We start from the raw sequence: 111,113 nt of genomic DNA, 5'->3' as shown, positions 1-111,113 counted from the left end.
CCGGACTCCTGGACGGCCCGCGCCATCGAGCGCGCGGTCGCCGTCCTCGACCGCGTCACGGACCGCGAAACGGACCGCGTCACGGACCGCGAAACGGACCGCGAAACGGACCGTGATAGGAGCGCCGGCTCGGCCGATGAGTCGGACAGCGATGCGGACAGTCGGGAGGCGGCGCTGGTGGAGGCGCTGCACGAGGCCGTCGTGGTCCGGCACTACCCGTGGACCGACGTCGCGCCCGAGGCCGTGGCGCTCGCCCTGGCCGCCTACCTGGCGGGCGGGGGCGAGGTGGAGGCGTCCGTGACGTTCGCCGTGGGCCTGGGCCGCGACGCCGACACCATCGGCGCCATCGCCGGCGCGATCGCCGGCGCGGGGCAGGGCGAGGCAGGCGTACCCCAGCGGTGGGCCGCCCGCGTCGGCCCGGTCGCGGGCACCTGCCTGCCCGTGGTGGCCGGCAGGCACGTCCTGACCGTCGCCGACGAACTCGCCGACGAACTCGCCGGCGAACTCGCCGGCCACCTGTCCGCCCGGCCCGCGGCCCGACCGGCCGACCACCCGGACCGTACGGCGAAAGGACTGTAGAGACCATGTCGGGGGACAGAATCCGGGGGGCCTTCGTCGGGCTCGCCGTCGGTGATGCCGCGGGCTGGCCCGCCGGCAGGCACCGCTCCGCCCTGCACGCCCCGTGGAGCAGACGCCTCCACCGCGAGCTTGACGCGTTCGCCGAGGAGCACCGGGTCACCACGCTGCCCGTGCCGTTCGCGCTGAACCAGCCCGTCGCCCCGCTCGCGCTCGGCCCGTCCGACGACGCCGAATGGCTGGCCTGGACGGCGCTCACGATCGACCGGCCGCGCGCCGAGGCGTTCCGCGAGCTGGGCCCCGAGGTCCGCGCGCGCATCTCGGTGGCCACCGCGCTGGACAATCTCGCCCGGGGCGTCGAGCCGCCCGCCAGCGGCCACGACAACCCGCACCATTTCGACGACGCCGCCGCCGTGCGGGCCGTCGCCTTCGGCGCGCTGGGCCGTGACCCCGGCGAGGACGCCCGGGTCACCAACGCCGGCGACGGCGTGCTCGGCGCGCTCGCCATGGCCGCCGCCGTGGCCGCCGCGGTCGCGACGGGGTCCGCCGGGGACGCCGTCCGCGCGGCGCTGGACGTCCTGCCCGAGGACACGGCGATCGGGCACAACGCGCGTCTCGCGCTGAAGGCGGCGCGCGCGGCCGGCGACCCGTTCGCCGCCGTGCCCGCGCTCGACGCCGCCCTGCTCGACCACGTCTACAGCTACGCGGTGGGCGCCGCCCTGACGGTGCCCGTCGCGCTGGCGCTCGCCGAGGTGTCGGGCGGCGCGCTCGACCGGGCCGTGCCCGCCGCCGCCTGCCTGGCGCCGCTGGCCGACTCGGCGCCCGCGCTGACCGGCGCCGTCACGGGGGCCTGCGGCGGGTACGAGGCGATCCCGGAGGGGTGGACCGCCTCGGCCCGCACGCTGGCCGGCTGTTGCCTGCCGAGCCTGGCGGGAACAGATCTCATCGAACTCACGGAGGAACTCGCATGACGCCGCTCGCAGACCAGCCCGCAGGCCGGCCCGCAGACCCGCTCACCGACAAGGCAATGGGCTGTGTGGCGGGAGCGGCGGTGGGCGACGCGCTGGGCGGCGCCACGGAGGGCTGGACGCCGGAGCAGATCACGCAGAGGTACGGCGGGCCGGTCGAGGGCATCGTGCCGCCGTTCAACGAGGACTGGCGCAACGCCCGCCCCATCGCCCCGTACCACAAGGGCGACGGCCACATCACCGACGACACCCTGATGACGCACGCGCTCATCCGTGTCTATGAGAAGGTCCGGGGCCACCTGGACGCGTACGCGATGGCCGAGCACCTGGTGCCCGAGCTGATGGGGGAGCGGCGCTGGATCCCCGAGCTGGAGGCGGAGGCGCTGCCGCTGCACCGGATCTTCCTCGCCGAGAAGTGGATCGTCACGCGCCTGCACTACGGCCACGTCGACCCGCGCGAGGCCGGCGTCGGCAACATCGTCAACTGCGGCGCCGCCATGTACGTGGCGCCGGTCGGCGTCGTCAACGCCGCCGACCCCGACGCCGCCTACGCCGAGGCGATCGACCTCACCGGCGCCCACCAGTCCAGCTACGGCCGCGAGGCCGCCGGCGTGATGGCCGCCGCGGTCGCCGAGGCCATGCGGCCGGGCGCCACCCCCGACTCGGTCGTGGCCGTGTGCCTGCGGCTGGCCAAGGACGGCACCCGGGCCGCCATCGAGGCGGTCTGCGAGGCGGCGCGCGGGCTCGGGCACTGGGAGGGGTCGTTCGAGACGCTGCGCGCCGCGATGCGGCCCTACGACACCGTCGCCGACACCTACCGCGACCAGGGGCTCGGGGCGCGCCGGCCGAGCCGGGTGCACAGCATCGAGGAGCTGCCGCTCGCCCTGGGGTTCCTGGTGGTGGGCAAGGGCGACTTCCGGGAGACGGTGATCGGGGGCGTCAACTACGGGCGCGACGCCGACTCCATCGCCTCCATGGGCGGCGCCATCGCGGGCGCGCTCGGCGGGCTCGCCTCGGTGCCGGCGGAGTGGGTCGAGGAGATCGGGCGGGCCAGCCGTACGGACCTGGTGGAGCCGGGGCGGGCGATCGCCGGGGTGGCGCGGCGCGTCCACGCCGACGACCAGGCCCGCCGCCGCGCCCACGAGAGCGCCTTCGCCGCCCTGATCGCGAGCGAGGCGGGCGACGCCGGGGAGGGCGGCGCGTGATCCGTCTCACCTGGGTGCAGCCCGAGGACCTGGTGGGGCACGAGCTGCGCCAGGCCGCCGAGGACGGCAGGGACGTGCGGGACATCGCCGCCCGGTGGCGCGAGGCGGGCGGCCACGACGCGCCGCCGCGCGCCGGCGCGTCCGAGCCGGGCGCGGCGCGGCTGCGGCCGCTGGCCGAGCGGCTGCTGGACGAGCTGGCCGCCGTCCCGTCGCCGCTGGCCGAGCCCACCGACCTGGCCGCCGTCGTCGCCGCCACCCCCTCGTGGCCCGCGCCCCGCGACCGCCGCCCGGCGGACCCGGCGCGGCTGCTGGGCGCCTGGCAGGGGCGGGCCGCCGGGTGCGTGCTCGGCAAGCCGGTGGAGAAGATCCCCCGCGAGGGCGTCAGGGAGATCGCCGAGGCCACCGGCAACTGGCCCATCCGCCACTGGTTCACCGCGCGGGGGCTGCCGGCCGAGGTGGCCGCCCGCTGGCCGTGGAACCGGCGCAGCGCCGTCAACTCGCTCGCCGAGAACATCGACGGCGTCCCGGAGGACGACGACCTCAACTACCCGCTGCTCGCCCTGACCGTCCTGGAGCGTCACGGCCGCGGCTTCACCACCGACGACGTCGCCAAGCTGTGGCTGGACGAGCTGCCCGCGGGCCGCACGTTCACCGCCGAGCGCGTCGCGTACCGCAACCTGCTGTCCGGCGTCGAGCCGCCCGAGACCGCCACGCACCGCAACCCGTTCCGCGAGTGGATCGGCGCGCTCATCCGGACCGACGTGTACGGATGGGTCAACCCGGGCGACCCGGCCACCGCCGCCGAGTACGCCTGGCGCGACGCCCGGCTGACGCACACCGCCAACGGCGTCTACGGCGCGATGTTCGCCGCGGCCCTGTGCGCGCAGTCGCTGGTGGCGACCTCCGTGGAGGAGGTGGTGGCCGCCGGCCTGTCGGTCGTCCCGCCCGGCTCGCGGCTGCACGACGCGGTACGGCGGGCGGCCGAGGACGCGGCGTCCGAGCCCGACTTCGAGCGCGTCCTCGACCGCCTCCACGAGCGGCACGCCGGCCTGCACTGGGTCCACACGATCAACAACGCCGCCCTCGTCGCCGCGGCCCTCATCCACGGCCGGGGCGACTTCACCGCCTCCATCGCCGGGGCCGTCGCCGGCGGCTGGGACACCGATTCGGCGGGCGCGACCGTGGGCTCGGTCGCGGGGGCGCTGAACGGCGGCGTGCCCGAGCGGTGGAGGATGAGGAACAGCCTGGCCAGCAGCGTGACCGGGTTCGACGGGATCGGGCTGGACGAGCTGGCCCGGCGCACGGGGGAGTTGATGACGGCATGATCTCGGTGTTCGGCAGCGCGAACATGGACCTCGTCGCGTATGTGGACCGGGCGCCGAAGCGCGGCGAGACGGTCACCGGCCGCCTGTTCCGCACCGTGCCCGGCGGCAAGGGCGCCAACCAGGCGATCGCCGCCGCCCGCGCGGGCACGGAGGTCGCCTTCCTCGGCGCGGTCGGCGACGACGGGTTCGGCGCGGAGATCCGCGAAACGCTCGCGGTCGCCGGCGTCGACGTCGAGCGCCTGCGCCAGGTGCCGGGCCCGAGCGGCATCGCGCACATCGTGGTGGACGACGACGGCGGCAACTCGATCATCGTGGTGCCCGGCGCCAACGGCCTGGTCACCACGCCCAGCGAGGAGGAGCGCGCCGTCATCGCCGCCTCCCGCGCCGTGCTGCTCCAGCTCGAACTGCCCATGAAGGCCGTCATCGGCGCGGCCCGGGCCGCCCGCGAGGCGGGCGTGCCGGCCGTCCTCACGCCGGCGCCCGCCCAGCCGCTGCCGGACGAGCTGTTGGACGCGGTCGCGCTCATCGTCCCGAACGAGCACGAGGCCGCGGCCCTTACCGGCGCCACCGACCCGGACGACGCCCTGGACCGCCTGCTGGAGCGGGTTCCCGAGGTGGTGATCACGCTCGGCTCGGAGGGCGCCCTGTACGGCTCCCGGGCGGGGGAGCGGCTGCGTGTCCCGGCCGTCCGGGTGGAGGCCGTGGACACCACGGCGGCGGGCGACACGTTCGTCGGCGCGCTCGCCGTGGCCCGGGCGGAGGGCCGGCCGGCCGAGGAGGCGCTGCGCTTCGCGTCGGCGGCGGCGGCGCTGTCGGTGCAGCGGCCGGGCGCGAGCACGTCGATGCCGAGCCGCGCGGAGATCGACGCCGCTCTCTAGACTCCTCCCCCATGATCACGATCACGGGGGTGAGCCGATGAGACGGCGACGGCTGTGGGTGACGGCGGCGGTGGCGCTCGCGCTGGTGCTGGTGGCCACCGGCCTGTACCGGCTGGTCAACTCGCGTACGTACCAGGTCGCCGGCGAGCTGGTGTCGCGGGCCGGCACGACGGAGAAGGTGGTGGCCCTGACCTTCGACGACGGGCCGGACGAGCACGCCGCCGAGGTGCTCGCCGCCCTCGCCGCCGAGCGGGCCCGGGCCACCTTCTACGTCGTCGGCTCGCAGGTGGAGAGGTTCCCGAAGGAAGCGGCGGCGCTCGTCGCGGCGGGGCACGAGCTGGGCAACCACACCTACACGCACCGCCGGATGGTGTTCGTCTCGCCCGGCACCGTGAGGGACGAGGTGGAGCGGACGAACACGCTCATCCGCGCCGCCGGGCAGAAGGGCGAGATCACGTTCCGGCCGCCGACGGGCAAGAAGCTCGTCGTGCTGCCGATGTACCTGGCCGAGCACGGGCAGCGGACCATCATGTGGGACGTCGAACCAGACTCCGGCAGGACGCCCACGGCGGGCGAGATCGTGGCGGAGGTGCGGGCCCGGACGCGGCCGGGCTCGATCATCCTGCTGCACCCCTGGTACGGGAGCGGGGCGAACACGCGGGCGGCCATCAGGGGCGTGGTGTCGGCCCTGCGTGCCGAGGGCTACCGGTTCGTCACGGTCTCGGAGCTGCCGGCGAAGGGGCGGGGTGATCGGATTCACTCCGCCGCTCGCCACATCAGCGGGGCCGGCGGGGGCAGGTGAGCGCTCATGAGCGACAACCACGACGAACATCCTGAGCCCCTGCCCGGCACCGTGACGGGCCTCAACGCGGAGAGCGACGTCGTCGCCGAGCGGTCCGGCGCCGGCACGTCCCGCTCCGGCCGCCCCATCCCCGCCGACCCGCCCGAGGCGCAGGCCGCCTCCGAGGCCGAGGCGGGTGCCGGCGCGGGTGAAGACGCGGGTGAAGAGGCCGGGGCGGAACCGGATGAGGAGGGGCGGACCGGCGGCGTCGGAGAGGAGCCGGAGGTGCGCCCCGACGCCGGCCCGACCGGCTGACCACCGCGCCCGGCCCGGCCCGGGGTGCCGGGCGGACGCCCCGGGCGTCAGGCGGACAGGTGGTGGGCGCACTCGTCCCGGTAGCGCAGCGTCAGCTCCCGCACCCGGCCCGGGTCCGCCAGGACGGCGCGGGAGACCGACGGGACCACCGCGTGCCGTACCGGACGGAACAGCCGGGCCAGGTCGGCGGGTGAGGCCCCGTGCGGGCCGACGCCCGGCGCGAGGATGGGGCCGTTGAGGCGGTCGAGGGGGTGGCCGGCGGAGGACAGCGTGGCGCCGATCACCACGCCGACCGGGCCGAGCGGCGCCCGGCCCGCGTTGGCCGCCTCCACGCCCGCGAAGACCTGCCCGGCCACCGGCTCCTGCAACCGCGCCGCCTCCGGGCCGGAGGTGCGCGCCAGCACGAAGACGCCCGCGTCGTTGGCGACGGCCGAGGTGATCGCCCCCTCCAGCGCGCCGAACCCGAAGTACGGGCTGAGCGTGACCGCGTCGACGGCGAGCGGGCTGCCGTGGTCGAGGTATGCCTCGGCGTAGGCGGCCATCGTGGCGCCGATGTCACCGCGCTTGGCGTCCAGGACGACCAGCGGGCCGGCCTGCCGCAGGTCGGCGATGACCGACTCCAGCACGGCGACGCCGCGGCTGCCCCACCGCTCGAAGAACGCCGGCTGCGGCTTGACCACCGCCGCGACGTCGCCCACGGCGTCGGCCACGGTCCTGCTGAAGCGCTCCAGCCCCGCCGGCGAGTCGTCCAGGCCCCACGCGTGCAGCAGCCCCGGGCTGGGGTCGATGCCGACGCACAGCGGCCCGTACTTGTCGAGCCTGGCCCGCAGCCTGGTCCCGAACGGCTCATCCATCGCCCAGCCCCCCTCGTGAACGTTCGCAGAGTAATCCCCGCCGGTCGGGCGTGGAAGTTTTCCGACGCCGCCGGTATGGGACGACGGCGGGGACCCCTCTGCTCACATCCAGGCCGTGGACCCGTCCGGGCGGGTCGGCACCTTCCGGTCCCAGCGCACCCAGTCGTCCTCCCGGAGAGCGTCCTCGTCGATCTCGACGCCCCAGCCCGGCCGGTCCGGCCGCAGGTCGAGATGCCCGTCCACCGGCAGGTAGGGATCGGGGCACCACGACACCTCGTCGGGTTTGTACTCCAGGATGGCGAAGTTGGTGGCCGCCGCCGCGAAGTGCACGTTCGCCGCCGTGGCGAGCGGCCCGAGCGGGTTGTGCGGCGCCACGGGGACGTAGTGCGCGTCGGCGATGGCGGCGATCTTCAGGAGCTGCGTCATCCCGCCGACCACGCAGATGTCGGGCTGCACGATGTCGGCTCCCTGCGCCGTCAGCAGCGCGAGGAACTCGTGCGGCGAGTACAGCGACTCACCCGTCGCCAGCGGCACGGCCAGCTCCGACCTGATCCGCCCCCACGCCGGGAGGTGCTCGGGCCGGATGGGCTCCTCCAGGAAGAGCGGCTGGTGCGGGGCCAGGGCGGCGCCCAGCTCCACGGCCTGGCGAGGCTCCCAGAGGCAGGCGTGCGCGTCGAACGCGAACTCCCACTCCTCCGGGTGCCCGGCCCGGACCTGGCCGAAGTACGCGCCGAGCTCGTTCGCGACCAGCCCGGACCGCACCCGGTTCGGGTCACGGCGGTACGGGCTCAGCTTGAACGCGGTGAACCCGAAGCGCTCGTGCAGCGCCGCGGTCCGCTCCTGGAGCTCGGCCGGGTCGGGCGCCGAGTACAGGCCGGCGTAGACCCGCACCCGGTCGCGTACGGCGCCGCCGAGCAGCCGGTAGACCGGCACGCCCACGGCCTTGGCGGCGATGTCCCACAGCGCGAGGTCGATCGCGGCGATCGCGGCCAGGCCGAGGGCACCCTGCGGGAAGCGGCAGGACTGCAGCAGGAACTGGTTGACCCGGCTCGGGCTCCGCGCGTCCATGCCCTTGACCTGCTCGAACAGGTAGTCGAGCAGCGGCGGGTAGGCCAGGTCGGGCCCGTGGTTGTAGACCTCGGACCAGCCCGTGGTGCCGTCGTCGGCGGTGATCCTCACCAGGATCCGGGGGCGGTCGCCCACCCGCTGGCGGAAGGTCTCCAGTGACGCGATCCTCATATGCGCAGCTCCGTCCCCAGCTCGGGCACGGCCGAGCGCCACGGGCTGATCGACTCGGCCACCTCCGCCGCCACCGCGGCGGTCACCGGATGGCTGGGCGGGCGCACCTCGCGCCGGCACAGCCCCAGCTGGTGCATCGCCTCCTTGACCACGGAGACGTTGTCGGCCGCGCGGTCGCGGGCCCGCAGCTCCTCGAAGTGCCTGATCCGCCGCCATACCCGCGTCGCCGTGTCGTAGTCGCCGTCCCGCAGCGCGGCGAGCATCTCCAGCGACACGGCCGGGGCCACGTTGACCAGCCCGGAGGTGAACGCCCGCGCCCCGGCCTGCCAGTAGGCGGGGGCGTACGACTCCGCCAGGCCGGCGATCCACAGCAGGCCGTCGCCCGCCCGCGCCTTGGTGGTGGCGAACACGACCGGGTCCGGGACCGAGTACTTCAGCCCGACGACGTTCGGGGCCCGCTCCACGAGCCGGGCGATGTCGGCGCCGGACACCGCGGTGGTGCTGAGGTACGGCAGCACCCCCAGGTCAGGGACGGCGGCGGCGATCGCCGCGTTGTACTCGACCCATCCCCGGGCCGACAGGTACGGCAGGACGGGCTGGTGGATCATGATGGCGTCCGCGCCGGCGTCCCGGGCGAAGAGGGCGTCCGAGACGGCGGTCGGCACGTCCAGCCCGACCCCGGCGACGATCGTCGTCGTCGTCGCTTCGCGGGCGGAGACGACGCTGGTGAGAGCGGCGCGGCGCTCGTCGGGGGTCAGCGCGTAGAACTCGCCGGTGTTGCCGTTCGGGGTCAGCGCGGTGATCCCGTTGCCGACCAGGCGGCGGGCCAGCGCCACGGCCCGGTCGTGGTCGATCTCGCCGTCGGCGGCGTAGGGCACCACGGGGATGCCGATGACGGTGCTGAGCCGCTCCTTCAGATCCGCGGTGTTCAGGTCCGCGGTGCTCGGACGGGCGCTCATGACGTGGTCCTTCCAGGAGACGGGGGAGCCGTTCCGGCCGGCTCCGGCGATGGGGTGACGGGCTTGACGCGCACCCAGAACAGGTAGATGGCCGCGCTGACGAGACAGCTCGCCGCGGCCCCGACCAGCGGTCCGACGTAGGAGCCGCTGCCGGCGCTCAGGAACAGGCCGATCGCGATCGGGCTGATCAGGTTGCCGAGCTGGGAGCCGAAGTTCTGGAACCCGGCGATGGAGCCGACGCTGGCCGGGGACGACGCCACCTCGGCCGGGAGGCTCAGGATCGCGGCTCCCGCGAAGGAGTGGGCGGCGCTGCTGACGGTGAGCACGACCATCAGCAGGACGTTGCTCTCGATGAACGGGGCGAAGCCGATGCAGGCGCTCAGCGCGAGCCCGGAGACGATCGGGATCTTCCTGGCGGCGTTGGTCGACATCCCCGACGCCAGCATGCGGTCCGAGGCGATGCCGCCGAGCACGGTGGCGCCGATGGCGATGAGCGCCGGGATGGCGCCCACCATGCCGAAGTCCTCTTTGCTGAACCCGCGGTCCTTGAGCAGGTAACTGGGGTACCAGGTGAGGAAGAAGGCCCCGGCGAGCGAGCGGAACACGTACCCGGTCATCAGCGCCCACACCTGGTTGTCGCGCAGCAGCCGGCCCCACGGCACCTTCTCGCTGGAGGCCCCGTCGGCCGTCGAGCCGGCCGTCGCCTCGCCCTGGTCGGAGCGGATGTGGGCCAGCTCCTCGGCCGAGACCCGCGGGTGCTGCTCCGGGTGCCGGTAGACCAGGCGCCAGCCGATGAGCCACGGGATGCCGAGCACCCCGATGACCAGGAACGACAGGCGCCAGCCGCCGAGGACGGCCAGGGCCGTCACCACCGGGACGGACAGGGCGGTGCCGATCTGCTGGCCCATGTCGAACAGGCTCGACGCGAATGCCCGCTCCTTGCGCGGGAACCACTGCGAGACGACCTTCACGTTCGCCGGCTGCACGGGAGCCTCGCCGACGCCGAGGCCGAGCCGGGACACGATGACCCAGCCGAAGCTCTGCGTAAGGGCCATCAGCGCGGTCCAGACCGACCACCAGCCGACGGCCATCGGATAGATCACCCTCGGGCCGAACCGGTCCAGCAGCCAGCCGGACGGGATCTGGAACAGGGCGTAGGTCCAGAAGAACGCCGAGAGCAGGACGCCCTGGACGGCGGGGCTGATCTCGAACTCCTCGGACATGAACGGCATCGCGACGCTGAGCGCCGCGCGATCGAGGTAGGCGATCGTCAGGCCGAGGGCCGAGAAGCCGACGATGGTCCACCGCATGCGGCTGCGGGCGCGGGCCGACGGCGCGCGCGTCGGCGTAGAATGGGTCATGGTTGCTCCTCTGACGGGGGTACCAGAGACGCTCCTTGAGGGAGCGTGTGTGTTCTCAGAGACGCGGCCCGGGATCTTGGCGGAGAACGGGCCGCATCTCGCGCTTCATCGGGTGGCCGCTTCCCTCCTCAGGTGCCTGGCCACGAAGCCTTCGATGTGCCGGCGGACCAGTGTGGCCGCGCCGTCGCCGTCGCCCTCGCGCACCTTGGCGAGGATCGCGGCGTGCTCCTCGGCCTCCTCCTCCCATGACGGGCTGCGCGACCACGACGCGGCCGACACCAGCGCGGTCTGGTCCCGGAGCCCGTCCAGGGTGCGGACGAGCAGCGGGTTGCCGCAGCCCGCGTAGAGACCTCGGTGGAAGTCCCGGTTGGCGATGCTGCGCTCGGACGCGTCGGCGGCCTGCGAGGCCCGGTCGAGGGACTGCGCCGCCTCGGAGAAGTCGGCGGCGGCGACGACGCTGCGCCGCACCGCCTCCGGTTCGAGGAGCAGGCGCATGTCGTAGACCTCCAGCGCGTCCTCGTCGCTCAACTGGCGGACCGTGGTGCCGGTGTAGGGACGGATGACGACGAGCCCCGTGCTCTCCAGCGCCTTGAGCGCCTCGCGCACCGGTGTCTTCGAGACGCCGAACTGGCCGGCCAGGTCGCTCTCGACCAGGGGGGTCCCCGGCTTGAACCGGCCGTTGAGTATCGCCGCCTTGATGGTCTCCAGCACGTGTGCCGTACGGGACGGCAACGCGCCGGGACTGAAGACTGGCATCGCCACGAAGATTCCTCCTGGACTGGCGCATCATATGCGATGTATGAGATGCGACTTTAGGACTAATCTGGGCATACGGCAAGGAAACGATGCCGTGACGTGACCGAAACATCCACCGGCCGCCCGAGGGCCTGTCTTGCCCTCCTCGCCTCGGGGTAGATCACCCTGCATGTACGAGATCGCCCGCCGGACGCTGACGCTCGCCACCGAGCCGCCGCACGAGGTCACGGTCACGATCGGCGTGCCCGTGGAAGAGCCCACGGGCGAGTGGTCGTGCCCGTACCGGATCGACGGTCTGGCCGGATGGGAGCACGAGCGCAAGGTCACCGGCGTCGACTCGCTGGAGGCGGTGGACCTGGCGCTCGCCATGGTCCGGGCCGCGCTGGCCGGCTCCCACGAGGCCAAGGAGGGGATGCTCACCTGGGAGGAGGAGCCGGACGGCCGCCGGCCGCGGACCGTGTACCTGTCCTGGGACAAGGACCACGACATCGCCTACCTCGCGATGAAGCACGAGATCGTGCCGGGCGAGGCCGTGCGCCAGGAGACGGCCGGCCGGGCCGTGCTCGACTACGGCGCCTCCGGTGAGCTGCTCGGCGTCGAGCTGCTGGACGCGGAGACGCTCCTCCCGCCCGAGCTGCGCCTCTGAGAGGGCGGTTCGCGTGGCTCGCCCTGCTGCGGGGTGCGAAGACGGAGACCCGTGCCGGTCCTGACCCGACCAGCACTCGGCCGTGGAGGGCGCAGGCACATGACCCTGCCCGGCCCTGCACGCGTTCCCCCAGGTCAACATCCAAATCCCGGCTCACATGTGACTACGAGCCACTCCGGAGTGCCGGAATGACCCACCGGGCGCCGCCCACACGGCGGTCATTCGTCGGCGAAGGCGGCGCCGATGATGGAGGTCCGCGAAGTGGAGACAAGGGTGACAGTCGGCGCGTCGGACAGTCGGTCGATGCCCGCGTGCTTCCGTTGGGCGTAGATCAGATCTTCGCAACCGACCACCTGGAATCTCGAGAAGTGGCCGGGCTCAGCCGCCCTTCACAACCGCGCTCCCGAGGTCTGCCGGGCGTTCGAGCATCTTGTAGGCGCGGGCCAGATCGGCGACCCGCTGGAGTTCTGCCAGGTCCAGCTTGGCGGGATAGGAGCCGAACGCGACGCCTGCCGCCATTGCCGTGGAGATCCTCGTGTAGCGGGGCAGCGCGTCGCGCACCTGCTGGGGATCGCTCGCGATCAGGCGCTGCGCCTTGGCCAGCGCGCGCTGGAAGGCCGCCAGCGTGCGAGGGTTTCCCCGGATCCACTTGTCGGTGGCCGACATGCCCGCGGTGTACAGGTTCGCGAACTCCTGGGTCATCGCGTCAGCCACAATCCGCGTGTGCTTGGTCTCACGGCCTACGGTGACGAACGGTTCGGCCAGCAGGACAGCGTCCACCTGCCCCCTGCCCATCGCGTCGAGCATGTCGGGATAGGGCTTCTCCATCAGCACGACGTCCCTCAACGTCAGCCCGGCCCGCTTCAGCACAGCTGTCAGCGCCAACGACCCGAGGCCCGCGATGTTCGGGATCGCGACCCTCTTTCGCCTGAGGTCGGTCGCCGTTCTGATCTTCGACTTGGCGCTCACGACGACCGCGACGCTTCCTTGCGCGGCCTGGTACAGGCTAGAGACGATCTTGAACTTCTTGCCCGTCTCGTTCACCTTGAAGACCGTGGCGTAGTCGGTCTGCGCCAGATCCAGCACGCCGCTTTCGATCTGAGGCGCCGCGGCCGCCGCACCGCTGATGATCACCGGCTCCACCGACAGCCCTTCCTCCTTGAAGTAGCCCTTGGTCATGGCCACGAACACGGGCACCGACTCCACGGTCGGCACCACTCCGACCTTGATGGTGGACTGCTCGGGTGGGCTGGACGGGCGGACGGCGGCGCGCGGCTCCGCGGGCAGTACCCGTACCCCGACGGCGACGGCGAGCACGGTGACGACGACCACCGCGGCGGCGGCCAGCGCCATGGAGTTGCGCCGCCTGCGCTGATGGATGTCGAACGTCCTGGCGCTCAGATCGCGCTCCGGCATGTCGTCCGCGATGCGGCCGAGCTGTTCTCCGAGCCAGGTCATCGACGTGCCCCCTCACTATGAGCCGAGTTCTCGTCAAGAACAGGCAGTCTCGGCGCCAGCTCGGGCGCCAGCGCACGCAGGCGGGCCAGGGCGTGGTGCGCCTGGCTCTTCACGGTGCCGACGGAGCATCCCAGCAGGTCGGCGACGTCACGTTCGGTCCGGTCCTCGTAGAAGCGCAGGACGAGTACCGCGCGCTGCTTGGGCGTCAGCCGCATGAGCGCCTGGCGCAGGACGATCCGCAGGACCGCGGAGTCTTCGGACGAGTAGGCGCGGTCGGGCGGCTCGGCGCTCGGCACCTCGCCGGAACCGCGGCGCCGCCGCCACGAGATGTACTGGTTCACCATGGTCTTGCGCGCATAGGCGTCAAGGTTGTCGATGTGGCGTAATTTCGACCACCGCCCGATCATGCGGACCAGCACACTCTGCAAGAGGTCCTCCGCGAGGTGGATCTCTCCGGTGAGCAGGTAGGCCAAGCGCATCAACGGGCGTTGGTGAGCATCCACGAACGCCTGGAAACTGGCATCGCGATCCAACGTCTCTCCTCATGTCGGTACCCTCCAGACGCTGTGGGCGCGGCGAAAGGTTGGCACTCCTGAGGAGCGGTGTACGGAAGTGAGGGGTGCTCGCACCGCATCAGAAGGGTGCAGGGCGGTGGCGGAGAACAGCTACTCAGCGAGAGAGTCGGTCGGATGATTCATAAGATCGCTTGTATGACAGTTGTTTCCCTGGACGGCCGCCGATTCCGCGCTGTCGCAGATGTAGCAGGCGGTGAAGTCGGCACCGAGACGCTCTTCACCTATCACCAGAACGACAGCGAGATCTGGGGCACTTATGCAGGAGGCTCCGTCCGTCGCGGCTTCCTCGTCGGCACCCTCAACGGTGACAGCATCGACTTCCGCTACACCCAACTCAACCTGGCGGGTGAGACCTCCAGTGGTCATTGTGTATCCCGAATCACGGTGCTGGCCGACGGACGTCTACGACTGGACGAGTCATGGGAGTGGGAGTCACGCCCTGGCAGCGGAAGCAGCGCGGTGGAAGAGGTCATCAATGGGACATGACGCGACCTGACAAAGACTTGCCGGATATCGGTCGATGAAAGGCCGAGCCGAGATCGTTCACCCGGCCCCGTCCCTGGCCCAGACCGCGAGCCCATGACCAGGCAGCCTTGCCCAACCGCAACGACGAAAAGGACATCAACGTGCGAACCGCCCTCTGAGGCGTCCCGCCCGTTCGGGACGCGCCCCTCCGGGCTCAGCCCGTCCGGGACGTGGAGCGAGCGCCGCCGGACAGCAGCCAACGCCAGCGCGGCACCTCGAACGCCACGGTCGCCACGGCCAGCACCGACACGACGACCGCCACCGCCGCCGGCCAGGCCACCCACGATGCCGCCACCGCGGCCACCAGCTGGAGCAGTACCAGCAGGATCGTCACGAACCCCGGCACGGGCACGATCACGCTCCGCTTGTCGCCCGGCGTGGAGAACAACGTCGGCAGCCCGATCAGCACGACCACCGACAGGACGGCCAGCGCGACGGAGTGGGAGGCCAGAGCCCACGGGGTGGCGACCCAGGCGATCAGCTCGGTGGCGAAACGCAGCGCGGACCCGGCGGGGTTGTCCCGGCGGAGAGGAACGGACACGCGGGCACCCTACAGCCGCGCCGTGCGCGCCCGGTAGGCGCCCGCATGACAAATGTCAGCGTGAACGCAGGACGCACGGCACCAGGGGGCCGCCCGGCGCGCTCCTAGCGTGAAAGGCATGGAACCTCTTCCCTCCACCCCCGCCTTCGCCCTGAACGGCGTCGCCAAGCACTACGGCGACGTGCGTGCGGTCGACGGCCTGAGCCTCACGGCCGGCACCGGAGGCGCCATCGCCCTGCTCGGCCCCAACGGGGCCGGCAAGTCCACCACCATCTCCCTGCTGCTCGGCCTGACCCGGCCCACCGCCGGCACGGTCCGCCTGCTCGGCGGCCCCCCGGAGGAGGCCGTCGCCCGCGGCCGGGTCGGCGCCATGCTCCAGCACGGCGAGCTGATGCCCGAGCTGACCGTCGGCGAGCTCGTCGGCTTCGTGCGCGGCCTCTACCCCCGGCCGCTGCCCCTCAGCGAGATCCTCGACCTGGCCGACCTCGGCCCGCTGGTCAGGCGCCGCGCCGGCCGGCTGTCGGGCGGGCAGGCCCAGCGGGTCAGGTTCGCGCTGGCCGTGGCGGGCGCCCCCGACCTGCTGATGCTCGACGAGCCGACCGCCGCGATGGACGTCGAGTCGCGGCTGCGCTTCTGGGACGGCATGCGCGCGTACGCGGCGGACGGCCGAACCGTGCTGTTCGCCACCCACTACCTGGAGGAGGCCGACCAGCACGCCGACCGGGTCCTCGTCATCGCCGGGGGCAGGCTCGCCGCGGACGGCACCACCGCCCAGATCAAGGCCGCGGCGGGCGGCCGGCTCGTCACCTTCCGCCTCGGCGACCAGCCGGCCGCCGGGCTGGAGGCCCTGCCGGGCGTCACCGCGGTGGAGATCCGCGACGGCGTGGCCAGGCTGCGCACCGACGACACCGCCCTCACCACCGCCGCCCTCTACCGCGACACCACGCTGGTGATCCGCGACCTGGAGGTCTCCGGCGGCCACCTCGAAGACGCCTTCCTCGCCCTCACCCGGGAGTCCTGATGCTCGCCTCGTACGTGCGGCTGGAGATGTTGCGCATGGTCCGCAACAAGAAGTTCCTGATCATCGGGATCGGGTTCCCCCTCGTCATCTACCTGCTCAACGCCAACGTCTTCGGCAAGGAGACCACCGGCGACGGCGTCACGCTCAGCGCGTACGTCATGGTCTCCATGGCCGCCTACGGCGCGATCTCCGGGGCGCTGGTCAACACCGCCGGGCCGTGGGCGCAGGAACGCGCCTCGGGCTGGCTGCCGCAGCTCCGGGTCACGCCGCTGCCCAGCTGGGTGATCATCGTGGGCAAGCTGGTGAGCGCGCTGGTGCTGGTCCTGCCCTCGATGCTGCTGGTGTGCCTGGCCGGGGCGCTCACGCAGGGCGTGTCGCTGCCGGCCGGGCAGTGGGCGGCGCTGGTGGGGGCGCTGTGGGCGGGGGCCGTGCCGTTCGTCGCGCTGGGGCTGATCGTGGGCTCGCTGCTGCGGCCCGAGGCCGTCCAGCCCGTCACCCTCGTCACCATGCTGGGGCTGATGATCGTGGGCGGGCTCTGGTTCCCGGTGAGCACCATGAGTGACACCATGCGCTCCGTCGCCGAGGTGACTCCCGCCTACAGCTACGCCGACATGGGCTGGAAGGTCATCGCCGGCCACGGGGTGCCCATGACGGACGCGCTCACGGTCGCCGGCTGGGCGGCGGCCCTCGGAGTGCTCGCCGTCCTCGCCTACCGGCGAGCTACCGTACGCGAATGAGCCTTTCCGGGCCGCCTGACGGCCTCTCGCCCGTCAGGCGGCTGCTGATGATCTCCGTCGGACTGGTCTACCTCGTGACCCCCGTCCTGGGGGTGTTACGGGGTCAGGTCACCGGGGCCCGGGCGGTGTGGGCGTGCGTCGCCCTGATCGTGTTCGTCGGCGGTTACGTCGGGATCGTGCTCAGCCAGCGGACGTTCGGCCGCCCGAGCCGCTGGACGTACGCGCTGCTCGGCCTGACCACGCTGCTCGCCGTCGCCCTCCCGCCGATCTTCGGCGGGGGGTGGCTCGCGCTGCCGGTCTACATGAGCGTGGCCTTCGCCATGGCGCTGCCGAGGCGGCAGGCCGTGGCCGCGGTCGCCGCCATGGGGGTCACGGTCGCCGGGCTCGGCCTGGTCACCGGCACCGACTCGGGCACCCTCGTCCTGCTCCTCTTCCAGGTCGTGACGCTGGCGGTGCTGTTCACCAACGTGCGCAACACCCGGCTGCTGGTGTCCCGGCTGCGGGAGGCGCAGGGCGAGGTGGCCCGGCTCGCGGCCGGCGAGGAGCGGCTGCGCATCGCCCGCGACCTGCACGACCTGCTCGGCCACAGCCTCTCGCTCATCGCGATGAAGGCGGAGCTGGCCGGGCGGCTGGCCGAGGGGTCGCCGGCGGTGTGGCGGGAGGTCCGTGACATCGAGGAGGTGGCCCGCCAGGCGCTGGTCGAGGTGCGGGAGGCCGTCACCGGCTACCGGCAGCGGGGGCTGGCCGAGGCGGTGGACGGCGTCCGCGCCGCGCTGGAGTCGGCGGGCACGGACACGTCCGTCCGGCTGTCGGGGACGCCGCTGCCGGCCGCGCTCGACGGGCTGCTCGCGTGGGCGGTCCGCGAAGGGGGCACGAACGTCCTGCGCCACTCGGGGGCCCGGCGCTGCGGCATCACCGTGACGTACGACGGCGCGGAGGCCACACTGGAGATCACGGACGACGGGCGCGGCCAGGTGGGGTCCGCGGCCGAGGGGGAGGGGAACGGGCTGGCCGGGCTGGCGGAGCGAGTCGCGGCGGCGGGCGGCACGATGGCGGCGGGCCCGGTGCGCGGCGGCTTCCGCCTCGCCGTCCGCGTCCCGGCGCCGGAGCCCGAGCCGGAGCCCGCGCGGAAGCCCGAGCCGGGGCCCGAGCCTGAGCCGAAGCCCGAGCCTGATCCGGAGTCCGGGCCGGCCGGGAGCGCGGCCGCGATGGCCGTGCCGGGCGAGAGAGAGCCGGAGCAGCCGTGATCAGGATCATTCTGGCCGAGGACCAGGCCATGGTGCGCGGCGCCCTCGTCACGCTGCTCGGCCTGGAGGGCGACATCGAGGTGGTCGGGGAGGCGGCCTCGGGGCCCGAGGCGGTGGCCGTGGCGAGGAAGACGCAGCCGGACGTCGCGCTGCTCGACGTCGAGATGCCCGGCGGCGACGGCATCACCGCCGCCGAGGAGATCCGGCGGCTGCTGCCGGACTGCCGGGTGATGGTCCTGACGACGTTCGGCCGTCCCGGCTACCTGCGCCGGGCGATGGAGGCCGGCGCGGCTGCGTTCCTCGTGAAGGACAGCCCGGCGCGGGAGCTGGCCGCCGCGGTGCGCCGCGTCCGGGCCGGCGAGCGGGTGATCGACCCGGGGCTGGCCGCCGCCGCGCTCAGCGCCGGCCCGAACCCGCTGTCGGCGCGGGAGCGCGACGTGCTCGCCGCCGCGGCCGACGGCTCGACCATCGCCGACATCGCCGCCCGCCTGCACCTGTCGGAAGGCACCGTCCGCAACTACCTGTCCTCGGCCATCGGCAAGACCCGCACCCGCAACCGCGTCGAGGCCGTCCGCCACGCCCAGGCGCTGGGCTGGCTGTGAGCTCCGGCCATACCGCGCCGGTCAGCCGGCGGGCCGTTCCTCCAGCTCATCGGCGGTCTCCCACCGGTCCTGCGCGGCCATCACCTCGTCCGCGTGGGCGAAGGCCCACTCGCCCAGCCGCTCGATCGGCTCCAGCAGGCTCCGGCCCAGGCCGGTCAGCTCGTACTCCACGCGGGGCGGCGCCTCGGCGTACGAGTGCCGCACCACCAGGCCGTTGGACTCCAGCCGGCGCAGCGTCTCGGTGAGCACCTTGGGGCTGACGCCGCCGATCGCCGCGCGCAGCTCGCCGGGCCGCCGGGGTCCGTGGCGCAACGCCCACACCACCACGGCGCTCCAGGTGTTGGCGATCAGGTCGAAGGCCAGCCTGGCCTGGCAGTCGGCGAGGAACACCGTGGACCCCCTCGATACGCACCGAATGGTGTGCGACGGCTTTCGTACCGTCGTCCCGTCACACCTTTACACGAATGGAGCACAACATGCGGATCGGCATCCTGGGCGCGGGCGGCATGGCCGACGCCCTCGGCACCCAGTGGCATCGCGCGGGTCACGAGGTCATGATCAGTGGCCGCGACCCGGAGAAGGCCGCCGCCCTGGCGGCCCGGATGGCCGGGGCGGCGAAGGTCCAGGAGCGGGAGGTGCTGGCGGGCACGTTCGCGGAGGCGGCCGCGTTCGGCGACGTCGTGATGGCGGCCGTGCTGGAGGCGGGCCTGACGGACGTGCTCGCGGCGGCGGGTACGGCGCTGCGCGGCAAGCCGCTCATCGACGTGACCAACGTCCATCCGGACGCGTACGACCCCACGCGTCCGATCGCCGGGGCGGCGGCGGATCTCACAGGGGCACATGTTGTGAAGGCGTTCAACCTGTGCCACGTGGACGTGTGGCGGATGACGCCGCCGGTCTTCGACGGCAGGCCGCTGGCCGTGCCGCTGTGCGGGGACGACCCGGCCGCCCTGGAGCTGGTACGGCGGCTGGTCGCGGACCTCGGCTGCACGCCGCTGGACGGCGGGGGACTGGCCAGGGCCACCCTCCTGGAGGCCACGGCCGCGTTCGTCATCGGCCTGTGGTTCGCCGGAGCGGACGCCCAGGCCATCCTCACCCCGAAGGAGCACGCCGGCGCGTGAGCCCCGGCATGCCGGAGCCCGTCAGCCGTGACGGGCGAGGTGGTCGGCGTGGCGGATGGGCTCGGGGAGCCGGTAGCGGGGCGACAGGCGCAGCGCCTGCTCCGTGGCCGTCTCCAGCGAGATGCGATGACCGGGGGAGACGTACACCGGCTTGACCCCCTCCCGCGTGCGGACGGCGCGCCCCACCGTCGAGCCGTCCAGCGTGATCGGCGTCCATGCCCCGCGCTCCCGCCCGGGTGCGGCGTGGTCGCCGACGAACGGCGTCTTGCCGACCCCCATCGCCGGCAGGCCGGTCAGCACGCCCAGGTGGCAGGCCAGGCCGAAGCCACGCGGGTGCGCCACCCCGTACCCGTCGCACACCAGCAGGCCGGGCATGGTCGTCAGGCGTTCGAGGGCGCGCACCAGCGCGGGCAGCTCCCGGAAGGCGAAGAGCCCGGGAACGTACGGGAACCGGGCCTCGTCCTCGACGGTCACCTGCTCCAGCACCGTGAGCGTGGCGGCGTCGAGGACCACCACGGCCGCGCGCACCCGGTCGTCGCCGTAATAGTGGACGTCCAGGCCCGCCACCGCCGTGAACGTCGTCGGCCCGGTGAGCTCGACGTGCGGGCGCAGACGGTCCTGGATGGCCTGTGCCTCCTCGGCGGTGGCCGGCCACGGGTGAAGCTGGTTCACGAGCACATGATCAATCTAGCCCGGCGGCGGCCGGCCTCCGTGGCCGGAGGCCGGCCCCGCGGTGCGCCGATGGTCTACGGCAGGCCGCGCTCGTCGGGCACGCAGTGCGTCATCTTGAGCCCCGTGACGTCCCGCGGGCCGTTCTTGCCGAGCTGCGACAGCCGCTGCCGGTCCTCGTCCGTCAGCGTCTGGCCCGGCAGGGGCTCCAGGTGGCTGACGTCCGCGGGTGTGATCCCGAGGCCCTGGCCGACGCGCAGCCCCAGCTCGTCCTCCGCCAGGAGGAAGTGCCAGACCATGCGCTCCTGGACCGGCCGGGCGCACTGGCCGATGTTCTGGACGAGGTTCTCGACCAGGTCGTCGCGCTCCCACTGGTGCATCAGCAGGTAGCGCTGGCCCGCCTGCACGTAGTCGTTGGTCCGGGGGATGCGCGCCCGCGTCAGCCGGCCGCTGATGACCGGCCCCTGCTCGGCGGAGACGGGCTTGGGCGCCTCGCCCAGGCCGCCGGTGATGGACGGCTCGTAGTTGACGTGCGGGTTCTCGCCGTCGCCGTCCACGTAGTACGTCATCTGCCCGTCGCGCTGGTTGGTCCGTACCGTGGCGTTCTTGGCCTGGTTGACCGGGAGCTGCAGGTAGTTGGGCCCGACCCGGTAGCGCTGCGTGTCGCTGTAGGAGAACGTCCGCCCGACGAGCATCTTGTCGTCGGAGAAGTCCAGCCCGTCCACCAGCACGCCCGTGCCGAAGGAGATCTGCTCGTTCTCCGCGAAGTTGTTCGCGACGTTGCGGTCGAGCACGAGCCGGCCGACGGGGCGCGGCGGGAAGTCGTTCTCCGGCCACACCTTGGTGTCGTCCAGCGGGTCGAAGTCCAGCTCGGGGTGGTCGTCGTCGGACATGATCTGTACGAGCAGCTCCCACTCGGGGTGGTCGCCGCGCTCGATCGCCTCGTGCAGGTCCCTGGTCGCGTGGCCGAGGTCGCCGGCCTGGATGGCCGCCGCGTCCTCGGCGGTCAGGCTCCGCACGCCCTGCTTGGGCATCCAGTGGTACTTGACCAGGACCGTCTCGTTCCGGTCGTTGACCCACTTGTACGTGTTGACCCCGAAGCCCTGCATGAACCGGTACGTCGCGGGGATGCCGCGCGGGCTGAACAGGTTGACCAGCATGTGCATGGACTCCGGCGTCTGCGACATGAAGTCGAAGATCCGGGCGGGCTCCTGGCGGAACGTGACGGGGTCCGGCTTGAGGGCGTGGATCACGTCGGGGAACTTGATGGCGTCCCGGATGAAGAACACCCCGAGGTTGTTGCCGACGAGGTCCCAGTTGCCGTCCTCGGTGTAGAACTTGATCGCGAACCCGCGAGGGTCCCGGGCCGTCTCGGCCGAGTCACGGCCGCCGATGACGGTGGAGAAGCGCAGCGCCACATCCGTGCGCTTGCCGGCCTCCTGGAACAGCTTCGCCCTCGTGTAGCGCGAGATCGGCTCGTCGCCGAGCTTCCCGTACGCCTCGAAGTAGCCGTAGGCCGTCGTGCCGCGCGCGTGCACGACCCGCTCCGGGATGCGCTCCCGGTCGAAGTGACTGATCTTCTCCAGGAAGTGGTAGTTCTCCAGCGTCGCGGGTCCTCGCGCGCCCACCGTGCGCTGATTCTGGTTGTCGTGGACGGGATGTCCCTGCCGGGTGGTCAACATCGGGCGGTCGTCGCCGGTCGTCACGCTCTCGGCTCCTTCCATGTGACTGGCCATGTGTCTGGGTCGTGCTGCGTCCCGGCATACCTATCCCGTAGAAAGGTCACTAACGGTTTGACTCATAGATCTACCGGAACGTCAGCAAGCAACCCGGCTTCGGCGACAAAACGGACAGCCCCTACCATGTCCTGGTGATCGTCGGAGACGTGCTGGGGCTGCTCGGCGTGGGCGTCGCGGCCGGGGTGGTCAGCACCGTGGTGAGTCTCGCCTCGATCGTGTCCTATCCCGCGCTGCTGGCCTTCGGCCTGCCGCCGCTCAGCGCGAACGTCACCAACACCGTGGCCCTGCTGTTCACCGGCCTGGGCGCGGCGGCCGGCTCGCGGCCGGAGCTCGCGGGCCAGGGGAGCCGGGTCCTCAGGCTGGGCTGGATCACCGCGCTCGGCGGCGCGGCCGGCGCGACCCTGCTGCTGCTCACGCCGTCGCGGACGTTCGAGCTGATCGCGCCCTGGCTCATCGCCGCTGCCTCCCTGCTCCTCGTCCGTCCGCCGTCGGCGCGCAAGCACGCCGAGCACGGGATACCGGCGAGGATCGCGCTGTTCGTCGTGGCCGTCTACATCGGCTACTTCGGCGCGGCGGGCGGCATCCTCATGTTCGCGGTGCTGTCGGCGATGCTCGACCAGGCGCCGGCCCGGACGAACGCGGTCAAGAACGTGCTGTCCGGGCTGGCCAACACGGTCGCGGCCGTGGGGTTCGCGCTGTTCGGGCCGGTCGACTGGGGGGCGGTGGCGCCGCTGGCGGCGGGATTCCTGCTGGGCGGGTGGCTCGGGCCGAAGATCGCCCGGCGGCTGCCGGGACACAGCCTGCGCTACCTCGCCGCCGCCTGCGGCCTGGCGGTCGCCGCCAAGCTCGGCTACGACGCGTACGCCTCCTGAGTGCTCCGGGTCATCGGGGAACGCGCCGCCGGGAGAAGGGCGCCGTGGCGAACCGGTAGGCGATCCTGGCGGGTGTCAGCCACCGCACGTGGGCGCCGTTCCTGGCCTGGGTGACCACGCGCTCCGCCAGCCACGGCGCCACGATCTCCACCGGGTCGGGCCGCCCCGCGCCGCCATCCCGGCGGCCGCCACGGCGGAGCCGTTCAGCACGCCGAGCAGGTCGCCCTCATGACGTCCGGCCCGGACGGGATGTGGCCGATGTTCCTGTTCGGCTTCCTCTGCGTCTTCGTGATCACGCAGATGCACGGCCTGGGACTGCCGCGCCCGGTCCGCGGGCTGCTGGCCGCCTGCTACGGCGGCTCTCTCCTGGCCGTGTACGCCCTCCGCGGCGACCTCTGGGGCGCCGCCGCGGAGGCGGTCAGGATTCCGGCCATCGAGTACGCGCTGGCCGGGATCCTGACCCTGCTGACCTGGGCGGGGCTGCGAGCCGCCCGGCGGGTCCGCGGGCGGCCGCGCCGGGCGGGGCGGGCCGGGGTCAGGTGACGAGCTTGGCGAAGCGGGTGGCGACCTCGCGCCAGATCGGCGTGGAGACCGGCTCGTCGGCCACCGCCCCCGCGTACACCTCGTCGGGGTCGAACCCGGCCACCTCCCACGTCCGGATCCGCTCCGGCAGCACCTCGGGATGGAACTGCACGCCCCACGCCGCCTCGCCCACCCGGAACGCCTGGTACGGGCAGCGGGCCGTCTCGGCCAGCCACACCGCGCCCGGCGGCAGGGCCGTGATCGCGTCCACGTGGTGCTCGATCGCGGGCACCACCTCCGGCAGGTCGCGGAACAGCGGGTCGGCCGCCGTCTCCGGCCGCAGCGTGACCGGGACGCTGCCGTTCTCCGGCGCCCCCGCGTCGCCGGTCACCTCCCCGCCCGCCACCTCGGCGAGCATCTGCCCGCCCAGGCAGATGCCGAAGAACGGCACCCGGCCGGCCAGCGCCTGCCGCACCAGCCCCCGCGTGGGCGCCAGCCAGGGGGCGCGGTCGTCCTCGCCGGGCAGGTAGCCGCCGCCCATCATGAGCATCGCGTCGTGGCGGAGCGTCTCGGGCACGGGCTCGCCGTCGTAGGCGTGGACGACGTCCAGCCGCAGCCCCATGTCCTCCAGCCAGCCGCCGAACCGGCCGGGGCCGCCGCTCCTGCTGTTCTGCACGATCAGGACGTCACGCATGGCGGGTCACCGGCCTCCTGTGGGCGTCGGGGGAGAGCGGCGCCGGCCTGCGGCGCGCGTCGTGGGCGCGGGTCACGTCAGTCCCGCGGCGGTCGCGGTGTGGCGCAGCAGCAGGGCGGTGGTCACCGGGCCGACGCCGCCGGGCACCGGGGTCAGCGCGCTCGCCCTGCCGATGACCGCGGCGAAGTCGACGTCGCCGGTCAGGCCCCCGTCGGCCGTCGGGTTGGTGCCGACGTCGATCACGACCGCGCCGGGCGCCACGTGCTCCGCGCCGATCAGCCCGGCCCGGCCCACGGCCGCGACCAGCACCTCGGCGGTGGAGGTGACCGCGGCCAGGTCTCGGGTGCGCGAGTGGCAGACGGTCACGGTGGCGTGCCGGTCGAGCAGCAGGTGCGCCAGCGGCTTGCCCACGACGGTGGACCGGCCCACCACGACGGCCCTGGCGCCCCGTAGCTCGACGCCGTGCCGGTCGAGCAGCGCCATCACCGCGGCGGCCGTGGCCGGCGCGAACGCGGGCAGCCCGGCCGCCAGCCGGCCGAGCGACAGCGGGTTGGCTCCGTCGACGTCCTTGGCCGGGTCGATCGCGCCGGCCAGCTCCTGCGCCGACGCGCCCTCGGGCAGCGGGGTCTGCAGCATGACGCCGTGGACCGACGGGTCGGCGCTGAGCCGTTCGAGCGTGGCGCGGATGCCCGCCACCGGGGCGGCGGCGCCGAGGTCCACGATGTCGCAGGCGACGCCCACCCCGGCGGCGGCCTTGGCGATGGAGCGCACGTACCACAGGGACGCCTCGTCGGCGGTGGCCACCACGACCGCCAGCCTCGGTGCGGTCCCGGCGGCCCGCACGAGCCCGGCGACCTCCTCGCGGAGGGCGGCGGCGAGCTCCCGGCCGCGCAGCTCCACGCCGTTCGCGGGGGTCCCGGTCATCGGGCGAGGTCCTCGCGCACGGCCGCCGTGACCCGCTCGGCCCGGGCGACGGCGTCGTCCACACCCGCCAGGCGTGCGCGCAGCCCGTCCAGCACCGGTTCGTCCTTGATGCCGCCCATGTTGACCTCGACGTTGACGCGGGCCGTGGCGAGCGCGGCCCGCGCGGCCTCGGCCGCCGCGGCCACGTCGGTGACCACGTTGGGGTTGCCGATCGGCAGCAGTGTCTCGCACAGCTCCACCAGCCGCGCGGCCGTCTCGGCGACCCGGGCGGGCGGCTCGGCCGCGCCGGCGAGGGCGGCGGCGATGGCCGCGCTCCGCTCCTCGCCCTTGGGCAGCTTGTACGCCTCCGTCACCGCCGTGAACGCCGCCGCGTCCTCGGCGGCCAGGCCCAGGGCCCGCTCGCGCAGGGCGTCGGTCTCGGCCGTCACCGCGGCCACGGTCGCCGCGTGCCCGGCGTAGCGGTCGCCGGTGCTGTAACGGGCGACCATGCCCAGCAGCGCCGCGGCCTGGGCCGCGTGCAGGGCCGCGGTCGCGCCACCGCCCGGCGCGGGCTCGCGGGCGGCCAGCCGTTCGAGGAAGTCGCCGATCTTCATGTCGCGCATGGCGGCATTCTGCCAGCCCGCCGCATCCGGGCTCACGCCCGGCCGCGGGCCCGGCGCGTCACTCCCGGTGCATCGGCCGGGTCGCGTCGTCGGACACCTGCCCATAGGACGACGGCCCCTGGGACGACGGCCCCTGCGACGGCGGCCCGTACGACGACGGCCCGTAGGCTCCGTGAGACGGCGCCCCGTACGCCTCGTGGCCGGACATCTCGTACGCCGACGTCCCGTGCCCCGGCGTCACCACCGGCGGACGCCGCGAGCGCCATCGCGACGGGAACGCCGACGCCACCAGCAGCAGGACCCCCAGCACCAGGAACACCCCCGTGTACCCCAGCGTCAGATACCCCGAACGCATCCAGCCCGGCACGAACCGACCTATCACCGACGACCCGGACAGGATCTCGGCGAACGGCAGCAGACCGAGCAGCGTGAACCCGATCCCGCCCAGCAGCGAGGCGACCGGCGACAACCGCGAGGAGGCGAGAAGGGCCAGCAGCACACCGGCCACCACGATCGCGGCCAGTCCGGTCCACGAGACCAGGAAGTTCTGGATGCTCAGCGAGACCTCGCCGACTCCGTACACCAGGGCCACGGCGACCAGCGGTGGCAGCAGGACCCCGGCGACCACTCCGAGTACATGACGCACACCGTTGGACATGACGCCCCAACCCCCGTCGTCCGGTAAGGGCCCCAACCTACCGCGTGGATTCCCGCACGACGAGGTCCGGCTGGAACATGATCTGCTGGTGCGCGTGGGTGTCGGGGTTGTCGCACTCGTCCAGCAGCAGCTCGGTGGCCACCCGGCCGAGCTGGTAGGTCGGCTGCCGGATCGACGACAGGGACACCGTGGAGGCCGAGGCGAAGTCGATGTCGTCGTACCCGATCAGCGACACGTCCTCGGGCACCCGCACCCCCGCCTGGAGCAGGCCCCGCAGCATGCCGAGCGCCAGCAGGTCGTTGGCGCAGAACAGCGCGTCGGGCAGGGTGCCGTCGGCCAGCAGCTTCTCGGCCGCCTGCTGACCGGCCTTGGCCGTCATCGCCGGCATCGCGATCTCGCGCAGCTCCGCCGGGTCGCGTCCGGCCGCGGTCAGGGCCTGCTCGGCGCCCCGCCGCCGGTCCTGGCACTGCCGGATGGCGGGAGGCCCGGTCACGTAGCCGAGCCGCCCGGCCCCGCCGCGCAGCAGGTGGGCGGCCGCCATGGCGCCGCCGGTCACGTCGTTGACCGCGACAGCGCACTGGGTGGAGCGCTCGGCCGGGTGATCCACGAGCACCACGGCGATGCCCCGCTCGCGCAGCCGCTCCAGCCGGGCGGGGTCCTCGTCGGAGGGCGTGATGAGCACGCCGCGCACGCGCTGCTCAGCGAAGACCAGCAGGTTGCGCTCCTCCTTCGGCCGGCTGCCCGAGGAGTTGCCCAGGATGACCGCGTAGCCGCGCTCGCTGGCCATGTCCTCCACGCCGGCGGCGACGTCGGTGAAGAACGGGTTGCCGATGTCGATCACCGACAGCCCGATCGTGCGGCTGTGGCCGGCCCGCAGCGTGGAGGCCGAGCCGTGCCGGACGAACCCCAGGTCACGGATGGCGGCCTCGACGCGGGCGCGGGTGCCGCCCGCGACCTTCTCGGGGCGGTTGAGCACGTTGGACACCGTCCCGGGCGACACGCCCGCCCGGGCCGCGACGTCCTTGATGCTCACTGTGGCCATTCACGCCCCCGAGGCTCGTAGGTGCGCACGTCCGCGCTCCGCCGTACCAGATCCCGCATCTCGGCCAGGTCGCCGACCAGGCCGCGGGCTCGCGCCTGCACCAGCGCGTTGCCGAGGGCGGCCGCCTCGACCGGGCCCGCGACCACCGGGAGCCCCGTCGCCTCGGCCGTGAGCCGGCACAGCAACGCGTTGCGCGAGCCGCCGCCGACCACATGGACGACCTCGACGGGCCGCCCGCTGAGGCGGGCCGCGTCGTCGACGGCCCTTTTGTAGGCGAGGGCGAGGCTCTGCAGGATGCATCGTACGGCCTGCGCCCGTCCCTCCGGCGGCCGCTGCCCGGTACGGGTGCAGTAGGCGTCGATGCGGGCGGGCATGTCGCCCGGCGGCAGGAACGACGGGTCGTCGGGGTCGATGACCGCGTCGGTGCGGGCGTGCTCGGCCTCGGCCAGCAGCGCCTCCAGGTCGGGGTGGTCCCAGACGCGCAGGCACTCCTGCAGGATCCACAGGCCCATGACGTTGCGCAGGTAGCGGACGGTGCCGTCGACGCCCGTCTCGTTCGTGAAGTTGGCCAGCCGGCTCTGCTCGGTGAGCACCGGGGCGGGCAGCTCGACGCCGACGAGCGACCACGTGCCGCACGAGATGTAGGCGAAGTTCGGGCCGGTGGCGGGCACGGCCACCACGGCGGAGGCGGTGTCGTGCGAGGCGACCTGGGTGACGACCGTGGAGTAGCCCAGCTCGGCGGCCACGTCCTCGCGCACGGGACCCGACTCGGCATCGGTGATCGGCGGCAGGATCCGGCGGGGCAGGCCGAGCCGGTCGACCAGGTCCCACGCCCAGTCGCGGCGGGTGACGTCGTACAGGCCGGTGGTGGAGGCGTTGGTGCGCTCGGCGGCGATCCGCCCGGTCAGCCAGTAGCCGATCAGGTCCGGGATCATCAGCAGTGTCGCGGCCTCGTCGAGCCGCTCGCGCAGGAGCTGGTTGACCGTGGTGAACGGCAGGAACTGCAGCCCCGTCACCTCGTACGGGTCGATCCGCTCGGCGACCCCGGCCGTGCGCGCGTCGCGGTAGTGGACCGGGTTGCCGATCAGCCGGCCCGCGGCGTCGAGCAGGCCGTAGTCCACGGCCCACGAGTCGACGCCGGCCGACTCGGCGGGCCCCGCCCTGCGCAGGCCGTCGAGCACGCCCTGGTACAGGGAGAGGATGTCCCAGTGCAGGGTCCCGGCCACCCGTACCGGCCGGTTGGGGAAGCGGTGCGCCTCGGCGAGCTCGATCTTGTCGGCGGTGATGTCGGCGGTCATCACGCGCCCGCTGGAGGCGCCGAGGTCCACAGCGGTGAATCGCATGCGCTGATTAAAACGTATCAATCACAATGGCGCCATAGCCGAGGCTGCCCCATTGACGGCCGCAGGCGCAGCGCCTACATTCCGGAAACATCCTGTTAAAACGTTTGTCGCGCGGAGGATGTATGGGCGCTCACCCCACGCTCGCACTCGCCGGCGTCAGCAAGTCCTTCGGCGCGGTCCGGGCGCTACGGGACGTCTCCATCGAGCTGCACGCGGGCGAGGCGCACGCCCTCGCGGGCGAGAACGGGGCGGGCAAGTCCACGCTCGTCAAGACGCTCGCCGGGGTCCACCGCCCCGACCAGGGCAGGATCCTGCTCAACGGCGAGCCCGTCGTCTTCTCCGGACCGGCCGACGCCCAGCAGGCCGGCGTCGCCGTCATCTACCAGGAGCCCACGCTCTTCCCCGACCTGTCCGTCGCCGAGAACATCTTCATGGGCCGCCAGCCCCGCCGCTCGCTGGGCCGCATCGACCGCGCCGCCATGCGCGCCGAGACCCGCGAGCTGTTCGGCCGGCTCGGCGTCGCCCTCGACCCCGGCCGCCCCACGCGCGGCCTGTCCATCGCCGACCAGCAGCTCGTGGAGATCGCCAAGGCGCTCTCCCGCGACGCCCGGGTGCTCGTCATGGACGAGCCGACGGCCGCGCTGTCGGGCGCGGAGGTCGCCCGCCTCTTCTCCGTCGTCGAGGCGCTGCGCGAGCACGGCTGCGCGGTCCTGTTCATCTCCCACCGGCTCGACGAGATCTTCGCCCTCTGCCAGCGCGTCACCACGCTGCGGGACGGCCAGTGGATCGCCAGCGAGCCCGTTGCCGGTCTCACCCACGACGACCTGGTGCGCCGCATGGTCGGCCGCGACCTCGGCGCCCTCTACCCGAAGCAGGAGGCGGCCGTCGGCGACGTCGCCCTCAGGGTCGAGCGGCTGACCCGCGAGGGCGTCTTCACCGACGTCTCCTTCGAGGTGCGGCGCGGCGAGATCGTCGCCCTGGCCGGGCTCGTCGGCGCCGGCCGCAGCGAGGTGGCCCGCGCGATCTTCGGGATCGACCGGTGGGACGCCGGCACGGTCACCGTGGACGGCCGCGAGCTGCCGCCCGGCAGCCCCACGGCCGCCATGGGCGCCGGCCTCGCCCTCGTCCCGGAGGACCGCCGCCAGCAGGGCCTGGTCATGGAGATGTCGATCGAGCGCAACATCGGCCTGACCGGGCTGCGCTCCCTGCGCCGCGGCCCCACGATCTCGCGGCGGGCCGAGCGCGACCGCGCGGCGGACTGGGCGGCACGGCTGCGGCTGAAGTTCGCCCGGCTCGGCGACGGCGTCGGCGTGCTGTCCGGGGGCAACCAGCAGAAGGTCGTGCTCGCCAAGTGGCTGGCCACCGAGCCGTCCGTGCTCGTCGTGGACGAGCCGACGCGCGGCATCGACGTGGGCACCAAGGCTGAGGTCCACCGGTTGCTGTCGGAGCTGGCCGGGCAGGGCATCGCCGTCCTGATGATCTCCTCCGACCTGCCCGAGGTGCTCGGCATGGCCGACCGGGTGCTCGTCATGCGCGAGGGGCGGCTGAGCGCCGAGATCCCGCGGGCCGAGGCCACCGAGGAGAGCGTGATGCACGCCGCCACGAGGAGGGCCGCATGACCGCGACCACGGTGCCGGACCAGGGGCCAGGCCGGGAGCTCGGGACGCGCGGCGCCCGCGCCCTGGTGGACCTCGTCTTCCGCGCCCGTGAGCTGAGCCTCGTCGTGGCGCTGGCCGTGCTCGTCGCCGTGACCGCCGCGGTCAACGGCAACTTCCTGTCCGGCCAGGGCATCGAGGACATCCTGCTCAACACCGCGATCCTCGCCCTGCTGGCCGTCGGCCAGTCGATCGTGGTGATCACCCGCAACATCGACCTGTCGGTCGGCTCCGTGGTGGGGCTCGTCGCGTTCGTCACCGGCGACGTGCTCGCCCGCGGCGCCGGGATCGTGCCGGCCGTGCTGCTCGGCGTGGCCATCGGCGCCGCCTGCGGCCTGGTCAACGGGCTGCTGGTCAGCTTCTGCCGCGTGCCCGCGCTGGTCGTCACGCTCGGCACGCTGTACGTCATCCAGGGCCTCGACCACTACCTCGCCCACGGCCGGCAGATCAACGCGGTGGACCTGCCGCCCGCCCTGCTCGCCCTCGGCAACGGGGCCGTGCTGGGCGTGCCGTACCTGCCGCTCATCACGCTCGTGGTCATGCTCGCGGTCGGCGCCTACCTGCGCGCGTACCCGAGCGGCCGGGAGTTCTACGCGATCGGCTCCAGCCCCGAGGCCGCCCGGCTGGCCGGCGTGCCCGTCCGGCGGCGCGTGCTGGCCGCCTACCTGGTCAGCGGCTGCCTGGCCGGGCTCGCCGGGGTGCTGTGGCTGGCCCGGTTCGGCACGGTCGTCGGCGACTCCGCCAACGGCTGGGAGCTGCTGGTGGTCAGCGCGGTCGTGGTCGGCGGCGTGGCCATCACCGGCGGCGTCGGCAGCGTGTACGGCGCCGCGCTCGGCGCGCTGCTGCTCACCACGATCGGCAGCGCGCTCGTCGTGCTGCGGGTCAACCCGTTCTGGCAGCAGGCCATCACCGGGGCGCTGCTGCTGCTGGCCATCAGCGTCGACCGGGTGCTCGCGATCCGCGTCGCCCGCCTGCTCAGGAAGGGGAGCCGCCGATGACCCGGGTGCTGCGCTGGGACGTGCTGGTCGGCGCGCTGCTGGTGGCCGTGTTCGCCGCGGGCTCCTTCTCCGTGCCGGGGTTCGCGACCGTGGACAACCTGTCGTTCGCGCTCGGCGACCTCGGCGAGATCGCGCTCATCGCGCTGGCCATGACCCTGCTCGTGGTGGCCGCCGAGGTGGACCTGTCGGTGGCCTCGGTCCTCGGCCTGTCCAGCGCCATGGTCGGCGCGCTGTGGGACGGCGGCATGGCCATCGAGACGATCATCCCGCTGGTCGTGCTCACCGGAGCCGTGTGCGGCCTGGTCAACGGGCTGCTCGTGACCCGCCTCGGCCTGCCGTCGCTGGCGGTCACGATCGGCACCCTCGCGCTCTACCGCGGCCTGGCGTACGTGGTGCTCGGCGACCAGGCCGTCGCGCAGTTCCCGCCCGCCTACACCGCGCTCGCCGTGGACGACGTGCCCGGCACGCCGATCCCGTACCCCGTCGCCCTGTTCGTCCTGCTCGCCGCCGTCACCGGGGTCGTCCTGCACGCCACCGGCTTCGGCCGCGCCCTGTACGCCATCGGCGCGCAGGAGCAGGCCGCGTTCTTCGCCGGGATCCGCGTCAAACGGATCAAGCTGGTGCTGTTCACGCTCTCCGGCACCGTCGCCGCGTTCGCCGGCGTCGTCTTCACCCTCAGGTACGGCTCGGCCCGGGCCGACAACGGCCTCGGGATCGAGCTGGCCGTCATCGCGGCCGTGCTGCTCGGCGGCGTCGACTTCGACGGCGGCAAGGGCACCCTCGGCGGCGTCATCGCCGGGGTGCTGCTCATCGGGCTGCTGCGCAACCTGCTCATGCTCGGCGACGTCTCCACCGAGATCCAGTCGATCGTCACCGGGCTCCTCCTCATCGTGTCGGTGCTCACCCCCCGCCTCGTCTCGCTGGTCAGGCCCGTCCTGAAAGGAACCCCATGACCCCGATGCGTCTCACAGCCGTGGTCGCCCTGCTCGCCCTGGGGGCCGCCGCCTGCGGCGGCACCACCAAGTCCAGCGTCACCTCCGCCCCCGCGCCGGCCCCCGCCTCCTCCTCGGCCGCCGCCAAGGCCGACCCGAACGCCCCCCTCAAGGAGGGCATCAAGCTGGCGTTCCTCCCCAAGCAGATCAACAACCCGTACGAGACCATCGTCGACAACGCGGGCATCGAGGCCGCCAAGGAGTACAAGGGCGAGGCGAAGGAGGTCGGCCCGTCCGACGCCTCCGCCTCCTCCCAGATCTCCTACATCAACACGCTCACCCAGCAGGGCCACGACGCGATCCTCATCGCCGCCAACGACGCCAACGCCGTGTGCGGCCCGCTCTCGACGGCCCGCGCCAAGGGCATCAAGGTCGTCTCGTACGACTCCGACGCCGCCCCCGAGTGCCGCGACCTGTTCATCAACCAGGCCAGCTCCGAGGAGGTCGGCCGCAGCCAGGTCAGGCTGCTCGCCGACCTGATCGGCAAGAAGGGCGAGATCGCCATCCTGTCGGCCACGGCCAACGCCACGAACCAGAACACCTGGATCAAGTACATGAAGGACGAGCTGGCCAAGCCCGACTACAAGGACATGAAGCTCGTCAAGGTGGCCTACGGCGACGACGACGACCAGAAGTCGTTCACCGAGACCCAGGGCCTGCTCCAGGCGTACCCGGACCTCAAGGGCATCATCTCGCCCACCACGGTCGGCGTCTCGGCGGCGGCCCGCTACATCTCCGGCTCCAAGTACAAGGGCAAGGTCGTGCTGACCGGCCTCGGCACGCCCAACCAGATGCGGCAGTTCGTCAAGGACGGCACGGTCGAGAAGTTCGCCCTGTGGAACCCCAAGGACCTCGGCTACCTCGCCTCCTACGCGGCGGCCGCGCTGGTGTCCGGCCAGATCACCGGCGCCCAGGGCGAGACGTTCAAGGCCGGCAAGCTCGGCGAGCGCACGATCGGCGCGAACGGCGAGGTCATCCTCGGCCCGCCGTTCACCTTCGACGCCGCCAACATCGACCAGTTCGACTTCTAGCGGTCCCCCCAGGACCGCTCTCCCCGGTCCCCGCCGCCCGGCGGGGACCTCACCACGAGCAAGACCAGCGAAGGCGAGGGCCAGTGAAGGTGCGGAGGGTGCCATGCGGCGCGTGTGCTTCCTGCTGAAGGTGCGCGAGGACCGTCTCGACGAGTACCGCGAGCGGCACGAGGCCGTGTGGCCCGACATGCTCGACGCCCTGCGGACGGCCGGATGGGGCAACTACTCGTTGTTCCTGCGCGAGGACGGCCTGCTCGTCGGCTATCTGGAGACCGACGACTTCGAGGCCGCCCAGCGGCGGATGGCCGAGACGGACGTCAACGACAGGTGGCAGGCCGAGATGGCGCCGTTCTTCGAGACGGGCCGGGCGGACGAGGCCTTCGCGCCGCTGGAAGAAGTGTTCCACCTTGACTGAATCAGGACAGAATGAATCGGGGAAGGCTTTGATCAAGGAAGAGCTGCGCCGGCAGCGCATCGAGACGCCGTCGTGGGCGTACGGCAACTCCGGCACCAGGTTCAAGGTGTTCGCCCAGCAGGGCGTGCCGCGCGACCCGTACGAGAAGCTGGCGGACGCCGCGCAGGTGCACCGCCACACGGGTGTCGCGCCGACCGTCGCCCTGCACATCCCCTGGGACAAGGTCGACGACTACGCCGACCTGGCCCGGCACGCCTCGGAGCTGGGCGTGACGATCGGCGCCATCAACTCCAACGTGTTCCAGGACGACGACTACAAGCTGGGCAGCGTCACCCACCCGGATCCGGCGGTGCGCAGGAAGGCGCTGGGCCACCTGCTGGAGTGCGTGGACATCATGGACCAGACCGGGTCCGACACGCTCAAGCTGTGGTTCTCCGACGGCACCAACTACCCCGGCCAGGACGACATCCGCTCGCGCCAGGACCGGCTCGCCGAGGCCCTGGCCGCCGTCTACGAGCGGCTCGGGGAGGAGCAGCGGTTCCTGCTGGAGTACAAGCTGTTCGAGCCGGCCTTCTACATGACGGACCTGCCGGACTGGGGCGCCGCCTACGCGCACTGCCTCAAGCTGGGCTCGAAGGCGCAGGTCGTGGTCGACACCGGCCACCACGCGCCGGGCACCAACATCGAGTTCATCGTGGCGTTCCTGCTGCGCGAGGGGAAGCTCGGCGGCTTCGACTTCAACTCCCGCTTCTACGCCGACGACGACCTCATGGTGGGCGCGGCCGACCCGTTCCAGCTGTTCCGCATCATGTGCGAGGTGATCCGCGGCGGCGGGTACACCGACGAGACCGCGTTCATGCTCGACCAGTGCCACAACATCGAGCCCAAGATCCCCGGCCAGATCCGGTCGGTCATGAACGTGCAGGAGGCGACCGCCAAGGCTCTCCTCGTGGACCGTGACGCGCTGGCCGCCGCGCAGCGCGAGGGCGACGTGCTCGGCGCCAACGCCGTGCTCATGGACGCCTACAACACCGACGTCCGCCCCCTGCTCGCCGAGCTGCGCGAGGAGATGGGGCTGGACCCGGACCCGATGGCCGCCTACGCCAGGTCCGGTTACTTCGACAAGATCGCCGCCGAGAGGGTCGGCGGCGCGCAGGCAGGGTGGGGAGCCTGATGCAGGCCGTACAGGAACTGCTCGAAAGAGCGCACGCGCTGGGCGCCGACCCGCGCAACACCAACTACGCCGGGGGCAACGCCTCCGCCAAGGGCAGCGAGACCGACCCGGTGACGGGCGAGCAGGTGGAGCTGATGTGGGTGAAGGGGTCCGGGGGCGACCTCGGCACCCTCACCGCGGCCGGCCTGGCCGTGCTCCGGCTCGACCGGCTCCGCGCGCTGACCCGGGTCTATCCCGGTCCCGAGCGCGAGGACGAGATGGTCGCCGCGTTCGACTACTGCCTGCACGGCAAGGGCGGCGCCGCGCCGTCCATCGACACCGCCATGCACGGCCTGGTCGAGGCCACGCACGTGGACCACCTGCACCCCGACTCCGGCATCGCCATCGCGACCGCCGCCGACGGCCCCGAGCTGACCGGCCGGATCTTCGGCGACCGGGTCGTGTGGGTGCCGTGGCGGCGGCCCGGCTTCCAGCTCGGCCTCGACATCGCCGCCATCAAGGAGGCGAACCCGCAGGCCATCGGCTGCATCCTCGGCGGCCACGGCGTCACCGCCTGGGGCGCCACCAGCGAGGAGTGCCAGGCCAACTCCCTGGAGATCATCCGCACCGCCGAGCGGTACATCGCCGAGCACGGCCGTCCCGACCCGTTCGGCCCGGTCGTGCACGAGCCGCTGACCGAGGAGGCCCGCCGCCGCCGCGCGGCCGAGCTGTTCCCGGTGGTCCGGGGCCTGGCCAGCACCGACGCGCGGCAGGTCGGCCACTACACCGACTCGCCCGAGGTGCTCGACTTCCTGGCCCGGGCCGAGCACCCCAGGCTCGCCGCGCTCGGCACGTCGTGCCCGGACCACTTCCTGCGCACCAAGGTCGCGCCGCTCGTGCTCGACCTCGCGCCGGACGCCCCGCTGGAGGAGGCCGTGGCCCGCCTGCGCGAGCTGCACGCCTCCTACCGCGAGGAGTACGCCGCCTACTACGCCCGCCACGCCACCCCCGACTCGCCGCCGATGCGCGGCGCGGACCCGGCGATCGTGCTGGTGCCCGGCGTCGGCATGTTCAGCTTCGGCAAGGACAAGCAGACCGCGCGCGTCGCCGGCGAGTTCTACGTCAACGCCATCAACGTGATGCGCGGCGCCGAGGCCCTGTCCCGCTACCAGCCGATCGCGGAGTCGGAGAAGTTCCGCATCGAGTACTGGGATCTGGAGGAGGCCAAGCTGCGGCGCATGCCCGCGCCCAAGCCGCTGGCCGGCCGGGTCGCCCTGGTGACCGGTGGCGGCTCCGGCATCGGCGCCGCCACCGCGCGCCGCCTGGCCGCCGAGGGCGCGTGCGTGGTCGTCGCCGACCGCGACGTGGCGGCCGCCGGCAAGGTCGCCGCCGAGCTCGGTGCCAAGGCGCTGCGCGCCGAGGACGTGGCGATCGCCGCCGAGGCGGACGTCACCTCCGAGGAGCAGGTCGCCGAGGCCGTACGGCAGGCGGTCCTCGCCTTCGGCGGCGTGGACCTGGTCGTCAACAACGCCGGGCTGTCCCTGTCGCGCTCCCTGCTGGAGACCACGCTCGGCGACTGGGACCTCCAGCACGACGTCATGGCCCGCGGCTCGTTCCTCGTCTCCCGCGAGAGCGCCCGCGTGCTCATCGACCAGGGCATGGGCGGCGACATCATCTACATCTCCTCGAAGAACTCCGTCTTCGCGGGGCCCAACAACGTCGCCTACGGCGCCGCCAAGGCCGACCAGGCCCACCAGGTACGGCTGCTGGCCGCCGAGCTCGGCCAGTACGGCGTCCGCGTGAACGGCGTCAACCCCGACGGCGTCGTGCGTGGCTCCGGCATCTTCGCCTCCGGCTGGGGCGCCAACCGGGCGGCCGTGTACGGGGTGGAGGAGGAGCGGCTCGGCGAGTTCTACGCCCAGCGGACGCTGCTCAAGCGCGAGGTGCTGCCCGAGCACGTGGCCGCGGCCGTCTTCGCCCTCACGGGCGGCGACCTGGCGCAGACCACCGGCCTGCACATCCCGGTCGACGCGGGCGTGGCGGCCGCCTTCCTGCGCTAGCCGTCTCCCGCGGCGCACAGCGGTGCCGCCGGCATGTCATCCGTCGCCGGCGGCACCGCCTCCCTCTGTCCCCGAACCCCGCTACCCCCCAAAACGGCTCTAACACCCCAGGAGGCACGATGCCGCTCGAACGGATAAACGCACCCCGGACCAAGGTCGGGCTCGTCGCCGGCGGGCTCGGCGCGTACTGGCCGCAGTTCCCCGACCTGCTGCCCCAGCTCCAGCGGTCGTCCGCGCGCGTGTCGGAGCGGATGGGGGAGCTCGGCTGCGACGTGGTGGACGTGGGCTTCATCTCCGACGCCCAGGAGGGCGCGGTCGCGGCAGAACGGCTGCGCGAGGCCGGCTGCGACATCATCGTCGGCTTCCTGACCACCTACATGACCGCCACCATGCTGCTGCCCATCGCGCAGCGCAGCGGCGCGCCCGTGCTGCTCATCAACCTGCAGCCGACCGAGTCGATGGACCACGACACCTTCGACACCGGCCAGTGGCTGGCCTACTGCGGCGCCTGCCCGCTGCCGGAGATGGCCAACACCTTCACCCGGGCCGGCATCCCGTTCCGCTCCGTGTCGGGCTACCTGGAGGACCCGCGCGCCTGGGAGCGCATCGAGCGGTGGGTCAAGGCCGCCGGCGTGCGCGCGGCGCTGGGCAAGGGCCGCCACGGGCTGATGGGCCACCTGTACCCGGGCATGCTCGACGTCTCCACCGACCTCACGCTCGTCCCGGTCAACTTCGGCGGCCACGTCGAGGTCCTGGAGTTCGACGACCTGCGCGTACGCGTGGAGAAGGTCGGCGACACCGAGGTCAAGGAGCGTATCGAGCTGGCCCGCGAGGTGTTCGAGCTGGCCGACACGGTCGTGCCCGAGGACTTCGAGTGGGCGGCCCGCGTCTCCGTGGGCCTCGACCGGCTGGTGGAGGACTTCGACCTGGACAGCCTCGCCTACTACCACCGCGGGCTGGACGGCGAGATCCACGAGCGGCTCGGCGCCGGCATGATCCTCGGCGCGTCGCTGCTCACGGCGCGCGGCGTCCCGGCGGCCGGCGAGTACGAGCTGCGCACCTCCCTGGCCATGCTGATCATGGACCGGCTCGGCGCGGGCGGCTCCTTCACCGAGCTGCAGGCGCTGGACTTCCTGCGCGGCCACGTCGAGATGGGCCACGACGGCCCGGCCCACCTGGCCATCAGCGCCCGACGTCCCCTGCTGCGCGGCCTCGGCGTCTTCCACGGCAAGCGCGGCTGGGGCGTTTCGGTCGAGTTCGACGTGGCGCACGGGCCGGTGACGGCGTTCGGGCTCATCCAGCGGCGCGACGGCAGTTTCGCGTTCGTCGCCTCGGAGGGCGTGACCGTGGACGGCCCGCACCTCAAGATCGGCAACACGACGTCGCGGGTGGACTTCGGCCGCGACCCGGGGGAGTGGACGGACGCGTGGAGCGCCTCCGGCATCTCCCACCACTGGGCCCTCGGCACCGGCCACCGGATCGGCGAGCTGCGGGCGCTGGCGGACCTGATGGACGTGGAGCTGGTGGAGATCTGATCCCCGGCGCGGTCGCATCCTTCGGCCACGCGGCACGGTGGACATCGTCGCCACGCTGGGAGGCCGTACGTGGAAGGTGGCATGAGGCGGCTCCCGGCCGCGCGGAGGGCGCGGCCGGGAGCCGTCGGTCACTTCTTGATCGTGTAGCTGTCGCCGTAGACCTTCCAGGTGAGCGGTGGGTCGAGGTCGAGGTTGCCGTTCTTGAGGAAGACCCGCTGCGCCGTGTCCACGCGGCTGGTGTCCTCGTGCGCCTCCTCTGCCTTCATGGCCGCCTTGCGGGCGTCCAGGAACGCGTTGAGGTACGTCGTCTCGTTGCCGCCCTGGGCCGGGGTCTTGGCCTTGGCCAGGGCCGACTTCCTGATGCCGCCGAAGCTCAGCTTGTCGGTGCCGGGGCCGTGCATGACGATGGCGTCGTAGTAGACGAACTGGCCGAGCGCCCGCAGGCCGTCCTGCTTGGCCTGCTTGACGGCCGGGTCGAAGTAGACGCGGTCGCGCTCGTCGTTCTGCGCCTGCTGGAAGACGGTGTCCTTGGCGGCCGTCTTCCAGTCCTTGGTGAAGTTCGGGTCGAGGCCCTTGTGGGAGTCGCTGCCGTTGACCTTGCGCAGCGCGGGGAGGTACTTGGCGAGCACGTTGCCGGGCTTGCGGTCGGTGTAGACCTCGACGAGCTGGAGCATGTCGCTCGTGCCGGAGCAGAAGCCGATGATGCCGGCGGTGTAGCCGCGCCCGTCGTCGATGTCCTCGATGTAGCCGTACTGGGCCTTCCAGTCGAGCGACGAGTTCTCCGCGCTGGACACCAGCTGCATGGCGATGTCCTTCTTGTGCGGATCGGTCAGGTCGACGGGCGCCTGGAGCGTCAGCGCGAGCACGGGCGCCAGGACGGGGGCGAGGAGGGTGGTTAACACATGCGCTCCTGTGAGCCGGGGTTCGTTAGGAAGCCTTCCTAACGAACCGGACACACAGGAGTCAAGGGCTTCGCCGAATCCTGTGGAGCACCGTCACGGCCGCAACGCCGCGAGCTGCTGCGCGAACGGGACCACCGCCTCGGCGTCCGCGCTGGTCCCGGCCGCGGCCGCGCGGCCCGACACCAGCTCCGCCAGCTCGCCGGCGGCCCGCCCGATCCGCTCACCGAGCCCGTCCGTAAAGGCGTCGCCCCCGCCGCCCCAGTCCTCCGAGGCCGCGTACACGGCCGTCGGCACCACGATCGCGCGCAGGTACGCGAACAGGGGACGCATCGCGTGCTCCAGCGCCAGCGAGTGCCGGGCCGTGCCGCCCGTGGCGGCGATCAGCACCGGCTTGCCCGCCAGCGCGTCCGGCTCGATGACGTCGAAGAACGACTTGAACAGGCCGCTGTAGGAGGCGGTGAAGACGGGCGTGACCGCGACGAGCCCGTCCGCCCGCGTGACCGCCTCGACGGCCTCGCGCAGCCGGGCGCCGGGGAAGCCGGTGACGAAGGCGTTGGCGATGTCCACGGCCAGGTCGCGCAGCTCCACCACGCGCACCTCGACCGGGTCCGGCCCGCCCGCGCCGGTGGAGTCCTCCAGGTGGCGGCGGGCCGCCTCCAGCAGGCGGTCGGCCAGCAGGCGGGTGGAGGACGGCTCGCTGAGTCCCGCCGACACGGCGACGAGCTTCATGGTCACACTCCTGTTCGGAAGAGAAGGAAGGTCAGACGGCGGACGGCTGGGCCGCCGTGCGGGAGGCGTGCGTGGGGGCGTCCGGCACGCTGTCCGGACGGTCCTTGGCGAACTCGCGGCGCAGCACCGGCACGACCTCCTCGCCGAGGAGGTCGAGCTGCTCCAGCACGGTCTTCAGCGGCAGCCCGGCGTGGTCCATGAGGAACAGCTGCCGCTGGTAGTCGCCGAAGTACTCGCGGAAGGTCAGCGTCCGGTCGATGACCTGCTGCGGGCTGCCCACCGTGAGCGGCGTCTCGGCCATGAAGTCCTCCAGCGAGGGCCCGTGGCCGTACACCGGGGCGTTGTCGAAGTACGGGCGGAAGTCGCGGACCGCGTCCTGGGAGTTCTTGCGCATGAACACCTGCCCGCCGAGGCCCACGATCGCCTGCTCCGGCGTGCCGTGCCCGTAGTGGGCGTACCGCTGCCGGTAGAGAGTGATCAGCTTGATGAAGTGGTCCTTCGGCCAGAAGATGTTGTTGGCGAAGAACCCGTCGCCGTAGTACGCGGCCTGCTCGGCGATCTCAGGGCTGCGGATGGAGCCGTGCCACACGAACGGCGGCACCCCGTCGAGCGGGCGCGGCGTGGAGGTGAAGCCCTGCAGCGGCGTGCGGAAGCGGCCCTCCCAGTCCACCACGTCCTCGCGCCAGAGCCGGTGCAGCAGCGCGTAGTTCTCGATGGCCAGCGGGATGCCCTGCCGGATGTCCTGGCCGAACCACGGGTAGACCGGGCCGGTGTTGCCACGGCCCAGCATCAGGTCCACCCGGCCGTCGGCCAGGTGCTGGAGCATGGCGTAGTCCTCGGCGATCTTGACCGGGTCGTTGGTGGTGATCAGCGTCGTGGACGTGGACAGGATCAGCCGCTCGGTCCGCGCCGCGATGTAGCCGAGCATCGTGGTCGGCGACGAGGGCACGAACGGCGGGTTGTGGTGCTCGCCGGTGGCGAACACGTCGAGGCCGACCTCCTCGGCCTTCAGGGCGATGGTCACCATCGCCTTGATGCGCTCACTCTCGGTCGGTGTGCGGCCCGTGGTCGGGTCCATGGTCACGTCGCCAACACTGAAGACGCCGAACTGCATCTTAGTCACCACCTATGACTGTTGAAACTTTAACAGCTACCTCAGCGTCCCGGTGCCCGGGGTTATTCCGCCGGTGAGGGGGCGCTCAGGCGCGGGCCGCCGCGAGGGCGTTGATCGCGGCCGGCCCCAGGATGCGCTCGGGGGCCCCGGTCGCGGCCACCGCGATCATGGCCTGGCCGATCCGCTCCGTCGTCGTCACGCTCGCCGGGAACACCCGCCTCAGGATCGGGAAGAGCGGCGCCGTCACCACGTACGCCAGCCGGTACCACCGCGTCCGCGAGGTCGCCCCGTGGACCGGCTGGATGTAGCCGGGCCGGAACATGTACGCCTCCAGCGGCAGCTCCAGCAGCGCCTCCTCGGTGGCGCCCTTGACCCGCGCCCACATCGCCCGGCCCTCCGCGTCGGTGCCGGCGCCCGAGACGTACACGAAGGTCGAGCCGGGGTTGAGCCGGGCCAGCGTGGTGCCCGCGGCCAGCGTGTACCCGTACGTGACCCGCCGGTAGTCCTCCTCGCTCATGCCCGCCGAGGAGACGCCGAGACAGAAGAAGCACGCGTCGTGGCCGGCCAGGTCGTCCTCGATCGGGGTGAGGTCGAGCAGGTCGGCGTGCGTCACCTCGCGCAGCTTGGGGTGTGAGCGCCCGGTGGGGGCGCGGCCCACCGTGAGCACGGACTCCACCCGGTCGTCCTCCAGGCACTCCCGCAGCACGCCCTGCCCGACCATGCCGGTCGCGCCGAAGACGATGACTTTCATCCGGGCTCCGTTCCGAGCGGAATGTCACCCGCTCGTACCGATCATCCCAGGCTCGGCGTCGTCCGGCACCCCGACCCCGGGCCGCGACCGGGGGACCCCGGTCCGGTGGCAGGTAAAGACGGCCGGATCCGGCCTGTGCGCGGCCCATCCCCGCGGCGCGCCTCCTCGCTCATCATGGGCCCATGTCACCCGAGGCGATTCACCAGCAGCAGCGGCTCGCCGATCCTCCCGAGACCGCCCTTGAGCCCGTTCCCGAGCCCGACACGGACCCTGCCGCGTCCGCCGCCGACGAGAGCGGCGCCACCCGCCGCCGTGGCGCCCGCGCCCTGGTCGCGGCCCTGGCCGTCGTCGCGCTGGCCGCCGGCGGCGTCGCCGTCTTCCAGTACGTCCGCGCCCACGCCCCCCGCCCCGTGGACGGCGGCACGCCGCCCTGGCCCGTACCCGCCGACCCGCTGCCCGGCATCCGGGCCGCCGGCCTGACCCACGGACCGATGGGCCACGCCGAGCACTACCACGCCCACCTCAGCGTCTTCGTCGACGGCGACGAGGTCGAGGTGCCGGCCGACATCGGCATCGTGGGCGAGGAGATGTCGCCCCTGCACACCCACGACAACCGGGGCGTCATCCACGTCGAGCCGCACACCAAGGGCGAGGTCTTCACCCTCGGCCAGCTCTTCAAGCAGTGGGGCGTCACGCTGTCGGCGAGCCGGCTCGGCTCCCTGAGGACCGACGCCGGCCACACCCTGACCGCCGCGGTGAACGGGGTGCCGGTCACGGGCGACCCCGCCGCCGTCGTGGTCAAGGCGCACGAGCAGATCTCGCTCGTGTACGGCAAGCCGGACCCCTCCTTCAAGGCCCCCTCGACCTTCACCTTCAAGCCGGACGAGTGACCGTCGTGGCCTCCGGGGAGGGCCGGCGCGCCCTTCCCGGAAACGGTCACGTAACGCCATTGCATTATTAATAAAATACCAATAATGTCTCCCACCAAGCCGGAACCCGAGGTCAGGCGTTCCGTTGGAAGGGAGTCAGCATGGGATCGAAGATCTCCCGGGCGGCGAGGATCGCGGCCGCGGCCGCCGCGATCGGCCTCGCCGCGGCGTGCGGCGGAGGCGGCGAGCCGGCCGGCACGCCGGCGGGCGGCGGAGCGAGCGGTGATCCGGCCAAGCCGGTGACGCTCACGTTCTGGTCGTGGGTGCCGGACATCCAGAAGGCGGTCGACCAGTTCAACGCCTCCCACCCCGGCGTCAAGGTCAACCTGGAGACCATCACCCCCGGCCCCGACGGCGGATACGCCAAGATGCTCGCCGCGGTCAAGGCGGGCAACGCCCCCGACGTGGCGCAGGTCGGCTACGACTCGCTGCCCTCGTTCCTCGTCAACGGCGCGCTGCAGGACGTCACCGAGTACGCCGGGGACGACGCGGCGAAGTTCGTCGACTGGCAGTGGCAGACCGGCGTCTTCGGCGGCAAGGTGTACGCGATCCCGCAGGCCAGCGGCCCGATGGGCTTCTACTACCGCAAGGACCTGTTCGACAAGTGGGGCATCGAGGCGCCCAAGACCTGGGACGACTTCGCCGCGGCCGCCGCGACCATCCGCAAGAAGGACAAGGACGCCTACATCTCCACGTTCGCCGCCAACCAGGCGCCGTGGCTGATCTCCCTGGCGCAGCAGGCGGGCCAGCAGTGGTTCGGCACCGAGGGTGACTCCTGGAAGGTCACCATCGACAACCCCGACACCCGCAAGATGGCCGCCTTCTGGCAGAAGCTGCTGGACGACAAGGTGCTCAAGACCGAGGCCGACCTGTCCAACGCCTGGTACAAGGACCTGCAGACCGGCGGCATCGTGGGCTGGATCGGCGGCTCCTGGGGCGACGCGATCATCCGCGGCAACGCCCCCGGCACCTCCGGCAAGTGGGCCGTCGCCCCGATGCCGCAGTGGCCCGGCGCCACGGGGTTCACCTCGGCGAGCTGGGGCGGCGGCTCCTCCTCGGCGATACTCAAGGGCACCAGGAACCCCGCCGCCGCCACCGAGTTCGCGGTCTGGCTCAACAGCGACCCGCAGAGCGTCAACACGCTGCTGTCCGCCGGCTACGGCTGGCCGTCGGTCAAGGACACCAGCAAGGTCACCAACCTGCACAAGGACGACACCGTCTTCCCCTTCTACGGCGGCCAGAACATCTGGGACGTCTTCAAGGAGTCCGACGCGGCCGTGACCACGGACTGGCGCTGGCCGCCGGTGAGCGACGCCCTCTACGCCAGCCTCACCGACAACGCCAAGGCCGCCGTCCAGGGCCAGGGCACCCTCACCGACGCCTTCGCCAAGACCCAGCAGGCGATGGTCGAGCAGCTCAAGGCCAAGGGCCTGAGCGTCGTGACGGGCGGCTGACGGTGGCGGGGGTGCTGCAGCGGACACCGGCGGGCACGACCGGAACGACGGGAACGTTCCGGCGGCGCCCCCGCCGTCCCCGGGCGCACGTGGCGGTCTTCGTCGTGCCGTTCTTCGTCGCCTTCGCGCTCTTCTACCTGGCGCCGATCGGCTACGCCGTCTACCAGAGCTTCTTCCGGCTCACCAGCAGCGGCCTCGGGCTGACCGAGCCGGTGCTGGAGTTCGCCGGCCTGGGCAACTACGCCGCCGCGCTCACCAGCGAGGCGTTCGTGGCGAGCATCGGGCGGGTGCTGGTGTTCAGCCTCGTCGAGGTGCCGGTCATGGTGGTCGCCGCCCTGGCGCTGGCCCTGCTGCTCGACTCGGCGCGGGCCCGGTTCCGGGCGTTCTTCCGCGTGTCGTTCTTCCTGCCGTACGGCGTGCCGGGCGTGATCGCCTCGCTGCTGTGGGGCTTCCTGTACGTGCCGCAGACCAGCCCGCTCATCGACGTGCTGGCCGCGGCGGGCCTGCCGCACGACTTCCTGTCGCCGCAGACGATCCTGCTGTCCATCGCCAACATCGCCACCTGGCAGTTCGCCGGCTACAACATGCTGGTGCTGATCGCCGGGCTGCAGGCCATCCCGCAGGAGCTGTACGAGGCGGCCCGCGTCGACGGGGCGAGCGAGCTGCGCATCGCCTGGCACGTCAAGGTGCCGCTGGTGCGGGCGCCGCTGATCCTCATCACGGTGTTCACCCTCATCGGCACGCTCCAGCTCTTCGTCGAGCCGCTCATCCTCAAACCGCTGACCACGGCCATCAACAGCGACTACACGCCCAACCTGGCCGCCTACAACCAGGCGTTCGGCCAGGCCAACATCCACCTCGCCTCGGCGGAGGCCACGCTCATCGCCGTCATGGCGTTCGTGATCTCGTTCGGCTTCCTGCGCGTGGTCAACCGGAAGGGGAACCGGGCGTGGTGAACCGTCGACTGAAGCCGGCCACCGTGGTGGTGCTGGCGCTGCTGCTGGCCGCGGCCGTCTACTTCCTGCTGCCGGTCGTGTGGGTGCTCGTCGCCTCGACCAAGAGCACCGCCGACCTGTTCGGCACGTTCGGCCTGTGGTCGCCGCGCCCGCAGCTCGGCGCCAACCTCGGCCGCCTGTTCGGCACCGGCGACGGCCTGTTCGGCCGCTGGATCCTCAACAGCTTCCTGTACGCGGGCCTCGGCGCCCTGGCCGCCACCCTGCTGTCGGCCGCGGCCGGCTACGCCATGGCCAAGTACCCCTTCCGCGGCCGGGAGGCGCTGTTCAACCTCGTCCTGGCCGGCGTGCTGGTGCCCTCGACCGTGCTGGCGCTGCCCACGTACCTGATCTTCAGCGAGGCCGGCATGACCGGGTCGTTCTGGTCGGTGCTGCTGCCCAGCGTGGTCAGCCCGTTCGGCGTCTACCTCGCCCGCATCCACGCCCACGCCGCCATCCCCGACGCGCTGCTGGAGTCGGCCCGGCTCGACGGGGCGGGGGAGTACCGCATCTTCTTCCGCATCGGCCTGAAGATCATGAGCCCGGCGCTGGTGACGATCTTCCTGTTCCAGTTCATCGGCATCTGGAACAACTACTTCCTGCCCCTCGTCATGCTGTCGGACCAGCGGCTCTACCCCGTCACGCTGGGCCTGGCGCTGTGGAACTCCCAGACCTTCCGCGACCCGGCCTTCTTCGAGCTGACGGTCACCGGAGCCGCCGTGTCCGCCCTCCTCCTCGTCCTCACCATGGCCTCGCTCCAGCGTTTCTGGCGCGCCGGCCTGACCGCAGGGAGCGTCAAAGGTTGAACATCCTGCCCGTGCTCAAGGACCGGATCGGCTTCGGCGCCGACTACAACCCGGAGCAGTGGTCGCCCGAGGTGTGGCGCGAGGACGTCCGCCTCATGCGCGAGGCCGGCGTCAGCGTCGTCACGCTCGGCATCTTCTCCTGGGCGAGCGTCGAGCCCGCGCCCGGCTCGTACGACTTCGGCTGGCTGGACGAGGTCATGGACCTGCTCGGTGAGGCCGGCATCGCCGTCTCGCTGGCCACCGGCACCGCCTCGCCGCCCGCGTGGCTGTCCCGGCTCCACCCCGGGACGCTGCCGGTGAACCGCGACGGCGTGCGCCTGTCGCCCGGCTCGCGCCAGCACTACTGCCCCAGCTCGCCGGTCTACCGCGAGGCCGCCGCCGGCCTCGCGCGGCGGATGGGCGAGCGCTACGGCACCCACGCCGCGCTCGCGCTCTGGCACGTCGGCAACGAGTACGGCTGCCACGTCCAGGAGTGCTACTGCGACGTCTCCGCCGACGACTTCCGGCGCTGGCTGCGCGAGCGTTACGGCGACCTCGACGGGCTCAACGCGGCGTGGTCCACCACGTTCTGGTCGCAGCGCGTCACCGACTGGGCGGAGGTGCTGCCGCCCCGCACCGCGCCCACCCTGCGCAACCCCGCCCAGGAGCTCGACTACCGGCGCTTCAGCTCCGACGCTCTGCTCGCCTGCTACCGGGCCGAGCGGTCCGTCCTGCGCGAGCTCACCCCCGGCGTGCCCGTCACCACCAACATCATGGGCATGTGGGAGCCGGTCGCCGACTACGCCTCCTGGGCCCCCGACTTCGACCTGGTCGCGCTCGACCTCTACCCCGAGCCGAAGGACCCGGCCGCCGCCGTCGACGCCGCGTTCTTCCACGACCAGATGCGCTCGCTCGGCGGCGGCCGGCCGTACCTCATGATGGAGACCGCGACCAGCGCCATCAGCTACCGGCCGCCCAACCGGCCCAAGCGGCCCGGCCTCAACCGGCTCTGGAGCCACCAGGCGGTGGCCCGCGGCGCCGACGCCGTCATGTACTTCCAGTGGCGGGCCTCGCTGGGCGGCGCGGAGAAGTTCCACTCCGCGGTCGTCTCCCACGGCGGCCCGCACGACCGGATCTTCCGCGAGGCCGCCGCGCTCGGCGCCGAGCTGGGCGGCCTGGACGGCGTGGCCGGCACCCGTGTGCCCGCCGAGGTGGCCGTCGTCTTCGACTACGCCAACTGGTGGGCGCTGGAGCTCGACGCCCGGCCCGCCGAGCTGCGCGTGCCCGAGCGGGTACGCGCCCACTACGCGCCGCTCTGGCACGAGAACGTCACGGTCGACGTGGTCCAGCCCGCGGCCGACCTGTCCTCGTACAAGCTGGTGATCGTGCCCAACCTCTACCTGTGCGACGACGCGGCGGCCGAGGGCCTGCGGCGGTACGTCGAGGACGGCGGCCACCTGCTGATGTCGTTCTTCAGCGGGATCGCCGACGCCTGCGACCGCATCCGGCCCGGCGGCCCCCCCGGCGCCTTCCGCGACCTGCTCGGCCTGCGCGTGGAGGAGTTCTGGCCGCTGAGCGACGGCGAGCTGCTCGGCCTGTCCACCGGCGGCGACGCCGGCCTGTGGGCCGACCACATCGTGCCCGAGGGCGCCGCGGTCCTGGCCGCCTACACCGACGGCCCGCTCGCGGGCCTGCCCGCCGTCACCCGCCACGCCTACGGCCGGGGCAGCGCCACGTACCTCGGCACCCGCCCCGGCGAGCACGTCATGCGCGACCTCGTCCGCGACACCCTGCGCCTGGCCGGCGTCGAGCCCGTCCTGCCCGGCCTGCCCGCCGGCGTGGAGGCGGTCCGGCGCGGCGGCCACGTGTTCCTGCTCAACCACAACGACCATCCCGTACGCGCGGCCGGCGTCGAGCTGGCCCCGCTCGACGTCGCCGTCGTCGCCCTCGGGGAGGCGGAGTGAGCGGCCGGTTCGCGGGCCGCAGCGCCGTCGTCACCGGCGGCGCCTCCGGCATCGGCGCGGCGACCGCCCGCCGGCTCGCCGCCGAGGGCGCGTCCGTGCTGGTGGTGGACGTCGCCCCCGAGGGGACGGTGGAGGGGGCCGGCTACCTGCGCGGCGACGTGGCGGCCGAGGAGACCTGGGACCGGGTCGCCGCCCGGGGCCCCTTCGACGTGATCGTGAGCAACGCCGCCGTCGCCGAGGTCGCGCCCGCGCACGAGACGAGCCTGGAGTCGTGGAACCGGCAGCTCGGCGTCGGCCTCACCGCCGCCTTCCTGGCCGCCCGCCGGCTGCTGCCCCCCATGGCCGCCACCGGCGGCGCCATGGTCATCACCTCCTCGGTCCACGCCGTCGTGGGGCTGCCGGGCCATCCCGCGTACGCCGCCGCCAAGGGCGGGCTGACGGCGCTCACCCGGCAGCTCGCCGTCGAGTACGGCCCGGCCGTGCGCGTCAACTGCGTGCTGCCCGGCCCGATCATGACCAGGGCGTGGGACCGGGTGGACGAGCGGGGCCGCGCCGACAGCGTGCGCGCCACCGTGCTGCGCCGGTTCGGCGCCCCGGAGGAGGTCGCCTCGGTCATCGCCTTCCTCGCCTCCGAGGAGGCGTCGTTCGTCACCGGGGCCTGCCTCACGGCCGACGGCGGCTGGAGCATCGTGAAGGAGTCGGCGTGATGGCCGCCTACAGCGGGCGCGGCCTGCACGGGCAGACCGTCGAGGCGATCGCCGCCATGATCTTCGGCGGCGAGTTCAAGGAGGGCGACGCGCTCGACGTCGTGGCCCTCCAGGAGCGGCTCGGCGTCAGCTCCACCGCGCTGCGCGAGGCGATGAAGGTGCTCACCGCCAAGGGACTCATCGGGGCCAGGCCCAAGCTCGGCACCCACGTGCGGCCCCGCGCCGACTGGAACCTCCTCGACGGCGACGTCATCCGGTGGAAGTTCGCCGGCCGCCCCGACCCCGGATTCCTGCACGACCTGCACGAGCTGCGCTCGATCGTCGAGCCGTCGGTCGCCCGGCTCGCCGCGCGGCGCCGCACGCCCCGGCAACTGGAGGAGCTGGAGCAGGCCCTGGAGCGCATGGCGGCGGCCGACGACCCCGTCCAGGCCGACCTCGACTTCCACCGGGCGCTGCTCGCGGCCGGCGGCAACGAGCTGCTCGTCCGCATGGACGTCGTCATGGGCGCCGGACTGGCCGGCCGCGACCGGCTCGTGCACGCCTCCAACGGCAGCGACGACCCCGTACCGAGCCACCTGGCGGTGCTGGAGGCGATCAGGCGCGGCGACGCCGGCGCGGCCGAGGCGGCGATGCGCGACCTGCTGGCCAAGGCATGGCGCGACGTGGAGGGGCTCTTGTGAGCCGGCTCGTGAGGAGACGACGGTGGGGGAGCGGAACGTGAAGAGCCGGAGGGGACAGGCTTGAAGATCGCCAGGATCGAGACGTTCCTGGTCCCGCCGCGGTGGCTGTTCTGCCGCGTGGAGACGGACGACGGCGTAGTCGGGTGGGGCGAGCCGGTCGTGGAGGGCCGGGCCGAGGTGGTCCGCGCCGCGGTCGACGTACTCGCCGAGTACCTCGTCGGCCAGGACGCGCTGCGCATCGAGGACCACTGGCAGGTGCTCACCAAGGGCGGCTTCTACCGGGGCGGCCCCGTCCTGTCCAGCGCCGTGGCCGGCCTCGACCAGGCGCTGTGGGACATCGCCGGCAAGCACTACGGCGCGCCCGTGCACGAGCTGCTCGGCGGCCCGGTCCGCGACCGCGTCCGCGTGTACGCGTGGGTCGGCGGCGACGACCCGGGCGAGCTGCGCGAGGAGATCGACAAGCAGGTCGAGGCCGGGTTCACCGCCGTCAAGATGAACGGCTCCGGCCTCCTGCCGCGTCCCGTCACCGGCGCGGACCTGGCCGCCGTCGTCGCCCGCGCGGAGGTCGCCCGCGCCGCCCTCGGCCCCGGCCGTGACTTCGCGATCGACCTGCACGGGCGGGCCACCGCGGCCGACGCCCGGCGCATCATCGCGGCCGTCGCGCCCCTGCATCCCATGTTCGTGGAGGAGCCGCTCGCCCCCGGCCTGCTGCACCGGCTGGGCGACCTGACCGCCGCCACCGAGGTGCCCATCGCGCTCGGGGAGCGCCTCTACTCACGCTCCGACTTCCTGCCGGCGCTCACCTCCGGCCTGGCGGTGGCCCAGCCCGACCTCTCCCACGCCGGGGGCGTCTCGGAGGTCCGGCGCATCGCCGCGCTGGCGGAGACGTTCGACGTGCAGATCGCGCCGCACTGCCCGCTCGGCCCCATCGCCCTGGCCGCCAGCCTCCAGGTGGGCTTCGCCACGCCCAACTTCCTCATCCAGGAGCAGAGCGCCGGCATCCACTACCACCAGGACACCGAGTTCCTCGACTACGTGCTCGACCCGGCGCCGTTCACCTTCACCGCGGGCCACGCTCACCGCACGTCGCTGCCGGGGCTCGGGGTGGTGGTGGACGAGCGGGCCGTACGGGACGCGGACCGGCACCCGCACGCCTGGCGCAACCCGGTGTGGCGGCACGAAGACGGCTCAATGGCGGAGTGGTGACATGACCGACCCTGACATCCCCGACAACTCCAACATTCCCGACAACCACGACACCTCCAGCATCCACGACACCTCCAGCATCCACGACACCCCCGGCATCCACGACACCCCCGGCATCCAGCACACGCCCGCCAGCCACCGGACTCCTTCCGCGGCTCCGGATGTCCTGGATCTGCTGGGCGTTCTGCGCGCGCGGCGGTTGCTCGCCATCGTGCGCGGCCGGGACCCGGAGGCCGCGGTCCGCACCGCGCACGTCCTCGTGGAGGAGGGGATCGACGTCCTGGAGGTGTCGCTGAGCGGCGCCGGGGCGCTGGAGGTCATCGCCCGCGTCCACGCCGAGCTGGGCCCGTCCGTCACGCTGGGGGCGGGCACGGTACTGACGGAGGCGGAGGCGGACGCGGCCCTGGCAGCGGGGGCGCGCTTCGTGGTGACGCCCGCACTGAGCGCGGGAGCGGCCCGCGCCCTGTCCCTGGGGGTGCCCGTCCTGGTCGGGGCGCTGACGCCCACGGAGGTCTGGCAGGCATGGGAGGCGGGCGCCACGGGTGTCAAGGTCTTCCCCGCCTCGCTGGGCGGCCCCGGCTACCTGTCGGCGCTGCGCGACCCGTACCCGTCGATCCCTCTGGTGCCGGTGGGCGGGGTGACGGCCGACCAGATCCGCCCGTACCTGGAGGCGGGGGCACCGGCGGTGGGTGTCGGCTCGCCCCTCACGGGCGACGCCCCGCACGGCGGCGACCTGCACGCCCTCCGCACCCGCGCCCGCCACTTCCGCCAAGAGACGGCGACGCCATGACGGCCCCGCGGACGGAGACGCCATGACGGCTCACGAGCGCAAGGACGCCGAGGCTGTGCCCGTGGGCCGGGACACCGCGGTTGTTCGCGTGGGCGGGGACGCTGAGGTTGTGCGCGTGGGCGGGGACGCTGAGGTTGTGCGCGTGGGTCGGGACGCTGAGGCTGTGCGCGTGGGCCGGGACGCCGAGGTCGTGCCTGTGGGTCGGGACGCCGAGGCGGTCTGCGCGGAGGGGGAGGGCACACTCGCCGACGTGGGCCCACCTCCGGTCATCGACCTCCTCACGCTGGGGGAGGCGATGGCGTCGCTGCACGGGGGCGGGCCGTTGCGGCTGGGAGGCAGCCTGGAGCTCTCGATGGCCGGTGCCGAGGCGAACGTGGCCATCGGCCTGACCCGGCTCGGCCACACCGTCCGGTGGGCCGGGGTCGTGGGCGACGACGAGCTCGGCCGCCTCGTCCTGCGCACGCTGCGCGCCGAGGGCGTCAACGTCGACACCGCCAGAACCGACCCCGACCACCCGACCGGCCTGCTCATCCAGGAGCGCAGGGTGGCGGCCATCACGCGGGTCCACTACTACCGCGCCGGCTCGGCGGGCTCCCGCCTGACGCCCGCCGACGCCGCGGCCGCTCTGGCGGAGCGGCCGCGAATGCTGCACGTCACCGGCATCACCCCGGCCCTCGGCGCCGATGCCGCGGCCACGGTCACGCACGCCGTACGGCAGGCCCGCGAGCTCGGCGTCCGGGTGTGCCTGGACGTCAACCACCGGGCCAGGCTGTGGGACCGCGAAACGGCGTCGCGGGCCCTGGCGGACCTGCTGCCGTACGTGGACGTGCTGGTGGCCTCGGCCGACGAGCTGCCCCTGGTCACCGCTGGGGGCCCGGCCGCACTGCTGGCGGCCGGGATCGGCGAGGTGGTCGTCAAGCACGGCGCGGCGGGCGCGGAGGCGTGGGCGGGCGACGAGCACGCCGCCTCCGGGGCGTTGAGGGTCCCCGCGGTGAACACGGTCGGCGCGGGCGACGCGTTCGTGGCGGGCTACCTGTCGGGCCTGCTGGACGGCCTGCCGCTGGGGGAGCGGGTGCGGCGCGGGGTGACGGTGGGGGCGTTCGCGGTGGCGTCCGACGGCGACTGGCACGGCCTGCCCGACCGCCCGGAGCTCACCCTGCTCACCCTGGAGGACGGCGAAACCGTCCGCTGAGCCCACGAATCCGGGCGCGCCGGCTCTCGAACCGCCGCACCCGGGATGCCGGCCTCGAACCGCCGCATCGGGGGTGCCGGCTCTCCAACCGCCACACCCGGGGCGCCGGCCTCGAACCGCCGCATCGGGGGTGCCGGCTCTCCAACCGCCACACCCGGGGCGCCAGCCTCGAACCGCCGCATCCGGGGTGCCCGCTCCCGCACCGCCGGTTTCGCGGCCGGAGACGTGCTTGGCGGCTCAACCGAACGTCAGCCAGGCCGCCCCGAATATGGTCGCGTACAGCAGCATGCGCAGCACCCAGTGAAAGCTGCGCCGATCCTCGTCAAGGATGAGCCCCGCCCGCTGGTAGCTCTGCATGAGCGCCAGCGCCCCCCATTGCAGGATGAGGGCCAGTCCCGCGGCCAGCACGAACACCGCGACCCGCTCCCGCACGATCCACTCGGCCAGCTTGAGCGGTCCGGACCGTCCCCCGGCGACCACGAGCGCCGCCACTTCGAGCAGGGTGAGCACGAGCATGACGCCCAGCTGTACGGCTATCTGTCGTGGTATCAGCCGCGCCAGCTCCTGCCGCTCGGCCTGCGGCCGATTCTTGGCCTGCTCCTGGGCCACGCTGCGCCAGGTGTCGTGCACCGCACGGAACTCGACGACCATCGCGATCAGTACGGCAGGAATGACCTGCGCCAGTAAGCCTGCGTGCGAGACAAGATCCACGAAGCCGGATTCTACGGTTGGCGGCCGTGCTGGTCTTCACCTCGCTGGGAGCGCATCGCAAGCAGGCTCCGGTCGCGCTCGCCGACAGCAACGGCGCTCACGACGCGGACGGGTGGACCGCGTCGTCACTGGACCGCGTCGTCACTGGACCGCGTCGTCACTGGGCCGCGTCGTCACTGGGCCGCGTCGTCACTGGGCCGTGACGGGGACGAAGCCCTCGCCGGCGCGGTAGTGGGGGGACTGGTGGCGGAAGTACGTGTTGTACACGTCGCAGTACCGCCCCCCGCGCGCCAGCAGCGTCGCGTGGTCCCCCTCCTCCACGATCCGGCCGTGGTCCAGGACGATGATGCGGTCCACGTGCTCGATCGTGGACAGCCGGTGCGCGATGACGATCGAGGTGCGGCCGGCCAGCACCACGTCCAGACCCTCCTGGATCTGCGCCTCCGTGAGCGGGTCGACGCTGGCCGTGGCCTCGTCGAGCACCACGATGGCCGGGTCCTGGACGAGGAGCCGGGCCAGGGCCACGAGCTGCCGCTGCCCCATGGACAGGGCGCGGCCGTGCTCGCCCACGTCGGTGCCCAGCCCGTGGGGCAGGGCCTCGATCCAGTCGCCGCCGCCGACCGCCGCCGCGGCGGCCAGCACCTCTTCGTCGGTCGCCTCGGGTCTCGGGTAGCGGATGTTGTCGGCGACCGTGCCGCTGAACAGGAACGGCGCCTGCGGGACCGCGCCGATCTGCCTGCGGTACGCGCCGAGCTCCAGGGTGCGGATGTCCTGGCCGTCGATCAGCAGGCGGCCCTCCTGGAACTCGTAGAACCGGGTGATCAGCTTGCTGAGCGTGGACTTGCCGGCGCCCGTGTGACCGACCAGCGCGACCGTCTCACCGGCCTCGATCACCAGGTCGAAGTCCCGCAGCACCGGAGTGGCCGCGTCGTAGCCGAAGGTGAGCCGCTCGAACTCGATGCGACCCGCCAAACGGCCGACGTCGCGCGCGTCGCTCTGCACCACTCGCGGCGGCGCGTCGATGAGGGCGAACACCCGCTCCGACGCGGACAGCCCCTGCTGGAACTGCGACCAGAACGCGGCGATGGACGTCAGCGGGAACCAGAACAGCGCCACCCCCTGCAGGAACAGGTACCAGTCGCCGGCCGACAGCCGCCCGCCCAGCACCGCCGTGCCGCCCAGCTGCACCAGCGCGACCGTCGCCAGCCCCGCCACGAGGAACAGCACCGGGAAGATCGACGAGAACACGAAGCCCTGTCCCAGCGTCACCCGGTAGCTCTGCTGGTTGATCGGCCGGAACTCGTCGTAGACCTGCCGCTCCTGCCGGAAGTTCTTGGCCACGGCGATGCCGCCCATGGTCTCCTGCAGGTTGGCGTTGACGCGGCTCAGCGACCGCTGCGCCCGGCGCGTGCTGGTCCGGGCGATCCGCCGGAACAGCAGCGCGACGCCCACCACGACGGGCACCACGAGCAGCGTCAGCAGCGCCAGCTCGACGCTGCGCAGGAACAGCATGACCGTCACGAGCCCGACCATCAGCACCTGGCTGATCAGGTCCATCGTCAGCGTGGAGACCGTGGCGAAGTCGTCGGTGTCGGAGGTGACGCGGCTGACGATCCGGCCCGACGGCGTCTCGTCGTAGAACGACAGGTCGCGCTGGAGCACGGCGTCGAACGCGTCCTCGCGCAGGCGCAGCACGACGTCGCCGGTGACCCGCGAGCTGTGCCACTGGCGGACGAAGTTGAACACCCAGCCGAGCCCGCCCGCCAGCAGCAGGCCGAGCGTGAGCCGCCAGCCGGTCTCGGCGATGGTGCCGTCCTCGATGGCGTCGAGACCCCAGCTCGCCACCAGCGGCATGGCGGCCTGGCTCGCCGAGCCCAGGACGATCATGGCGGCGACCAGCGCCATCGCCCCGAGCTTCGGCCGGAAGTACGACAGGATCCGGCGCAGCAGCTCGCGGTCGCCGTAGGTGCGGTCGTAGTCCTCGGCGTCGAGGCCGTCCATGATGAACCCCATCAGCGCACCCCTCCCTGCTCGCCGGCCATCGCCTGGCCGTTCTCCTCCAGCACCCCTCCGGCGTCGAGCTCCAGCACTCCGCCGTCCACCCCTCCGCCGTCCAGCCCTCCGGAGTTCAGGTCTTCGCCGTTCAGCTCGACCTCGTCGTAGTGGGAGAAGATCCGGCGGTAGAGGCGGCTGCGGGCGATCAGCTCGTCGTGCGTGCCGTAGTCGGCCAGCTCGCCGCGTCTCAGCAGCAGCACCTTGTCCGCCCAGCGGATCTGGGAGAGGCGGTGCGTGATGAGCAGCGTGGTGCGCCCCTCCTGGATGCGGCCGATCGCCTGCTGGATCCGGTCCTCGGTGGCGGAGTCGATGGCGCTGGTGGAGTCGTCGAGCACGAGGATCGCCGGGTCGGTCAGCAGGGCCCGTGCGATGGCCAGGCGCTGCCGCTGCCCGCCCGACAGCGTGACGCCGCGCTCGCCGATCACCGTGTCGTAGCCGTCGGACAGCTCGGAGATGAACTCGGCCGCCTGCGCGTCCTCCGCCGCCCGTACCACGGCCTCGCGGTCGGCCCGCTGGCCCAGGCTGAAGGCGATGTTCTCGGCGACCGACCGCGAGAAGAGCACGATGTCCTGCTCGATGGTGGAGATCTGCGAGCGCAGCGAGTCGAGGTCCCAGTCGCGGACGTCGACGCCGTCGATGAGGATGCGGCCCGCGGTGACGTCGTAGATGCGGGGGACGAGCTTGGTGAGCGTGCTCTTGCCGGAGCCGGTCTCGCCCACGATGGCGACCGTCTCGCCCGGCTGCACGGTGAACGACACGCCCCGCAGCGCAGGCCCGCCCTTGCCCTCGCCCTGGTCCTCGTCCTCGTCGTAGCCGAAGCTCACGTCCTCGAAGACGATCTCGCCGGTGACGGGCGCGGCGTGGCCGTCGGCGGGCTGCGCCAGCTCGCTCTCGGACGTCATGATGGCGAGGATCCGGCGCGAGGAGACGATGCCGATCTGCACCAGCGAGAACGTGAAGATGGACATCTGCGTGGGAAAGCCGAGCATGCCCATGAGGCCCATGAACGCGACCAGCTCCCCGAGGCTGATCACCCCGGACCCGTGCAGCGCCAGCCCGTGCCACAGCGCTCCCGCCATCGCGAACGCGAACAGCAGCGTCGGCAGGTAGCGGGCCTGCACCAGGCCGTTGCGGGCGAAGGAGTCGCGGTAGCGGCGCGCGTGCGACCGGAAGCGCCGCCGCTCCTGCTCCTCCTGCGCCGTCACCTTGATCACCTCGATGCCGCGCACCGCCTGGTTGAGCGCGGCGTTGAGATCGCCGAACTCCTCCCGCATGCGGGTCGCCACCGGGTTGAGCCGCCGCATGTAGTGCCAGAGCGCCGCCGCGAACACCACGGCGAAGATCCCCGGCACGAGCAGCAGCCGCGGGTTGATCGCGCCGATGAAGAACAGGGGCACGATCCCGCTGAGCCCGGAGTCGACGATGAGGTCGAGGCCGGGAGAGACCATGGTGGACAGCTGCCGGATGTCGTTGGCGGCCCGGGCCATCAGGTCGCCCACCCGCTGCCGGTTGTGGAACGTCTGGCTCTTGCCCAGCAGGCTCACGTAGAGCTCGTCACGGGCGTCGCGTTCCAGCCGCTTGGCCAGCACCTCGCTGGACAGCCGGGCGACGAGGTCGAACACGCCGCGCGCCAGCACGATGGCCAGCAGCGCCAGCGCGATCAGCCGCAGCGCCTCCGCGGGGTCGCCCCGCTCGCCCAGCACGGCGTCGAACGCGCCGCCGGTCAGGGAAGGGACGGTGGAGTTGAGCACCACCATCACGAGCGACCCGCCGAGGAACCCCACCAGGTGGACGGCATGGCGGCGCAGATGCGACCACAGCCAGCGGATCGGGCCGCGGTGGTCGTGGCGGGTGCCGGAGACGGAGAACTCCGGTGTGCTGACGGCGGTCACAGGCGAAGCTCCCCGGGGCGGCGGGCGGAGGTGTATCGAACCTGTTTTCTATCACCGCCCACCGACAGTTTCCCACCGCTTTTCTCGCGTGTCCCGGCGGGTGCCGCCGCTCTGGTCGCTCGCCGCCGGGCGTACGGGGGGCCGCTCCGGTCAGCCGGATGCCCGGTCAGGGACACCTGTTCAGCCGGATACCCGGTCAGGGACACCTGCTCAGGATGATGGCCGGTCAGGGACACCCGGTCAGGACGATGGAGGAAGCTGCCCGCGCACCCACCGGGCATCCGGGTTGACGTATGGCCGGCCCGCCAGCACCACGGTCGGCACCGTCTCGTCACCGCCGGTGGCCGCCCGCACCGCCGCCGCTCCGGCCGGGTCGCGCCAGATGTCGACCCAGTGCGCCCGGCGGGCGTCGCGGCCCAGCCCGATCCGCAGGCGCAGACAGTATTTGCAGGCCGGCCGCCAGTAGACGACCGGCCGGCCGTCGGCCGCGCTGCGGCGTTGCGCCTCCGCCGCGCCGACTGACCTGGGGAACACCAGCGGGGAGTACAGCCCGGCGAGCCCCAGGAACGCTGCCAGCGGGACGACCGCGGCACCGGGGGAGCCGGCCGCGATCCGCGTTGTCGCCACCACGACACCGCTGAGGACGAGCAGCATCGGCAGGCCCCAGGCACGAATCACAATAAAACAGGCTATCGGTGGCGCAACTCGACGGACCACGGACCTGAGCGTGAACGCGGAGCGCGGGGCGTGGCGCCAACAGGAGTGGACGCGGGCCCAGCAAGGACGCGGGCCCCAGCAAGGACGCGGGCCCCGGCATGGAGGCGGGCGCGGTCGCGGCTCAGCAGTGGCTGGGGACCCAGGCGTACTGGGGATCGCGCAGGCGTGCTGAGGGAGGTGGGGGCAGGACCCCTCTACGAACGGTCCCGAGATCCGGCACGCCTCGCGCAACGGCCGTATAAACACGAAATCCCAGGTCGTGAGACCTGGGGTGAGGTGTGGTGGACGATACTGCGAATGTGCCATCCAGGAGCAAAAGTGCCTGGTAGACAGCTCATTGGGGCTTCCTGCAGTCAGCACGCCGTACGGTCATTCGTGGGTGTGATGGCCTCCTCTCCCTTCTCGGGCGGGGATTAGCCGTACTGGGGATCGAGTGCGCATCTACACCGCATCTCCAGGCCCATGCCGCCGACCGGTCAGGCCGGGACAGCGGCCAATCTGGAGAGCACTGGCCGATTTGGGCGCTACTCGGTCAGCGCTTCGTGGCCGGAGGTGGGATTTGAACCCATCTTCTCAGGGTCTATGAAACCCGCGAGGACTCCACCCTGCTCTCTAACAGCACTTGCGCTCACCAGCCGCGACGGGCAGTGTGTCGATGTGGACCGAGCCGTCGCCTTGGCTAGCCTGGCAATTGCGATCATTATTGGGATCCCTCAGGTTTATCTTGCCTGGCAGCAGGTTCGCCTGGCGAAGAAGCAGCAGCGGGACCGGGCAAGCAACCAGCCGCAGAGCCACGTTGACGAGGCGCCAGTTCCGGCTCCGGCCGCGCCCTTGGCCGAGCGTCCCCCTCAGGCTCAGGTCCAGCCACCACCGGGCAGCGCATCGGAAGCCTCAGCCAAGGAAGAATCCGGTGTCTCCGCGCCGGCTTCTCCTGGCGATGCGGCGGTAGCCGTCGCATCCTCGGTCAGCGCCCCTTACTGGGTGACGGGCTTGCAGTTGCTTGTCGGCGCCAACCTCGTCTGGGCGCTGTTTGATATCGAGGGATGGGCCGCCACTCCGCCTACGACGCCACGCGGGGAGTTCGGCTCTGTTCTGTGGACCTTCGTCGCAGCACAATTCGTCATCAGTATTGGTACGGGTATGTCAATCTATTCGTGGGTCGCGAACGAGGGCCGTTCCTTTATGGAACGCGATCGGAACCTGCTGTACCTGTCGTGCGCTGTTTGTGGCCCGTTGGTGGCCATAGCACTCGTCATCGTCCGCCATGGAGTGCTGCTTTAGGATCAAGCTGGCGTGCATGGACCCGAATCAAGGACTCGCGGATTGACAGTCCGCTGCTCTGCCAACTGAGATATGCGCCATGGCGACGCAACTAGCCGTCCGATGTCTTACGAGAGCCATGTCGCGCTTTTGCAAGCCGTGTCCGACCCGTCGCAGCCCTGACGACGTTCCTTTCCAACGGCACCAGCGGCGGCAAGCAAGGAACAAACACATTCGCGCGCACTCCGTACGGCGAGTAGTCGCCCACGGTGAAAACGGCCGCGTTGCGCCTCAGGTGTGAACACTGTGAGATCCTCGCCGGGATGCAGGCCGGACCCGTCGGCGGGGCGTTGGTACAGCCGTCGCAGTCACCGCCGTAGCCGGACGACAGCAGCCACCAGATCCGCCCCGTCTCACGATCTACAGCCGACCGCGCGCACACCTGGCACAGTCGCTTGTCCATGCAGCGCCACTGCCTCAGCGTGTTGACCGTCTTGAAGTCGAGGTCGGCCCGTGCGGTTCTGGCTCTGCCGCAAAAGGAGGACACCGTTACGGAAGTCGTCCCGCTGGGGCAGGGCCCAGGAACAACAAGAAGCCCCAGACTCCCGGCGTGTGCCGTGAGCTGGGGCTTTAACTCCTGTTTGACCAGGTCAGACCTGATCGGCTACGGAGCCTGGTGGACGATACTGGGATTGAACCAGTGACCTCTTCCGTGTCAGGGAAGCGCTCTCCCGCTGAGCTAATCGTCCGTTGCCGAGGTGGAGACGGGATTTGAACCCGTGTAGACGGCTTTGCAGGCCGCTGCCTCGCCTCTCGGCCACTCCACCGAGCCGGAAGCTCCGAGCGGAAGACGGGATTCGAACCCGCGACCCTCACCTTGGCAAGGTGATGCTCTACCACTGAGCCACTTCCGCGTCGCCGCCGCTGTGTCGCGGTGACGAGAGAACTCTAGCGAATCCTCGCCGAGTCCCCAAACCGGAGGTCGCCGACCTGCTCCGCGTACCAGATGACGTCGGCGACGTGCTCGGCGATCTGGCGCAGCGTCCAGTTGGGGTCGCGGGGGACGTCCCAGGCGTCGGGGACGGTCGCGTAGCGGTTCACGTACGCCTGGGCGAGGCGGGGCCAGCGGGCGCGCGCCTCGGCGAGGTCGAGCTCGGTGAAGCGGGCCCAGTCGGCGTCCAGCGTCACCGTGCGGCCGTGCCAGGTGTCGGGTGCCGGAGTGGCGCCGGCGAGCAGGGCTTCCACCTCGGCGAGGTGGTCGATGAGGTGGTCCTGGATGCGGCGGGCGGCCTTGGAGGGGGTCCACAGGTTGTCGGCTTCGGTCAGGATGGGCCTGCCGTCCCAGGCGAGCCAGGTCTCGGCCAGGGCGAGGCAGCGGTCGACGGAGGCGGCTACGAGGAGCGCGGGGTTCAGCGCGGGGTTCTCGGTGGTCATGACGCCGATCGTGTACCCGAAGCATTCAAACGGCTGTCGAAGCGTCCCGGTCGCGGGAAGTGGCTGCGGGCAAGCCGTTCTCCGGGCGGGCAGACCGGCCGGGCAGTCCGGGCGGGCAGACCGCCGGGCAGTTCGGCCGGGCAGTTCGGGTCGGCAGTGCGGGTGGGCAGTGCGAAGGTGGCCAGTTCGGGTGGGAAGGAGTGGCCGGCTCAGGGGGGCGGGGTCTCCGGGCCGTACGCCCGCAGGAAGGTGTCGACCGCGGACCCCGCCATCCCACCCGCCTCGGCGTCGGTGACCTTCCGCGTGCCGAGCCGGCCGCGCGCCTCCAGCGGCCCCGTGAGCAGCGCCAGGAACTGCTCGGCCGCCACCGCAGGGTCGCACGGGCGCAGCCGTCCGGACAGGGAGAGCCGCGCGAACCGGTCGGCCAGGCCCTCGCCGAGCCGGTGCGACGTGCGGCTCTGGACGGTGTCGACCAGGTCGGGGAAGCGGGCGATCTGCGCGTAGGTGAGCCAGCGCAGCGCGTGGGCGCGCTCGCCCCGGCACACCTGGAGCAGCCGGTACGCGACCTCCTCCAACGCCGGCCGGAGGTCGTCGCCCGGGTCGCGCAGCCGGTCGGCCACGGCCAGGCACTCCTCCGACACCGTCTCGGCGGCGGCGGTCAGCGCCTGCCGGAACAGGTTCTCCTTGTCGCTCAGGTGGTTGTACACGGTGAGCTTGGCGACGCCGGCCTCCTCGGCGATCTCCTGCACGCACGCCTGCGAGTAGCCCCGCCGGGCGAAGACGGTGAAGGCGGCGTCGAGGATGGCCTGCCGCTTGTCGATGCGTCCTCGCGCTCCCTTGCGGGCGGTGGCAGCCGTCGTTTCCGTCACGTCCGCAGGGTACCCCTCGACCGGATCGCAAGTGAACTCGCGAGTTCACTCTTGCTGCTGGACCGGATGAGTCGTTACGGTGAACCAACGAGTTCAGAAGAAAAGACCAATGAGGAGAGAAATGATCGTCAACATTCTGCGTTTCAGCTTCAGGAGCGGGACGACGGAGGAGGAGAAGGCCGAGGTCCTGGCGGCCATGCGGCGGACGGCGTCCGTCGAGTCGGTGTCGTTCTCGACGGTCGGCCAGGACCTGGGCGACCCCGCCGAGGGCTACACCCACGCCTACTGCGTCGGCATCGCGGACCTGGAGGCGCTGGAGCGGTACATGCACGACCCGGTGCACATCGAGGGCGACTACACGATCATCCCGCGGCTGGAGAGACTGGCGCCGGCGCGCCTGTCGGACGACCTCGACCCCGAGCTGGCCGGCAAGGTCATGGCGCTGCACCTGAAGAAGGTGGAGACGTACCCGGAGTGGGGGCGGCTCGTCGAGTCGGTCTCGGGCGGCCGGATCCCCAGCGGCGCCTGACCTGGCCCGGGGTCACCGTACGGCGACGTCTTCTTTGCCCGTACCGGCCGTGGCGCATACCCAGGCGGAACGGCTTCCGGGACATCCTTGAGCTGACGACCGGGCCCGCCGCGTGACAGGAGACGATCATGGGACAGCTCGACGGCAGGACGGCCGTCGTCACCGGCGCGACCAGCGGGATCGGGCTGGCGGCGGCCCGGCGGTTCGCGGCGGAGGGCGCGCACGTGTTCGTCACCGGCCGCCGCCAGGAGGCGCTGGACGCCGCGGTGACCGAGATCGGCGGCAACGTCACCGGCGTCCGGGGCGACGTGGCCGACCTGGGTGACCTCGACCGGCTCTACGCCGCCGTCGCCGAGCGCGGCCGGGGCGTCGACGTGCTGTTCGCCAACGCCGGCGGCGGGGAGCTCCGGCCGCTGGAGCAGGTCACCGAGGAGCACTTCGACCAGACCTTCGGCAGCAACGTCAGGGGCACGCTGTTCACCGTCCAGAAGGCGCTGCCCCTGCTCAACGACGGCGCCTCGGTGATCCTGACCGGCTCCACCGCCGGCGCCAAGGGCGTGGAGGCGTTCGGCGTGTACAGCGCCTCCAAGGCGGCCATCCGCTCCTTCGCCCGCACCTGGGCCAACGAGCTGAGGGGCCGGGCGATCAGGGTCAACACCCTCAGCCCCGGCCCCATCGACACACCCGGCGTCACCGCCCTGGCGCCCGACCCGGCCGAGGCCGACCGCCTGAGGAACGCCCTGGTGGACCTGGTGCCGCTCGGCCGGATGGGCACGCCCGAGGAGGCCGCCTCGGCCGCCCTGTTCCTGGCCTCCGACGAGAGCAGCTTCATCACGGGCGCCGAGCTGTACGTCGACGGCGGCATGAACCAGATCTGACCGTCACCGGCTCAGGTGTGGCCGCCGTTCACCGTCACGCGCTCGCCGGTGACGAACGAGGCCGCGTCCGAGGCGAGGAACGCCACCGTGGCGGCCACGTCCTCCGGCGTGCCCATCCGGCCCAGGGGCACGTCGTCCCGGTAGGCGGCGATGTCCTCGGGGCCGTGGTGGGCGTGCCGTTCGACGGGGATCCAGCCGGGCGCGACCAGGTTGACCGTGATGCCGTACGGGCCCAGCTCGCGGGCCCATGTCCGGGTGAGCCCGAACTGCGCCGCCTTCGCCGCCGTGTAGGCGGACATGCCGGGCAGAGCCCGGTCGACGATGTCGGAGCCGATCTGGATCACCCGGCCGCCGCCCGCCGCGCGCATGCCGGGCAGCGCCGCCCGTACGAGCAGGGTGGGGCTCTTGACGAAGAACCGGAGCTGGTCGAGGTGCGCCTCCCAGGTGAGGTCCTCGACGGGCACGGCGGGCTGGGGGCCGGTCGCGTTGAGCACCAGCGCCGTCACGGGCCCGAGCCGGTCGGCGACGCGCTCCACCAGGGCGGGGGCCTCCGTGTCGTCCGTGACGTCCGCCGCGAACGCCTCGGCGGCGCCGCCGGCCGCCCGGATCCGCTCCACGACCGCGCCCGCCTCGCCGGCGCTGGAGCGGTGGTTGACCGCCACGGCCCACCCGTCGGCGGCCAGCCGCCGCGCGATCACGCCGCCCAGCCCTCGGGACGCGCCGGTGACGAGGGCCACCCGCCCTCCGTTCGCTGCCGTCAAGGAGAACACCTCCGGACTCGCCGTACGATCTTCGAGCCTAGCCGCCGGGTCTCCGCGGCGGCATCTTTCGTCCGGCGGCGAAACATCCCGGCGCTAGGGTCGTGGACATGGCAGCAATGGAGCACGTCGCGGCCGACGCCGACATCGCGCCCGTCGCGGCGCTCATCGCCGATCCGACCAGGGCCGCCATCCTCACGGCCCTGCTGGGAGGCCAGGCCCTGGCCGCCGGGGAGCTGGCGCGCATGTCGGGCGTGAGCGCCGCCACCGCGAGCGCGCACCTGTCCCGCCTGCTGGAGGGCGGGCTCGTCGACGTCGTACGGCAGGGCCGCCACCGCTACTACCGGCTGGCCGGGCACGAGATCGCCGAGGTGCTGGAGGTGCTGGCCAGGTTCGGCGGGCGGCCGCCCGTGCGGTCCCTGCGCCAGTCGCGCCAGGCCCGCATGCTGGAGGAGGCCCGCACCTGCTACGACCATCTGGCCGGCCGGGCCGGGGTCGGCCTCCTCGACGGCCTGCGGGCCGCCGGCTGCCTGGCCGGGGGAGAGGTGACGCCCGAGGGTGAACGCCTCCTGGGCCTCCTGGGCGTGGACGTCGAGGGAGCGCGCCGGACCAGGCGCCGCTTCGCCCCCGAATGCCTCGACTGGACCGAGCGGCGGGCCCACCTCGGCGGCTCCCTGGGCGCGGCCATCACCGCCGTGCTGTTCGAGCGCGGCTGGTACGCCCGAGGGCCGGTCCCCCGAGCGGTGAGCGTGACCGACGCGGGCAGGGAAGGGCTGACGGCGCTGTTCTCCGGTAAGGAGCTAACATCGCATACGCCAGTTACCTGAACGAGAGAGAACACCATGCGCGACAACGGAGTCGTGAACGTCGGCCCGGAGCCCCTGACCTTCGACGACGTCATCCGGGTGGCCCGTCACGGCGCCGCCGTCCAGCTCACCGACGACGCCGTCGCCGCGGTGTCGGCCGCGCGGCAGCGCGTGGACGAGCTGGCCGAGAGTCCCGTCCCCGCCTACGGCGTCTCCACCGGCTTCGGCGCGCTCGCCACCCGCCACATCGACCCGGCGCTGCGCGCCCAGCTCCAGCGCTCCCTGGTCCGCTCGCACGCGGCGGGCAGCGGTCCCGAGGTCGAGCCCGAGGTGGTGCGCGCGCTCATGCTGCTGCGCCTGCACACGCTGGCCACCGGCCACACCGGCATCAGGCCGACCACCGCGAAGGCGCTGGCCGGGCTGGTCAGCGCGGGCATCACGCCCGTCGTCCACGAGTACGGCAGCCTCGGCTGCTCCGGCGACCTGGCACCCCTGGCGCACGTGGCGCTGGCCCTCATGGGCGAGGGCCCGGTCCGCGACGCCTCCGGCCGGCTCACCTCGGCGGCCGAGGCGCTCAAGCAGGCCGGCGTGGAGCCCGTCGAGCTGGCGGCCAAGGAGGGGCTCGCGCTGATCAACGGCACCGACGGCATGCTCGGCATGCTGATCCTGGCCATCGACGACCTCACCCGCCTGGTCAGGACCGCCGACGTCAGCGCCGCGATGAGCGTCGAGGCCCTGCTCGGCACCGACCGCGTCTTCGCCCCCGAGCTGCAGGCGCTGCGCCCGCACCCCGGCCAGGCACGCGCCGCCGCCAACATGACCAGGATCCTGGCCGGCTCGGCCATCATGGAGAGCCACCGCGACCCCAACGCCTGCACCCGCGTCCAGGACGCCTACTCGCTGCGCTGCGCCCCCCAGGTCGCCGGCGCGGCCCGCGACACGATCGCCCACGCCGCCAACGTCGCCACCTGGGAGCTGGCCAGCGCCGTCGACAACCCGGCCGTGCTCGCCGACGGCCGCGTCGAGTCCAACGGCAACTTCCACGGCGCCCCCGTCGCGTACGTGCTGGACTTCCTGGCGATCGTCGCCGCCGACCTCGCCTCCATGTCCGAACGCCGCACGGACCGCTTCCTCGACGTCGCGCGCAACCACGGCCTGCCCGCGTTCCTGGCCGACGACCCCGGGGTCGACTCCGGCCACATGATCGCCCAGTACACGCAGGCGGCCATCGTCTCCGAGCTCAAGCGGCTGGCCGTGCCCGCCAGCGTCGACTCGATCCCCAGCTCGGCCATGCAGGAGGACCACGTCTCGATGGGCTGGTCGGCGGCGCGCAAGCTCCGCCGGTCCGTCGACGGTCTCACGCGCGTGCTCGCGGTCGAGGTGCTGACCGCCGCCCGCGCGCTCGACCTGCGCGCCCCGCTCCGTCCCGCGCCGGCCACGGCCGCCGTGGTCGAGGCGCTGCGCGAGACGGTCCCCGGCCCGGGGCCGGACCGGTTCCTGGCGCCGGAGATCGACGCGGCGGTCCGCCTGGTGGCGGACGGCTCGGTGATCGCCGCCGTGGAGTCGGTCACGGGCCCGCTCGACTGACGCCCGCGGCCCGGGGTCAGGGCAGGGCCACGACGACGTCGACCTCCAGCAGCAGCCCCGGCATGAACAGCCTCGGCACCTCCACGGTGGTGCTCGCCGGCGGCGTCCCGGTGAGGTACTTCCGCCGCACCGCGCCGTACTCGGCCCGTCGGTCCATGTCCGTCAGGTACGTCCTGATGAACGTCACGTCGTCGAACGTCGCCCCCTGGTCGGCCAGGATGCGCTCCAGGCTCCGGAAGACGTGCTCGGACTGGGCGGTCATGTCGTCCTCGCCCACCACGCGGTGCCGCTCGTCGAGGGCGGCCTGCCCGGAGACGTAGAGGGTGTCGCCGGCCCGGACGGCGTGGGAGTACATGCCGTTCGTGGGCGGGACGGTCGGCGGGTTCAGAGGCACGGCCCGCCGCCCCTTCCGGCCGCCCGTGACGTGGCCGGCGATCGCGGTGAGGTCACGCCCGCCCAGGCCCGCGGCCTCCGCCTCCTGCAGCCTGCGGCGGGCCGCCGTGGCCAGCGACGCCTCGGGCCACGCCGCCAGCGCCAGGTCCTTGGCCGCCAGCCCGAGCGCGTACCGGGTCTCCCGTGAAGGGACGCGCAGCCGCTCGGACACCGCGCCGAGCGGGGTGCCCGCGAGCACGTCCGCCAGCGCCTCACGCGGCACTCCGTGCGCCTCGCCGTACGCGAAGGTCTCGGCGACCAGCACCTGGGCCGGGACGATCGCGCTCATGACGGCGACCTTCACGGCCGCGCCCGCGCCCAGGGGCCCGCACGCGCGCACGGTCCCGAACACCGACAGCACCTCCCGCAGCCCGGCGGCCACCGCCCCGTCCCCCGCCTGAGGGCCGTCCAGCCCTCCGGCGAGCACGGTCAGCGTCCCCTCCGCCGCCGGCCCGACGCTGCCCAGCACGGGCGCGTCGACCAGCCCGGCGGACGCGGGCAGCAGCGCCCGCAGCTCCCGCACCACCTCGGGGCCGATCGTGGACATCTCCACCACCGTCGCCCCGGGAGCCAGCCCCGGCAGCGCGGCGGTCAGCACCTCCCGGACCGCGGCCGGGTCGCGCAGCATCGTGACCACGAGCGCGGCTCCGCGCACCGCCTCGGCGGCGGTCACCCCCGTCCCGCGCCGCCACACGGTCACCTGGTGGCCGGCGTCCACGAGCCGCCGCGCCATGGGGACGCCCATCCGGCCCTGTCCAAGAAAAGCGATCTTTCCCTCGAAAGCAGTCATGGGCCCAGTGAACCGGGCTGCGAGAGATTCCACCACCGACTACATTGCATGGCAGCCATGACTGACACGAATGCCTTCGACACCGCCACCCTCCGGCTGTTCGACGAGGTGGCGCGCAACGGCTCGTTCACCGCGGCGGCCGAGCTGCTCGGCTACACCCAGTCCGCGGTCTCCCGCCGGATCGCCGCCCTGGAGCGCGCCGCCGGCGGCCCGCTGTTCGAGCGCCTGGCCCGGGGCGTACGGCTCACCCCGGCGGGGCATGCGCTGCACGCCCACGCCGGCGCCGTCCTCGACCGGCTCGAACGCGCGGGGGAGGAGCTGACCGCGATCCACGGGGGCAGCGGCGGCACGCTGCGCGTCGGCGCGTTCGCCACGGCCAACGTGGACCTCGTGCCGGGCACGCTCAGGCGGTTCGCCCGCGCCCGGCCGCGCGTCGAGCCGCGCGTGCTGGAGGGGCTGACCTCCCGGCTGGTCGAACGCCTCCAGGCGGGCGCGCTGGACATCGCGGTCATCAGCGACTACCCGGCCGGCCTGCCCGCCGGTTTCACCCTCCACGAGTCACCACCGGAGCGGCCCCGGGGCGCGCGTGGGGACGACGCCGGTCCCGGGAGGGCCGTGCTGCTGCGCGAGGACCGGCTGCTCGTCGCGCTGCCACGCGAGCACCGGCTGGCCGGCGAGGACGCCGTGGACCTGCGCGAGCTGGCGGGCGAGCCGTGGATCGAGGCCGCGCCCCGCGGCCAGCCGACGCTGCTGACCGCGGCCTGCGCCGCCGCCGGGTTCACCCCGCGCGGCGGGCTGCGGGTGGCGGAGTGGACGGGGAAGTTCGGGTTCGTCGCGGCCGGGCTCGGCGTCACCCTCGTACCGGAGCTGGCGGCCCGTGGCGTGCCGCCCGCCGTCGTGCTGCGGCCCCTGCGTGGCCCCGCCCCCGTGCGCAAGGTGTACGCGGCCGTGCCGGGGACGCCGCTGCCGGCGGCGCTGGAGTTCCTCCGGCTGCTGGGACAATGGGAGCCGTGCACGACTCCTTCGCCCACGTAGGCGGTGTCCTCGCCACCGGCCTGCGCGACCTGACCACCGACCTCGCCGCCCTCGACGGCGACGGCTGGTGGGCGGTCGTCGCCGACTACGAGGGCAAGGCGACGTGCGCCCGCTTCGACCACGTCCGCCCCGCGCCGCTGCCCCCGCCCCGCCGCCCCTGGCACGGCCCGCCGCCCGGCCGGTGGCGCAGCTCGCTCGACCGGGCCGCCTACGAGCGCGGCGTCCAGGCCATCCGCGACCACATCGAGCGGGGCGAGGTCTACCAGGCCAACCTGTGCCGCGTCCTGACCGCACCGGTGCCGGACGACGCCGACCCGCTCGCCCTGGCCGCCCTGCTGGCCGCGGGCAACCCGGCCCCGTACAGCGCGGTGATCGACGTGCCGGGCACGACCGTCGTGTCCGCCTCGCCCGAGCTGTACCTGTCGCGCGAGGGCGACGTCGTCGAGTCCCGCCCCATCAAGGGCACCGGCGCCACCGCGGCCGACCTCCTCGACAAGGACCGCGCCGAGAACATCATGATCGTCGATCTGGTCCGCAACGACCTCGGCCGGGTCGCCGAGGTCGGCACCGTCGAGGTGCCGTCGCTGTGCGCCGTCGAGGAGCACCCCGGCCTCGTCCACCTCGTCTCGGCGGTACGCGCCCGGCTGCGGCCCGGCGCGGGCTGGGCCGAGCTGTTCGCGGCCACGTTCCCGCCCGGCTCGGTCACCGGGGCCCCCAAGTCGTCGGCGCTGCGGATCATCAATCGGCTCGAACCCGAACCCCGGGGGCCGTACTGTGGGGCGGTGGGCTGGGTCGACGCCTCCCGACGCAGGGCGGCGCTGGCCGTGGGCATCCGCACGTTCTGGATCGCCGCCGGCGAGATCCGGTTCGGCACGGGCGCGGGCATAACCTGGGAGAGCGATCCCCGGCGTGAGTGGCTCGAGACCGAGCTGAAGGCGTCCAGGCTCATCTCACTGGCATCCTCAGGAGGCACTGCATGAACATCCCTGTCTGGGTCAACGGGGAGCTGATCGACCCGCAGCGGGCGACCGTCTCGGTGTTCGACCACGGGCTCATGGTCGGCGACGGCGTGTTCGAGACCGTGAAGATCGTTCACGGTCGCGCGTTCGCCCTCACCCGGCACCTCGACCGGCTCAGGCTCTCGGCCCAGCGCATGGACCTGCCCGAGCCCGACGTCGAGGCCATCGCCGAGGGCATCGGCAAGTGCCTGGCCGCCGCCCCCGCGTGGGCGCTCGGCCGCATCCGCATCACCTACACCAGCGGCCCGGGCCCGCTCGGCTCCGACCGCGGCGACCAGGGCACCACCTCCGTGGTCATCGTGGACGAGCAGAAGCCGTTCCCCGTCACGGCCAACGTCACCGTCGTCCCCTGGCCGCGCAACGAGCGCGGCGCGCTGGCCGGCGTCAAGAGCACCTCCTACGGCGACAACGCCAAGGCGCTGGCCTACGCCAAGGCGCGCGGTGGCGGCGAGGCGATCTTCGGCAACCTCGCCGGCGACCTGTGCGAGGGCACCGGCTCCAACATCTTCATCGTCCGCGACGGCCGCCTGCTCACCCCCACTCTCCAGTCCGGGTGCCTGGCGGGCGTCACGCGGGCGCTGACGCTCCAGTGGTGCGGCGGCGAGGAGGCCGACGTGCCGCTGTCGGCCCTGTACGAGGCCGAGGAGGCGTTCCTGACCTCGACCACCCGCGACATCCAGCCGATCAGGCTCGTCGACGACACCGAGCTGCCGGTCGCGCCCGGCCCGATCACGGCCAAGGCCATGCGGGTCTTCGCCGAGCGCTCGGCCGGCGACCTCGACCCCTGACGCCCCGCACCCGGGCGGCACCGACCGGCCGCCCGGGCCTGCCACCGCGACACGGTCGACGGCGTGCGCGACCATGCCGGTCCGGGCGCGATCACGCCTACGCGGACGACTTCCCGGCAGGACCTCAGGGGTTGGTCGCCACGGTGAGGATCACCGCGCGGGAGCCGACGTGCGCCAGGCGCGACTCCGCCTGAACGAAGCCCGCCGTACGGGCGAACTCCGACGCCTCGCCGGCGGTGCCGGGGACGGGCACGTCCGAGGCGACCAGCGCGGCGAACGCGCCGCTGGGCCGGAACTGCCCGGCCACCGGCAGGGTGAACCCGGCCCGGCCGCCGGGGCGCAGCGCGCGGCGCCAGTCGGCCAGCGCCGTCGAGCCGAGGAAGTGCAGCGAGGACGAGCAGAGGACCAGGTCGAGCGAGGCGTCGGGCACGGGCAGGGGGACGGCCTGCCCCACCCGCCAGTCGATCGCCGCGGCCAGGCCGGCCGCTTCGGCGCGCTCACGGCCGACGGCGATCATGCCGGGGGAGATGTCCACGGCCACGACGGGGACGGTGGCACCCGCCCGGGCCAGCGCGAGCGCGACGGCGCCGTTGCCGCAGGCCACGTCGGCGATCCTGTCGCCCGCGGCCGGCCGGACCAGGTCGAGAAGCAGGCGGGCGATCTCGTCGTGGTGGTCGTTGTCGTAGCCGCCGGCCAGCTCGTCGAAGGCATCGGCCATCTGAGGGGGAATCGTCACCAGGCGATTATCGGGCACGGGCCGTCCGCGCCGCGGACGGCGTCAGTACGTCTTCTGCGTCTGCACGTTGAAGTCGTCCATCGTGACCTTCTTGGCGGGGTCCGTCAGCGGGTCGTCGACGGAGATGACGTCCAGCCCCTCGCGGATGTCGCTGGAGTAGATGTAGCCGTTGTAGTAGTACGCCGACCACGAGCCCGCCACGGGATCGTCGCCGCCGTCCGGGAACGGTCCGCGCTCGAAGAAGCCGATCTCCCTGGGGGCGGAGGAGTCGGTGAAGTCCCAGATCGACACGCCGCCCTGGTACCACGCCTGCACCATGACGTCCTTGCCCGGCACCGGCACCAGCGAGCCGTTGTGGGCGACGCAGTTCTCGTCCTTCTCCTGCTCGCGGGGGATCTTGAAGTAGCCGCGGCGCTCCATCCGGCCGTCGACGATGTCGTAGATCGCGTTCGCGCCCTTGGTCTGCGGGGTGTTCCTGTCGCAGGTGGGGGCGTTGCCGCCGCCGAGCTCGTCGCTGAAGACGACCTTGGTGGCGTCGTTGTTGAACGTGGCCGAGTGCCAGATCTGAAAGTTCGCCTCGTCGCGTACCTGCTGGAGCACCGTCGGGTTGACGGGGTCGGAGATGTCGAGCAGCACGCCGTCGCCGAAGCAGGCGGCGGCGGCGAGCTTCTTCTCGGGGAAGGCGGTGATGTCGTGGCAGCCGCCGCTGCCCTTCTGGCGCTCCGGGAAGATGTTCGGCTTGGCGACGACCCTCGCGGAGCGGGGGTCCTTGACCGGGATCTCCACGACCTGGATGACCTGGTGCTCCGGCGTGCAGGTCGCCGAGTCCGCCTCACCGCCCGGGGAGGAGACGTACACGTAGAGCGTCTCGCCCTGCGGCACCATGGTGTGCGTGTGCGACCCGCACTCGGTCGCCACGGACGAGACGTACGTGGGGCGGGTCTTGTCGCTGATGTCGAAGATGCGCAGACCCTCCCAGGCGCGCGTGTCCTCGTCGGAGCCGCAGCCCGCGTCGCTGCGGGGCTCGTCCACCGACAGGATCAGCAGGTCGCCGTAGACGGAGACGTCGTTCTGCTGGGCCGGGCAGGCCACCTGGCTGACCGTCCTCGGCTTGGCCGGATCGCTGATGTCGTAGACGGAGAACCCGCCGAAGTTGCCGACGAACGCGTAGTTTCCCTGGAAGGCCAGGTCGGTGTTCCAGTCCATCTCGTTGTTCAGCGGCGCCGAACGCGGGACGTTGGCCACGAGCTTGACGTTGGGGCTGGTCATCACGGCGTCGTCACCCGGCCCCTGTGAGGTGCCCCCCGAGCGCGGCGCGGACCCGCCGGGGTCCGATCCCGAACTGCACGCGGACACGAACAGGGCGACCGCGCACAACACCGCCCCCCGAGCCCTGGCAGAGAACACGCACGCACCCCTCGTCTTGTGTCCCAGTATGGAAGCTATGTCAGTACGATCCCGGTTCGTACCGCACCTTGTCGCAATTATGGCGGTATTGGCGGTAGCCGCGTGCGCCGAGCGACCGGAGGGACCCTCGGCCGTGGGCACGGGCGCCCCGGTGATCGTCCCGGACGAGCCGGGGGCTCCGGCCCGTACGGCGACGCCGGGGGAGCGTGTCGGCCAGGCCGACCGGGAGCCGGGCGCGGCGGACGTCCGCTTCGCCGAGGGCATGATCCCGCACCATCGCCAGGCCCTGGAGATGACCGCCCTGGTGGCGGAGCGCACGGGGAACGTGACCGTGCGGGGCTTCGCCGCGCAGATCGCCGCGGCCCAGCAGCCCGAGATCAGCGTGATGACCCGCTGGCTCGCCGGCCTCGGCCGCTCCGTCCCCGCCGGGCACGAGCACGGCCAGGTGGGCTACGGGATGGCGACGCTGGAGGAGATGAACGCGCTGCGCGCCGCCCGCGACGCCGCCTTCGACCGGCTGTTCCTGCGCCTGATGATCAGGCACCACGAGGGCGCGCTGAGGATGGCGGGAGAGCAGCTCTCCGGCGGGCGGGACGTGGGCATGCGGCGCATGGCGCGAGACGTGTACGCGGGCCAGAGCATCGAGATCGCCCGTATGAGGAGGACGCTTCAGGCGCTACCCGGCCGGTAGGAATCCTGGGGGTTCAGGAGGGCCAGAGCATGTTGGTCAGCTCGGCGTCGAGGTCCATGAAGTCGGTCTCGCGACCGGCCGGCACCTTCTCGTACGTGCGGTGCAGGAACTCGGTGAGGGGCGTCAGCGGCACCTCGAACAGTGCCTGGCCGAACGGGGAGGTCAGGCTGATGTGCAGGGTGCGCTCGCCGTCGGAGCGCGCCGGCCACACCTGCACGTCGCCGTCGCCGACGCGGCGCACGATGCCGACGGTCAGCAGCTCCCTGGCGAAGATCCACTCGACCGGTTCGTCGTTCCCCACGTGGAAGGCCATGCGGATGGCGTACGGGTCGTCGGCGGTGTAGCTGAGTCCGGCGAGCAGGGGGACGGTCGTTCGGTCGGGGACCACAAGCCGAAGGCCAAGCTCGGCGGAGACGGTGGTGCTGTTCATCGTCAGCCAAACCTTTTCGTCGTAGGTCCCCTCTTCGGGGCTTTCGCTGCTCTGACGGACTTCGTCCTGAGCTATGACGCGGAACGAAGAAACCTGTAGGAAAGATTCCGCTTCCAGGGCCTTCTGTAACGCACCTCACAGCTGGACATTCGGGCATCTATCTGGCCAAACGGCATCTGTTGGCTGGTATTTGCGAGGGCTTTGCGCGCCCTCCGGTCGGCTCTGGCGTAATCCTTCATGAACGTTTCCGGAGAAAAGATCACGATCGGCTCCTACCGGAACACGTCGATGGTATGCCACCGACCCGCTTCGCCGATGGGCAACCACCCCCTTTCCCTCGAATCTCCGTCCCAGTCCGCCTCCCGGCGCGCCGCCGCTTCGCCAGGTGGTCCTGGAGTGCGGTATGGTTTTCCCGTCGGCGCCGCAAGGGGCCGCCAGGGCGGGCGATTAGCTCAGCGGGAGAGCGCTTCGTTCACACCGAAGAGGTCACTGGTTCGATCCCAGTATCGCCCACCGGAATTCACCAGGTCGAAGGCCAGACCGCATGTCGCGGGTCTGGCCTTCTTCATGTCTGGACCCTGATTGGACCCTGCGACCAGCGCTCACCCACGCCCTGGCCGACAGCCCGCCCGGCCGTACCGGGCCATGGCCTGGCCTTCGCGCCGGCGCCCTACTCGACGACCACGCATCCCGCCGCCTCTATGGCGGCCCGGACCGACCGCTCGTCGACCGGCCCGTCCGTCAGGATGCTGACGCGCGAGGTGGCCGGTGTCACCTCCACTCCCACCACGCCGGGCACCTGGATGAGTTCGGTTCTGATGGTCGCCAGGCAGTGGTCGCACGTTTCCGAGGACAAGCCGGTGAGCTGGTAGGCGACCAGGCTGTACGCCACAGTGATCATGGTGTTCTCTTCCTCTGAGGACGCTTCGGGGCTACGTCCGCCCCTGCCTCCGATCGTGGGGCACCGGACCCGGCGCGGGGAGTCCGGGCGGGCGTCGCGAACACGCCATGGCGCGAACAGGAAGCCAGCTTTGCGGCGTTATAGGGAGATCTGTCATCGTTTCGGGGAGGCGCACGAGAGGATGGGGGGCAGCTTGCCGTATCAGGATGACGATCATCTCGCGCAGGCCCTCTACCGGCAGATGCACGAGCGCGGCGAGTCATGGTCCGAGGCCGGCGCCGCCCTGGAACTCGGTCCGGCCGAGCTCGCCCAGGCGTGCGAGCACCTGATCCGCCTCCACCTGATCGACGCCGAGACCGGCACCGCCGTCGACGCCGCCGCGGCGCTCGCCCGTAGCCTGCGGGACAGCCACCGGGCTCTCGATCGCCTGGTCGAGCAGCATGTCAGGGCCGCCCTGCTGGCCCAGCGTTATCTGGGCCTGCCCGGTCGCCGGACCGACGACACGCACATCGAGTTCTTCGCCCGCACCCACCACCAAGAGCGGCTGTACCAGCGCATCGACGAGCTGACCGAGCTGACCAGGCACGAGATCGCGAGCATGCACCCCGCGGCGCCGTGGACCTCGGAGGTGCTGGAGAAGGGGCTGGCCCGCAACCGCGTCTCCATCGGCAACGGCCTCCGGGTGCGCAGCCTGCACGCGCAGATCACTTTCGCCGACCCGATGATGCGCGAGTACGTCAACGCCCTCGCGGAGGAGGGCGTCGAAGTGCGGGCCGCCCCGCTGATCCCCACGCGCATGCTCATCTACGACCGGCACACCGCGATCGTCCAAGCGGATCCCGAGGACCTCGACGCCGGCGCGGTGCTGATCCAGGGCGACGGCGTGGTCCGCTCGCTCTCGGCGCTCTACGACTACTGCTGGATGACCGCCTCCGAACCCGAGGACGTGCCCCGCACCGCGGACGGCGTGACCCTCACCGAGGCGCAGCGGGCCGTCCTGCGGCTGCTCGCCTCCGGCGCCAAGGACACCGCCATCGCCCGCGGCCTGGGCGTTTCCGTTCGTACGGTGACCCGCACCGTCGGCGAGCTGACCACGATCCTGGGCGCGACCAGCCGCTTCCAGGCCGGAGTGCGGGCGGCCCGCCTCGGCTGGCTGGACTGAAGCGGGCGAAGGGCGGTGCCGGAAAGGGCAGGCCGGTCTGTCACAGGACGGCCTTGGCGTAGCGGCTCGCCGGGCGGGGCAGGCCGAGTCGCCCGCGCAGGTCCGCCGTGTCGTACGCCGTCCGGAACGCGCCCCGGGCCTGGAGCTCGGGCACCAGGCCCCTGGTGATCGACGTCAGGTCGCGGGGCAGCTCGCCCGGCCGGAGGCGGAATCCGTCCAGCCCGGCCTCCCGCCAGCTCAGCAGCAGATCGGCGAGCTCTTCCGGCGTGCCGGTGAAGACGTGCGCGTCCGAGACGAGCTCGTCTCCGTCGAGGTCGTCCAGCCGTGCCTTGCGGTCGGCCGCGCCGCCGGAGTCGAGGAAGGTCACCAGGTCCGCGAAGATCTTCAAGGGCGGTCCGGCGCGGCCGACGGCGGACTCCGCCGCCCGGACCCGCTCGACGACGGCCGTGGCGTCGTCCCGCTCGCGCGGCGTGACGTACACGACGTCGGAGGTCCGGGCCGCGAACTCGTACGGCAGCGTGTCGTGGGCCAGGGCGGTGACCAGCGGCTGCCCCTGGGGCGACCGCGGCGTGATCGAGGGCCCCTTCACGCTGAACCACTCGCCGCTGAAGTCGACGTAGTGCAGCTTGTCGCGGTCGATGAACCGGCCGGTCGCGACGTCGCGGATCTCCGCGTCGTCCTCCCAGCTGTCCCACAGCCGGCGGACCACCTCGACCGCGTCGGCCGCCTCGGCGAACAGGCGCTCCACGTGCCTGGTGAAAGCCGGATCGGGGTGGCCGGAGAGGTCGAGCGGCGGGAGGACGCGGCGGCCGAAATGGAGGGCGTGGTCGGGGCGGGCCGAGACCTGGGGCCGCCACCCGCCCCTGCCGCGGGTGACGTGGTCGAGCGAGGCGATGCCGGTCGCGACGTGGAACGGCTCCGTATGGGTCGTGCTGGTGGTCGGCACGAGGCCGATCCGCGAGGTCAGCGGCGCGACGTTGGACGCGATCAGCACCGCGTCGAGGCGTCCGCGCACCTGGTCCAGGCGCTCGTCGGGCTCGTTGAGCCGGGTCGACTGGAGGCCGAGCGCGTCCTCGAAGGTGACGAAGTCGAGCAGGCCGCGCTCGGCCTCCGCGACGAGGTCGGCCCAGTAGCCGGCGGTGAACAGCCGGTACGGCTGCGCGCCCTCGGCCCGCCACGCGGCCGGGTGCCAGCCCGCCCCGTCGAGCGCGACGGCGAGATGCAGGGTCATGAGATCTCCTCGGTACGGGGGGCGAGAGGGCGGGGGGCGAGGCCCAGGTGGTCGCGCAGGGTGGGCCCCGTGTAGTCGGCGCGGAAGACGCCCTTCTCCTGCAACAGCGGGACGACCTTGTCGACCAGGTCGTCCAGCCCGCCCGGGGTGAGGTGCGGCACGAAGATGAAGCCGTCGGCGGCGTCGGTCTGCACGAAGTGGTCGATCTCGTCGGCGACCGACCGCGGTGTGCCGATGAAGGTCTGCGGCACGCCGACCTCGATGACCAGCTCCCGGATCGACAGGTTCTTCTCCTCGGCGATGGCGCGCCACTTGGCCGCCACGGCGCCGCGGTCGCGGCGGAACTGCGCGTCGCCCTTGGACACGCCCTCGTCCAGGTTCGGTTCGAGGTCGGGCAGGGGGCCGTCCGGGTCGTACCCCGTCAGGTCGCGGCCCCACACGCCTTCCAGGAAGTAGAGCGCGGTCTGCGGGCTGACCTGCGCGCGGCGGATCTCGGCGGCCCGTTCCGCGGCTTCGGCATCGGTGTCGCCGAGCACGTACGTGACAGCGGGAAGGATCTTCAGGTCGTCGTGCCGCCGGCCGTACGCGGCGAGCCTGCGTTTGACGTCACGGTAGAAGGCGCGGCCCTCCTCCAGCCTGCTGTGCCGGCTGAAGATCACATCCGCCGAGGACGCGGCGAACTCGCGGCCGTCCTCGGAGTCCCCGGCCTGGATGATCACCGGGTGGCCCTGCGGGCCCCGCGGCACGTTGAACAGGCCGGAGATGTCGAAGTGCCGGTCCCGGTGCCGGAAGGGGGTGACGCCGCCCGGCCGGAGGAACCGCCCCGACTCCGGGTCCGCGACCACCGCGTCCGGAGCCCAGGAGTCCCACAGCTCCCTCGCGGTCCGCAGGAACTCCTCCGCCCGGGTGTACCGGTCGGACTCGTGGAGGAAGCCGCCCCTGCGGAAGTTCTCGCCGGTGAAGGCGTCGAAGCTGGTCACCACGTTCCACGCGGCCCGGCCACCGCTCAGGTGGTCGAGCGTGGCGAGCCTTCTGGCCACCTCGTACGGCTCGTTGAAGGTCGAGTTGACCGTCGCGGCGAGGCCCAGGTGGGTGGTGACGGAGGCCAGGGCGGAAAGGACGGTGAGCGATTCGGGGCGGCCCACGACGTCCAGGTCGTGGATGCGTCCCTTCGCCTCGCGCAGCCGCAGTCCTTCCGCCAGGAAGAAGAAGTCGAACTTGCCCCGTTCGGCCGTCTGGGCCAGGTGGCGGAACGAGTCGAAGTCGAGTTGACTGCCCGAACGGGGGTCGGACCAGACAGTCGTGTTGTTCACGCCGGGGAAGTGCGCGGCGAGATGGATCTGCTTGGTCATCGGGGCTCCTGACGGGGTAATAACCTATAAACATAGTAGGAAAAGAGGGGTATATCGTCAATGAGGTCCGTGATCCACGTCGTCCAGGAAGTCCAGAAGGGGAGTGGTGCAGGGGTGAAGAGTCCGATCCGGGAGGAAGCCGATGACCGGCAGGGTCCGCGGGGACGCCCCGAGCGTCACCCGCTGGACAACCCCGTCCGGTGGTCCCTGGCCGGCCCCCACGCGCACCTCGCCGGACGACGCGGTGCCGCGCTGCGATACCCGGCCGACGTCGCCCCGTTCGCCGCGCTGCCGGACGAGCCGGGCCCCGCCGACTGGGCCGACCTGGCCGCGCTCGCCGGCCCGGGCGCCGTCGTCACGCTCACCGGTCCGGCGATCGCGCCGCCGGACGGGTGGGAGGTCGTGATGTCGCTGGAAGGAGTCCAGATGGTCGGCGACGACGTCGCGGCGGCGTACGACGGCGAGACCGTCCGGCTGGGGACGAAGGACGTGCCCGAGATGCTGGACCTGGTCCAGCGCACGCAGCCGGGCCCCCTGCTCGACCGCACCGTCGAGATGGGCACCTACCTCGGCATCCGCCGCGACACGGCCGCAGGCCACGCGGACGGCTCCCCCGCACTCGTGGCGATGGCGGGGGAGCGGCTGCACCCCCAGGGCTGGACGGAGATCAGCGCGGTGTGCACCGACGCCGCCTTCCGCGGCCAGGGGCTGGCGAGCCGGCTGGTGCTGGCCGTGGCGGCCGGGATCCGGGACCGAGGGGAGATCCCGTTCCTGCACGCGGTGGCCGGCAACGTCAACGCGATCCGTCTGTACGAGTCGATCGGGTTCCGGCTCCGCCGCCGGGTGGTCTTCGCCGCGCTACGGGTGCCCGCCGGTGCGGAGGCCTCCGGAGCGGGCTGAGACCACCCGGCCGCGGCCGCTCGTCACTCCGCCGGCCGGACCGGGCCGCTCCACCTGAGGTCCGGCAGGTTGACCACGATCGCCTCCTGCGAGCTCCGGGCGATCACCACGACCGCCTCCAGGTCGGGGTCCGGGTTCTCCTCACGGTGGGGACGAACGGCGGCACGAAGATGTAGTCGCCCGGCTTCGCGTCGATCCGCACCTCGTGCGGCTCCTCGGCGTCCAGGTCGAGGAACACGAACGACGGGGTGCCGCTGACCACGTAGATCGCGGTCTCCGAATCGCCGTGGTGATGGTTGAGGGACGCGGTCGCGGGCGCCACGTGGGTCTGGCCCATCCACAACCGCCTCGACCCGACGGTGGCGCCGCTGATGGCGGCGCGCCTGCGCATGCCGCCGGTCTGCGCGGTCTCCGAGGTCAGGCCGGCGGGCGCCACGTGGTGCAGCCTGCGGTGGAACGGGTCTTCGGGAAGGACGACGCTCAACTCTCTCCTCCTGGCGGTCACGAGCGGGCGCCTGGCGGCTCCCGCGCCGGTCAGGCCAGTCTCGCTCCTCGGGCGGAGATCCGGGGCGGCCGGGGAGGACGGCGCGGCGAGCGGGCGGCGACAGCACGGGACGCCGCGTGCATAATGTGATCTCTCGCTACGTCTCCCCGGGTGAGGATCGCACGTGAGGCGAACGACTGCCGCGCTGGCCGTACTGGCGCTGGGGGCGAGCGCCTGCGCCGGCTCGCGCCCGGCCGGAGAACCCCGTGCGAGCTCGCCGGCGCCGGCGGGCACGTCCGCGCCGGCCGGCAAGGTCGCCGAGCCCGCCGCCGTGACGCCCGGCTCCTGCCCCGGGACGCCCCGGGCGGCCGACCAGCTGCGGCCGGTCGAGGTTCGCGGCTCCGGGTGGCGGCTGATCTCGCTCGACGACTCGGCCGGCCACCTCGCCGACGGCAGCGTCACCTCCGACGGCGCCCTCTGGGCACTCCACGGCTCGCCCGGCGCCATGGGCGACCACGTGGCGGCCCGCCGCTGGGACGGCCGGGCGTGGACCCGGCTGCCGCAGGTTCCGGGTGCCCGTGGCGCGGACCAGGCGCTGTCGGCCGTCTCCCGCGACGCGGCCTGGATCGTGACCCGTGCGCCGGGCAAGGAGGACGGCGCCCGCGGCCCCAGGACGCTGTGGGCCTGGAACGGCGCGGCGTGGCGGACGGCGCCGCTCGACCTGCGCCCGGCCCCGGACGACGTGCGGACCTCGGCCCGCGGGCCGTGGGTGGTGGCCGGGGATCGGTCGATGCGGTGGAACGGCACCCGATGGCAGCCGGCCCCGCTGCCCGCGCCCGCCCGCTCGCTGGGCGGCACCGACGACGAGCCCTGGGTGGTGGGGGAGCTGCCCCCCGACGACACGGACAGCGACAAGTCGCGCGTCGCCCGGTGGACCGGGAGCGCCTGGCAGGACGTGCCGCTGCCGGAGCTGAGGCTGCCACCGGACGCCGAGCCGCAGCACGGGGACGACGGCGAGCGCTTCCCGCGGGTGGCGGTGCGGACCGGTTCCGCCGAGTTCTGGGTGCTCGGCAGCTTCCGGTGGCTGGAGCATGACCGCGAGGACCTGGAGGACGTCTTCCCGGCCCGGCCCGTGGCGATGCGCAACGTCTCCGGCGTGTGGACGTGCTTGTGGGGACCGACGGGAGAGCCGGGTTTCAGCGACGCGGTGCCCGACGGAAGCGGTGGCCTGTGGGCCGTCACGGACTGGGACGACGGTCCGCGCAGCGTCCTGTGGCATCTGGCGGGCGGGCGGTGGACGCGGGAGTCCCTTCCCGTGCGGGACGGCGGCCAGGCGCGGGTGTACGACCTGGCGGCGCGCGACGGCACGGTCTACGCGCTCGGCGCGCTCGTCCGGGACCCCCTGCGGGAGGGGCGGGCGGCGCTGTGGCGGCTCGGCCGCTGAGCGGGACGACAACCGTCACTGCCACGATCATCGCAACGACTCCGGAGGCCCCCGTCCGGGACCGTCCCCCGATCACCCGGACCGTCCTCGAAGGGGATCCGGGCCCCGTCGCGCAGCCGTCCGTGGCGGGGCCGTGCGGCACCCGTGTTCCGTCATGCGCCCGAAACCTTGACGCACCATTGGCTTCGGTTCATAGTGAGCCCGTCAACCCCATGAGAATTTCCCCTGGAGGTCATATAGCACCTACGAATGTTAGCGCTAACAATGCAAATCCCCTTTCCGTCCGGCCGCGAAACCGCAGGTCAGAGGGCATGTCGCCGCGCGCGCAGAGATGCGGCGGCGGGTTCGATCATTTCGATCGACGACCCATGCCTGAAATCCCCGGCCTTCGCGGCGGGTCCCCCCTGAAAGGCAGATTCCATGATGATTGTCAGGTCCGGATTCCGGCGTCTCGCCAAGGCACTGCTGTCCGCGGGCGCGGTCGTCGCGCTCGCCGCCGGCCTGCTGACCGGCCTCCCCACGTCGTCACAGGCCGCGACGTCGCCGCCGTGTGACCTCTACGCCTCGGGCGGCACGCCGTGCGTGGCGGCGCACAGCACGACCCGGGCCCTGTACGCCTCCTACAACGGTTCGCTGTACCAGGTGCGCCGTGCCTCGGACAACGCCACCCGGAACATCGGCGTCCTGAGCGCGGGCGGATACGCCGACGCCGCCGCGCAGGACTCCTTCTGCGCCGGCACGACCTGCCTCATCACCGTCATCTACGACCAGTCCGGCCGCGGGAACCACCTCACCCAGGCGCCCCCCGGCGGGTTCCAGGGCCCGGCTCCGGGCGGGTACGACAACCTGGCGAACGCGACCGCCGCGCCGATCGTGATCAACGGCCACAAGGCCTACGGCGTCTACGTGGCTCCCGGCACCGGCTACCGCAACAACAACACCAACGGCGTCGCGAAGGGGGACCAGCCGGAGGGGATGTACGCGGTCTTCGACGGCACCCACTACAACGGCGGCTGCTGCTTCGACTACGGCAACGCCGAGACCAACAGCCGTGACAACGGCAACGGCACCATGGAGGCCATCTACTTCGGCAACATCAAGGTCTGGGGCTACGGCACGGGCAACGGCCCCTGGGTCATGGCCGACCTCGAGAACGGCCTGTTCTCCGGGGTGAACGCGGGTTACAACGCGAACGACCCGAGCGTGAACCACCGGTTCCTGACCGCCATCATCAAGGGCGAGCCGAACCACTGGGCGATCCGGGCGGGCAACGCGCAGTCGGGCAGCCTGTCCACCTTCTACAACGGGAAGCGCCCCAACGTCGCGGGCTACAACCCGATGAAGAAGGAAGGGGCCATCATCCTCGGCATCGGCGGCGACAACAGCCACGGCTCCGCCGGCACCTTCTACGAGGGCGTGATGACGTCCGGCTATCCGTCGGACGCCACGGAGAACTCCGTGCAGGCGAGCATCGTGGCCGCCGGATACGCGACGTCCGCCGGCGGCCAGAACGGAACGCTGACGCCCGGCTCCTCGATCTCGCTGCGCGCGACGACGTCCTGCTGCGCCGACCGCTCCATCCGCCACCAGAACGACCAGGCCGTCACGTCGGTGATCACCTCGTCCAGCCCGGCTCTGGACAGGAACGACGCCACGTGGATCGTGCGCAGCGGCCTGGCCAACAGCTCCTGCGTGTCGTTCGAGTCGAAGAACTACCCCGGCGACTACCTGCGGCACCAGAACTACCAGCTGTACCGGCAGCACAACGACGACAGCTCGCTGTTCGCCGCCGACGCCACCTTCTGCCCGCAGTCCGGCAAGAGCGGCCAGGGCACCTCGTTCGCCTCCGCCAACTTCCCGGACCGGTTCCTGCGCCACTACAACAACACCGTCTACATCGCCGCCAACGGCGGCTCGAACGCCTTCGACAGCGCCACGTCGTGGGCCGCCGACGTGAGCTGGCTCGTCGGCCAGCCCTGGGCATAGACACCGCCGAGCGGAGCCGCCCCTGGTCCACGGGGCGGCTCCCCGGCCCTTCTGACATGCGGACATACCAGTATCGGTATGATCTTCAGCCCGATATCGATATTGGACATCAGGTGATCGCCTCTGATTTGCTCCTGCGTCTGACCGACCCATGACGCACCGCCGTGAGGACCCCACATGCGACACCTGCACGCGCTCGGCACCACCACCCTGACGCTCTCCCTTCTCACCGTCCCGGCCGCCGCCGCCCCGGCGGCCGCGGCCTCCACCACGGCCGGGGCGCAGCCGGTGACCACGAAGCCGGTGACCACGGGGACCGGCGTCAGCAAGGAGCTGCGGGCCCTGGAGAAGTCCTTCCAGGGGCGCATCGGCGCCTACGCCATCGACACCGCCACCGGCAGGACCGTCGCCTACCGGTCGGGTGAGCGGTTCCCGCTGCTGTCCACCTTCAAGGCGATGGGCTGCGCGGCCGCGCTGCACAAGGCGCGCACCTCCGAGCCCGGCCTGATGGACAAGGTCGTCACGTGGACCGCCGCCGACCTCAAGCCCAACTCGCCGACCACCGAGAAGCACGTCAAGGACGGCCTGACCGTCGCCCGGTTGTGCGAGGCGGCCATCACCCTGAGCGACAACACCGCCGGCAACATGGTGCTCAAGCAGATCGGCGGCCCCGCCGGGCTGACCCGCTACTTCCGCACGCTGAAGGACCCGATCTCCCGGCTCGACCGCTGGGAGACCGAGCTCAACGACTGGAGCCCGAAGGAGCGGCGTGACACCACGACGCCCGCCTCCGTCGCCCGTGACCTGCGGGCGGTCACGGCCGGGAACGCGCTCCACGTCAGGGACCGGCAGCGGCTCATCGGCTGGCTGACCGCCAACAGGACCGGTGACGCCCGCATCCGGGCGGGCCTGCCGAAGACCTGGAAGATCGGCGACAAGACGGGCACGAACTCCCGGTACGGCGCCGGCAACGACATCGCGATCGTCTGGCCCGAGAAGTCCGCCGCCCCGATCATCCTGGCCGTCTACACCAACCGCGAGGCCGCCGACGCGGCGGTGAACGACAAGGTCGTCGCCGACACCGCCACCGTCCTCGTCCGGGCCCTCGGCAAGCTCTGACCCCACCCGGCATCGGACCGATCCTGGCGGCACCCCTCGACGGGACATCGGGGCGGCCGCTCAAGACCGTCATCGCATCGCCGGAGCCGGTGGCGCAGAATGGAGCAGGCCGCCTCGACCCGGACCAAGGGGACGGGGTGCGGCCCACCCCCTCCAGATGCGAACGCCCCGTACAGGACGGATTCGATGTCAGATTCAGAGTTCCCCCTCGTCCAGTTCATGAGGGAGGGTTTCGATCCGGTAGCGGAGCTTGCCCGCATCCGTACCGAGCATCCGGTCTTCCCCATGGAGATCCCGGGCGGCCAGACCGTGTACCTGGTCACCCGCTATCACGACGTGCGGTCCGTGCTGGGGGACCACGAGCGGTTCAGCAACGACTTCGGCAACGTGATCGGGCTCGGCTCCAACCAGGAGGACCCGGGCGGCCTCGGCTTCCGCGACCCGCCCGAGCACACGCGGCTGCGCCGCTATCTCACGCCGGAGTTCACGATGCGCCGCCTGCGCCGGCTGGAGCCGCGCATCGAGGCCATGGTCGAGGAGTACCTCGACAAGATGGAGGCCGCGGGCTCCCCGGCCGACCTGGTGGAGTCGTTCGCGCTGCCCATCCCGTCGCTGGTGGTGTGCGAGCTGCTCGGCGTGCCGTACGAGGAGCGCGCCGACTTCCTGCGGATCAGCACCAACCGCTTCGACCTCACCGCCGGCCCCGAGGCGTCCCTGCAGGCCGTCAACGACGCGATGACGTACCTCACCGACCTGGTCGCGCGCGAGCGGCTCGATCCCGGCGACGGACTGCTCGGCCGGCTGCTGCGCGAGCACGGCGACGAGCTCGACGACCGCACGCTCGCCAGCATGGCCGACGGCCTGCTCACCGGCGGCCACGACACCAGCACCAGCATGCTGTCGCTCGGCACCCTCTGGCTGCTGGAGAACCCCGAGCAGGCCGCCAAGGTGCGCGAGGTGGACGGCCACGTCAACGAGGTGGTCGAGGAGCTGCTGCGCTACATGACGGTCGTGCAGGTCGCCTTCCCGCGCTTCGCCCGCGAGGACCTGGAGCTGTCCGGCCACACGGTCAAGAAGGGGGAGATGGTCCTCTGCTCCCTGACCGCCGCCAACCGCGACCCGAACCTCGGCGACGACATGGACGAGGTCAAGCCGTACCGCGACACGGCCGGCTCCCACCTGGCCTTCGGCCACGGCATCCACCGCTGCATCGGCGCGCCGCTCGCCCAGATGGAGATGCGCATCGCCTTCCCCGCGCTGCTGCGCCGCTTCCCCGGCCTGCACGTGGCGGGCGAGGTGCCGTTCAGGGCGCTGTCCATCGTCCACGGCGTGGAGAAGCTACCCGTCGCCTGGTAATCGGGTTACGTTCACAAGTGTGAACGAGCCCGCCATCGACCTGACCGCGGTGAGCGCCGTCGTGTTCGACACGGACGGCGTGGTCACCGACACCGCACAGAGCCACGCGGCCGCCTGGAAACACGTCTTCGACGCCTTCCTGCGCGGCCGCTCGGCCCCGTTCGACATCAGGGACGACTACCTGCGCCACGTCGACGGCCGGCCGCGGCTCGACGGCATCCGCACGTTCCTCGCCTCGCGCGGCCTGGAGGTGGAGGAGGGCTCGCCCGACGACGAGCCCGGCGAGCCGACCATCCACGGGCTCGGCCGGGCCAAGGACCGGCTGTTCGTCGCCCAGGTGGACAAGTACGGCGTCGCCGCCTTCCCCTCCACGGTGGCGCTGCTGCACGAACTGCGCCACCGGGGCGCGCGCACCGCGGCCGTCTCGGCCGGCCTGCACGGCCGCAAGCTGATCACCTCGGCGGCCGTCACCCACCTGTTCGACGTGCTCGTCGACGGCCACGACGCTGCCCTGATGAACCTGCCCGGCCCGCCCGACCCGGCCCTGTTCCTGGAGGCCGCCCGCCGGCTGGCCGTGCCCCCGGCGCGCACCGCCGTGGCCGAGGCGGCGCTGCCGGGCGTGGAGGCGGCCCGCAAGGCCGGATTCGGCCTGGTCGTCGCGGTCGGCCGCCCCGACGCGCAGGGGGCCGCCGGGCACACGGACCCGGAACGCGCGGCGGCGTACGGCGTGGAGCTGCGCGAGCACGGCGCCGACGTGGTCGTGGCCGACCTCGGCGAGCTCACGGTACGCGGCAGGGTCCTACCCTTGACCACGTGACCGTGCTCATCGACCCCCCGAACTGGCCCGGCCCGCGCGGCCTCATGTGGTCGCACCTCGTCAGCGACCACTCCCTGGAGGAGCTGCACGCCTTCGCCGCGCTGCTCGGGGTGCCGGGGCGCGCCTTCGACCGCGACCACTACGACGTGCCGGAGACGGTCCACCGGCGGGCCGTCGAGCTGGGCGCCCAGGCGGTCAGCTCGCGGGAGCTGCTGCGCCGCCTCATCGCCGCCGGCCTGCGCCGCCGCAAGCGCCACACACCGGGCGCCCCGGTGAGCTGAGGCGCTCGCCGCCCGCCCGGATGAAGCCCCCCGCCCGTATGGGTGCGCCCCCGCCGGCGTGAAGTACCCCCCGGCCGGCGCTACGGCCGGGTGCCCGCCGTGAGGGAGCGCAGCTCGGCGCGCAGGTTCGCGCGCGCCCGCTCCTCCCACAGCTCGTACGCCAGGGGAGTCCGGTACAGCCGCGGAGCCGCCAGCAGCCGCCCCAGCACGGCGGCCCGGCCCGCCCTGAACGGCTCGTCGGCCACGTGCGCGTACTCCTGCCGGACGCGCGCCGCGTAGTCGTCGTACGCCTCCCGGCTCGGGGAGCCCAGCACGGCCAGGTCGGCGTCGCACAGCACCTCCCCGTTCGCGTCGCCCGGCGCCACCCGGTCGTGGGCGGCCGTCAGCCGTACCAGCCGGGCCACCTCGGCGACGCGCGCGGGCGGCACCCCGCACCGGGGCAGCCGGGCCTGGGCGAGCTGGGCGCTGCGCTCCTCGTCCCGGCCGGGCCGGCCGTCGTACACGGCGTCGTGGAACCACAGGGCCAGGCGCACGGCGCCGGGATCGTCCGCCGCGCCCGCGAGCCGGTCGGCGGCGGCCAGCACGGCGGCCAGGTGGTCGAGCGTGTGGTAGCGGCGGTGCGGCTCGCTCCAGCGGGCCACCAGCTCCGCCCGGGTCGCCAGCGACGCGGGGGAGCGGCCCGCGAGCTTCGTCCAGCCGTCGTCCATGCGCCTCACCCTAGAGCGCCCGTCCCGCTGCCGCCGCGGCGCGGCCGTCAGCGGGTCAGCTCGGCGGAGGGGGCGCCGGGCACGCGGGTGCGGCCCAGGTCGGCGCGGCGGCCGGCGGCGGCCCCGTCGTGGTAGCCGGTGCCGCTCATCCGCGGCACCGTCACCCGGATCCGCGGGTACCGCGCCGCGACCGCCCGCTCCACCTCCGCCCGCCGGTCGGCCAGCACCAGGGCCGTGCCGGCGCCCGCCGGGTTCCCGTCGAGATGGTCGGCCTCCGCCCGCTCCTCGGCCTCGCGCAGCAGCCGGTACACCTCGTCGGCGAAGCCCAGCATCCACGAGCGGCGGTAGGCGCGGGCCGCGGCGGCCTCGGCCGGTGGACGGGTACGCCCCAGGCCGGAGGCCATCTGCAGCAGCAGCGACGTGGCCAGCAGGTCGGCCCGCTCCAGATCGGCGGCGAAGCCGAAGATGTGAACCTGGTGCCCGCCGTCACCGCGCCCGATGAGCAGCGGCCGGCAGCGCACGGCCTGGGCCACCAGCCCGACGAGGCGCGCCTTCTCCCGCGCCCACGGGGCGGGCAGGGTGACGATCCGGTCGCCGGGCGCCTGGCGCGGCTCGCCGGGGTCGAGGGCGTCGATGCCGTACTTGGCCATGAGCACCGAGGCCGCCGCCATGAACGTGGCGCGCTCGTGCTCGTTGTCGGTGCGTTCGGCCTTGGCCAGGAGCTTCCTGACCCGCTCCAGCGTGCGCTCTCTCAACCGGCCTCCCGCGCCCTCAGGACTTGGCCAGCACCCGCCCGTCGGCGCCGAGGGCCGGGAAGGCTCCTGTGTCGACGATGCCGTGCTGCTGGTACAGAGCCTCGATGAGGGCGTGCGCCTCCGGCTCCAGCTTCCACAGGGCACGATACTGGCGCGCGGTGGCCAGCGAGATGCCGATCTGCTGCGCGATGTCGATGGTGCGCGGCACGATGCCCTTGGCGATCTGCCGGTCCCAGTAGTCGCGGGCGGCCCGCATGAGCGCGGCGCGCTGGGCGGTGTCGACGACCTGCGGGGTGGTGTCGAGCACGGTGACGTCCTCGTCCTCGTCCTCGACCAGCTCGGCCAGCGCGGGCGGCAGGGCCGGACGGGCGGGGACGGGGTGGTGGTCGGCGTTCGGCTCCCACGGCACGCGCGGGTCGGCGTCGATGAGCGCGGTGGTGTTGTAGAGCGCGGCGATCTGGGCGAGCAGCGCCTCCTGGCGGGCCGGGTCGACGGCCAGGCCGGTGTGCTCGACGGCCTGGTCCATGGCCTTGTCGAGCCGGGCGAGCGCGGCGCGCAGCTTGCGCTCGGACGCCCCGCCCTCGCGCAGCGCCTTGGCCTTCTTGGCGGCCAGCGCGACGCGGGTCAGCCGCCGGTGCGCGTCCACCTCGCTCGCGGTGCGGTCGCTCACCTCGGCCAGCCCCATGCGGACCAGCAGCCGCTCGGGGGTGAGCCGCCAGTTGATGCGGCCCGTGCCGCGGATGCGGTGCCGCTCGATGGCCATGCCGCGCTCCCACAGCCAGGCGGCGACCAGCGGCGCGGCGAGCCGGAAGAGCGCCTCGGGCAGGCTGCGGGCGTCCATGCTGGACAGCACGGCCGTCAGGCACGTCAGCGCCCACACGGCGATGCCGTCGATGCCGGCGGAGAAGTTCTCGCGCATGTTGCGGCGGGCGCGCACGGCCGAGGTGATGATGGCCACCTCGATGAACGCGAACAGCAGCAGCCGCAGCGGCCCGTCGAGGCCGAGCACGTCACCGGAGAAGCGCCACATGCCCTGCGCCGACACGCCGGTGGCGATGGACGCGGCCACGACCGTCAGGATGTCCTCGACGGGACGCGGCGCGACGTAGCGGGCGACCAGGAACGCGCCGGCTCGCCACGCCACGCGGACCAGCAGGAACGCCAGGCCCAGGGCGGCCAGGACCAGCAGCGCGATGACAGCGGTGGCGAACGGCTTTTCCGTGACGAAGGCGGCTATTTCCTCGAATGTGGGCATCAGTCACTGTCCGTGGGGGGCTACATACTCCGGCTGTCCAACGACGAGATCATTGCAGAATGTCGCCATCTTGTACGCCAAACAGCCGCTGCCGCCCCATTTTGCCCACGTTTATCGAAGGTTGTCATGCATCCCGTCAGCCTCAGGCCCCGGCGAGCGTCTCCGAGACCAGCGCCCGCGCCTCCTGCTGGACCTCGGCCAGATGCTCCGGCCCCTTGAACGACTCCGCGTAGATCTTGTAGACGTCCTCGGTGCCCGACGGCCGCGCCGCGAACCAGGCGCTCTCCGTGGACACCTTCACCCCGCCGAGCGCGGCGTCGTTGCCCGGAGCCCGCGTCAGCACCGACGTGATCGGCTCCCCGGCCAGGGCCGTCGCCGTCACCTGGTCGGCCGACAGCCTGCCCAGCACCGCCTTCTCCTCGCGCGTGGCCGGCGCGTCCACCCGGGCGTAGGCGGGCTCGCCGTACCGGGAGGTCAGCTCGCGGTAGCGGGCGCTCGGCGACTCGCCCGTGACGGCCGCGATCTCCGAGGCCAGCAGCGCCAGGATGATGCCGTCCTTGTCGGTCGTCCACACCGAGCCGTCGCGGCGCAGGAACGACGCCCCCGCGCTCTCCTCGCCGCCGAACCCGAGCGACCCGTCCAGCAGCCCCGGCACGAACCACTTGAACCCGACCGGCACCTCGTACAGCCGCCGCCCCAGCGACTCGGCCACCCGGTCGATGATCGAGCTGCTCACCATCGTCTTGCCCACCCCGGCGCCCTGCGGCCAGCCGTCGCGGTGGGCGTACAGGTAGGAGATCGCCACCGCTAGGTAGTGGTTGGGGTTCAGCAGCCCGCCGTCGGGCGTCACGACGCCGTGCCGGTCGGAGTCGGCGTCGTTGCCGGTCGCGATGTCGAAGCGGTCGCGGGCGTCGATCAGCGACGCCATCGCGTACGGCGACGAGCAGTCCATGCGGATCTTGCCGTCCCAGTCGAGCGTCATGAACCGCCACGTCGGGTCCACCAGCGGGTTGACCACGGTCAGGTCCAGCCGGTGCCGCTCGGCGATCTCGCCCCAGTAGGCCACGCTCGCCCCGCCCAGCGGGTCGGCGCCGATCCGCACCCCGGCCGCCCGGATCGCGTCGAGGTCCACCACCGACGGCAGGTCGTCCACGTACGCGCCGAGGAAGTCGTGGCGGCCCGCCTCCCGCCGCGCCCTGGCGTACGGCACGCGGCGCACCCCGGCCAGGCCGCCGGCCAGCAGCTCGTTGGCCCGGTCCTGGATCCACGAGGTGGCGCCGGTGTCGGCCGGTCCGCCGTTCGGCGGGTTGTACTTGAAGCCGCCGTCGGCCGGCGGGTTGTGCGACGGCGTGACCACGATGCCGTCGGCCAGGCCGGACGAGCGGCCCCGGTTGTGGGTGAGGATCGCGTGCGAGACGGCCGGGGTCGGCGTGTAGCCGTCGCGGGAGTCCACCAGCACGTCCACCCCGTTGGCCACCAGCACCTCCAGCGCCGACACCTGGGCCGGCTCGGACAGCGCGTGCGTGTCCGCGCCGAGGTACAGCGGCCCGTCGGTGCCCTGCGCCGCGCGGTACTCGCAGATCGCCTGGGTCGTGGCCACGATGTGGTCCTCGTTGAAGGCGGTGTTGAGCGCCGACCCGCGATGACCGGACGTGCCGAACGCCACCCGCTGCCCCACCTCTCCGGGGTCCGGGTGCAGCGCGTAGTAGGCGGTGACCAGCCGGGCGACGTCGACGAGGTCGGCGGGCTGAGCGGGCTGTCCGGCGCGATCGTGGGTCATGTTCCCACCTTACAAACGCCTCCCGCGCGCACCCCCGGCGATCTCCCGTGTCGCGTGGCGGACCGTCCCGGCCCCCGCGGTTAGACTCGCGATCACCAGAACAGAATGGAGCTCGGTGGCCATGCGCATCGGATTGTTGCTGAACGAGACCACGGGACCGGATCCGCTCAAGGACCTGGGCGACAGCATCGCCGCGGCGCGCGACGACGGCTTCGCCTCGGCGTGGCTCTCGCACATCTTCGGCCTCGACGCGCTCACCGCCCTGGCCGTCGCGGGCGCCCGCACCCCCGGCATCGAGCTCGGCACCGCCGTCGTGCCGACCTACCCGCGCCACCCGGCCGCGCTCGCCCAGCAGGCGATGACCGCCAACGCCGCGCTCGGCGGCCGGCTGGCGCTCGGCATCGGCCTGTCCCACCAGGTCGTCATCGAGAACATGTTCGGCTACAGCTTCGAGCGCCCGGCCCGCCACATGGCCGAGTACCTCGACATCCTGCTGCCCGCCGTCCGCGGCGAGCACGTCCGCGCCGAGGGCGAGACGCTGAAGGCCGACATCCGGCTGAGCACCCCCGGAGCCGGCCTGCCGGTCCTCATCGCCGCCCTCGCGCCGCGCATGCTCAAGCTGGCCGGCTCCCGCGCCGACGGCACCGTGCTGTGGATGACCGGCCCCAAGACCGTGACCGAGCACGTCGTGCCCGCCATCACCGCCGCCGCCGAGGAGGCCGGCCGCTCCCGGCCCCGCGTCGTCTGCATGCTGCCGGTCTGCGTCACCGACGACGCGGACGCCGCCCGGGCCCGCGCCGACGAGGTCTTCGCCACGTACGGCCAGCTCCCGTCCTACCGGGCCATGCTCGACAAGGAGGGCGTGTCCGGGCCGGGCGAGGTGGCCATCGTGGGCGACGAGGACTCCGTGCGCGGCCAGATCGAGGAGCTGCGCCGGGCCGGCGTGACGGACTTCGTGGCCTCGCCGTACTCCAGGCGCGACCGCACCCTCGCCCTGCTCCGCCAGCTCCTCTGACGGCGCGTCGGGGGCCCCGCCGGGAGGCGCCCGCCTAGACTTCCGCAAGGTGAAGCGCTTGCTGAATGGCATCGACGTGTCCAACTGGCAGGGCCGGGTCGACTGGGCCCACCACGCCGGTGAGGGCGTCGCCTTCGCCTTCGCCAAGGCCACCGAGGGCGGCGACTTCACCGACAAGTTCTTCAGCCGCAACTGGCAGGGCATGCGCGAGAACTGGGTCGTCTGCGGCGCCTACCACTTCGCCCGGCCCAAGGGCGACCCGGCCGAGCACGCCCGCCACTTCCTCGCCACCCTGCGCGAGGCCGGCGGGCTGCGTCGCGGCGACCTCATCGCGATCGACCTGGAGACCAGCGACGGCCTGCGGCCCGAGCAGGTCGCCCGGCACGCCCGCCGCTGGTGCCGCTACGTCGAGCGGCACGCGGGCATACGCCCGTTCATCTACACGTTCCCGAACTTCGCGCACGGCGGCCACTGCGCCGGGCTCGGCGACTACCCGCTGTGGATCGCCAGCCCCAGCCATCCGCGCGGAGCGCCGCAGGTGCCGTCGCCGTGGGCTGCGTGGACGATCCACCAGTACTCCAGCCGGCCCGTGGACCGCAACGTGTTCGACGGCAGCCGCCAAGCACTGACCAGGCTGGGGTATCACCCGCGATAGCATCGGTGTCCATCACCGCCGGACGCCATCCGGGCCACCCGGCGCCTAGCATCAGGGAGCCACCGTGTCAGCCGAGTTGCACATCACCCGCGCCGGAGCCGAGCGTGTGGTGGCGGCCGGCACGACGGCCGGTGACGCGCTCGAGGCCGACGGCCGCACCGTCATCGCCGCCCGGGTCAACGGCGACCAGCGCGACCTCGCCTGGGTGCTCGCCGACGGCGACGTGGTCGAGCCGATCGACATCTCCAGCGACGAGGGCCGGGCCATCGTCCGCCACTCCACCGCCCACGTCATGGCGCAGGCGGTCCAGGAGCTGTTCCCCGACGCCAAGCTGGGCATCGGCCCGCCGGTCGAGAACGGCTTCTACTACGACTTCGACGTCGAGCACGCCTTCCAGCCCGACGACCTCAAGCGCATCGAGAAGCGCATGCGGGAGATCGTCAAGGAGGGGCAGCTGTTCTCCCGCCGCCCCGTCGGCGACGACGAGGCGCGGCAGGAGCTCGCCGGCGAGCCGTACAAGCTGGAGCTCATCGGGCTCAAGGGCGGCGCCGCCGACGAGGAGTCCGTCGAGGTCGGCGCGGGCCAGCTCACCATCTACGACAACCTCGACGCCAAGAGCGGCGACCTGCGCTGGAAGGACCTGTGCCGCGGCCCGCACGTGCCGTCCACCCGGTCCATCCCCGCGTTCAAGCTCATGCGCTCCGGCGGCGCCTACTGGCGCGGCAGCGAGAAGAACCCGCAGCTCCAGCGCATCTACGGCACCGCCTGGGAGTCCCGCGACAAGCAGGACGAGTACCTCAAGCTGCTGGAGGAGGCCGAGAAGCGCGACCACCGCAAGCTCGGCGCGGAGCTCGACCTGTTCAGCTTCCCGCCGGAGCTGGGCAGCGGCCTGCCGCTCTTCCATCCCAAGGGCGGGATCATCCGCAAGGAGATGGAGGACTACATGCGCCGCCGGCAGGCCGAGGCCGGCTACGAGTTCGTCAACACCCCGCACATCACCAAGTCGTCGCTGTTCGAGACCTCCGGCCACCTGCCGTGGTACGCCGACGACATGTTCCCGGCCTTCGAGCTGGAGGGCATCGAGTACCGCGTCAAGCCGATGAACTGCCCGATGCACAACCTGATCTTCCGGGCGCGCGGGCGGTCCTACCGTGAGCTGCCGCTGCGGCTGTGCGAGTTCGGCTCGGTCTACCGCTACGAGAAGTCGGGCGTGGTCCACGGCCTGACCCGGGTGCGCGGCATGACGCAGGACGACGCGCACATCTACACCACCCGCGAGCAGATGGCCGACGAGATCAAGTCGCTGCTGCGGTTCGTGCTGAGCGTGCTGCGCGACTTCGGCCTGGACGAGTTCTACCTGGAGCTGTCCACCCGCGACGACTCCGACAAGTTCATCGGCGACCCGGCCGAGTGGGAGGAGGCCACCCAGGCGCTGTACCAGGTGGCCAGCGAGTCCGGGCTGGAGCTGGTGGACGACCCGGGTGGCGCGGCCTTCTACGGCCCGAAGATCTCCGTGCAGGCCAGGGACGCGATCGGCCGCACCTGGCAGCTGTCGACCATCCAGCTCGACCTGAACCAGCCCAAGCGCTTCGGCCTGGAGTATCAGGCGGCCGACGGCAGCCGGCAGACGCCCGTCATGATCCACCGGGCGCTGTTCGGGTCGATCGAGCGCTTCCTGGGCGTGCTGACCGAGCACTACGCGGGCGCCTTCCCGCCCTGGCTGGCCCCGGTCCAGGTGGTCGGCATCCCGATCGCCGACGCCCACGCCCCCTACCTGCAGGACCTCGCCAAGCGGCTGCGCGAGCGGGGCATCCGGATCGAGGTCGACACGGCCGACGACCGCATGCAGAAGAAGATCCGCAACGCGCAGAAGGCCAAGGTGCCGTTCATGCTGCTGGCCGGTGACGACGACATCGCCAACGGCGCGGTCTCGTTCCGTTACCGCAACGGCGAGCAGAAGAACGGCGTGCCGGTGGACGACGCGGTCGACGAGATCGTCTCCGCGGTGGAGCGCCGGATCCAGGTCTGATCCGCACCAGCGGGTGCGGCGAGCAGTGTGACGGGACGCCCGGCCGGAGTCATCCAGCCGGGCGTCCCGCTGCCGGCCACTACGATCATCCGTATGCGGGAGGACGAGACGGAACTCGGGGTGCGGCTGCCTTCGCCCGCCCTGAGCCCCTTGCGGGCGGTGCTGCGCCGGATGGCCGTCGCGCTGCTTATCCTGCTGGCGATGTACGCGCTGGTCCTGATCGACCTCGAAGGCTACCGCGACAACGCCGACGGAGCGGTGTCCCCGCTGGACGCCCTCTACTACGTCACGGTGTCGCTCTCCACGACCGGCTACGGGGACATCACGCCGGTCACCACCGAGGCGCGGGTCGTCAACATCGTGGCGGTCACGCCGCTGCGCATCGCGTTCCTCGTGGTGCTGGTCGGCACCACGCTGGAGGTGCTCACCAAGCGCACGCGCGACGCCATCAGAATCCAGCGATGGAGAGCCAGATTGCGGGACCACACAGTGATCGTCGGCTACGGCACCAAGGGCCGGGCCGCCATCCGCACCCTGCTGGAGAGCGAGCGGTCCAAGGACTCGATCGTCGTGGTCGACCCGAGCCGGGCGGCGATCGAGGAGGCCGCGGGCGACGGCTTCACCGGTGTCGTGGGCGACGGCACGCGCGGTGAGGTGCTCAGGCGCGCGAGCCTCGGCACGGCCAGGGAGGTCATCATCGCCACCCAGCGCGACGACACCACGGCGCTGGTGACCCTGACCGCCCGCAGCCTCAACGAGACCGCCACGATCGTGGCCGCCGTGCGCGAGGCGGAGAACGACCCCCTGGTGCGGCAGAGCGGCGCCGACGTGGTGATCACCTCCTCCGACGCGGCCGGCCGCATGCTGGGCGTGGCCACCCAGAGCCCGGCGGTCAGCTCGCTGATCGAGGACTTCCTCGTCTACGGCAAGGGCCTCGACCTCTACGAGCGGGACGTGCGCGCCGGCGAGACGGGCCGGCCCACGCAGGCGGCGGGCGAGATCGTGGTGGCCGTGGTGCGGGGCCGCGAGATCATGACCTACGCCGACCCGCGCGCCGCCACGCTCCAGGCCGGCGACAGGCTGGTCGTCATCCGGGTCCACCCTCCGCAATAGCGACGACGCGGCGAGCCGGGGTGTTCGGCGACCACGGGAAGGGGCGCATCCCGGAGGGAGCCCTATGCTGCTAGATATGCACGATCAGCCTGGAGCGGGGGACCCCGACAACTTCGAGCGGCTGTGGACGCCGCACCGCATGGCCTACATCAAGGGCGAGGGCAAGCCGACCGGCACGGGCCCCGGCGACGGGTGCCCCTTCGACGCCATCCCGCGGATGAGCGACGAGGACGGCCTGGTCGTGGCCCGCGGCGAGGTCGTCTACGCGGTGCTCAACCTCTACCCGTACAACTCGGGTCACCTCATGATCGTGCCCTACCGCCACGTGTCCGACTACGACGAGCTGGACCGGGCCGAGGTGCTGGAGCTGGGGGAGTTCACCCAGCGGGCGCTGCGGGCGCTGCGCAAGGCGTCGGGCGCGCAGGGATTCAACGTCGGGCTCAACCTCGGCGACGTCGCCGGCGCGGGCATCGCCGCGCACCTGCACCAGCACGTGGTGCCGCGCTGGGGCGGCGACACCAACTTCATGCCGGTGGTGGCCCGCACCAAGGTGCTCCCTCAGCTCCTGCGCGACACCCGCGACGTCCTCGCGAGCGCCTGGGGCTGACCCACGTCCTCAGCGGTGGCCCTCAGCGCACCGTGACCGTGGCCGCGTCGCTCTCGTGCTGGAGCCGGTCCAGCGCCGTCACCAGGTACGTGCCCGGCTTGGGCGCGGTGAACGACGGCGCGGTGACCACGGCCACCAGGTCGCGGGCGTCCGTGGTGTGGCAGTCGGCGCCCGAGGCGGGCAGCCGGTAGACCGCGTAGGACCGCGCCCCCTGCGCCGGCGTCCACGTCAGCGCGGCGCCCGCCGCCTTGAGGCCCGCCGGCCTGGCCGGGGCGGCGCCGCCGCGCTCCTTGATCAGCGGCAGCAGCGCGGGCCGCGCGTAGTGGTCGGCCGCCAGGCGGCTCATGGCTCGGAGAGGGTCGTCCATGACGTTCTTGGCGCTGAAGTAGACGTCGCCCTCGATCTGCTTGTACTTGCGGTTGAGCGTCAGGTGCGCCGACAGCTCGCCCGGCCGGGTCCACGCCTTGTCGTCGCGCGCCCCGACCCGGTAGACGGCCTGGCCGATGTACAGGTCGACGCCGGTGCCCTTGACCTGGCGCGCCCACCACGGCGCCAGCACCCGGTAGTCGGCCGCCTTGAAGCCGCGCGGCCAGTACAGCTGCGGGAGCACGTAGTCGACCGTGCCCGCCTTGATCCAGGCGCGGGCGTCGGCGTAGATGCTGTCGTAGGCCGACATGCCCGTCGTGTCGGAGCCGGCCGGGTCCTGGGCCTTGTTACGCCAGATGCCGAACGGGCTGATGCCGAACTTGACGTACCCCTTGGTCGCGTGGACGGCCGCGTCGACCTCGGCGACCAGCGTGTTGACGTTCTGACGCCGCCAGTCGGCCAGGCTCTGGCCCTTGCCGTACTTGGCGAAGGCCGCCTTGTCGTCGAACGTGCCGCCGGAGCCGGGGTACGGGTAGAAGTAGTCGTCGAAGTGGATCCCGTCGACGTCGTAGCGCTTGGTCACGTCCGTGACGACCTTGACGACGTGCTCGCGCACCTGCGGCAGGCCCGGGTTGTAGTAGCGGCGGCCGTCGTAGGTGACCGTCCAGCCGGGGTGGCGCCGCGCCGGGTGGGAGGCGGGCAGCTTGGCCAGGTCCGTGTCGTCGGCGACGCGGTACGGGTTGAACCAGGCGTGGAACTCCAGCCCCCGCTTGTGCGCCTCCTCGACCAGGAACGGCAGCGGGTCCCAGCCCGGGTCCTTGCCCGCGGTGCCGGTCAGGTACTGCGACCACGGCTCCATGGAGGAGCGGTAGAGCGCGTCGGAGGCCGGGCGCACCTGGACGAAGACGGCGTTGAACCGGAGCTTGACCGCCCCGTCGAGGATCTTCACGTACTCGGCGCGCTGCCGCTCGGGCGTCAGCCCCGTACGGGAGGGCCAGTCGATGTTCTTGACCGTCGCGATCCAGAGGCCGCGCAGCTGCCGCTTCGGGTAGCGGGCGTCGGCCGTGCAGGCCGCGGCGGGCACGCCGGTCGTCTTCTTCTTGGCGGATCCCGCCGCGGGCGGCTCACCGGGGCCGGGGCCGAACAGGAAGGCGGCGCCGGTGGTGAGGACGGCCAGCGCGGCGGCGGCGAGCAGAGGGCGTCCGGTTCGCATAATGTCCCCAGTCTCGCATCGCCTCCCGGATGCTCCGGCCCGAAAAGAGAAATCGATTCGTGATGCCGGAGTGAAGGAAGCGCATGTGAGGGGTCAGAGGCGTGCCCCCGGGAGGCACGCCTCTCCGGCCCTCACTCGGCGGCGACCTTGCCCGCCAGGTGCGACGGCAGCGGCTCGTAGCGCAGGAACGTGCGCGTGAACGTCCCCGTCCCGTGGGAGATGGACCGCAGGTCGATGGCGTACCGGATGATCTCCAGCTGGGGCACCTCCGCCTTGACCAGCGTGTGACCCGTGCCGACCGGCTCGGTGCCGAGCACCCGGCCGCGCCGTGACGACAGGTCGGACATCACCGATCCCACGTGCTCGTCGGCGACCAGCACCGACAGCTCGTCCACCGGCTCCAGCAGCAGCGTCGACACCTTGGCGGCGGCCTCCTTCAGCGCGAGCTGCCCCGCGATCTGGAAGGCCATGTCGGAGGAGTCCACCGAGTGCGCCTTGCCGTCGTACAGCGTCACCCGCACGTCCACCATCGGGTAGCCGGCCACGACGCCGCGCTCCATCTGGGAGCGCACGCCCTTCTCCACCGACGGGATGAACTGCCGCGGCACCACCCCGCCCACGATCTTGTCCACGAACTCGAAGCCCCCGCCGGAGGGCAGGGGCTCGACCTCGATGTGGCAGATGGCGTACTGGCCGTGGCCGCCCGTCTGCTTGACGTTGCGGCCCATGGCCTGGCACCTGCCGCCGAACGTCTCGCGCAGCGGCACCCGCAGCTCCACCCGCTCCACCTCGACGCCGTGCCGCTTGGACAGCCGGTCGAGCAGGACGTCGGTGTGGGCCTCGCCCATGCACCACAGGACGAGCTGCTTGGTCTCGGGGTTGTTCTCCAGCCGCAGCGTCGGGTCCTCGGCGACGAGCCGGGCCAGCGCCTGCGACAGCTTGTCCTCGTCGGCCTTGGACCTGGCCTGGATCGCCACGGGCAGCAGCGGGTCGGGCATCTGCCAGGCGGTCATGAGCAGCGGCCGCTCCACCTCCGACAGCGTGTCGCCGGTCTCGGCCCGCGACAGCTTGGCGACGGCGACGATGTCGCCCGCGACGGCCTTGGGGACGGGCCGCTGCTGCTTGCCGAGCGGGCAGGTGAGGGTGCCGATGCGCTCGTCCACGTCGTGGTCCTCGTGGCCGCGCTCGGCCAGGCCGTGCCCGGAGACGTGCACGGTCATGTCGGGGCGCAGGGTGCCGGAGAAGATCCGCACAAGGCTGATGCGGCCGACGTACGGGTCGCTCGTGGTCTTGACGACCTCGGCGACCAGCGGCCCGCCGGGATCGCAGGAGACGTCCTTGACCGGCTTGCCGTCGACCGTGGTGATCTCGGGCAGCGGGTGCTCCAGCGGCGAGGGGAACCCCTGGGTGATCAGCTCCAGCACCTCCATGGCGCCGACGCCGATGCCGGAGCAGAGCACGGGGTAGAAGCTGCCGCGCGCGACGGCCTTCTCCAGGTCCTCGATGAGCACCTTGGTGTCGATCGGGTCGCCCTGGAGGTAGCGGTCCATGAGCGACTCGTCCTCGCTCTCCTGGATGATCCCCTCGATGAGGACGCCCCGGTGCTCCTCGATCCGGCTCTCGTACTCGGCTCCGGGGTCCTTCTCCGTGCGGGCGCCGGTGGCGTAGTTGTAGAACTTCTGTGACAGCAGCCCGATCAGGCCGTTCACGTGCCCGTTCGTGATCACCGGCAGGTAGAGGGGGGCGACGCCGTCACCGAAGACGTCCTGGCAGGCGGCGAGCACCTCGTCGAAGTCGGCCCGCTGGTGGTCGATTTTGGTGATCACGACGGCGCGGGGCATGCCGACCCGGGCGCACTCCTGCCACAGCATCTGGGTGAGCCCGTCGACGCCCTCCGCCGCCGAGACGACGAACAGGGCGGCGTCCGCGGCGCGCAGGCCGGCGCGCAGGTCGCCCACGAAGTCGGCGTAACCAGGGGTGTCCAGCAGGTTGATCTTCACGCCGTTGTGCGTCAGCGGCGCCAGCGCCAGGTTCACCGACCGCTGCTGGCGCACCTCCACCTCGTCGAAGTCGCTGACCGTGCTGCCGTCCTCGACCCGGCCCGCCCGCTGGATGGTGCCGGTGGCGGTCAGAAGCTGCTCCGTGAGGGTCGTCTTTCCCGCTCCCGAATGGCCGACCAGGACGACGTTGCGTATCGCGTCCGCCCTGTCGGCCGATGGTGCCCTGCCCGCGGCTCCCATGGCCGCGCCGGGATTCTTGTCCGCCACATCGCCTCCGGTCTCGTGGGACGAGCCGGCCCGCTCCGTCGGCCTGACCTGGGGCCAGGCACCCGGCCGGGCCTCCTCTCCCGTGTCGTCGGTTGAGTTCCAACGCCGCGCCCGCGCGGAGGGTGAACAGGACCGCATGGACAGACGCGGTGTGTTCACCAAATACCCGTGTGGCGGATATCACAAGGGGGAGGAGGCAAAGAAAGTGGCCGGGCCCGGGATGGCCTACGATCGGACCGCGATGCTGAAACTCCTGCGTCCGGCCGTCACCCGGATACTCACCCCGCTCGGCAGGGCCCTGGTCCGCCACGGGATCGGACCCAACACCGTCACGGCGATCGGCACTCTCGGCACCGTCGCCGCGGCCCTGCTGTTCTATCCCCTGGGCCTGCTGGCCGCCGGCGCGCTGGTGATCACCGTTTTCGTGCTGTTCGACCTGCTCGACGGCGTGGTGGCGCGGCTCGGCGGCGGGGGCGGCAGCACATGGGGCGCCTTCCTCGACTCCACGCTCGACCGGGTGGCCGACGCCGCGATCTTCTGCGGGCTGATCCTCTACTTCATCTCGCTCGACGACCTGCTGATGACGTCGGTCACACTGTTCTGCCTGGTCGCGGGCACCCTGGTGTCCTACGCCAAGGCCCGCGCCGAAGGGCTGGGCCTGACCTGCGACGTGGGCGTGGCCGAGCGGCCCGAACGGCTCGTGGTGGCGCTGGTGGCCAGCTTCCTCGCCGGGCTCGGCGTGCCGTACGTGCTGGCGGCCGGCATGTGGTTGCTCGCGGCGGCCAGCGCTGTCACCGTGGTGCAGCGCGTGGTCCACGTCCACCGGCAGACGAGGGAGCGATGAGCGAGAAGGCGTCCGTCACCGACAGGGCCGTCGCCGCGGGGTTCGCGGCGGGCTGGCGGCTCGTCCCGCTGCTGCCGCGCCGGCTGACCAGGGGCGCGTTCCGGTTCGCCGCCGACCGGCTGTGGGCACGGCGGGGCAGGTCCGTGCTCCGCCTGGAGTCCAACCTGGCGCGGGTGACCGGGCTCGCCCCGGGCAGCACCGAGCTGCGCGAGCTGAGCAGGGCGGGCATGCGCTCCTACTTCCGCTACTTCGAGGAGATCTTCCGGCTGCCGTCCATGCCGGTCGAGGAGATCGTGCGGCGCACCCACGTGACCGGGGGCGAGCACATCTTCGACACCGTCGCCGCCGGCCGCGGGGTCGTGCTGGCCCTGCCGCACATGGGCAACTGGGACCAGGCGGGCGCCTGGCTGGTCGGCGTCGGCCACCGGTTCGCCACGGTCGCCGAGCGGCTGCGGCCCGAGTCGCTGTTCCGCCGCTACGTCGCCTTCCGCGAGGGCCTCGGCATGGAGGTGCTGCCGCTCACGGGCGGCGACGGCCACAACTTCGCCACCCTCGCCATCCGCGTACGGCGGGGCGGCATCGTCTGCCTGCCCGCCGAGCGCGACCTGACCAGGAGCGGCGTCGAGGTCGAGTTCTTCGGCGCCCACACCAAGATGCCGGCCGGACCGCCGCTGCTGTCGGTGCAGACCGGGGCGGCCCTGCTGCCGGCGACCGTCTACTTCCACGGCGACGACTGGGGCATCGACATCCACGAGGAGATCCCGGTGCCCGCCGAGGGCACCCGGCAGGAGAAGGTGGCGGCGATGGCGCAGAGCCTCGCCCACGTCTTCGAGAAGGGCATCACCGCCCACCCGGAGGACTGGCACATGCTGCAACGCCTCTGGCTGGAGGATCTCCAGCGATGAGAGCCGCGCCATGAGAGTCGGCATCGTGTGTCCCTACTCCTGGGACATGCCGGGCGGGGTCAAGCAGCACATCGACGACCTGGCGCAGGCGCTCATCGCCCAGGGCCACGAGGTGTCGGTCATCGCGCCGGCCGCCGACGACGAGGACCTGCCGCCGTACGTGGCGGGCGCGGGCCGGGCGGTGCCCGTGCCGTACAACGGGTCGGTGGCGCGGATGTCGTTCGGGTTCCTGTCGGCGGCGCGGGTGCGCCGCTGGGTGCGCACGGGCGAGTTCGACGTGCTGCACATCCACGAGCCGCTGATCCCCAGCCTCGGCGTGCTGGCGTGCTGGGCGGCCAGGGGGCCGATCGTGGCGACCTTCCACGCGTCGTTCTCCCGCTCGCGGGCGATCGCCGTGGCCGAGCCGCTGCTGCGCAGCGCGCTGGAGAAGCTGAGCGGCCGCATCGCGGTGTCCGACGCGGCGCGCAAGAGCCTGGTCGAGCAGTTCGGCGGCGACACCGTGCTCATCCCCAACGGGGTGACGGTGGCGCGCTACGCCGACGCCGAGCCGCTGGAGGGGTGGGGGCCCGACGGGTCCACGATCGGCTTCCTCGGCCGCATGGACGAGGAACGCAAGGGCCTGCCGATCCTGCTGGACGCCTTCGCCGAGCTGGCCCCCGCCCGGCCCGGCCTCAAGCTGCTGCTCGCCGGGCCGGGCGACGCCAAGGACGTCTACGACCGGGTGCCGAAGGACTTCCACGACCGGGTGACCGTGCTCGGCATGGTCAGCGAGGCCGACAAGATCCGCGCCTACCACTCGGTCGACGTCTTCTGCGCGCCCAACACGCGCGGCGAGAGCTTCGGGATCGTGCTGGCCGAGGCGATGGCGTCCGGGGCGACCGTGCTGGCCAGTGACATCCCGGCGTTCCGCAAGGTGCTGGGGGAGGGGCAGGCCGGGGCGCTGTTCGCCAACGGCGACCCCTCGTCGCTGGCGCGCGAGGCCGCGGCGCTCCTCGACGCCCCCGAGCGGCGGGCCAAGCTGGCCGAGGAGGCGCTGGTCGCGGTCCGCAAGTACGACTGGTCGACGGTGGCGCGCGACGTGGTCCGGGTGTACGAGACGGTGACCACGGCCGGCGCGGGCCGCGTCGAGGAGGACCTGTGACACGAGACGTCCCGGCCGTGGTCGGCCGCGTGGAGGAAGATCTGTGACGTCCACCCTGATCGTGCTGGTCGTGGGCATCGTCGTGGTGCTCACCGCCGTCTACGTCTCCTGGCGGGCGGGCCGCCTGGACCGGCTGCACATCCGGCTGGAGCTGGCCCGCGAGGCGCTGGACGCGGCGCTGGTGCGGCGCCGGGCGGTCGTGCTGGAGCTGGCGGGCTCGCGGCTGCTCGACCCCGCCACCTCGCTGGTGCTCGCCGCGGCGGCCCACGAGGCCCGCATCGCCGGGCCGGAGGAGCGCGAGCACGCCGAGAGCGACCTGTCGCGCGCGCTGCGCGCGGCCGTGGACCAGGAACGGTTCCGCGAGAAGCTGTCGGAGGCGCCGGGCGGCCCCGACCTGCTGGAGGAGCTCGACGCGGCCGTGGCCAAGGTCGTCTACTCCCGCCGTTTCTACAACAACGCCGTGGGCGTCACGCGCACGGCCCAGCGGCGCTGGCTGGCCAGGACCCTGCGGCTGGCCGGGCACACCGAGTTCCCCGAGTTCTTCGAGATAGACGACGATCCTCCGGCGGCCATGGCAACTGAATGACCCCGATTTGGCCCGGCCGGTAAGCTTCTTCCATTTTCCGGGCCTAAGCGGAGGAGTCGTACAGGTGCGCCTATCCCGGTTGATCGCCGTGACGCTGGCGGGAGCGGCCGTCGTGCCGCCCCTGGCGGCCTGCTCGTCGGAGGAGCCCGCGCCCGGCAAGGTCCCGCAGGCCGCCACCTCCTCGCCGGCCGCCGAGGAGCCGACGGCCGAGCCGGACCTGCATCCCTTCACCGGGAAGCCGACCGGCGCGCTCAAGCCGGTCCTCGCCGTGAAGATCGAGAACACCGCCGCGGGCAAGCCGCAGCTCGGCCTCAAGAGCGCCGACATCGTCTACGTCGAGCAGGTCGAGGCCGGCCTGACCCGGCTCATGGCGATCTTCTCGTCCAAGCTCCCGCCGAAGGTCGGCCCGGTCCGCAGCGCCCGCATCTCCGACCTGCACATCGTGCCGCAGTTCGGCAAGCCGGCCTTCGCCTACTCGGGCGCGCAGACCAAGATGCTGCCGTTCATCGCGCAGGCGTCGCTGTGGGACGTCTCCGACAGCCGCGCCCCCGGGGCGTACTTCCGCCAGCCGGGCCGCTTCGCCCCGTACAACCTGTTCGCCAACACCAAGCAGCTCCTGGCCAAGGCGCCCAAGGCGAGCAAGGCCAAGGACATCGGATTCACCTTCGGCGACGCCCCGGCCGAGGGCGGCGTGGACAAGTCGTCGTACACGGTCCGCTGGCCCGGCGCGCGCTTCACCTTCGCCTGGTCGGAGGAGAAGAAGCAGTGGCTGATCTGGCAGGACGGCAAGAAGGACATGGCGGCCGAGGGCGGCCAGCTCGGCGCGCCCACGGTGGTAGTGCAGTACACCAAGACCGAGCGCTCCGAGTTCCACGACAAGAACCAGAGCTACACGCCGCTCGTCCACTCCGTCGGCAAGGGCTCGGCGATCGTGCTGCGCGACGGCAAGGCGTACAAGGCGCGGTGGGAGCGGAAGTCCGAGGAGGAGGGCACGACGTTCACGACCGAGAGCGGCGAGCCGATGAACTTCTCCCCGGGTCAGGTGTGGGTCGCGCTGGCGAGCCGCAAGCCCGTCACTCCGTGACGTACAAATATCACGAAATATCGTGACATTGTGGTGTGTCGGGGGCGGGCCCCTTCAGGACCTACCATGGGTTTGATAACTGACTGTAGGCGCAGGAGAGGCAGCCGGCCCCGACCCCCGGCGACGGGACGACGGGCGCGGCACACCCGACCAGAGAGTTCGTGAGGAAGACCGTGTCCAGCAGCACGCCCGAAGCCCCGTCCACCCCCGGGCCGGCCACCGGCCCCGTCACCGGAACGGCCCGCGTCAAGCGCGGCATGGCCGAGATGCTCAAGGGCGGCGTCATCATGGACGTCGTCACCCCCGAGCAGGCGAAGATCGCCGAGGACGCCGGGGCGGTCGCCGTGATGGCCCTGGAGCGCGTGCCCGCCGACATCCGCGCGCAGGGCGGCGTCTCCCGGATGAGCGACCCCGACATGATCGACGGCATCATCTCCGCGGTGTCGATCCCGGTGATGGCCAAGGCCCGCATCGGGCACTTCGTCGAGGCCCAGCTGCTCCAGTCGCTGGGCGTCGACTACGTCGACGAGTCCGAGGTGCTCACCCCGGCCGACTACGCCAACCACATCGACAAGTGGCAGTTCACCGTGCCCTTCGTGTGCGGGGCGACCAACCTCGGCGAGGCGATGCGCCGCATCACCGAGGGCGCGGCCATGATCCGCTCCAAGGGCGAGGCCGGCACCGGTGACGTCTCCAACGCCGTCACCCACATGCGGACGATCCGCGGCGAGATCAAGCGCCTCACCTCGCTGCCCGAGGACGAGCTGTACGTCGCCGCCAAGGAGCTCCAGGCGCCGTACGAGCTGGTCGCCGAGGTGGCCCGCACCGGCAAGCTGCCGGTCGTGCTGTTCACCGCGGGCGGCATCGCCACCCCGGCCGACGCCGCGATGATGATGCAGCTCGGCGCCGAGGGCGTGTTCGTCGGCTCCGGCATCTTCAAGTCGGGCGACCCGGCCAAGCGCGCCGCCGCCATCGTCAAGGCCACGACGTTCTACGACGACCCCGACGTCGTCGCCAAGGTCTCGCGCGGCCTGGGCGAGGCCATGGTCGGCATCAACGTCGACGAGATCCCGCAGCCGCACCGCCTGGCCGAGCGCGGCTGGTGACCCGCCCGGAGGCCGCCGCCGTTCGGTGAACGGGTGGCCGGACGCGACTCGTCGATCATCATCGGCGCGTCGCAGCAGGTCGCACCGCCGTCGTAAGGCATGATCCTGCACGGCGGGCGCCGGCCTCCATGAGGGAAAGTTCCGAAAAGGCGATATCCGCGAAGGATGTCGCCTTTTTCGTGTTGTGTGGCGTTCACCGGGGCGTCACGGTGCTCAGTCAGGCTACGGGACGTCCTCCACCCTTGATCGTCCCAGGAGCCACGCATGTCCCAGCTCAACCGGCGGCACTTCCTCGTCACCGGGTTAGCGGCCGGAGCCGCCGCGGCGCTCCCCGCCGGAGCCGCGCACGCCGACCCCACCCCTGGCCCCACCTCCGGCCCCGCCGCCGAGACCGCCCAGTCGCTCGCCTCGCGCGGCCTGCGGACCGACCCGTTCACCCTGGGCGTCGCCTCGGGCGACCCCGACCACTCCGGCTTCGTGCTGTGGACCCGCCTGGCCCAGGAGCCGCTGGCCGAGGACGGTCTCGGCGGCATGCCGCAGCGGCCGTTCACCGTGCAGTGGCAGGTCTACGCCGACGAGAAGGGCCGCCGCGTCGTGCGCACCGGCGTCGCCGTCGCCGCGCCCGAGTGGGGACACAGCGTCCACGTCGAGGTGGACGACCTGAGCTCCGACCGCGACTACTGGTACCGCTTCCGCGTCGGCCCGTACGTCTCGCCGGTCGGCCGCGCCCGCACCGCGCCCCACCCGCTGGCGTACGGCGTGCCGCTCACCATGGCGTTCGTCTCGTGCGCCCAGTACGAGCACGGCCTGTTCACCTCGTACCTGCGCCTGGCCGAGGAGCGCCCCGACCTGGTGCTGCACCTGGGCGACTACCAGTACGAGTACGCCCGCGACACCTACACCATCCCCGGCGGCAACGTCCGCGACCACGAGGGCCCGGAGACCGAGACCCTGGCCGGCTACCGCCAGCGCCACGCCCAGTACAAGGCCGACCCCGACCTCCAGGCCGCGCACGCCGCCGCGCCGTGGCTGGTCGTGTGGGACGACCACGAGCTTGACAACAACTGGGCCGACGAGGTCCCCGAGAAGCCCGAGGTGCCGCAGCCGAACTTCCTCGCCCGCCGCGAGGCCGCCTTCCGCGCCTACTACGAGAACATGCCGCTGCGCCGCACCTCGATCCCGCGCGGCATCGACATGCAGCTCTACCGGCGGATCCGCTGGGGCCGCATGGCCACGTTCCACATGCTCGACACCCGCCAGTACCGCGACGACCAGGGCTGCGGCGACGGCTACCGCGACTGCCCCGAGGCCGTCGACCCCAACCGGTCGATCACCGGCTCCGCGCAGGAGGCGTGGCTGATCGACGGCTTCCACAAGTCCCGCGCCCAGTGGGACATCATCGGCCAGCAGGTGTTCTTCGCCCAGCGCGACAACAACGCCGGCCCCGCCAAGATCACCAGCCAGGACGCGTGGGACGGCTACGTCGCCTCCCGCCGCCGCATCACCCAGGGCTGGGTCGACGCCGACGTGCGCAACGCGGTCGTCCTGACCGGCGACGTGCACGCCCACTGGGCCAGCGACCTCAAGCTCGACTACGACGACCCGACCGGGCCCTCGGTCGGCTCCGAGCTGGTCACCACCTCGATCACCACCGGCGGCGACGGCGCCGACTCCGACCCCGCCTCGCAGCCGTTCCTCAAGATCAACCCGCACCTGAAGTTCTACAACAACCAGCGCGGCTACGTCCTGACGAAGATCGAGCGGGACGCCCTCACCGCCGACTTCAAGGTCGTGCCGCAGGTCCGCCAGCCCGGCGCCGAGGTCCACACCAAGGCCACGTTCGTGGTCGAGGACCGGGTACCCGGCGTCCAGCAGACCTACCTGCGGCCGCTCGACCCGGCGGCGCGCACCCTCGGCGCCCCGTCGATCGAGGAGACGGTCCGCCTGGAGACCGAACGCCCCTGACCCCGTGACCCCACGAGGAGCGGCGCCCGCATCAGCGGGCGCCGCTTCGCGCGTTCCGGGGACGGGCCCGGAATATTAGCTGAGCTAAGTTAGTTGAGCTAAGTATGAGCGCCCACCCCAGCGACACGGACTCCGGCGACAGAAAAGAGTCCAGCGATCCGGACGTGCTCGCCGAGCAGGTGTCGGCGGTCCTGCGCCACCTGGTCCTCCTCCTGAGGCGGACCACCGCGGGCCAGCCCGTCACCACCCAGCAGTACGCCATCCTCGGCTCCCTCGAACACGGGCCGCGGCGGATGACCGAGCTGGCCGAGGAGCATGCCGTCCAGCTGCCCACCATGACGGTGCAGATCAACCGGCTGGAGGACGCGGGGCTGGTCGCCCGCGGAGCCGACCCCGCCGACGCCCGCGTCAGGACGGTCGAGCTCACCGGAGAGGGCCGCACCCGGCTGCTCGCCGTACGGGAGGCGCGGATCACCCGCCTCGGCCGCGACCTCGCGGCGCTCAGCGAGCAGGAGCGCGAGACACTCGCCGCCGCCCTGCCGGTACTGGCCAAGTTCGGCCGCCTCTAGCCAACACATCCAGAAACACCCGTACGACCCGGAGAAGGAGCACCATGTCATCCGGTGGCGGAATCCTGCGTCAGCCGATGTCCGTCTGGGCCACCGCGTTCGCCGCGGTCGTGGCCTTCATGGGCATCGGCCTCGTCGACCCGATCCTCCCGTCCATCGCCCAAGGGCTGAAGGCCACACCCAGCGAGGTGTCCCTGCTGTTCACCAGCTACTTCCTGGTGACCGCCGTGGCCATGCTCGTCACCGGCTGGGTGTCCAGCCGCATCGGCGGCAAGCGCACCCTGCTCGTGGGCCTGGCCCTGGTCATCGTCTTCGCCGCGCTCGCCGGCACCTCCACGAGCGTCGCCGAGCTCGTCGGCTTCCGCGCCGGCTGGGGACTCGGCAACGCGCTGTTCGTGGCCACCGCCCTCGCCGTCATCGTCGGCGCGGCCAGCGGCGGCGCCGAGTCGGCCATCATCCTGTACGAGGCCGCGCTCGGCCTCGGCATCTCCGCCGGCCCCCTGGTGGGAGCGCTGCTCGGCGACTGGAACTGGCGCGCGCCGTTCTTCGGCACCGCCACCCTCATGGCCGCCGGCTTCGTGCTCATCGTCACGCTGCTCAAGACCACCTCCCGGCCGGCCGTCAAGACCCGGCTGAGCGCGCCCATCCGCGCCCTCGCCCACGGCGGCCTGTCCACCACCGCCTTCACCGCGCTGTTCTACAACTTCGCGTTCTTCACCGTCCTCGCCTTCACGCCGTTCATCCTCGGCATGTCGCCGTACGGCATCGGCGCCGTCTTCTTCGGCTGGGGCGTCTGCGTGGCGCTGGCCTCGGTCTTCGGCGCGCCACCGCTCCAGCGCCGCATCGGCTCCGTGAACGTGCTGCACCTCGCGCTCGCCCTGCTCGCCGTGCTCCAGATCGGCATCGCCGTGTCGGCCGGTGCCGGCGCCCGCACCGGGATCATCGTCTGCACGATCCTGTCCGGCATCCCGATCGGCCTCAACAACACCGTCTTCACGGAGTCGGCCATGGAGGTCTCCGACGCGCCCCGGCCCGTCGCCTCCGCCGGCTACAACTTCGTCCGCTGGATGGGCGGCGCGCTCGCCCCGTTCATCGCCACCAAGCTGGGCGAGGAGATCGGCGTCGCCGTGCCGTACGTCCTCGGCGCCGTCTGCTGCGCGGCCGGCATGACCGTCCTGTACACCCGCCGCCACCACCTGAGGTCCCTGGCGCGCGTGGACCTCGACCACACGGTCCACGACGTGGCGCCCGCCTGAACCCGGCGTCCCGTGACCCGGCGCCCGCCCGGTCCCCGGCGGAAGACACCGCCCCGCGGTGGTGTTGAATGAACCGGACCCCGCACCCCGACGGAAGGACGACCGTGCCCGCCACCGTGCCCGCCAGCGAGCCCGCCGGAGCGCCCGCGAGCCGCCCGCCCACCATCGGGGTGCTCGCCCTGCAGGGCGACGTGCGCGAGCACCTGCGGATGCTCACCGAGGCCGGCGCGACGGCCGTCGCCGTGCGCAGGCCGGCCGAGCTGGCGGCCGTCGACGGGCTCGTCATCCCCGGCGGGGAGTCCACCACGATGTGGAAGCTCGCCGACACGTTCGAGCTGCTCGAACCCCTGCGCGGTCGGGTCAAGGCCGGCATGCCGGCCTACGGCTCCTGCGCCGGCATGATCATGCTCGCCGACCGCATCGAGGACGGCGTGTCCGGCCAGCAGACGATCGGCGGCATCGACATGGTCGTCCGGCGCAACGCGTTCGGCCGCCAGATCGACTCCTTCGAGGCCGACCTCGACTTCGCGGGCGAGCCCGTGCACGCGGTGTTCATCCGCGCCCCCTGGGTCGAATCCATCGGACCGGACGTCAAGGTGCTGGGCATGGCCGAGCCTGGGGATAGGATCGTCGCGGTCCGTCAAGGGCCGCTGCTCGCGACCTCGTTCCACCCGGAGCTCACGGGGGACACGCGGGTGCACCGATACTTCGTAGACATGGTGAGGGAGCTCTAGGTAATGTCCGGCCACTCCAAATGGGCGACGACGAAGCACAAGAAGGCCGCGCTCGACGCCAAGCGCGGCAAGCTGTTCGCGAAGCTCATCAAGAACATCGAGGTGGCGGCCCGGACCGGTGGCCCTGACCCCGACGCCAACCCCACCCTCTTCGACGCCATCTTCAAGGCGAAGAAGAACTCCGTGCCCAACGACAACATCGAGCGGGCCCGCAAGCGGGGCGGCGGCCTGGAGGCCGGCGGCGCCGACTGGCAGACCATCATGTACGAGGGCTACGCGCCCGGCGGCGTCGCGGTGCTCATCGAGTGCCTCACCGACAACCGCAACCGCGCCGCCTCCGAGGTGCGCGTCGCGCTGACCCGCAACGGCGGCTCCCTGGCCGACCCGGGCTCGGTGTCGTACATGTTCAACCGCAAGGGCGTCGTGATCGTGCCCAAGAACGGCCTCGACGAGGACACCGTCCTCATGGCCGTGCTCGAAGCCGGCGCCGAGGAGGTCAACGACCTGGGCGACTC

The 111,113-nt window shown here is 72.4% G+C and carries 111 protein-coding genes and 5 tRNA genes (2 of these 116 cut by a window edge); 69 read left to right on the top strand and 47 right to left on the bottom strand.

Annotated features, from left to right (window positions below; genetic code table 11):
- The 7 genes in view from ACIBG4_RS17485 to ACIBG4_RS17455 are tightly spaced (at most 37 nt apart) and all read left to right on the top strand, a layout consistent with a single transcriptional unit that may run on beyond the window.
- On the top strand, nt 1–579 hold the 3' portion of the coding sequence (locus ACIBG4_RS17485; protein WP_397202625.1) for an ADP-ribosylglycohydrolase family protein. 567 nt of this gene lie to the left of the window's left edge; 579 of the gene's 1,146 nt are visible here — the last part of the coding sequence; its start codon lies beyond the left edge, outside the window; the stop codon is at nt 577–579.
- A gap of 5 nt (nt 580–584) precedes the next feature.
- Nucleotides 585–1,547 (top strand): ADP-ribosylglycohydrolase family protein, encoded by a 963-nt coding sequence (locus ACIBG4_RS17480; protein WP_397202624.1) that lies wholly within the window; start codon nt 585–587, stop codon nt 1,545–1,547.
- Nucleotides 1,544–2,749: an ADP-ribosylglycohydrolase family protein gene (locus ACIBG4_RS17475; protein ID WP_397202623.1), complete on the top strand. Its 1,206-nt coding sequence runs from the start codon at nt 1,544–1,546 to the stop codon at nt 2,747–2,749. Before ACIBG4_RS17480 ends, ACIBG4_RS17475 begins: the two co-directional genes overlap by 4 nt.
- Nucleotides 2,746–4,074, top strand: coding sequence for an ADP-ribosylglycohydrolase family protein (locus ACIBG4_RS17470; protein WP_397202622.1), 1,329 nt, complete (start codon nt 2,746–2,748; stop codon nt 4,072–4,074). The genes ACIBG4_RS17475 and ACIBG4_RS17470 overlap by 4 nt, the downstream gene beginning before the upstream one ends.
- Complete coding sequence (gene rbsK, locus ACIBG4_RS17465; protein WP_397202621.1) at nt 4,071–4,952, top strand: ribokinase; 882 nt, start codon at nt 4,071–4,073, stop codon at nt 4,950–4,952. Before ACIBG4_RS17470 ends, rbsK begins: the two co-directional genes overlap by 4 nt.
- 37 nt (nt 4,953–4,989) lie before the next feature.
- Nucleotides 4,990–5,754 carry a polysaccharide deacetylase family protein gene (locus tag ACIBG4_RS17460; protein WP_397202620.1) on the top strand — a complete coding sequence of 255 codons (765 nt, stop codon included), beginning with the start codon at nt 4,990–4,992 and terminating at the stop codon, nt 5,752–5,754.
- 6 nt (nt 5,755–5,760) lie between these two features.
- Nucleotides 5,761–6,048 carry a hypothetical protein gene (locus ACIBG4_RS17455; RefSeq protein WP_397202619.1) on the top strand — a complete coding sequence of 96 codons (288 nt, stop codon included), beginning with the start codon at nt 5,761–5,763 and terminating at the stop codon, nt 6,046–6,048.
- Nucleotides 6,049–6,095: 47 nt separating this feature from the next.
- Here ACIBG4_RS17455 and pyrF read toward each other — a convergent pair whose 3' ends face one another.
- The 5 genes from pyrF to ACIBG4_RS17430 all read right to left on the bottom strand — a co-directional run bounded on the left by pyrF (nt 6,096) and on the right by ACIBG4_RS17430 (nt 11,217).
- On the bottom strand, nt 6,096–6,902 hold the full coding sequence (gene pyrF / locus ACIBG4_RS17450) for an orotidine-5'-phosphate decarboxylase (RefSeq protein WP_397202618.1): 807 nt from the start codon (nt 6,900–6,902) through the stop codon (nt 6,096–6,098).
- Nucleotides 6,903–7,004: 102 nt separating this feature from the next.
- Nucleotides 7,005–8,141, bottom strand: a complete 1,137-nt coding sequence (locus ACIBG4_RS17445) for a mandelate racemase/muconate lactonizing enzyme family protein (RefSeq protein WP_397202617.1) — start codon at nt 8,139–8,141, stop codon at nt 7,005–7,007.
- The gene (locus tag ACIBG4_RS17440) at nt 8,138–9,100 is read right to left on the bottom strand and encodes a dihydrodipicolinate synthase family protein (protein ID WP_397202616.1); all 963 of its coding nucleotides are present in this window, start codon (nt 9,098–9,100) and stop codon (nt 8,138–8,140) included. Before ACIBG4_RS17440 ends, ACIBG4_RS17445 begins: the two co-directional genes overlap by 4 nt.
- Nucleotides 9,097–10,461, bottom strand: a complete 1,365-nt coding sequence (locus ACIBG4_RS17435; protein ID WP_397202615.1) for an MFS transporter — start codon at nt 10,459–10,461, stop codon at nt 9,097–9,099. The genes ACIBG4_RS17440 and ACIBG4_RS17435 overlap by 4 nt, the downstream gene beginning before the upstream one ends.
- Nucleotides 10,462–10,566: 105 nt before the next feature.
- Nucleotides 10,567–11,217: a GntR family transcriptional regulator gene (locus tag ACIBG4_RS17430; protein ID WP_310712464.1), complete on the bottom strand. Its 651-nt coding sequence runs from the start codon at nt 11,215–11,217 to the stop codon at nt 10,567–10,569.
- Between the two features lie 169 nt (nt 11,218–11,386).
- On the opposite strand from ACIBG4_RS17430, the gene ACIBG4_RS17425 reads away from it, so the two are divergent.
- On the top strand, nt 11,387–11,863 hold the full coding sequence (locus tag ACIBG4_RS17425) for a DUF2283 domain-containing protein (RefSeq protein WP_310712448.1): 477 nt from the start codon (nt 11,387–11,389) through the stop codon (nt 11,861–11,863).
- A 378-nt stretch (nt 11,864–12,241) separates the two neighbouring features.
- Here the strand turns inward: ACIBG4_RS17425 and ACIBG4_RS17420 are convergent, their stop codons facing one another.
- Nucleotides 12,242–13,321, bottom strand: a complete 1,080-nt coding sequence (locus tag ACIBG4_RS17420) for an ABC transporter substrate-binding protein (protein WP_397202614.1) — start codon at nt 13,319–13,321, stop codon at nt 12,242–12,244.
- A complete protein-coding gene (locus tag ACIBG4_RS17415; protein ID WP_355438059.1) occupies nt 13,318–13,854 on the bottom strand; it encodes a SigE family RNA polymerase sigma factor in 537 nt (178 codons plus the stop codon). The genes ACIBG4_RS17420 and ACIBG4_RS17415 overlap by 4 nt, the downstream gene beginning before the upstream one ends.
- A gap of 177 nt (nt 13,855–14,031) precedes the next feature.
- Between ACIBG4_RS17415 and ACIBG4_RS17410 the strand changes: the two genes are divergently transcribed.
- Nucleotides 14,032–14,382, top strand: coding sequence for a hypothetical protein (locus tag ACIBG4_RS17410; RefSeq protein ID WP_397202613.1), 351 nt, complete (start codon nt 14,032–14,034; stop codon nt 14,380–14,382).
- A 193-nt stretch (nt 14,383–14,575) separates the two neighbouring features.
- On the opposite strand, the gene ACIBG4_RS17405 is transcribed toward ACIBG4_RS17410, so the two are convergent.
- Nucleotides 14,576–14,962, bottom strand: coding sequence for a hypothetical protein (locus ACIBG4_RS17405; protein WP_397202612.1), 387 nt, complete (start codon nt 14,960–14,962; stop codon nt 14,576–14,578).
- Nucleotides 14,963–15,080: 118 nt separating this feature from the next.
- Between ACIBG4_RS17405 and ACIBG4_RS17400 the strand changes: the two genes are divergently transcribed.
- Genes ACIBG4_RS17400 through ACIBG4_RS17385 form a run of 4 tightly spaced genes read left to right on the top strand, consistent with a single transcriptional unit; the run spans nt 15,081 to nt 18,569 of the window.
- Nucleotides 15,081–15,983, top strand: coding sequence for an ABC transporter ATP-binding protein (locus ACIBG4_RS17400; RefSeq protein ID WP_397202611.1), 903 nt, complete (start codon nt 15,081–15,083; stop codon nt 15,981–15,983).
- The gene (locus tag ACIBG4_RS17395) at nt 15,983–16,720 is read left to right on the top strand and encodes an ABC transporter permease (RefSeq protein WP_397202610.1); all 738 of its coding nucleotides are present in this window, start codon (nt 15,983–15,985) and stop codon (nt 16,718–16,720) included. Before ACIBG4_RS17400 ends, ACIBG4_RS17395 begins: the two co-directional genes overlap by 1 nt.
- Complete coding sequence (locus tag ACIBG4_RS17390) at nt 16,717–17,967, top strand: sensor histidine kinase (RefSeq protein ID WP_397202609.1); 1,251 nt, start codon at nt 16,717–16,719, stop codon at nt 17,965–17,967. The genes ACIBG4_RS17395 and ACIBG4_RS17390 overlap by 4 nt, the downstream gene beginning before the upstream one ends.
- A complete protein-coding gene (locus ACIBG4_RS17385; RefSeq protein WP_310712443.1) occupies nt 17,964–18,569 on the top strand; it encodes a response regulator transcription factor in 606 nt (201 codons plus the stop codon). Before ACIBG4_RS17390 ends, ACIBG4_RS17385 begins: the two co-directional genes overlap by 4 nt.
- Before the next feature lie 21 nt (nt 18,570–18,590).
- Here ACIBG4_RS17385 and ACIBG4_RS17380 read toward each other — a convergent pair whose 3' ends face one another.
- A complete protein-coding gene (locus tag ACIBG4_RS17380; RefSeq protein ID WP_397202608.1) occupies nt 18,591–18,959 on the bottom strand; it encodes a winged helix-turn-helix transcriptional regulator in 369 nt (122 codons plus the stop codon).
- An 86-nt stretch (nt 18,960–19,045) separates the two neighbouring features.
- Here ACIBG4_RS17380 and ACIBG4_RS17375 point away from each other — a divergent pair, with 86 nt between their 5' ends.
- Nucleotides 19,046–19,690, top strand: coding sequence for an NADPH-dependent F420 reductase (locus tag ACIBG4_RS17375; protein WP_397202607.1), 645 nt, complete (start codon nt 19,046–19,048; stop codon nt 19,688–19,690).
- A 21-nt stretch (nt 19,691–19,711) separates the two neighbouring features.
- Here the strand turns inward: ACIBG4_RS17375 and ACIBG4_RS17370 are convergent, their stop codons facing one another.
- Together ACIBG4_RS17370 and ACIBG4_RS17365 are read right to left on the bottom strand one after the other, a co-directional pair.
- Nucleotides 19,712–20,368 (bottom strand): endonuclease V, encoded by a 657-nt coding sequence (locus tag ACIBG4_RS17370; RefSeq protein ID WP_397202606.1) that lies wholly within the window; start codon nt 20,366–20,368, stop codon nt 19,712–19,714.
- A gap of 68 nt (nt 20,369–20,436) precedes the next feature.
- Complete coding sequence (locus tag ACIBG4_RS17365) at nt 20,437–22,041, bottom strand: catalase (RefSeq protein ID WP_397202794.1); 1,605 nt, start codon at nt 22,039–22,041, stop codon at nt 20,437–20,439.
- Between the two features lie 188 nt (nt 22,042–22,229).
- Here ACIBG4_RS17365 and ACIBG4_RS17360 point away from each other — a divergent pair, with 188 nt between their 5' ends.
- Nucleotides 22,230–22,970 (top strand): sulfite exporter TauE/SafE family protein, encoded by a 741-nt coding sequence (locus ACIBG4_RS17360; protein WP_397202605.1) that lies wholly within the window; start codon nt 22,230–22,232, stop codon nt 22,968–22,970.
- 10 nt (nt 22,971–22,980) lie between these two features.
- On the opposite strand, the gene ACIBG4_RS17355 is transcribed toward ACIBG4_RS17360, so the two are convergent.
- On the bottom strand, nt 22,981–23,121 hold the full coding sequence (locus ACIBG4_RS17355; RefSeq protein ID WP_397202604.1) for a hypothetical protein: 141 nt from the start codon (nt 23,119–23,121) through the stop codon (nt 22,981–22,983).
- Between the two features lie 77 nt (nt 23,122–23,198).
- Between ACIBG4_RS17355 and ACIBG4_RS17350 the strand changes: the two genes are divergently transcribed.
- On the top strand, nt 23,199–23,513 hold the full coding sequence (locus tag ACIBG4_RS17350) for a hypothetical protein (protein ID WP_397202603.1): 315 nt from the start codon (nt 23,199–23,201) through the stop codon (nt 23,511–23,513).
- Here the strand turns inward: ACIBG4_RS17350 and ACIBG4_RS17345 are convergent.
- The 6 genes from ACIBG4_RS17345 to ACIBG4_RS17320 all read right to left on the bottom strand — a co-directional run bounded on the left by ACIBG4_RS17345 (nt 23,506) and on the right by ACIBG4_RS17320 (nt 28,755).
- Nucleotides 23,506–24,186: a type 1 glutamine amidotransferase gene (locus tag ACIBG4_RS17345; protein ID WP_355438083.1), complete on the bottom strand. Its 681-nt coding sequence runs from the start codon at nt 24,184–24,186 to the stop codon at nt 23,506–23,508. The genes ACIBG4_RS17350 and ACIBG4_RS17345 overlap by 8 nt on opposite strands.
- Nucleotides 24,187–24,258: 72 nt before the next feature.
- Nucleotides 24,259–25,110: a bifunctional 5,10-methylenetetrahydrofolate dehydrogenase/5,10-methenyltetrahydrofolate cyclohydrolase gene (locus tag ACIBG4_RS17340; RefSeq protein ID WP_397202602.1), complete on the bottom strand. Its 852-nt coding sequence runs from the start codon at nt 25,108–25,110 to the stop codon at nt 24,259–24,261.
- A complete protein-coding gene (locus ACIBG4_RS17335; RefSeq protein ID WP_397202601.1) occupies nt 25,107–25,712 on the bottom strand; it encodes a cyclodeaminase/cyclohydrolase family protein in 606 nt (201 codons plus the stop codon). The genes ACIBG4_RS17340 and ACIBG4_RS17335 overlap by 4 nt, the downstream gene beginning before the upstream one ends.
- Nucleotides 25,713–25,770: 58 nt before the next feature.
- Complete coding sequence (locus ACIBG4_RS17330) at nt 25,771–26,358, bottom strand: hypothetical protein (protein WP_397202600.1); 588 nt, start codon at nt 26,356–26,358, stop codon at nt 25,771–25,773.
- A gap of 49 nt (nt 26,359–26,407) precedes the next feature.
- Nucleotides 26,408–27,412: a LacI family DNA-binding transcriptional regulator gene (locus ACIBG4_RS17325; RefSeq protein WP_397202599.1), complete on the bottom strand. Its 1,005-nt coding sequence runs from the start codon at nt 27,410–27,412 to the stop codon at nt 26,408–26,410.
- Nucleotides 27,400–28,755: a rhamnulokinase family protein gene (locus ACIBG4_RS17320; protein ID WP_397202598.1), complete on the bottom strand. Its 1,356-nt coding sequence runs from the start codon at nt 28,753–28,755 to the stop codon at nt 27,400–27,402. The genes ACIBG4_RS17325 and ACIBG4_RS17320 overlap by 13 nt, the downstream gene beginning before the upstream one ends.
- A gap of 122 nt (nt 28,756–28,877) precedes the next feature.
- Here ACIBG4_RS17320 and ACIBG4_RS17315 point away from each other — a divergent pair, with 122 nt between their 5' ends.
- The 8 genes from ACIBG4_RS17315 (at nt 28,878) to ACIBG4_RS17280 (ending at nt 38,594) form a co-directional block, all read left to right on the top strand.
- Nucleotides 28,878–30,374, top strand: a complete 1,497-nt coding sequence (locus tag ACIBG4_RS17315; protein WP_397202597.1) for a sugar ABC transporter ATP-binding protein — start codon at nt 28,878–28,880, stop codon at nt 30,372–30,374.
- Nucleotides 30,371–31,408, top strand: a complete 1,038-nt coding sequence (locus tag ACIBG4_RS17310) for an ABC transporter permease (protein ID WP_355438095.1) — start codon at nt 30,371–30,373, stop codon at nt 31,406–31,408. Before ACIBG4_RS17315 ends, ACIBG4_RS17310 begins: the two co-directional genes overlap by 4 nt.
- Nucleotides 31,405–32,361 (top strand): ABC transporter permease, encoded by a 957-nt coding sequence (locus tag ACIBG4_RS17305; RefSeq protein WP_310712427.1) that lies wholly within the window; start codon nt 31,405–31,407, stop codon nt 32,359–32,361. Before ACIBG4_RS17310 ends, ACIBG4_RS17305 begins: the two co-directional genes overlap by 4 nt.
- On the top strand, nt 32,358–33,431 hold the full coding sequence (rhaS, locus tag ACIBG4_RS17300; protein WP_355438098.1) for a rhamnose ABC transporter substrate-binding protein: 1,074 nt from the start codon (nt 32,358–32,360) through the stop codon (nt 33,429–33,431). Before ACIBG4_RS17305 ends, rhaS begins: the two co-directional genes overlap by 4 nt.
- A gap of 103 nt (nt 33,432–33,534) precedes the next feature.
- Complete coding sequence (locus tag ACIBG4_RS17295) at nt 33,535–33,846, top strand: L-rhamnose mutarotase (RefSeq protein ID WP_310712425.1); 312 nt, start codon at nt 33,535–33,537, stop codon at nt 33,844–33,846.
- Between the two features lie 28 nt (nt 33,847–33,874).
- The gene (rhaI, locus tag ACIBG4_RS17290) at nt 33,875–35,020 is read left to right on the top strand and encodes an L-rhamnose isomerase (protein WP_397202596.1); all 1,146 of its coding nucleotides are present in this window, start codon (nt 33,875–33,877) and stop codon (nt 35,018–35,020) included.
- Nucleotides 35,020–37,059 (top strand): bifunctional aldolase/short-chain dehydrogenase, encoded by a 2,040-nt coding sequence (locus tag ACIBG4_RS17285; RefSeq protein ID WP_397202595.1) that lies wholly within the window; start codon nt 35,020–35,022, stop codon nt 37,057–37,059. Before rhaI ends, ACIBG4_RS17285 begins: the two co-directional genes overlap by 1 nt.
- 119 nt (nt 37,060–37,178) lie before the next feature.
- A complete protein-coding gene (locus ACIBG4_RS17280) occupies nt 37,179–38,594 on the top strand; it encodes an L-fucose/L-arabinose isomerase family protein (RefSeq protein WP_310712422.1) in 1,416 nt (471 codons plus the stop codon).
- A 128-nt stretch (nt 38,595–38,722) separates the two neighbouring features.
- Here the strand turns inward: ACIBG4_RS17280 and ACIBG4_RS17275 are convergent, their stop codons facing one another.
- From ACIBG4_RS17275 to ACIBG4_RS17260, 4 genes are all read right to left on the bottom strand, one after another.
- The gene (locus ACIBG4_RS17275; protein WP_310712419.1) at nt 38,723–39,496 is read right to left on the bottom strand and encodes a chitosanase; all 774 of its coding nucleotides are present in this window, start codon (nt 39,494–39,496) and stop codon (nt 38,723–38,725) included.
- Nucleotides 39,497–39,589: 93 nt separating this feature from the next.
- Nucleotides 39,590–40,225, bottom strand: coding sequence for an FMN reductase (locus ACIBG4_RS17270; protein WP_397202594.1), 636 nt, complete (start codon nt 40,223–40,225; stop codon nt 39,590–39,592).
- Between the two features lie 31 nt (nt 40,226–40,256).
- The gene (locus ACIBG4_RS17265) at nt 40,257–41,339 is read right to left on the bottom strand and encodes an LLM class flavin-dependent oxidoreductase (RefSeq protein WP_355438214.1); all 1,083 of its coding nucleotides are present in this window, start codon (nt 41,337–41,339) and stop codon (nt 40,257–40,259) included.
- Nucleotides 41,340–41,424: 85 nt separating this feature from the next.
- Nucleotides 41,425–42,090: an NAD(P)H-binding protein gene (locus ACIBG4_RS17260; RefSeq protein ID WP_397202593.1), complete on the bottom strand. Its 666-nt coding sequence runs from the start codon at nt 42,088–42,090 to the stop codon at nt 41,425–41,427.
- A gap of 182 nt (nt 42,091–42,272) precedes the next feature.
- Between ACIBG4_RS17260 and ACIBG4_RS17255 the strand changes: the two genes are divergently transcribed.
- The 10 genes from ACIBG4_RS17255 to ACIBG4_RS17210 all read left to right on the top strand — a co-directional run bounded on the left by ACIBG4_RS17255 (nt 42,273) and on the right by ACIBG4_RS17210 (nt 52,789).
- The gene (locus ACIBG4_RS17255) at nt 42,273–42,980 is read left to right on the top strand and encodes a hypothetical protein (RefSeq protein ID WP_397202592.1); all 708 of its coding nucleotides are present in this window, start codon (nt 42,273–42,275) and stop codon (nt 42,978–42,980) included.
- Nucleotides 42,981–43,120: 140 nt separating this feature from the next.
- Nucleotides 43,121–44,473: a sugar ABC transporter substrate-binding protein gene (locus ACIBG4_RS17250; protein WP_355438122.1), complete on the top strand. Its 1,353-nt coding sequence runs from the start codon at nt 43,121–43,123 to the stop codon at nt 44,471–44,473.
- 11 nt (nt 44,474–44,484) lie between these two features.
- Complete coding sequence (locus tag ACIBG4_RS17245) at nt 44,485–45,429, top strand: carbohydrate ABC transporter permease (RefSeq protein ID WP_397202591.1); 945 nt, start codon at nt 44,485–44,487, stop codon at nt 45,427–45,429.
- On the top strand, nt 45,426–46,271 hold the full coding sequence (locus ACIBG4_RS17240; RefSeq protein ID WP_397202590.1) for a carbohydrate ABC transporter permease: 846 nt from the start codon (nt 45,426–45,428) through the stop codon (nt 46,269–46,271). Before ACIBG4_RS17245 ends, ACIBG4_RS17240 begins: the two co-directional genes overlap by 4 nt.
- Nucleotides 46,268–48,214, top strand: coding sequence for a beta-galactosidase (locus tag ACIBG4_RS17235; protein ID WP_397202589.1), 1,947 nt, complete (start codon nt 46,268–46,270; stop codon nt 48,212–48,214). The genes ACIBG4_RS17240 and ACIBG4_RS17235 overlap by 4 nt, the downstream gene beginning before the upstream one ends.
- Nucleotides 48,211–48,921 (top strand): SDR family NAD(P)-dependent oxidoreductase, encoded by a 711-nt coding sequence (locus ACIBG4_RS17230; RefSeq protein WP_397202588.1) that lies wholly within the window; start codon nt 48,211–48,213, stop codon nt 48,919–48,921. Before ACIBG4_RS17235 ends, ACIBG4_RS17230 begins: the two co-directional genes overlap by 4 nt.
- Nucleotides 48,921–49,601 carry a FadR/GntR family transcriptional regulator gene (locus ACIBG4_RS17225; protein ID WP_397202793.1) on the top strand — a complete coding sequence of 227 codons (681 nt, stop codon included), beginning with the start codon at nt 48,921–48,923 and terminating at the stop codon, nt 49,599–49,601. The genes ACIBG4_RS17230 and ACIBG4_RS17225 overlap by 1 nt, the downstream gene beginning before the upstream one ends.
- Nucleotides 49,602–49,661: 60 nt before the next feature.
- Nucleotides 49,662–50,807, top strand: a complete 1,146-nt coding sequence (gene dgoD / locus ACIBG4_RS17220; protein WP_310712406.1) for a galactonate dehydratase — start codon at nt 49,662–49,664, stop codon at nt 50,805–50,807.
- A gap of 1 nt (nt 50,808) precedes the next feature.
- Nucleotides 50,809–51,597, top strand: a complete 789-nt coding sequence (locus ACIBG4_RS17215; protein WP_397202587.1) for a bifunctional 4-hydroxy-2-oxoglutarate aldolase/2-dehydro-3-deoxy-phosphogluconate aldolase — start codon at nt 50,809–50,811, stop codon at nt 51,595–51,597.
- Nucleotides 51,598–51,760: 163 nt separating this feature from the next.
- Nucleotides 51,761–52,789 carry a sugar kinase gene (locus ACIBG4_RS17210; RefSeq protein WP_397202586.1) on the top strand — a complete coding sequence of 343 codons (1,029 nt, stop codon included), beginning with the start codon at nt 51,761–51,763 and terminating at the stop codon, nt 52,787–52,789.
- A gap of 237 nt (nt 52,790–53,026) precedes the next feature.
- On the opposite strand, the gene ACIBG4_RS17205 is transcribed toward ACIBG4_RS17210, so the two are convergent.
- Nucleotides 53,027–53,500 (bottom strand): hypothetical protein, encoded by a 474-nt coding sequence (locus ACIBG4_RS17205; protein WP_310712403.1) that lies wholly within the window; start codon nt 53,498–53,500, stop codon nt 53,027–53,029.
- A 26-nt stretch (nt 53,501–53,526) separates the two neighbouring features.
- Between ACIBG4_RS17205 and ACIBG4_RS17200 the strand changes: the two genes are divergently transcribed.
- The gene (locus tag ACIBG4_RS17200) at nt 53,527–53,703 is read left to right on the top strand and encodes a hypothetical protein (protein WP_397202585.1); all 177 of its coding nucleotides are present in this window, start codon (nt 53,527–53,529) and stop codon (nt 53,701–53,703) included.
- On the opposite strand, the gene ACIBG4_RS17195 is transcribed toward ACIBG4_RS17200, so the two are convergent.
- The 3 genes from ACIBG4_RS17195 to ACIBG4_RS17185 form a co-directional block, all read right to left on the bottom strand.
- Nucleotides 53,690–55,513, bottom strand: coding sequence for an ABC transporter ATP-binding protein (locus tag ACIBG4_RS17195; protein ID WP_397202584.1), 1,824 nt, complete (start codon nt 55,511–55,513; stop codon nt 53,690–53,692). The two genes, ACIBG4_RS17200 and ACIBG4_RS17195, sit on opposite strands and share 14 nt — an antisense overlap.
- The gene (locus ACIBG4_RS17190; RefSeq protein ID WP_397202583.1) at nt 55,513–57,447 is read right to left on the bottom strand and encodes an ABC transporter ATP-binding protein; all 1,935 of its coding nucleotides are present in this window, start codon (nt 57,445–57,447) and stop codon (nt 55,513–55,515) included. Before ACIBG4_RS17190 ends, ACIBG4_RS17195 begins: the two co-directional genes overlap by 1 nt.
- A 240-nt stretch (nt 57,448–57,687) precedes the next feature.
- Nucleotides 57,688–58,125: a glutaredoxin domain-containing protein gene (locus ACIBG4_RS17185; protein WP_397202582.1), complete on the bottom strand. Its 438-nt coding sequence runs from the start codon at nt 58,123–58,125 to the stop codon at nt 57,688–57,690.
- A gap of 696 nt (nt 58,126–58,821) precedes the next feature.
- Here ACIBG4_RS17185 and ACIBG4_RS17180 point away from each other — a divergent pair.
- Nucleotides 58,822–59,445, top strand: a complete 624-nt coding sequence (locus tag ACIBG4_RS17180) for a hypothetical protein (RefSeq protein ID WP_397202581.1) — start codon at nt 58,822–58,824, stop codon at nt 59,443–59,445.
- 7 nt (nt 59,446–59,452) lie between these two features.
- Here the strand turns inward: ACIBG4_RS17180 and ACIBG4_RS17175 are convergent.
- The 6 genes from ACIBG4_RS17175 to ACIBG4_RS17150 form a co-directional block, all read right to left on the bottom strand.
- Nucleotides 59,453–59,525 (bottom strand) — tRNA-Asp (locus ACIBG4_RS17175).
- Nucleotides 59,526–60,098: 573 nt separating this feature from the next.
- Nucleotides 60,099–60,173 (bottom strand) — tRNA-Val (locus ACIBG4_RS17170).
- A gap of 7 nt (nt 60,174–60,180) precedes the next feature.
- A tRNA-Cys gene (locus tag ACIBG4_RS17165) sits at nt 60,181–60,251 on the bottom strand.
- A gap of 15 nt (nt 60,252–60,266) precedes the next feature.
- Nucleotides 60,267–60,338, bottom strand: a tRNA-Gly gene (locus ACIBG4_RS17160).
- Between the two features lie 34 nt (nt 60,339–60,372).
- Entirely contained in the window at nt 60,373–60,858 is a 486-nt protein-coding gene (locus ACIBG4_RS17155; protein ID WP_397202580.1) for a hypothetical protein, read from the bottom strand.
- Nucleotides 60,859–61,067: 209 nt separating this feature from the next.
- Nucleotides 61,068–61,727, bottom strand: coding sequence for a TetR/AcrR family transcriptional regulator (locus ACIBG4_RS17150; protein ID WP_397202579.1), 660 nt, complete (start codon nt 61,725–61,727; stop codon nt 61,068–61,070).
- 121 nt (nt 61,728–61,848) lie between these two features.
- Here ACIBG4_RS17150 and ACIBG4_RS17145 point away from each other — a divergent pair, with 121 nt between their 5' ends.
- Nucleotides 61,849–62,256 carry a Dabb family protein gene (locus tag ACIBG4_RS17145; protein ID WP_397202578.1) on the top strand — a complete coding sequence of 136 codons (408 nt, stop codon included), beginning with the start codon at nt 61,849–61,851 and terminating at the stop codon, nt 62,254–62,256.
- A 128-nt stretch (nt 62,257–62,384) separates the two neighbouring features.
- On the top strand, nt 62,385–63,134 hold the full coding sequence (locus ACIBG4_RS17140; protein WP_397202577.1) for a glucose 1-dehydrogenase: 750 nt from the start codon (nt 62,385–62,387) through the stop codon (nt 63,132–63,134).
- An 11-nt stretch (nt 63,135–63,145) separates the two neighbouring features.
- Here ACIBG4_RS17140 and ACIBG4_RS17135 read toward each other — a convergent pair whose 3' ends face one another.
- Nucleotides 63,146–63,895, bottom strand: coding sequence for an SDR family NAD(P)-dependent oxidoreductase (locus tag ACIBG4_RS17135; protein ID WP_397202576.1), 750 nt, complete (start codon nt 63,893–63,895; stop codon nt 63,146–63,148).
- Nucleotides 63,896–64,002: 107 nt separating this feature from the next.
- Here ACIBG4_RS17135 and ACIBG4_RS17130 point away from each other — a divergent pair, with 107 nt between their 5' ends.
- Both ACIBG4_RS17130 and hutH read left to right on the top strand, forming a co-directional pair.
- Nucleotides 64,003–64,719 (top strand): ArsR/SmtB family transcription factor, encoded by a 717-nt coding sequence (locus ACIBG4_RS17130; protein ID WP_397202575.1) that lies wholly within the window; start codon nt 64,003–64,005, stop codon nt 64,717–64,719.
- Nucleotides 64,720–64,734: 15 nt separating this feature from the next.
- A complete protein-coding gene (gene hutH, locus ACIBG4_RS17125; protein ID WP_310712392.1) occupies nt 64,735–66,285 on the top strand; it encodes a histidine ammonia-lyase in 1,551 nt (516 codons plus the stop codon).
- A gap of 16 nt (nt 66,286–66,301) precedes the next feature.
- On the opposite strand, the gene ACIBG4_RS17120 is transcribed toward hutH, so the two are convergent.
- Nucleotides 66,302–67,507 carry a Rid family hydrolase gene (locus tag ACIBG4_RS17120; RefSeq protein WP_397202574.1) on the bottom strand — a complete coding sequence of 402 codons (1,206 nt, stop codon included), beginning with the start codon at nt 67,505–67,507 and terminating at the stop codon, nt 66,302–66,304.
- 57 nt (nt 67,508–67,564) lie between these two features.
- Between ACIBG4_RS17120 and ACIBG4_RS17115 the strand changes: the two genes are divergently transcribed.
- The 3 genes from ACIBG4_RS17115 to ACIBG4_RS17105 are packed head-to-tail and all read left to right on the top strand — an operon-like array spanning nt 67,565 to nt 70,349.
- Complete coding sequence (locus ACIBG4_RS17115) at nt 67,565–68,542, top strand: LysR family transcriptional regulator (protein WP_397202573.1); 978 nt, start codon at nt 67,565–67,567, stop codon at nt 68,540–68,542.
- On the top strand, nt 68,518–69,522 hold the full coding sequence (locus ACIBG4_RS17110; protein WP_397202572.1) for a chorismate-binding protein: 1,005 nt from the start codon (nt 68,518–68,520) through the stop codon (nt 69,520–69,522). Before ACIBG4_RS17115 ends, ACIBG4_RS17110 begins: the two co-directional genes overlap by 25 nt.
- On the top strand, nt 69,519–70,349 hold the full coding sequence (locus ACIBG4_RS17105; protein ID WP_310712388.1) for an aminotransferase class IV: 831 nt from the start codon (nt 69,519–69,521) through the stop codon (nt 70,347–70,349). The genes ACIBG4_RS17110 and ACIBG4_RS17105 overlap by 4 nt, the downstream gene beginning before the upstream one ends.
- A gap of 124 nt (nt 70,350–70,473) precedes the next feature.
- On the opposite strand, the gene ACIBG4_RS17100 is transcribed toward ACIBG4_RS17105, so the two are convergent.
- Together ACIBG4_RS17100 and ACIBG4_RS17095 are read right to left on the bottom strand one after the other, a co-directional pair.
- Nucleotides 70,474–71,085 (bottom strand): class I SAM-dependent methyltransferase, encoded by a 612-nt coding sequence (locus ACIBG4_RS17100; protein ID WP_397202571.1) that lies wholly within the window; start codon nt 71,083–71,085, stop codon nt 70,474–70,476.
- Nucleotides 71,086–71,127: 42 nt separating this feature from the next.
- On the bottom strand, nt 71,128–72,354 hold the full coding sequence (locus tag ACIBG4_RS17095; protein WP_397202570.1) for an LVIVD repeat-containing protein: 1,227 nt from the start codon (nt 72,352–72,354) through the stop codon (nt 71,128–71,130).
- Nucleotides 72,355–72,625: 271 nt separating this feature from the next.
- Between ACIBG4_RS17095 and ACIBG4_RS17090 the strand changes: the two genes are divergently transcribed.
- The gene (locus ACIBG4_RS17090) at nt 72,626–73,183 is read left to right on the top strand and encodes a DUF305 domain-containing protein (protein WP_310712385.1); all 558 of its coding nucleotides are present in this window, start codon (nt 72,626–72,628) and stop codon (nt 73,181–73,183) included.
- Nucleotides 73,184–73,196: 13 nt separating this feature from the next.
- On the opposite strand, the gene ACIBG4_RS17085 is transcribed toward ACIBG4_RS17090, so the two are convergent.
- Nucleotides 73,197–73,613 carry an SsgA family sporulation/cell division regulator gene (locus ACIBG4_RS17085; protein WP_175594684.1) on the bottom strand — a complete coding sequence of 139 codons (417 nt, stop codon included), beginning with the start codon at nt 73,611–73,613 and terminating at the stop codon, nt 73,197–73,199.
- Between the two features lie 441 nt (nt 73,614–74,054).
- Between ACIBG4_RS17085 and ACIBG4_RS17080 the strand changes: the two genes are divergently transcribed.
- Nucleotides 74,055–74,126: transfer RNA gene (locus ACIBG4_RS17080), tRNA-Val, on the top strand.
- Between the two features lie 157 nt (nt 74,127–74,283).
- Here ACIBG4_RS17080 and ACIBG4_RS17075 read toward each other — a convergent pair.
- A complete protein-coding gene (locus ACIBG4_RS17075) occupies nt 74,284–74,514 on the bottom strand; it encodes a heavy metal-associated domain-containing protein (protein WP_310712384.1) in 231 nt (76 codons plus the stop codon).
- Nucleotides 74,515–74,707: 193 nt separating this feature from the next.
- Here ACIBG4_RS17075 and ACIBG4_RS17070 point away from each other — a divergent pair, with 193 nt between their 5' ends.
- Entirely contained in the window at nt 74,708–75,676 is a 969-nt protein-coding gene (locus ACIBG4_RS17070) for a LuxR C-terminal-related transcriptional regulator (RefSeq protein ID WP_397202569.1), read from the top strand.
- A 40-nt stretch (nt 75,677–75,716) separates the two neighbouring features.
- Here ACIBG4_RS17070 and ACIBG4_RS17065 read toward each other — a convergent pair whose 3' ends face one another.
- Together ACIBG4_RS17065 and ACIBG4_RS17060 are read right to left on the bottom strand one after the other, a co-directional pair.
- Nucleotides 75,717–76,907 (bottom strand): LLM class flavin-dependent oxidoreductase, encoded by a 1,191-nt coding sequence (locus ACIBG4_RS17065; RefSeq protein ID WP_397202568.1) that lies wholly within the window; start codon nt 76,905–76,907, stop codon nt 75,717–75,719.
- Nucleotides 76,904–78,259: an NtaA/DmoA family FMN-dependent monooxygenase gene (locus tag ACIBG4_RS17060; RefSeq protein WP_397202567.1), complete on the bottom strand. Its 1,356-nt coding sequence runs from the start codon at nt 78,257–78,259 to the stop codon at nt 76,904–76,906. The genes ACIBG4_RS17065 and ACIBG4_RS17060 overlap by 4 nt, the downstream gene beginning before the upstream one ends.
- 114 nt (nt 78,260–78,373) lie before the next feature.
- Here ACIBG4_RS17060 and ACIBG4_RS17055 point away from each other — a divergent pair, with 114 nt between their 5' ends.
- Nucleotides 78,374–79,159, top strand: coding sequence for a GNAT family N-acetyltransferase (locus ACIBG4_RS17055; RefSeq protein ID WP_397202566.1), 786 nt, complete (start codon nt 78,374–78,376; stop codon nt 79,157–79,159).
- A 103-nt stretch (nt 79,160–79,262) separates the two neighbouring features.
- Here the strand turns inward: ACIBG4_RS17055 and ACIBG4_RS17050 are convergent, their stop codons facing one another.
- Entirely contained in the window at nt 79,263–79,643 is a 381-nt protein-coding gene (locus tag ACIBG4_RS17050; protein ID WP_397202565.1) for a cupin, read from the bottom strand.
- A gap of 184 nt (nt 79,644–79,827) precedes the next feature.
- Here ACIBG4_RS17050 and ACIBG4_RS17045 point away from each other — a divergent pair, with 184 nt between their 5' ends.
- The 6 genes from ACIBG4_RS17045 (at nt 79,828) to ACIBG4_RS17020 (ending at nt 86,646) form a co-directional block, all read left to right on the top strand.
- On the top strand, nt 79,828–81,087 hold the full coding sequence (locus ACIBG4_RS17045; RefSeq protein ID WP_397202564.1) for a hypothetical protein: 1,260 nt from the start codon (nt 79,828–79,830) through the stop codon (nt 81,085–81,087).
- A 420-nt stretch (nt 81,088–81,507) separates the two neighbouring features.
- On the top strand, nt 81,508–83,073 hold the full coding sequence (locus ACIBG4_RS17040) for an alpha-L-arabinofuranosidase B (RefSeq protein ID WP_310712377.1): 1,566 nt from the start codon (nt 81,508–81,510) through the stop codon (nt 83,071–83,073).
- 177 nt (nt 83,074–83,250) lie between these two features.
- The gene (gene bla, locus ACIBG4_RS17035; RefSeq protein ID WP_310712376.1) at nt 83,251–84,192 is read left to right on the top strand and encodes a class A beta-lactamase; all 942 of its coding nucleotides are present in this window, start codon (nt 83,251–83,253) and stop codon (nt 84,190–84,192) included.
- A gap of 186 nt (nt 84,193–84,378) precedes the next feature.
- Nucleotides 84,379–85,548, top strand: a complete 1,170-nt coding sequence (locus tag ACIBG4_RS17030; protein ID WP_397202563.1) for a cytochrome P450 — start codon at nt 84,379–84,381, stop codon at nt 85,546–85,548.
- Between the two features lie 19 nt (nt 85,549–85,567).
- On the top strand, nt 85,568–86,365 hold the full coding sequence (locus ACIBG4_RS17025; RefSeq protein ID WP_397202562.1) for an HAD family hydrolase: 798 nt from the start codon (nt 85,568–85,570) through the stop codon (nt 86,363–86,365).
- Nucleotides 86,362–86,646 (top strand): DUF4031 domain-containing protein, encoded by a 285-nt coding sequence (locus tag ACIBG4_RS17020; RefSeq protein ID WP_355438186.1) that lies wholly within the window; start codon nt 86,362–86,364, stop codon nt 86,644–86,646. Before ACIBG4_RS17025 ends, ACIBG4_RS17020 begins: the two co-directional genes overlap by 4 nt.
- An 80-nt stretch (nt 86,647–86,726) precedes the next feature.
- Here the strand turns inward: ACIBG4_RS17020 and ACIBG4_RS17015 are convergent, their stop codons facing one another.
- The 4 genes from ACIBG4_RS17015 to pgm form a co-directional block, all read right to left on the bottom strand.
- Nucleotides 86,727–87,353 carry a metal-dependent phosphohydrolase gene (locus ACIBG4_RS17015; RefSeq protein ID WP_397202561.1) on the bottom strand — a complete coding sequence of 209 codons (627 nt, stop codon included), beginning with the start codon at nt 87,351–87,353 and terminating at the stop codon, nt 86,727–86,729.
- A 47-nt stretch (nt 87,354–87,400) separates the two neighbouring features.
- Nucleotides 87,401–88,108 carry a DUF2786 domain-containing protein gene (locus ACIBG4_RS17010; RefSeq protein WP_397202560.1) on the bottom strand — a complete coding sequence of 236 codons (708 nt, stop codon included), beginning with the start codon at nt 88,106–88,108 and terminating at the stop codon, nt 87,401–87,403.
- Nucleotides 88,109–88,124: 16 nt separating this feature from the next.
- Nucleotides 88,125–89,363: a hypothetical protein gene (locus ACIBG4_RS17005; RefSeq protein WP_310712370.1), complete on the bottom strand. Its 1,239-nt coding sequence runs from the start codon at nt 89,361–89,363 to the stop codon at nt 88,125–88,127.
- A 142-nt stretch (nt 89,364–89,505) separates the two neighbouring features.
- On the bottom strand, nt 89,506–91,143 hold the full coding sequence (gene pgm, locus ACIBG4_RS17000; protein ID WP_397202559.1) for a phosphoglucomutase (alpha-D-glucose-1,6-bisphosphate-dependent): 1,638 nt from the start codon (nt 91,141–91,143) through the stop codon (nt 89,506–89,508).
- A gap of 121 nt (nt 91,144–91,264) precedes the next feature.
- Here pgm and ACIBG4_RS16995 point away from each other — a divergent pair, with 121 nt between their 5' ends.
- From ACIBG4_RS16995 to ACIBG4_RS16975, 5 genes are all read left to right on the top strand, one after another.
- Complete coding sequence (locus tag ACIBG4_RS16995) at nt 91,265–92,158, top strand: TIGR03564 family F420-dependent LLM class oxidoreductase (RefSeq protein WP_310712368.1); 894 nt, start codon at nt 91,265–91,267, stop codon at nt 92,156–92,158.
- 49 nt (nt 92,159–92,207) lie between these two features.
- Entirely contained in the window at nt 92,208–92,813 is a 606-nt protein-coding gene (locus tag ACIBG4_RS16990) for a glycoside hydrolase family 25 protein (protein WP_397202558.1), read from the top strand.
- Nucleotides 92,814–92,877: 64 nt separating this feature from the next.
- Complete coding sequence (gene thrS / locus ACIBG4_RS16985) at nt 92,878–94,842, top strand: threonine--tRNA ligase (protein ID WP_397202557.1); 1,965 nt, start codon at nt 92,878–92,880, stop codon at nt 94,840–94,842.
- A 93-nt stretch (nt 94,843–94,935) separates the two neighbouring features.
- Nucleotides 94,936–95,955: a potassium channel family protein gene (locus ACIBG4_RS16980; RefSeq protein WP_397202556.1), complete on the top strand. Its 1,020-nt coding sequence runs from the start codon at nt 94,936–94,938 to the stop codon at nt 95,953–95,955.
- 76 nt (nt 95,956–96,031) lie between these two features.
- Nucleotides 96,032–96,562, top strand: a complete 531-nt coding sequence (locus ACIBG4_RS16975; protein WP_355438203.1) for an HIT domain-containing protein — start codon at nt 96,032–96,034, stop codon at nt 96,560–96,562.
- A 22-nt stretch (nt 96,563–96,584) separates the two neighbouring features.
- Here the strand turns inward: ACIBG4_RS16975 and ACIBG4_RS16970 are convergent, their stop codons facing one another.
- Together ACIBG4_RS16970 and ACIBG4_RS16965 are read right to left on the bottom strand one after the other, a co-directional pair.
- Nucleotides 96,585–98,141, bottom strand: coding sequence for a glycoside hydrolase family 10 protein (locus tag ACIBG4_RS16970; RefSeq protein ID WP_397202555.1), 1,557 nt, complete (start codon nt 98,139–98,141; stop codon nt 96,585–96,587).
- Between the two features lie 131 nt (nt 98,142–98,272).
- On the bottom strand, nt 98,273–100,408 hold the full coding sequence (locus ACIBG4_RS16965; protein WP_397202554.1) for an elongation factor G-like protein EF-G2: 2,136 nt from the start codon (nt 100,406–100,408) through the stop codon (nt 98,273–98,275).
- 241 nt (nt 100,409–100,649) lie between these two features.
- Here ACIBG4_RS16965 and pgsA point away from each other — a divergent pair, with 241 nt between their 5' ends.
- From pgsA to ACIBG4_RS16910, 11 genes are all read left to right on the top strand, one after another.
- Nucleotides 100,650–101,252 (top strand): phosphatidylinositol phosphate synthase, encoded by a 603-nt coding sequence (pgsA, locus tag ACIBG4_RS16960; protein ID WP_397202553.1) that lies wholly within the window; start codon nt 100,650–100,652, stop codon nt 101,250–101,252.
- Nucleotides 101,249–102,157, top strand: a complete 909-nt coding sequence (locus ACIBG4_RS16955) for a phosphatidylinositol mannoside acyltransferase (protein ID WP_397202552.1) — start codon at nt 101,249–101,251, stop codon at nt 102,155–102,157. The genes pgsA and ACIBG4_RS16955 overlap by 4 nt, the downstream gene beginning before the upstream one ends.
- Before the next feature lie 10 nt (nt 102,158–102,167).
- Nucleotides 102,168–103,298 carry a glycosyltransferase family 4 protein gene (locus tag ACIBG4_RS16950; protein WP_310712360.1) on the top strand — a complete coding sequence of 377 codons (1,131 nt, stop codon included), beginning with the start codon at nt 102,168–102,170 and terminating at the stop codon, nt 103,296–103,298.
- Between the two features lie 43 nt (nt 103,299–103,341).
- Complete coding sequence (locus tag ACIBG4_RS16945) at nt 103,342–103,884, top strand: hypothetical protein (RefSeq protein ID WP_310712359.1); 543 nt, start codon at nt 103,342–103,344, stop codon at nt 103,882–103,884.
- Nucleotides 103,885–103,948: 64 nt separating this feature from the next.
- A complete protein-coding gene (locus tag ACIBG4_RS16940) occupies nt 103,949–104,968 on the top strand; it encodes a DUF3048 domain-containing protein (protein WP_355438208.1) in 1,020 nt (339 codons plus the stop codon).
- A gap of 173 nt (nt 104,969–105,141) precedes the next feature.
- Nucleotides 105,142–106,074 (top strand): pyridoxal 5'-phosphate synthase lyase subunit PdxS, encoded by a 933-nt coding sequence (pdxS, locus tag ACIBG4_RS16935; protein WP_310712357.1) that lies wholly within the window; start codon nt 105,142–105,144, stop codon nt 106,072–106,074.
- Nucleotides 106,075–106,338: 264 nt separating this feature from the next.
- Complete coding sequence (locus tag ACIBG4_RS16930; protein WP_397202551.1) at nt 106,339–108,039, top strand: alkaline phosphatase D family protein; 1,701 nt, start codon at nt 106,339–106,341, stop codon at nt 108,037–108,039.
- A gap of 104 nt (nt 108,040–108,143) precedes the next feature.
- Nucleotides 108,144–108,608, top strand: a complete 465-nt coding sequence (locus tag ACIBG4_RS16925) for a MarR family winged helix-turn-helix transcriptional regulator (protein ID WP_397202550.1) — start codon at nt 108,144–108,146, stop codon at nt 108,606–108,608.
- A 44-nt stretch (nt 108,609–108,652) separates the two neighbouring features.
- The gene (locus tag ACIBG4_RS16920; protein WP_397202549.1) at nt 108,653–109,864 is read left to right on the top strand and encodes an MFS transporter; all 1,212 of its coding nucleotides are present in this window, start codon (nt 108,653–108,655) and stop codon (nt 109,862–109,864) included.
- A 68-nt stretch (nt 109,865–109,932) separates the two neighbouring features.
- Nucleotides 109,933–110,598, top strand: a complete 666-nt coding sequence (gene pdxT / locus ACIBG4_RS16915; protein ID WP_310712353.1) for a pyridoxal 5'-phosphate synthase glutaminase subunit PdxT — start codon at nt 109,933–109,935, stop codon at nt 110,596–110,598.
- A gap of 3 nt (nt 110,599–110,601) precedes the next feature.
- A protein-coding gene (locus ACIBG4_RS16910) for a YebC/PmpR family DNA-binding transcriptional regulator (protein ID WP_310712352.1) crosses the window boundary here: on the top strand, nt 110,602–111,113 show its 5' portion. The gene runs 241 nt beyond the window's last position; the window shows 512 of its 753 coding nt (coding positions 1–512); the start codon lies at nt 110,602–110,604; its stop codon lies off the right edge, out of view.

The sequence above is a fragment of the Nonomuraea sp. NPDC050383 genome, assembly GCF_044459125.1.
Taxonomy (GTDB): domain Bacteria; phylum Actinomycetota; class Actinomycetes; order Streptosporangiales; family Streptosporangiaceae; genus Nonomuraea.
The sequence above is the reverse complement of the archived record's forward strand: the minus strand, read 5'-3'. Positions and strand labels throughout refer to the sequence as shown.

Bases quoted from the DNA above. Each gene is read 5' to 3' on its own strand.
- ACIBG4_RS17480 (WP_397202624.1), top strand. From the start codon at position 585: ATGTCGGGGGACAGAATCCGGGGGGCCTTCGTCGGGCTCGCCGTCGGT.
- ACIBG4_RS17475 (WP_397202623.1), top strand. From the start codon at position 1,544: ATGACGCCGCTCGCAGACCAGCCCGCAGGCCGGCCCGCAGACCCGCTC.
- rbsK (WP_397202621.1), top strand. From the start codon at position 4,071: ATGATCTCGGTGTTCGGCAGCGCGAACATGGACCTCGTCGCGTATGTG.
- ACIBG4_RS17460 (WP_397202620.1), top strand. From the start codon at position 4,990: ATGAGACGGCGACGGCTGTGGGTGACGGCGGCGGTGGCGCTCGCGCTG.
- ACIBG4_RS17455 (WP_397202619.1), top strand. From the start codon at position 5,761: ATGAGCGACAACCACGACGAACATCCTGAGCCCCTGCCCGGCACCGTG.
- pyrF (WP_397202618.1), bottom strand. From the start codon at position 6,902: ATGGATGAGCCGTTCGGGACCAGGCTGCGGGCCAGGCTCGACAAGTAC.
- ACIBG4_RS17445 (WP_397202617.1), bottom strand. From the start codon at position 8,141: ATGAGGATCGCGTCACTGGAGACCTTCCGCCAGCGGGTGGGCGACCGC.
- ACIBG4_RS17440 (WP_397202616.1), bottom strand. From the start codon at position 9,100: ATGAGCGCCCGTCCGAGCACCGCGGACCTGAACACCGCGGATCTGAAG.
- ACIBG4_RS17435 (WP_397202615.1), bottom strand. From the start codon at position 10,461: ATGACCCATTCTACGCCGACGCGCGCGCCGTCGGCCCGCGCCCGCAGC.
- ACIBG4_RS17430 (WP_310712464.1), bottom strand. From the start codon at position 11,217: ATGCCAGTCTTCAGTCCCGGCGCGTTGCCGTCCCGTACGGCACACGTG.
- ACIBG4_RS17425 (WP_310712448.1), top strand. From the start codon at position 11,387: ATGTACGAGATCGCCCGCCGGACGCTGACGCTCGCCACCGAGCCGCCG.
- ACIBG4_RS17420 (WP_397202614.1), bottom strand. From the start codon at position 13,321: ATGACCTGGCTCGGAGAACAGCTCGGCCGCATCGCGGACGACATGCCG.
- ACIBG4_RS17410 (WP_397202613.1), top strand. From the start codon at position 14,032: ATGACAGTTGTTTCCCTGGACGGCCGCCGATTCCGCGCTGTCGCAGAT.
- ACIBG4_RS17400 (WP_397202611.1), top strand. From the start codon at position 15,081: ATGGAACCTCTTCCCTCCACCCCCGCCTTCGCCCTGAACGGCGTCGCC.
- ACIBG4_RS17395 (WP_397202610.1), top strand. From the start codon at position 15,983: ATGCTCGCCTCGTACGTGCGGCTGGAGATGTTGCGCATGGTCCGCAAC.
- ACIBG4_RS17390 (WP_397202609.1), top strand. From the start codon at position 16,717: ATGAGCCTTTCCGGGCCGCCTGACGGCCTCTCGCCCGTCAGGCGGCTG.
- ACIBG4_RS17375 (WP_397202607.1), top strand. From the start codon at position 19,046: ATGCGGATCGGCATCCTGGGCGCGGGCGGCATGGCCGACGCCCTCGGC.
- ACIBG4_RS17365 (WP_397202794.1), bottom strand. From the start codon at position 22,041: ATGTTGACCACCCGGCAGGGACATCCCGTCCACGACAACCAGAATCAG.
- ACIBG4_RS17350 (WP_397202603.1), top strand. From the start codon at position 23,199: ATGACGTCCGGCCCGGACGGGATGTGGCCGATGTTCCTGTTCGGCTTC.
- ACIBG4_RS17345 (WP_355438083.1), bottom strand. From the start codon at position 24,186: ATGCGTGACGTCCTGATCGTGCAGAACAGCAGGAGCGGCGGCCCCGGC.
- ACIBG4_RS17340 (WP_397202602.1), bottom strand. From the start codon at position 25,110: ATGACCGGGACCCCCGCGAACGGCGTGGAGCTGCGCGGCCGGGAGCTC.
- ACIBG4_RS17335 (WP_397202601.1), bottom strand. From the start codon at position 25,712: ATGCGCGACATGAAGATCGGCGACTTCCTCGAACGGCTGGCCGCCCGC.
- ACIBG4_RS17325 (WP_397202599.1), bottom strand. From the start codon at position 27,412: ATGGCCACAGTGAGCATCAAGGACGTCGCGGCCCGGGCGGGCGTGTCG.
- ACIBG4_RS17320 (WP_397202598.1), bottom strand. From the start codon at position 28,755: ATGCGATTCACCGCTGTGGACCTCGGCGCCTCCAGCGGGCGCGTGATG.
- ACIBG4_RS17315 (WP_397202597.1), top strand. From the start codon at position 28,878: ATGGGCGCTCACCCCACGCTCGCACTCGCCGGCGTCAGCAAGTCCTTC.
- ACIBG4_RS17310 (WP_355438095.1), top strand. From the start codon at position 30,371: ATGACCGCGACCACGGTGCCGGACCAGGGGCCAGGCCGGGAGCTCGGG.
- ACIBG4_RS17305 (WP_310712427.1), top strand. From the start codon at position 31,405: ATGACCCGGGTGCTGCGCTGGGACGTGCTGGTCGGCGCGCTGCTGGTG.
- rhaS (WP_355438098.1), top strand. From the start codon at position 32,358: ATGACCCCGATGCGTCTCACAGCCGTGGTCGCCCTGCTCGCCCTGGGG.
- ACIBG4_RS17295 (WP_310712425.1), top strand. From the start codon at position 33,535: ATGCGGCGCGTGTGCTTCCTGCTGAAGGTGCGCGAGGACCGTCTCGAC.
- ACIBG4_RS17285 (WP_397202595.1), top strand. From the start codon at position 35,020: ATGCAGGCCGTACAGGAACTGCTCGAAAGAGCGCACGCGCTGGGCGCC.
- ACIBG4_RS17280 (WP_310712422.1), top strand. From the start codon at position 37,179: ATGCCGCTCGAACGGATAAACGCACCCCGGACCAAGGTCGGGCTCGTC.
- ACIBG4_RS17270 (WP_397202594.1), bottom strand. From the start codon at position 40,225: ATGAAGCTCGTCGCCGTGTCGGCGGGACTCAGCGAGCCGTCCTCCACC.
- ACIBG4_RS17265 (WP_355438214.1), bottom strand. From the start codon at position 41,339: ATGCAGTTCGGCGTCTTCAGTGTTGGCGACGTGACCATGGACCCGACC.
- ACIBG4_RS17260 (WP_397202593.1), bottom strand. From the start codon at position 42,090: ATGAAAGTCATCGTCTTCGGCGCGACCGGCATGGTCGGGCAGGGCGTG.
- ACIBG4_RS17255 (WP_397202592.1), top strand. From the start codon at position 42,273: ATGTCACCCGAGGCGATTCACCAGCAGCAGCGGCTCGCCGATCCTCCC.
- ACIBG4_RS17250 (WP_355438122.1), top strand. From the start codon at position 43,121: ATGGGATCGAAGATCTCCCGGGCGGCGAGGATCGCGGCCGCGGCCGCC.
- ACIBG4_RS17225 (WP_397202793.1), top strand. From the start codon at position 48,921: ATGGCCGCCTACAGCGGGCGCGGCCTGCACGGGCAGACCGTCGAGGCG.
- ACIBG4_RS17215 (WP_397202587.1), top strand. From the start codon at position 50,809: ATGACCGACCCTGACATCCCCGACAACTCCAACATTCCCGACAACCAC.
- ACIBG4_RS17195 (WP_397202584.1), bottom strand. From the start codon at position 55,513: ATGGGGTTCATCATGGACGGCCTCGACGCCGAGGACTACGACCGCACC.
- ACIBG4_RS17155 (WP_397202580.1), bottom strand. From the start codon at position 60,858: ATGACCACCGAGAACCCCGCGCTGAACCCCGCGCTCCTCGTAGCCGCC.
- ACIBG4_RS17145 (WP_397202578.1), top strand. From the start codon at position 61,849: ATGATCGTCAACATTCTGCGTTTCAGCTTCAGGAGCGGGACGACGGAG.
- ACIBG4_RS17140 (WP_397202577.1), top strand. From the start codon at position 62,385: ATGGGACAGCTCGACGGCAGGACGGCCGTCGTCACCGGCGCGACCAGC.
- ACIBG4_RS17130 (WP_397202575.1), top strand. From the start codon at position 64,003: ATGGCAGCAATGGAGCACGTCGCGGCCGACGCCGACATCGCGCCCGTC.
- hutH (WP_310712392.1), top strand. From the start codon at position 64,735: ATGCGCGACAACGGAGTCGTGAACGTCGGCCCGGAGCCCCTGACCTTC.
- ACIBG4_RS17120 (WP_397202574.1), bottom strand. From the start codon at position 67,507: ATGACTGCTTTCGAGGGAAAGATCGCTTTTCTTGGACAGGGCCGGATG.
- ACIBG4_RS17115 (WP_397202573.1), top strand. From the start codon at position 67,565: ATGACTGACACGAATGCCTTCGACACCGCCACCCTCCGGCTGTTCGAC.
- ACIBG4_RS17105 (WP_310712388.1), top strand. From the start codon at position 69,519: ATGAACATCCCTGTCTGGGTCAACGGGGAGCTGATCGACCCGCAGCGG.
- ACIBG4_RS17095 (WP_397202570.1), bottom strand. From the start codon at position 72,354: ATGACCAGCCCCAACGTCAAGCTCGTGGCCAACGTCCCGCGTTCGGCG.
- ACIBG4_RS17085 (WP_175594684.1), bottom strand. From the start codon at position 73,613: ATGAACAGCACCACCGTCTCCGCCGAGCTTGGCCTTCGGCTTGTGGTC.
- ACIBG4_RS17075 (WP_310712384.1), bottom strand. From the start codon at position 74,514: ATGATCACTGTGGCGTACAGCCTGGTCGCCTACCAGCTCACCGGCTTG.
- ACIBG4_RS17065 (WP_397202568.1), bottom strand. From the start codon at position 76,907: ATGACCCTGCATCTCGCCGTCGCGCTCGACGGGGCGGGCTGGCACCCG.
- ACIBG4_RS17060 (WP_397202567.1), bottom strand. From the start codon at position 78,259: ATGACCAAGCAGATCCATCTCGCCGCGCACTTCCCCGGCGTGAACAAC.
- ACIBG4_RS17040 (WP_310712377.1), top strand. From the start codon at position 81,508: ATGATGATTGTCAGGTCCGGATTCCGGCGTCTCGCCAAGGCACTGCTG.
- bla (WP_310712376.1), top strand. From the start codon at position 83,251: ATGCGACACCTGCACGCGCTCGGCACCACCACCCTGACGCTCTCCCTT.
- ACIBG4_RS17030 (WP_397202563.1), top strand. From the start codon at position 84,379: ATGTCAGATTCAGAGTTCCCCCTCGTCCAGTTCATGAGGGAGGGTTTC.
- ACIBG4_RS17015 (WP_397202561.1), bottom strand. From the start codon at position 87,353: ATGGACGACGGCTGGACGAAGCTCGCGGGCCGCTCCCCCGCGTCGCTG.
- ACIBG4_RS17005 (WP_310712370.1), bottom strand. From the start codon at position 89,363: ATGCCCACATTCGAGGAAATAGCCGCCTTCGTCACGGAAAAGCCGTTC.
- pgm (WP_397202559.1), bottom strand. From the start codon at position 91,143: ATGACCCACGATCGCGCCGGACAGCCCGCTCAGCCCGCCGACCTCGTC.
- ACIBG4_RS16995 (WP_310712368.1), top strand. From the start codon at position 91,265: ATGCGCATCGGATTGTTGCTGAACGAGACCACGGGACCGGATCCGCTC.
- ACIBG4_RS16980 (WP_397202556.1), top strand. From the start codon at position 94,936: ATGCGGGAGGACGAGACGGAACTCGGGGTGCGGCTGCCTTCGCCCGCC.
- ACIBG4_RS16975 (WP_355438203.1), top strand. From the start codon at position 96,032: ATGCACGATCAGCCTGGAGCGGGGGACCCCGACAACTTCGAGCGGCTG.
- ACIBG4_RS16970 (WP_397202555.1), bottom strand. From the start codon at position 98,141: ATGCGAACCGGACGCCCTCTGCTCGCCGCCGCCGCGCTGGCCGTCCTC.
- pgsA (WP_397202553.1), top strand. From the start codon at position 100,650: ATGCTGAAACTCCTGCGTCCGGCCGTCACCCGGATACTCACCCCGCTC.
- ACIBG4_RS16955 (WP_397202552.1), top strand. From the start codon at position 101,249: ATGAGCGAGAAGGCGTCCGTCACCGACAGGGCCGTCGCCGCGGGGTTC.
- ACIBG4_RS16950 (WP_310712360.1), top strand. From the start codon at position 102,168: ATGAGAGTCGGCATCGTGTGTCCCTACTCCTGGGACATGCCGGGCGGG.
- ACIBG4_RS16930 (WP_397202551.1), top strand. From the start codon at position 106,339: ATGTCCCAGCTCAACCGGCGGCACTTCCTCGTCACCGGGTTAGCGGCC.
- ACIBG4_RS16925 (WP_397202550.1), top strand. From the start codon at position 108,144: ATGAGCGCCCACCCCAGCGACACGGACTCCGGCGACAGAAAAGAGTCC.
- ACIBG4_RS16920 (WP_397202549.1), top strand. From the start codon at position 108,653: ATGTCATCCGGTGGCGGAATCCTGCGTCAGCCGATGTCCGTCTGGGCC.
- pdxT (WP_310712353.1), top strand. From the start codon at position 109,933: ATGAACCGGACCCCGCACCCCGACGGAAGGACGACCGTGCCCGCCACC.